We start from the raw sequence: 101,478 nt of genomic DNA on the forward strand, positions 1-101,478 counted from the left end.
CCGCTCAGCAGATAACGCTGGCCGTAGCGGACGTAGGTTTCCTTGCGTTCGAAACCACGGCACAGCACCAGTTGTTGCTCGCTGGGGCGCACCAGCGTCAGGTTTTCGATCGGGTCATAGTGGAACAGGCCGACCTTGGGAGGTTGGTCTGTTCGGCGATGCTTTTGATCACTTCCAGCACCCGGCTGATGGACTGGCTGTCGCTGGCCAGTTGGTTGATTACCACCACTGACTGGTCGATCTCGCTGGCCAGCCGGGCAATGCTGCCTTGCTGGGACTCCACCAGCCCGCGCCCGCTGAGGGTTTCGTCATTCACGCTGTGGGCGCTGCTGACCGCCGCCGCAGCACTGCGCGCCACCTCCTGGGCGGTGGCGGACATCTGGTTCATCGCCGTGGCCACGAGTTCGATCTGGTTGCGCTGACCGGCCACCGCCTGGTTGCTCTGGGCCGAGACGTTCTCCACCTGGCCGGCCTGGCGCTCGACTTCGTCGACCGTCTGCCCCACGCGCTCGATCAGGTCGTGGATCTTCAGCACCGTGCCGTTGAACACCTTGCCCAACTCACCCAGCTCATCACGGCTGTGGGCGGTGAAGCTGACAGTCATGTCGCCGGCGGCCACCTTGTCCATCACGCCGCCCAAGCGCTTGAGGGTGGTGCGGGTCGAGGCATAGAAGCCGCCATACAGGTAAACAATCAGGAGGAACACCGCCGCCAGGGCCAAGACCAGCAGGACCATCTGGCTGCGGTTCTGCTCCAGGCGCTGTTGCAGTTCCACCGCAAGGAAGCCCAGGGTCGCCTCGTTGAGCGCGTAGGTCTGGGCCATGAAACCGCTGAGCTGGTCATAAAAGCCCTGCCAGGGCGCGTCGAGGGTATCGGCCATCACCACCTGCTCTTCGAACAGCTCGCTGGCCTGCTTGAGGGAGCCCCGGCTGGCATCGGCGCGGGCTTGCAGTACGCTGCGAGCCGCCGGGCTGGCGGCCAGCGCGTCCTGCAACTTGAGGCCATACTCGGCCTGCAGTTTTTCGATCTGCACCAACAGCTCGTCGAAGCGCGTGCTGGAGGATGAATTCAAAAAGCCCAGGCCCAGGGAGTAGGCGCCCATGGCCCGGCCCTCGCCCAGGGTCTGGGTGATTTGCGGAGTGACGCTGGTGATCAATTCGCTGAGTTGGCGAATGTCGCTCTGGCTGTCGCGGCTCAGGCCCGACTGGCTGGCGATGATCTGGCTGAAAATCTGTGCGCTGCCCAGCAGCTTGCCGATCATTGCACTTTTGCTTTGCAGGGATTTTTCCGCCTGCTGCGCCTTGAACGCGGCAATCAGTTCGTCACGCTTGCCGTCGAAGACCTCGACCTGCTCAGGCTCCACCGTCACCGCGTGCAACCCCTGCAGACGCTCAAGCACAGTCTGCTCCAGAGCGTTGATGGTGCCTTCAATATCCCCCGCCTTGCCCGATTGCCCCAGGCTGGTGTTGATCTGCACCAGGTTGTTGAGGGTTTCCAGGTCGCGCCGCAGGCTCAGGCTGCTGCCCAACAGGTCAAGGCTTTGCAGCTCCACCTGAGTGCCCTGGAACTCGCGATAGGCATCGCGCACCAGGTAAAAGTTGGTGACCAGCATCGGCAGGAAAAACAACACGCTGATCAGGCTGAACTTCATGCCAAAGCTCAGGCGGTTCATCAGGGCCACGGCGGGATAGAGCAAGCGCTTCACAAGGAAGTCCCCCAATTGTTTTATTGTTATGGGCAGGCACGAGAAAGCAGCAGATCGCCACTATTTCGACGCTGTTTCTGTATAGCGCAAATCCACTGGAGGTTTTGTAACTTAAAGTTAACCGCGCTTAAGGGCGGTCAGCGGGACACGGCCAAGGGCCGTCTGGGAAGGAAGCCGTGGCGAGGCAGGTGCCTCGCCACTCGCTGGGATCAGAGCAACAGGGTCCACAGGGCAAAGCCGGCGTACCAGAGCACCGCCGCACGCAGCAGCAGCTCCCAGATCCGGTCCAGGCTGTTGATGCCATCGGCGCCCGCCGCCGGTGCCGGGATCTCCCCCGCCACCAGGCCGACCTTTTCCACCAACTGCGCAGCGCTGATGTTCCAGTTCAGCAATTCGTGGAGCATCACCCGGCTGACCGCCACGAAATTGCCCACCAAAGCAAAGCTGGCCGCCAGCAGGCGCACCGGCAGCCAGTCGAAGGCGTGCCTAAGTTGTGCGGCGCGCTCCACCAGTGCCGGGTTTTGGCCCCGCTCGGCGGCCAGGGCCAGCAGGCGATAACTCAAGGCTGCCACCGGCCCCAGCAGGAAGTACCAGAAGATCACCGCGAAAAAGCTCTGGTAGGCCTGCCACAACAAGTGCCCCTGAACCCGCTCCAGCAGTTGTTCGCCACTCTCGGCGCAGATGTTCAGGTCGCGCTGGGCGACATGGGCCGAGGCTTGCAAGTCCTCTCGGCGCCAGGCGTCACGGAACGGGCCCAGGCCCGCCAGCAGATCGCCACGGCCCAGGGCGTAAATCAGCACCAGCAGGTGCACCGGCAGGGCCAGCAAGCCATAAAGCAGCGGCTCCAGCGCCCACAGCAGCAGGCCCAACAGCAACACCGGCACCAGCACCAGCAACACCAAGGTCAGCCAGGGACGCTGGCTTAACCGGGGACTGGCTTCCAGCCTAGCCAGCTCGCCCAACCAAGGGCCGTCCCGCTGGATACGTTGACGCAGCGCGGAGAACTTCTCGACCCACACCGCCAGCAGCAACACCAGAAAACTCATTGTTCTTCCCCCTGCTCCAAAGCGGCACGATAACGCGCCCAATCGAATCCTGGCCCCGGGTCAGTCTTGCGCCCGGGAGCGATATCGCTGTGCCCACAAATGCGCTGCACGGTGATGCCGCTGAACGCTGCCCGCAACTGCCGGGTCAGGCGAATCAAGGCCGTGTACTGGGCATCGGTGAACGGCAACTCGTCGGTGCCTTCCAGCTCGATCCCCAGGGAAAAGTCATTGCACGTCTCGCGTCCCTCGAAACAGGACACCCCGGCGTGCCAGGCCCGGTCCAGGCAAGAGACAAACTGGGTCACGCCGCCGTCGCGCTCAATCAGAAAGTGCGCCGACACGCGCAAATCGGCGATCCCGAGAAAGTAAGGGTGTTCGGTGACATCCAGGCGATTCTGGAAGAATTCCTGCACCTTGCCCGTAGCGAACTGGGCCGGCGGCAGGCTGATGTTGTGAATCACCAGCAGGGAGATTTCGCCCCCCGGGCGCTCATTGAAATTGGGTGATGGGCAATGACGCACACCGTGAAACCAACCCGTGGCAGGGTCCAACCGCATACCGTTTCCTTCAACTAAAGCCTTGGGTGGCTCAGTATGCCGCGTTCGCCCCACAGGTTGCGATCACTTGCCGCGATTGAGCCGTTGCAAGGTGCCGATCACCGACTCCAGTGCCCGGTCGAACAGCAGAGTATCGTCCAGCGTACGCACCGCACCGCGCTGAAACTCCAGGGCCAGCCCCATGCGCGTGCGCTCCAGGACCTTCATCCCGGTGCGGTTGACGAAGATGTACTTGGCCACCGGCTGCTCGACGATTGCCGCCAATTTGCAGCGCACGTTGATGTCGTCGTCCTCGAGGAACTCGACCCACGCGCCCAGGCGCAACTGGTCGACCTGGAGCACGCCCGGGTCGGTCGCCGCCAGGGCCAGCGGCGCCGCCTCAAGAGGGCCCTCTTCGGCGGACGGCAGGACGATTTCCTGCTCGACCTTGACCAGCGGCGAGCGTGCGGCGTCGATCACCGCCACCGAAGCCTCGGCCTGTTGCTCGAACAGGTCCAGGTGCAGGGCCTCCAGTTGGCTGAAGAATTCACTGGTGGCAAAGGGGTCGAACGCGGCGCTGCTCAAGCCGTCGCGCAAGCCTTTGAGCAGGCCCGGCACCAGCGCCAGTAAGCGCATTGCGGCATCCGGTTGCGAGTGACGCTGCACACTCCAGATCAGCTCCTCCATGATGTTCAGCGCGGCCTGCCACTCCATCGACGCTTCGCCGTGCTTGAGCCAACTGAGCAGCAATACCTGGCTCCAGGCCTGCTCGACGAACTCCACCACCACTTGGGGCAAGACTTTGCCCAGCAACGCATCATTGAGTGCCTGCTCGACGCAACGCCGGGCCAGTTCGGCCTTGGCTCGGCCCTCTTCGGCATCCCGTGTGCGCTGTTCCAGCAACTCGCTGCGACGGCGCTCGTCGGTGGCGAATACCAGGAAGTCCGCCAGCAGCTCTGAAAAAATCGCCGGGTCGTCGACAAAATCATTCAGCAAACGCTGCACCACCTGCTCGATCCGCAGGTACAGGCTGTCGCGCTGGCCATCGTCGCAGGCTTCCCAGCCCATGGCCGCCGTGGCGATTTCATTGAGCAGGCGCCGGGCCGGGTGATTACCGCGGCTGAAGAAGCTCTTGTCGAGTACCGCCACCTTGAGCATGGGGATCTGCAGGCGGCCAATCAGCGCCTTGAGGGAGTCCGGCAGGTTGCGGTCGTCGAGGATGCACTCGAAGAGCATGGCGATCAGGTTGATCACGTCCTCGTCGACCACATCGACCACCCGCGACTTGCCACTCTTGACGCTGACCCGGGTCAGTAGCTGCTCCAATTGGTTACGCAGGTCGAAATCGTCCAAGGCACTGTGGGCCGGCACATATTGCTGCAAGTGCGACAGCAGGCGCAGCAAGTCGCGAGTGGAAATGGGCTGGGTCTCAGCGCTGGCTTCCAGGGTCGGGGCGACGCTGCCGCGTACGTGAAACAGCAGCGCCTGCAATGCACCGAAGACTTCATGGACGCTGTCGTCGTTTGTCGAAGGGCCCGCACCAGCCGGAGTGGACGCCTGCGCAGTGTATGAACTGCGGTTGACCGCCCGGTCGGTGGCCCGGCGCGACGGCGTGGGCAGCAACTCAGGCAACACGCCGGTGACGATCAGCAATTGGTTGGCTTCGGCGTACAGATGGTCGGCGTCGCTGAGCACGTAGCGTTCGAAGAGTTTGAGGATGATCAGCTTGACCTTGATCTCCACCCCCAGGCTGCGCCCGGCCTGCATGAAGTACCCACAAAGCCTGCCCGGGCCCATGGGGTTGCTTTGCTCATCCAGGTGCTTGCCCAACAGTGCACTCAAACGCGCGGTCAACTGCCCAAGGACCAGCCCGTCGCGCTTGAGTACCTTGGCCACCATGGCTTCCAGGGCCACGGCCTTTTCCAGGTCATCGGTGGTTTGGGCCGAATCGTCGACCGTCGAGGTCGGCAGGCTCAGCGGCGGCTCGTACTGCACCAGGCCGGCAAAGGCTTCGAAGAATTGTTCGAGGAACGCGCGCTCAATGCTTTTGCGCTTGAGGCGCAGGTCGCGCATGGCTTCGAAGAACGTGTTCTGGTCGACGTTGTTCTGCGCCCGGTCGGCCATTTCGAAGAGGGTATCGTCGGCGTTATCGAACAGTTCCTGCAGGCCATGGCGCAGTTGCTGGGCCGCCTTGTCACGAACCTGAAGCAGCAGCACAGGCAGGCGGGCAAGCGGCGAAGCCGTCGCCTGATCTGTAGCCGCCTTGTGCAAAGGCACTACATTCCCGTCGTTGTGCATCCAAGCCTCCTGAAAGGTGGTTCTTCGGTTCGAATAATGCGCCGACAACGCTCACAGTCGGCTCTCAGCGGAAGCAGGTGCACTCCACTGCACGTCGGTATTGAGAGGGAATCAAGGAACGTCAAAGCTATGACGTCAATCGAAAGGCGGATTATCTGGCAAAAGCCCCCTCTTGTGCCAGCAGACTCTGCAACGCGTCTTCAATTAGCCTGCGCCGTCACTGCCTGAAGTCTCAGACAAGCCGAGCCAATTCAGGTTCGCCGGAGGTGAAGGTATTTGCCGCCTTGGGTTCGCCAAGGCCATGGCCCTATAATCGGCGCACTTTGTTTGTGGAGCCCGTTATGCCGAATCTACGCCTCGCCGACTTGACCGCCGAAATCGAAGCCAATGTGCGCCGCGCGTTGCTGGAAGACATCGGCAACGGCGACATCACCGCGCAACTGATCCCGGCCGAACGCCTGGCCAAAGCCACCATCATCACCCGTGAAGCCGCCGTCATCAGCGGCACGGCCTGGGTCGACGCGGTATTTCGCCAGTTGGATCCACGGGTGGCGGTGCATTGGCAGGTCGCCGATGGCGAGCGGGTCAGCCCCAACCAGGTGCTGTTTCACCTCGAAGGCCCGGCCCGGTCGCTGCTCAGTGGCGAACGGTGCGCGCTGAACTTCCTGCAATTGCTGTCTGGCGTGGCGACCCGCGCCCAGTACTACGCCGATTTCGTCGCTGACACCCAGGTCAAGCTGCTGGATACCCGCAAGACCCTTCCGGGGCTGCGTCTGGCGCAAAAGTACGCGGTGACCTGCGGCGGCTGCCATAACCACCGCATCGGGCTGTACGACGCCTTCCTGATCAAGGAAAACCACATTGCGGCGTGCGGTGGCGTTGCCCAGGCCATTGCGGCCGCCCACAAGATTGCCCCGGGCAAGCCGGTGGAAATCGAGGTGGAAAGCCTGGAGGAGCTTCAGGAAGCGCTGGCGGCGGGTGCCGACATCATCATGCTCGATGAACTGAGCCTGGATGACATGCGCGAAGCGGTGCGCCTGAATGCCGGCAAGGCCAAGCTCGAGGCCAGCGGCGGGATCAATGAAAGCACCTTGCGCCCGATCGCCGAAACCGGCGTCGATTACATCTCCATTGGTGCGATGACCAAGGATGTGAAGGCCGTGGACCTGTCGATGCGCCTGAGCATCTGATCCAGGAAAAACGCCAGCCCTGATCAGGCTGGCGCTCGGGTCATACTTCGATTTCGTTGAGTTCCAGATAGTCCTGCAGGTCCATGCCCAGTGCTTCAGCCACTTCCTGATGCACTTCAAGGCGCATGGCCTTGAGCTCTTCCGGGTTCTCGGCCACCAGGTCCAGAACCAGCTCCCAGGGCTCGATGCCCCGCGACTCCGCCTCGTCCTCAAAAGCCCACTGCGCCTGCTGCTTCTGCTCTTGCGGGCTCAGGGCACTGATTTCTTCTTGCAAGGAAGGCGTGGCAGCCAAGTACCTTTCAAGCGCTACGTCGATTCTTGCTTCTTTAGGAATCATCTCGTTCTCTCTGATCATAGGAATGGAAGATGGATCTGGATCGTTGGGATCTCTTTGCCGCAAAAAACCGCTGCACATGCCGGTTTATCTGGCCCTCAGAACCATTCGGGATCATCTGAAAACAGCAAGCTGGTGCTCAGACAGGGTCTGAATATAGGACCTTTGGCCCACGATTTATATGGGTCACGACATCAATTTCCTAAGAACCTGTACAAACCCCCACACCACCGCCGCCCAGGCGGGCCTGCACCCTGGAACCGAAATCAACATTCGCAGTCATAGCGATGTGCCACATCGGCACTTCACAAGGAACCCAGTGATGCCCAAGCGTTCAACCTCCTCTCCAGCCCTTCTGGCCACTGCCTTGGCGGCCTTGCTGCTGGGCGGCACATCCCTGGCGCAGGCGGCCCAGGCCGGTATCGAGTTCAGCCCGGACAACGGCTCGTCATCCGACAGCATCGGCACCCTTCGCCGCGATTCCCACGGCGTCTACACCCTACACAACTCACGTTTCAGTGCTAATGACTTGCAGAACCTGCAGGACAGCCTGAAGCGCAGCAACGCGGATGTGGAGAGCCTGAAGAAAACCGTCAGCGAACAGGCCCGTCTCATCGAAGAGCTCAAACGCAACAATGGTTCCAGCTCCAGCAGCAATGACCAATCCAGCCTCAAGCGCAGCGTCAGCGATCAGGAGCGCCAGTTGGACAAACTCAGCAAGCAGGTAGAAGACCTCAAGCGCAACGGGGGTTCGGGTTCCAGTTCAAACAGCAGTGAACTGTCCGACCTCAAGCGTACAGTGAGCAATCAGGACCGTCAGTTGGACCGACTAGAGCGCAGCCTCGATGAGCTGAGCCGCAAGGTGAGATGAGCCCGGGGGCCAGCACCTGAAAGGGCCGCTGCCGAGCAATGGCGAGAGTCATATGAGTCGGAAAGGAGTGGTGCCGGAGACAGGAATCGAACCTGCGACCTTCGCGTTACGAGTGCGCTGCTCTACCGACTGAGCTACACCGGCATGGGCTAAACCTAGCACTGCCTCCGGGGGCAGGCAAATGGCGACCCTGTTTGCGCCCCACAGCAAAACGCCCCGAACCAGTCGGGGCGTTTGCTTGTTCAGCGTAGTGCTAAGGGGTCGTTAAACGCCCGAAGCCTTGGCTGCTGCCACGTCTTTGATGGACAGCTTGATGCGGCCGCGGTTGTCCACGTCCAGTACCAGCACTTCCACTTCCTGGCCTTCTTTCAGAATGTCGGTCACTTTCTCTACGCGAGCGTCGCTCAGCATGGAGATGTGAACCAGACCGTCCTTGCCCGGCAGGATGTTGACGAATGCGCCGAAGTCGACGATGCGCTCAACCTTGCCGACGTAGATCTTGCCGATCTCGGCTTCTGCGGTGATGCCCAGTACGCGCTGACGAGCAGCTTCAGCAGCTTCCTTGGTTTCGCCGAAGATCTTGATCGAACCGTCGTCTTCGATGTCGATCGAAGCCTTGGTTTCTTCACAGATCGCACGGATGGTCGCGCCGCCTTTACCGATGACATCACGGATTTTGTCGGTGTCGATCTTCATCGCGATCATGGTCGGAGCGTTGGCCGACAGCTCGGTACGGGACTGACCGATGATCTGGTTCATCTGACCGAGGATGTTCAGGCGAGCTTCCAGGGCCTGGCCCAGGGCGATCTCCATGATTTCTTCGGTGATGCCTTTGATCTTGATGTCCATCTGCAGCGCGGTTACGCCTTTGGCGGTACCGGCTACTTTGAAGTCCATGTCGCCGAGGTGGTCTTCGTCACCCAGGATGTCGGTCAGGACTGCGAATTTCTCGCCTTCCTTCACCAGACCCATGGCGATACCGGCAACCGGCGCCTTCATTGGCACACCAGCGTCCATCAGGGCCAGGGAAGCACCGCAAACGGAAGCCATGGAGCTGGAACCGTTGGATTCGGTGATTTCCGATACCACACGGATGGTGTACGGGAACACGTCAGCAGCAGGCAGCATGGCCGAAACCGAACGACGAGCCAGACGGCCGTGACCGATTTCGCGACGACCGGCGCCACCCATGCGACCACACTCACCTACCGAGAACGGCGGGAAGTTGTAGTGCAGCATGAACGGGTCTTTTTTCTCGCCTTCCAGGGTGTCCAGCAGTTGCGCGTCACGGGCGGTGCCCAGGGTTGCAACGACCAGGGCCTGGGTTTCGCCACGGGTGAACAGTGCCGAACCGTGAGTCTTCGGCAGAACGCCGACTTCGATATTCAGCGGACGAACGGTCTTGGTGTCGCGACCGTCGATACGTGGCTTGCCGTTTACGATGTTTTCGCGAACGGTGCGGTATTCGATTTCGCCGAAAGCCGCTTTGACTTCGCTGGACGAAGGCTGGCCTTCTTCACCGGAGAGCTTGGCAACCACTTGATCCTTCAGCTCGCCCAGGCGTGCGTAACGATCGGCCTTGACGGTGATGGTGTAAGCCTGGGAGATGGCTTCGCCGAACTCGGCACGGATAGCGCCCAGCAGTTCGGTGGCTTCTGGCGCAGGGGCCCAGTTCCAGGTTGGCTTGGCAGCTTCGGCAGCCAGTTCTTTAACGGCGTTGATCACCACCTGGAACTCGTCGTGAGCAAAGAGTACCGCGCCCAGCATCTGGTCTTCGGTCAGCTCTTTGGCTTCCGATTCAACCATCAGCACGGCGTCGGAAGTACCGGCAACGACCATGTCCAGGCTCGAAGCAGCTTGTTGCTCGTAAGTCGGGTTTAGCAGGTAGCCGGTGCTTTCGTGGAAAGCAACACGGGCGGCGCCGATAGGGCCGTCGAACGGGATGCCCGAGATGGCCAGGGCAGCCGAGGTACCGATCATCGCAGCGATGTCCGGATCGGTCTTCTTGCTGGTGGAAACGACGGTGCAGACAACCTGCACTTCGTTCATGAAGCCTTCAGGGAACAGCGGACGGATCGGACGGTCGATCAGTCGGGAAGTCAGGGTTTCTTTCTCGGAAGGACGGCCTTCGCGCTTGAAGAAACCGCCAGGGATCTTACCGGCAGCGTAAGTCTTTTCCTGGTAGTGAACGGACAGAGGGAAGAAGCCCTTGCCTGGATCGGCTTGCTTGGCGCCAACCACGGTCACCAATACGCTGACGTCGTCGTCAACGGTGACCAATACTGCGCCGGAGGCCTGACGGGCGATACGGCCAGTCTCGAGGGTAACGGTCGACTGACCGAACTGGAATTTTTTGATTACCGGGTTCACGGTGTCCTACCTTCTTTGTGGCTCTTGGGGGAACTGGTTTCTTGCGAAATTCTTGGGCAATGTCGGGAATCGGCCCAACGCCTGTCCAGGGTAAAACGTGTATCCAGATAAAACTTGAGGCTGGGAGCCTGCCCTACGCCAGCGGGAAACCCACTGACGCAAGACAGACAACCAACCTCTAGCGCAATCGCTGATTAGCGACGCAGACCCAGGCGAGCGATCAGAGCGCTGTAACGGCTCACGTCCTTGCCTTTCAGGTAGTCCAGCAGCTTACGACGCTGGTTAACCATGCGGATCAGACCACGACGGGAGTGGTGATCTTTACCGTTGGCCTTGAAGTGACCTTGCAGTTTGTTGATGTTGTGGGTCAGCAGTGCAACTTGCACTTCTGGCGAACCAGTGTCACCAACAGCTTGCTGGTAGTCAGCTACGATTTGAGCTTTTTCTTGAACGTCGAGAGCCATGAGGCAATCCTTTTATCAGGAAACTGTTTCAAAGAAACAGCTTCAACAGGCCAGGGACAAATCCCTGTATCTATAAATGAGCAGTGACCGTGCCTGTTAACAGCCACCCTCGCCAGCCTGCTTTTACACAGACCGGTTTCGGTCATTCCGACCGAATCAGTCGACGCGGCGCAATACGCCCGTCTTCGCTCACTTCACCGATACCGATAAAGCGACCGTTGTGATCCTGTACCCGCACCATGCCGAACTTCGGTGCATCGGGAGCCCGCACCGGCTGACCATTGAGCCAGTAGAACGCACTGTGTTCCGAGAACTGCAAGAGCGGCCAATCCAGCAAGCCGCTGTCCGATGGCATCAGGAAGCGGTCGACCGCTTCGTTGCCGCCTTCGGCGTGTACCGCTTCAAGCTCTTCCAGGGTGACCGTCTGGGCCAGGCTGAAAGGGCCTGCCTGCGTCCGTCGCAGTTCTGCAACATAGGCGCCGCAGCCAAGCTTCTCACCAATATCTTCCACCAGGGTGCGGATATAGGTGCCTTTGCTGCAGTCCACCGCGAGGCGCGCAGTATCGCCTTCGCAAGCGAGTAATTCCAAGCGCGCAATAGTAACAGAACGCGGTTCGCGCTCCACCACTTCACCGGCACGGGCCAGTTTATAAAGGGGCTGGCCATCACGCTTGAGGGCGGAGTACATCGGCGGTATCTGTTTGATTTGACCGCGAAATTCCGGCAATACCGCTTCGATATCAGTACGACCAACGGTCACTTCGCGGGTCTGCAAAACTTCACCTTCGGCATCCGCCGTGGTGGTGGTCTTGCCCAACTGCGCCAGGGTTTCATAACCCTTGTCTGAATCCAGCAGGTATTGCGAGAACTTGGTGGCCTCGCCAAAGCACAGCGGCAATACGCCGGTGGCCAACGGATCGAGGCTACCGGTGTGCCCGGCTTTCTCGGCGTTGAGCAACCAGCGAACCTTCTGCAAAGCCGCGTTGGAGGTGAACCCCAGCGGCTTGTCCAGCAGGATGATGCCGCTGACGTTACGACGGATACGTTTGACCTGAGCCACCGATTACTCCTTGGTGTCTTCGGGTTCTGCGACCACTGGGTGCTGGCTGTCTTCTGCCACGGCACGCTCGATCAGGGCCGACAGGTGAGCACCACGCACGACGCTTTCGTCGTAGTGGAAATGCAGTTGCGGCACGCTGCGCAGCTTCATTTCACGGGCCAACTGCATGCGCAGGAAGCCAGCTGCCGAGTTCAGCACCTTGATGCTCTGGGCGATGTCTTCAGCGCTGTCCTGGCCCATGACGGTGATGAAAATCTTCGCATGGCCCACATCACGGCTGACTTCGACGGCGGTGATGGTTACCAGGCCGACGCGGGGATCTTTGACTTCACGACGGATCAGTTGCGCCAGCTCACGCTGCATCTGATCACCGATACGTTGGGTACGGCTGTATTCTTTTGCCATGTCTTGTTACCTGTTACTGCCTCACGGTGAAACCCGTGTGGTCTGAAAGCGGCAAACGCCCGGCCTGACAGAAGCCAGACCGGGCGTTGCGTTTAGAGTCCGCTGATGGCGCCGTGCAAATGCATGGGGCTGACCATCGCGGCTCTTGAAGTGCGCGAGTTAGAGGCTGCGAGCAACCTGAACCTTCTCGAAGACTTCGATTTTGTCGCCGACTTTGACGTCGTTGTAGCTCTTCACGCCGATACCGCATTCCATGCCGGCACGTACTTCGGAAGCGTCATCCTTGAAGCGGCGCAGGGATTCCAGCTCGCCCTCGAAGATAACGATGTCTTCACGCAGTACACGGATTGGACGGTTACGGTGCACAACACCTTCGATAACCATGCAACCGGCGATCGCGCCGAACTTCGGCGAGCGGAATACATCGCGGACTTCAGCAATACCCAGGATGTTCTCCCGGACGTCGCTGCCAAGCATGCCGGTGAGGGCTTTCTTGACGTCTTCGATGATGTCGTAGATCACGTTGTAGTAACGCATATCCAGACCTTCCTGCTCGACGATCTTACGGGCGCCAGCATCGGCACGTACGTTGAAACCGAACAGTACAGCGTTGGAAGCCAGTGCCAGGTTGGCGTCAGATTCGGTGATACCACCGACACCGCCGCCGACTACGCGCACTTGCACTTCGTCGTTGCCCAGGCCGTTGAGCGCGCCCTGCAGAGCTTCCAGGGAACCACGGACGTCGGATTTGAGGACGATGTTGAGCGTCTTCTTCTCTTCCTGACCCATGTTCTCGAAGATGTTCTCCAGCTTGCCGGCGTGAGCACGGGCCAGCTTGACTTCGCGGAACTTGCCTTGACGGAACAGAGCCACTTCACGGGCTTTCTTCTCGTCGGCCACTACGCTCATCTCGTCGCCAGCGTCCGGGGTACCGTCCAGGCCGAGGATCTCGACAGGGATGGAAGGACCGGCTTCCTTGATTGGCTTGCCGTTCTCGTCGAGCATGGCGCGCACGCGGCCATAGTTCGAACCGACCAGGACCATGTCGCCTTGGCGCAGGGTACCGTCTTGAACCAGCACGGTTGCTACCGGGCCACGACCTTTGTCGAGACGCGATTCAACCACGACACCGCGGCCAGGAGCCGAAGGAGTCGCCTTGAGTTCCAGAACTTCGGCTTGCAGCAGGACAGCTTCCAGCAGGTCGTCGACACCGGTACCCATCTTCGCGGAAACCGGAACGAACGGCGTATCACCGCCCCACTCTTCGGAAGTCACGCCGTGCACCGACAGCTCGCTGCGGATGCGGTCCAGGTCAGCGCCTGGCTTGTCGATCTTGTTCACTGCAACAACCAGTGGAACGCCAGCCGCTACTGCGTGCTGAACAGCTTCAATGGTCTGCGGCATCACGCCGTCGTCCGCTGCAACCACCAGGATCACGATGTCGGTCGCCTTGGCACCACGGGCACGCATTGCGGTAAACGCGGCGTGACCAGGGGTGTCGAGGAAGGTGACCATGCCGCGTTCGGTTTCAACGTGGTACGCACCGATGTGCTGGGTGATACCACCGGCTTCGCCAGCAGCTACCTTGGCACGACGGATGTAGTCGAGCAGCGAGGTCTTACCGTGGTCAACGTGGCCCATTACGGTCACAACCGGAGCACGGGAGAACGCTTCACCTTCAAACTTCAGGGACTCAGCCAGGGAATCTTCCAGGGCGGTGTCGCTGACCAGGGTCACTTTGTGGCCCAGCTCTTCAGCAACCAGTTGGGCAGTTTCCTGATCCAGTACCTGGTTGATGGTGGCTGGGGTGCCCAGCTTGAACATGAACTTGATGATTTCAGCAGCCTTGACCGACATCTGCTGGGCGAGGTCGCCCACAGTGATGGTCTCGCCGATCTTCACTTCGCGCACGACAGGGCCGGTTGGGCTCTGGAAACCGTGGGCGTTGCGTTTCTTCAGCTTGGCCTTGCCGCGACCACCACGACGGAAGCCATCGCTTTCTTCGTCGGTAGTACGTGGAGCTACGCGAGGCGCTGGCGCCTTTTCCTTGACCGACGCACGATGCGGAGCGTTTTTGCGCTCGCCATCACCGTTGCCACGACGATTGCTGTCGTCGCTGCGTGGTTTGTCAGGGCGACGTGGTTCGTCACGCTTACGGGCATCTGCAGCTGGAGCAGGAGCGGCAACCGGTGCTTGTTGCACAGGTTCGGCCACTACCGGAGCAGAGGCTGCAACCGCTTCAGTCACCGCAGGTTGCGCAGTGGCAGGCTGGCGACGCGCATCTTCTTCAGCGCGACGCTTGGCTTCTTCTTCAGCCTTCTGACGCGCTGCATTTTCTACGGCGCGGCGTTCTTCCAGTTCACGTTGGCGCTCGGCTTCGATTTCTTCCGGGCTGCGCTGTACGAAGACTTTCTTCTTACGCACTTCAACGCTGATGCTTTTGCTACCGGCAACACGCAGGGTGCTGGTGGTTTTACGCTGCAAAGTGATCTTGCGCGGTTCTTCCACTTTCGCCTTGTGGCTGCTTTTCAAGTGAGTCAGCAGCGATTGCTTCTCACTGTCGGTCACATGTTCCTCGGCGGCGGTGTGCGGCAGACCTGCCTCACGCATCTGCTGCAACAGGCGCTCTACCGGTGTTTTGACCTCATCGGCCAGTTGTTTCACCGTGACTTGCGTCATGCACTTCTCTCCTCAGGCCGCGCCTAATTACTCGAACCAGTGGGCTCGGGCGGCCATGATCAACTTGCCGGCACGATCATCGTCAATGCCGTCGATGTCGAGCAGGTCGTCAATAGACTGCTCGGCCAGGTCTTCGCGGGTAATTACGCCGCGCACCGCCAGTTCCATCGCCAAATCCTTGTCCATACCCTCAAGCGAGAGCAGGTCTTCGGCCGGATGGGCGTCTGCCAGCTTTTCCTCAGTAGCGATGGCTTTAGTCAACAAGCGATCCTTGGCCCGAGCGCGAAGCTCGTTGACGATGTCTTCGTCAAAGCCGTCGATGTTGAGCATTTCTTCCAACGGTACGTAGGCAATCTCTTCCAGGCTGGTGAAGCCTTCATCTACCAGCACCTGTGCCAGCTCTTCGTCGACTTCCAGCTCGTCGATGAAGTTGCGCAGGATGTCGCCGGTTTCTGCTTGCTGCTTAGCCTGGATGTCCGATTCGGTCATCACGTTCAGGGTCCAGCCAGTCAATTGGCTAGCCAGACGCACGTTCTGACCTCCGCGACCGATGGCCTGAGCCAGATTGTCTGCGCCAACGGCGATGTCCATTGCATGGGCATCTTCGTCAACGATAATTGCCGCGACTTCAGCCGGGGACATGGCGTTGATCACGAACTGCGCCGGGTTCTCGTCCCACAGGACGATGTCCACACGCTCACCACCCAACTCGCCGGATACGGCCTGGACGCGCGAACCGCGCATACCAATGCACGCGCCTTGCGGGTCGATGCGTTTGTCTTTGGAACGGACGGCGATCTTGGCCCGCGAACCCGGATCACGGGAGGCGGCCATTACTTCGATCAGGCCTTCAGCGATTTCCGGCACTTCGATACGGAACAGCTCGATCAGCATTTCCGGCGCGGTACGCGACAGGATCAGCTGCGGGCCGCGGTTCTCGGTGCGGATTTCCTTGAGCAGCGCACGCAGACGCACGCCAACCCGGAAAGTCTCGCGGGAGATGATGTCTTCACGGGCCAGCAACGCCTCGGCGTTGTTACCCAGATCGACGATCACGTTGTCGCGTGTCACTTTTTTCACGGTGCCGGAGATGATCTCGCCCAGGCGCTCGCGGTAAGCGTCGACAACCTGAGCACGCTCAGCTTCGCGAACCTTCTGCACGATCACCTGTTTGGCGGTCTGGGCAGCGATACGGCCGAATTCGATGGACTCGATCTTTTCTTCAACGACGTCGCCGACGTTGGCACCCGGATGGGTTTCAGCAACTTTGCTCGGCCAGGTTTCTACAGCCGGGTCGTCCAGATCTGCTTCTTCTACAACAGTCCAGCGACGGAAAGTCTCATAGGCACCGGTGTGGCGATTGATTTCCACACGCAGGTCAACTTCGTCTTCAAAACGCTTTTTGGTAGCAGTGGCCAGAGCCAGCTCCAGCGCTTCAAAAATCACGCTTGCCGGTACACCCTTTTCATTGGATACCGACTCAACAACCAGCAGTACTTCTTTGCTCATCGTACGCCTCGCCTTTCGCAAGCCATTGGATCCGCGGGATCCGCGTCTCAGTCAAAACTGGGAATAATGTTGGCCTTGTCGATCATATCGATCGGCAACAGGAACTCGTGGTCATCCACCTGCACCACTACGTCCTGCTCCTCCACCCCGCGGAGAAGACCCTGAAAATTACGCCGACCTTCGAAAGGCGAGCGCAGCTTGATCTTCACTTGCTCGCCGACATACTTGGCAAACTGTTCAAGAGTGAACAGTGGGCGTTCCATGCCAGGAGAGGAAACTTCAAGGGTGTATTCAACGGCGATCGGATCTTCTACATCCAGAACACCACTGATCTGACGGCTGACGATGGCGCAATCGTCCACCAACACGCCGCCTTCTTTATCGATATAAACGCGCAACATTGAGTGGCGACCCTGAGCCGAAAACTCAATACCCCAGCATTCATAGCCAAGGGCCACGACCACCGGGGCCAACAAGGCCTGCAACTGTTCTAGCTTGCTCGACACCTGAACCCCCTCGTGCATGCTTGTGCAAATAAAAAATGGGCGAAGCGCCCATCCCGGAAACGCCGTTGAATAGCGGCGTTATAAAGTGTCCAGCTAACAAAAAGCCCCTGAAAAGGGGCTCCGCTAAAACTGGTTGCGGGGGCCGGATTTGAACCGACGACCTTCGGGTTATGAGCCCGACGAGCTACCAGACTGCTCCACCCCGCGACAAAGCTGGGGCGGAAGTATACGACCGATCCCTTTGAGGGTCAATGTAACCTTCCACCTACAAGAAAGCCCGCAACAGCGGGCTCTCCTGATAATTGGTACCGAGAAGGGGACTCGAACCCCTACACCCTATGGGCACAACCACCTCAAGGTTGCGTGTCTACCAATTCCACCACCTCGGCATAGACTACGTTACTGCATGAAACCCTTCTTACTTCTGCTCTTGAGCTGGAGGTACGTCAGTCGCATTAGTTGCCGACTTTTGCTCTTGGAGCACCGGGACATCATCAGAAGCCGGTTGTTGCTTTGGAACTTCAAGTACTGCTGGGTTTGGCAAACCTACCTGAGTCAGCTCATGAGCTTTCTCTTTAGCAAAGTAACCTAACCCTAAGCTGGTCATGAAGAAACCGGCGGCAAGTATAGCAGTAAACTTACTAAGAAAGGTAGAGGAACCTTGGCTTCCGAACACAGTATTTGAAGCACCTGCACCGAAAGACGCGCCAGCATCCGCACCTTTACCCTGCTGCAGCAAAACCAGAGCAACTACGCCCAGCGCACCCAGCAGATGAAAAACGACTACGACTGTTTCCAGCATTTTTTCAGTTTCCCGCGGCGCGACAAATCGCACCGAACTCATCTGCATTCAGGGAAGCCCCACCAATGAGCCCCCCATCGATATCCGGCATGCCGAACAGTTCGACCGCATTGGCCGCCTTCACGCTGCCGCCGTATAGAAGCCGCACACCTCGTGCCACTTCAGAATTCTCTGCCGCCAACTGCGCGCGAATGGCTGCATGCACATCCTGCGCTTGTTGCGGCGAAGCCGTTAACCCGGTGCCAATGGCCCAGACTGGCTCGTAAGCAATAACAGCATTGGCAAACGCACCAACACCTAACTCTTCTATGATGCTGCCCAGCTGACGCCCGACAACCTCAAGGGTCTTCCCGGCTTCGCGCTGCTCTAGGGTCTCCCCTACACACAGTACCGGCTTGAGGCCGCACGCCTGTGCTGCTGCGAATTTGCGATTAAGCGTCGCGTCACGCTCACCCATAATCAGGCGGCGTTCGGAGTGCCCAATCAACACCAGGGAACAACCTGCATCCACCAACTGACTCGGCGCAATTTCACCTGTCAGCGCACCTTGCATGGATTCCACCGCAGAATTCTGCGCGCCGACCGAAATCGACTTGCCCTTCAAGCCATCAATCACTTGATTGATATACAAGCAAGGCGGGAATACCGCGACATCAACACCGCTAGGCAAGGCCAGATGACGAAGGCCGTTAATCAGCTCAGCGACACTGGCGCGGGTACCGTGCATCTTCCAGTTACCAGCTACCATAGTGCGACGCATGCTGTACCTCGTCGGTCAAAGTGGGCGCAGATGTTACCCAACCACAACAACACTGGCAAGCCGAAATCAGGCAGAAACTTCAGCAACCAGTTTTGCCAGTTCGTCAGCATAGCCGCGGACCTGAACTTCATCGTCGCCTTCGACCATGACTCGCACCAAAGGCTCAGTCCCGGACTTGCGCAGTAATACCCGCCCACGTCCCGCCATCGCTGTGGTGACACGTGCGGACGCCTCTTTGACAGCTGGATGCTCGAGAGGGTTATCGCCCCCCGAGAAGCGCACATTGACCAGGACCTGCGGGCACTTGCGCAACGCCTGACGAGCTTGGGACAAACTCTCGCCACGCCCCCTGAGCGCCATCAGGACCTGCAGCGCCGCGATGATCGCATCACCGGTGGTGGCGTGCCGGAAGCACACAATGTGCCCGGAGTTCTCACCGCCGACCTGCCAATTACGCTCAAGCAGCTCAGCAATTACATAGCGGTCGCCGACATTCGCACGAACAAAAGGAATACCCAGGTCAGCCAGGGCCAACTCCAGCCCCAGGTTGCTCATCAGCGTACCGACCACACCGCCGCGCAATTTGTCACGCTCATGCAGGTCACGCGCAATGATAAACAGCAACTCATCGCCATCCACCACCGCACCAGTGTGATCAACCATCAACACTCGATCGCCATCACCATCAAAGGCGATACCCAGATCGGCATGCTCAGCCAGAACCGCCGCCTGCAACGACTCCATATGGGTCGAGCCGCAGTTCTCATTGATGTTCAAACCGTTGGGCTGAGCGGAAAGCACAGTGACCTGAGCCCCCAACTCGCGGAAAACGCTCGGAGCAACTTTATAAGTTGCGCCGTGAGCACAATCCAGCACCACCTTGAGACCAGCAAAACTCGTACTGGAAGGCACGCTGCTTTTGCAAAACTCGATGTAACGCCCCGACGCATCATTGATCCGAGAGACCTTGCCCAGCTTGCTCGACTCCACCACCGTCATCGGCGCGTCCAGCAACTCCTCGATCATCAACTCAACGTCGTCCGGGAGCTTGGTGCCCTCGCCGGAAAAAAACTTGATGCCGTTGTCGTCGTGAGGATTGTGCGAAGCACTGATCACAATTCCCGCTTCGGCATGGAAGGTTCGCGTGAGATAGGCGATGGCAGGGGTCGGCATCGGCCCCAACAACATCACATCAGCACCTGCCGCAGACAACCCAGCCTCCAATGCTGATTCAAACATGTAACCAGAAATTCGCGTGTCCTTGCCCACCAGCACACGGCAGATCCCTTTACTGCGAAAGGCCATCCCCGTTGCCCAGCCGAGCTTGAGCATGAAGTCAGGAGTAATCGGGTATACACCCACGCGCCCACGAATACCGTCGGTGCCAAAATATTTTTTAGTCATAAGTACTCCATCATTCTTATTCGGCTGTTTCCACTGCCGCAATCATTCGCACCACATCGACCGTTTCGGCCACGTCGTGGACACGCAATATTTTCGCACCTTTGGTCATGGCTAATGCAGCAAGGGCAAGACCGCCATACAAACGCTCACCAACCGGGCGATTCAGGGCGTGACCTATCATGCTCTTGCGGGACACGCCCACCAACAGCGGCCGCCCAAAGGCATGCAAAGCCTCCATGTGTTTGAAGAGGCTCAGGTTGTGCTGCAGGGTTTTGGCAAAGCCAAAACCCGGGTCAAGAATGATTCGCTCAGCCTCGATACCCACCGCAGCGCATTGAGCCATACGCTCAGCAAGGAAATCCCCAACCTCAGTCGTGACGTTCAGGTAATGCGGATTATCCTGCATATCTCCCGGCTCACCGAGCATATGCATCAAACATACTGGTAAACCAGTGGCTGCCGCGGCATCCAGGGCACCATCGCGCTGCAGGGAGCGAACGTCGTTGATCAACCCCGCCCCAAGTCGCGCTGTCTCACGCATAACAGCAGGCGTAGAAGTATCAACCGAGATGATCACATCCAGCTCACGGTGAATGAGCTCGACAATAGGAGCCACCCGCTCCAACTCCTCCAACGGGGAAACCGCACGCGCACCAGGCCGAGTGGACTCACCACCGACATCGATCAGCGTGGCGCCAGCCGCGACCATCGCCTCGGCATGTCGTAAGGCAGCATCAAGCTGACTGAAGCGGCCACCATCAGAGAAGGAATCAGGAGTGACATTGAGGATGCCCATGACATGCGTCCGGGCCAAATCAAGAACCCGGTTGCCGCAAGGCAACCGGGTAAGGGACGAAACAGAAGTCATTTAAAACCTTAGTGGTCGGCAGCAGGGCCGCCGATAGGGGTTTCAGGACGCTCATTCTGTACTACCGGAGGTGTAGTACCCGAACCGCCCTCCCAATCACGAGGTTCACGCGGCGGACGCCCAGCCATGATGTCGTCAATTTGCTCGGCATCGATGGTTTCGTACTTCATCAAGGCATCGGCCATGGCGTCCAGCTTGTCACGGTTGTCCGTGAGGATCTGCTTGGCGGTGCCATAGCACTGGTCGATGATGCTGCGCACTTCAGAGTCGATCAACTTGGCCGTTTCAGCGGACAGGCTCGCCTGCTGACTGCCGGCGCTACGACCGAGGAACACTTCACCCTCTTCTTCCGCATACATCAGAGGACCGAGCTTCTCGGACAAGCCCCATTTGGTCACCATGTTCCGAGCGATCTGGCTGGCACGCATGATGTCGTTGGATGCGCCAGTGGTCACACCGTCAAAGCCCAAGGTCATTTCTTCAGCGATACGACCGCCGTACAAGGAACAGATCTGACTGATCAGCGCTCGCTTGGACAGGCTGTAGCGATCCTCTTCAGGAAGGAACATGGTGACACCCAAAGCACGACCACGCGGAATGATCGAGACCTTGTAGACCGGATCATGCTCAGGCACGACGCGCCCAACAATGGCGTGACCGGCTTCGTGATAAGCCGTGTTCTGCTTCTCTTTTTCCGACATGACCATGGATTTGCGCTCGGCCCCCATCATGATCTTGTCTTTGGCCAGCTCGAACTCTTTCATTTCGACAATGCGCTTGCCGGCACGTGCAGCGAACAAGGAAGCCTCGTTCACCAAGTTGGCCAGGTCAGCACCGGAGAAGCCCGGAGTACCACGCGCAATCACGGCAGGAGCAACGTCATCGCCCATTGGCACTTTGCGCATGTGAACCTTGAGGATCTGCTCACGACCACGGATGTCCGGCAAACCAACCACAACCTGACGGTCGAAGCGACCTGGACGCAACAGCGCCGGGTCCAATACGTCAGGACGGTTGGTTGCAGCGATGACAATGATGCCATCGTTCATTTCAAAACCATCCATCTCAACCAGCAATTGGTTAAGTGTCTGCTCGCGCTCGTCATGACCACCGCCCATACCGGCACCACGATGGCGACCAACGGCATCAATTTCGTCGATGAAGATAATGCAAGGCGCGTGCTTCTTGGCCTGCTCAAACATGTCGCGAACACGGCTTGCGCCCACACCCACGAACATCTCGACAAAGTCCGAACCGGAGATGGTGAAGAACGGAACCTTGGCTTCGCCAGCAATGGCCTTGGCCAGCAAGGTCTTACCGGTACCCGGAGGACCGACCATCAGTACACCGCGCGGGATACGGCCGCCCAGGCGCTGGAACTTGCCCGGGTCACGCAGGAATTCAACCAACTCGCCGACTTCTTCCTTGGCTTCGTCACAACCTGCAACGTCCGCCAGGGTCGTTTTCACTTGATCTTCCGACAGCAGGCGAGCCTTGCTCTTCCCGAAGCTCATCGGGCCGCCTTTACCGCCTGCGCCCCCCTGCATCTGCCGCATGAAGAACATGAAGACGGCGATGATGACCAGGATCGGGAAGCTTGCAACCAGGAGCTGAGTCCAGATGCTTTGCTGTTCAGGCTGCTTGCCTTCGACGACTACGTGGTTATCCACCAGGTCGCCGATCAGGCCATTGTCCTGAATCGCAGGACGAATGGTCTTGAAGCTGTCACCGTCGTTGCGCTTGCCGGTAATCACATAACCATCGACAGCTACACGCTCGACCTTGCCATCCTTAACTTGCTGGATGAAGTCGGAATAGTTGAGGGTCTGCGGCTCGTTAGGGCTGGAGAAGTTGTTCATCACCGTCACCAGGACAGCCGCGATGATCAACCAAAGGATCAGATTCTTTGCCATGTCGTTCAATTAACTACCCTCTGAAGCAAGCTCCGCTACTGGCGCGCGCTTCGCATGATATTCACCGGCCTAACTTACTACATTACCTACAGCTCTGGCAGGCGCTGTCTGTAACCCTATGTGAAACGGAGACTACACAATATTCGCTTGATCCCACCGGGCGAAATACGAATTTACTATCGCCCTGGTCAAAAACTGCCTTTATTCGCTGCGCCCACGAAAGCCGCGACCCAACAGGTACTGCTCACGGGAACGGTCGCGCGACGAGGTTGGTTTGCGCATCTGTACCTTGTCGAACATCTGCCGCACGCTCTTGTGGTACTCATCAAAGCCTTCACCTTGGAAGATTTTGATCAAGAAGTCGCCACCCGGACGCAATACACGGCCTGCGAGGTCGAGTGCCAACTCACACAAGAACATCGACCGCGGCATATCAACTGCCGCTAACCCACTCATATTGGGGGCCATATCGGAAATCACAAGGTCAACCTCGGAATTTCCCACGGCTTCGAGGATTTTTGCCAGGACGGCATCCTCGGTGAAGTCACCCTGAATGAAGGTCACATCCGGGATGCTGTCCATTTCCAGGATATCGGAGGCGATCAAACGCCCCTGCCCACCAATCAGACGACTGGTGACCTGCGACCAGCCACCCGGCGCGGCGCCGAGGTCGACCACGCTCATTCCAGGACGGATAAGGCGGTCCTTTTCCTGGATCTCCAGCAATTTGTAGCTGGCACGGGAACGATACCCATCTTTTTGCGCCATTTTGACGAATGGGTCGTTGAAGTGCTCTTTCAGCCAGTTAAGGCTTGTCTTGGAACGGGCCACGGGCCACCTCAAAAATAAAACCGGTCGTGATTAACTGGGCGGTCCCGGACTCGCTCGGGTAAACTGGCCGCCGCTTTTTACAAGATCAGACGCAGGGGTCAGATTATGCCGCTCACTCAAGAGCAGAAGAAACAGTACAAATCCATTGGCCACCATCTGAAACCAGTATTGACTGTGGCTGACAACGGTTTGACCGAAGGTGTGCTAACCGAACTTGAACGCGCTTTGAGCGATCATGAGCTGATCAAAATCAAGCTCAACATCCTCGATCGCGAATCCCGCCTGGCAGCCATTGCTGAACTGTGCAAGGCAGGCAAAGCGGATTTGGTGCAAGTCATCGGTAAAATGGCGTTGATCTACCGCAAGAACGCCAAGGTAAACAAGCAATTGTCGAACGTGCATCGTTTCAACTGACGTCGACAAGGGTCAAGGGTGTGCTTCGCGCACCCTGCCACTCCACCCCGGAACAGGCTGCAGCACAAGCAGCAAGCCGGAAAACCCCAGAACAAGATAGCTGAACAACTGCCATTGCTGCGCTTCTGGCCATGCCAGACGTATGACCAGATACATCGCACACGCGTAAAGCGCCATCATCAGCAGTTGCCCTCGCACATCCCGCCACAAGCTTGCCAGTCCCTCAGACTTAAGCAGCACCAGCGCCTGTAGAAACAGACACGCTGCTGCAAATCCAACCAGCAATGCACTGAGCAACGAAGTGATTTCTTCGACCAGCAGCGGCGCCAAGCCAATTTGCCTCAGCACCGGCAGCAGACCGATATGCAACAGCCACAGGCCGCCAACCCACAACATCTGAGTCAGCTGCCAAAGCATGGCGCCCGCATAGAGCGGGCGCCTTCTTTCAGATGTGACGGACTTCGACAATCTCGTACTCGATAACGCCACCAGGCGTTTTGACGGACACCACGTCACCCTCTTCCTTGGCAATCAAGGCGCGAGCGATCGGCGAGCCGACGGAGATCTTGCCGAGCTTGATGTCCGCCTCGTCCTCACCAACGATCTGGTAAGTCACGCTTTCATCGGTTTCGACGTTGGCAATCTCGACAGTGGTGCCGAAGATCACTTTGCCAGTGTGCGGAATGCTCGTGACATCAATGACCACCGCATTTTGCATGCGCCCTTCGATATCACGGATCCGTGCTTCAACCATGCCCTGCTGTTCGCGGGCAGCATGGTATTCAGCGTTTTCTTTCAAGTCACCCAACTCGCGGGCCGTACCGATGTCCTGGCTAAGCTTCGGACGCACGACCTTGGTCAGGTGAGCATGCTCTTCTTCCAGGGCGCGCGCGCCCTGGACGGTCATTGGGTATTTGGTCATGCCTTCAATCCTGCGTGTAGATCCTGCAAGCGGCGCACGGTTTTTTCAGGACCGAACTTAAGCGCTTCACAGATAGCTTCGCCAGCAGCAATGGTCGTGGTGCAGTAGATCTTGTGCTGCAAGGCGTTACGACGAATGGAATAGGAGTCAGCAATCGACTGACGACCTTCAGTAGTGTTGATGATCAGGGTGACTTCGTCATTCTTGATCATGTCGACCACGTGCGGACGCCCTTCAGTCACCTTGTTCACACGGCGTACTTTCAGGCCTGCGGCTTCGATCAGCTTGGCAGTGCCCGCGGTGGCGACCACTTCGAAGCCCAAGTTGATCAGATCACGGGCCACGCCTGCAACCAGCGGCTTGTCATCGTCACGCACGCTGATAAAGGCGGTACCGCCGGTCGGCAGCACTTCGCTGGCGCCCATTTGAGCCTTGGCAAAAGCCTCACCAAAGGTATCGCCCACACCCATGACTTCACCGGTGGACTTCATCTCTGGGCCGAGGATCGGGTCCACACCCGGGAATTTGGCGAATGGGAACACCGCCTCTTTCACGCTGTAGAAGTTCGGAATGATTTCCTTGGTGAAACCCAGCTCTTTCAGGGTTTTACCGGCCATGACGCGAGCCGCGATCATCGCCAGGGAAACACCGATGCACTTGGACACGAACGGCACGGTACGGGAAGCGCGCGGGTTGACTTCGATGACGTAGATGTCTTCGCCTTGCAGCGCCAACTGTACGTTCATCAGGCCGACCACACCCAGCTCCAGGGCCATTTTCTTGACCTGCTCGCGCATCTCGTCCTGGATGTGCGCTGGCAGCGAGTAAGGCGGCAGCGAGCAAGCGGAGTCACCGGAGTGCACGCCGGCCTGCTCAATGTGCTGCATGATTGCGCCGATGACCACGTCGGTACCGTCGCAGACCGCATCCACGTCCATTTCAATGGCGCAGTTGAGGAAATGGTCCAGCAGCACCGGGCTGTCGTTGGACACTTGCACGGCTTCACGCAAGTAGCGCTTGAGCTCTTCTTCTTCGTAGACGATTTCCATCGCCCGACCGCCCAACACATAGGAAGGACGCACCACCAGCGGGTAACCGATCTTGGCGGCGGCACGAATCGCTTCGTCTTCGCTGCGCACGGTGGCGTTTGGCGGCTGACGCAGGTTCAGGCGCTCAACCATTTGCTGGAAGCGCTCACGGTCTTCTGCACGGTCGATAGCGTCTGGGCTGGTGCCGATGATTGGCACGCCGGCCGCTTCCAGGGCACGAGCCAGTTTCAGAGGCGTCTGGCCGCCGTACTGGACGATCACGCCTTTTGGCTTCTCGACACGAACGATTTCCAGCACGTCTTCCAGGGTCACTGGTTCGAAGTACAGGCGGTCGGAGGTGTCGTAGTCGGTGGAGACGGTTTCAGGGTTGCAGTTGACCATGATGGTCTCGTAACCATCATCACGCAGTGCCAGCGCCGCGTGCACACAGCAGTAGTCGAACTCGATGCCTTGGCCGATACGGTTAGGACCGCCGCCCAGGATCATGATCTTGTCGCGAGTCGACGGTGCTGCTTCGCACTCTTCTTCGTACGTGGAGTACAGGTACGCAGTGTCGGTGGCGAACTCGGCAGCGCAGGTGTCGACGCGCTTGTAGACCGGGAACACTTCGAGCTTGTGACGATGGGTACGCAGATTTTTCTCGGTCACACCCAGCAGCTTGGCCAGGCGCTGATCAGAGAAGCCTTTGCGCTTGAGGCGGAACATCAAGTCACGGTCGATCGCCGACAGGCCGAGAGTCTTGACCTTCTCTTCTTCTTTGATCAGGTCTTCGATCTGCACCAGGAACCAAGGGTCGATCATGTTCATGCCGAAGATCTGCTCAACGGTCATGCCGGCACGGAAGGCATCAGCCACGTACCAGATACGCTCGGCGCCCGGCACGGTCAGCTCGCGCTTGAGCACGCTCATGCTTTCCGGGTTGCTCAGGTCCAGCTTCGGATCGAGACCGCAGACACCCACTTCCAGGCCGCGCAGGGCTTTCTGCAGGGACTCCTGGAAAGTCCGGCCAATGGCCATGACTTCACCCACCGACTTCATCTGAGTGGTCAAGCGAGCGTCAGCCTTGGCGAATTTCTCGAAGGCGAAGCGTGGCAGTTTGGTGACAACGTAGTCGATGGACGGCTCGAAGGACGCTGGGGTCTTGCCGCCAGTGATGTCGTTCGACAGCTCATCCAGGGTGTAACCCACAGCCAGTTTGGCGGCGACCTTGGCGATCGGGAAACCGGTGGCTTTCGAGGCCAGTGCCGAGGAACGAGACACCCGTGGGTTCATCTCGATCACAACCATACGACCCGTGTTCGGGCAGATGCCGAACTGCACGTTGGAACCACCGGTCTCAACGCCGATCTCGCGAAGTACCGCCAGGGAGGCGTTACGCAGGATCTGGTATTCCTTGTCAGTCAGGGTCTGTGCCGGAGCCACGGTGATGGAGTCACCGGTGTGCACGCCCATCGGGTCGAAGTTCTCGATGGAGCAGACGATGATGCAGTTGTCCTTTTTGTCGCGGACCACTTCCATCTCGTACTCTTTCCAGCCGATCAGGGATTCGTCGATCAGCAGTTCCTTGGTCGGCGACAGGTCCAGACCACGGGCGCAGATTTCTTCGAACTCTTCACGGTTGTAAGCAATGCCGCCACCCGTGCCGCCCATGGTGAAGGACGGACGGATGATGCACGGGAAGCCAAGCTTCTCGAGAACCGCGTTGGCCTCTTCCATGCTGTGGGCAATGCCGGAACGCGGGCAGGCCAGGCCGATGGACTTCATGGCCTTATCGAAACGCGAGCGGTCTTCGGCTTTATCGATGGTGTCGGCATTGGCGCCGATCATTTCTACGCCGAACTTCTCAAGAACGCCTTCACGCTCCAGATCCAGGGCGCAGTTCAGGGCAGTCTGGCCACCCATGGTCGGCAGCAGCGCATCCGGGCGCTCTTTCTCGATGATCTTGGCAACGGTCTGCCACTTGATCGGCTCGATGTAGGTGGCGTCGGCCATGGCCGGGTCGGTCATGATGGTCGCCGGGTTGGAGTTCACCAGGATGACCCGGTAACCCTCTTCGCGCAGGGCCTTGCAAGCCTGGGCGCCGGAGTAGTCGAATTCGCAGGCCTGGCCGATCACGATCGGGCCAGCGCCGAGAATCAGGATGCTTTTAATGTCTGTACGTTTTGGCATGGGTTGTCACTCAAATCCGCAGGTCAGTCGGCAAGCCGTCTTGATCAAATCTCTGAAGCGCTGAAGGGGCCACCGGTGTCGGGGCCGCCTTCAGGGGCGAGCAATCAGCGTCGCTTGGCCATCTCGTTGATGAAGCGATCGAACAGCGGCGCCACATCGTTCGGGCCCGGGCTGGCTTCAGGGTGACCCTGGAAGCTGAACGCGCTCTTGTCGGTACGCTCGATGCCTTGCAGGGTGCCGTCGAACAGCGATTTGTGAATCGCGCGGACATTGCCTGGCAGCGTGGCTTCATCCACCGCAAAACCGTGGTTCTGGCTGGTGATCATGACCACACCCGTGTCCAGGTCTTGGACTGGGTGGTTGGCACCGTGGTGGCCGTGGCCCATTTTCACGGTCTTGGCACCGGACGCCAGCGCCAGCAATTGGTGACCCAGGCAAATACCAAACACCGGAATCTCGGTTTCCAGCACTTCCTTGATCGCCTTGATCGCGTAGTCACAAGGCTCCGGGTCACCAGGGCCGTTGGACAGGAACACACCATCAGGATTGAGCGCCAAGACATCGCTCGCCGGCGTCTGGGCAGGCACCACGGTGACGCGGCAGCCGCGCTCGACCAGCATGCGCAGGATGTTCAGCTTGACGCCGTAGTCGAACGCAACGACGTGATAAGGCAACTCGGAAGCGTCAATGGTGGCGTGGCTGTCGGTCTTCAGATCCCAGACAGTGGAGCGCCACTCGTAGGATTCCTTGGTACTGACGACTTTCGCCAGGTCCATGCCTTTGAGGCCGGGGAAGCCGCGAGCAGCAGCAATTGCCGCTTCTTCGGAGATGTTATCACCGGCCATGATGCAGCCGTTCTGAGCGCCTTTCTCACGCAGGATGCGTGTCAGGCGACGGGTGTCGATACCGGCGATAGCCACCACATTGTTGGCTTTCAGGTAGTCGGACAGCGACAGGGTGTTGCGCCAGTTGCTAGCAACCAAGGGCAGGTCGCGAATGACCAGGCCGGCCGACCAGACGCGATCGGACTCAGCATCTTCCGGCGTAGTGCCGGTGTTGCCGATGTGCGGGTACGTCAGGGTAACGATTTGTTGGGCGTAGGAAGGATCGGTAAGGATTTCCTGATAGCCGGTCATTGCGGTGTTGAACACCACCTCACCAACGGTTTGACCGTCGGCTCCAATGGCTTCGCCGCGAAAAATGCTGCCATCAGCAAGGGCGAGTATGGCTGGCTTAGTCAAGAAGACCTCCCGTAAATAAAGCCTGAAAGGGCGATCGCAGGTTGCAAAAAAGCGGAATGACGTATAGACACGTCACCCCGCTTCTTCGTCGAATTATCTGCGCGCTTTTAGTGGACACACTAAAGCTGTAGCTTACAGAAAAAGGGTATTTTGGTCCACCGCTAATGAGCCTTAAAGGCAGAGGAATGCGACAGAACATCGCGTAGCGGGATAAAACAGGGCCCGCGCACGCGGTCGAGCCCTGTTATAGATGCATCTCAACGCAGATCAAGCACATCCTGCATGTCATAAAGACCTGCTGCACGCCCATCCAGCCACAAAGCGGCACGGACCGCCCCCCTGGCGAAGGTCATGCGACTGGAGGCCTTGTGAGTGATCTCAAGGCGCTCGCCCTCTGAGGCAAACAGCACCGTGTGATCACCCACCACGTCACCGCCACGCACAGTGGCGAAGCCGATGGTTTCTCGATCGCGCGCACCGGTATGGCCTTCGCGACCATACACTGCCACTTTCTGCAGATCCCGCCCCAGCGCATTGGCAATGACTTCACCCATGCGCAAGGCCGTGCCCGAAGGCGCATCGATCTTATGCCGGTGATGAGCCTCGATAATCTCGACATCCGCATCATCACCCAGCACGCGAGCAGCCATATCCAGCAGCTTCAGCGACAGGTTGACGCCAACGCTAAAGTTGGCGGCGAACACGATTGGAATATCCTTGCCCGCCTCAACCAACAGCTGCTTTTCCTTCGCGCTCAGCCCGGTGGTACCGATCACCATCGCCTTGCCCGCCTTGCGGCAAAACGCCAGGTTCTTCAGCATCACTTCCGGCAGCGTGAAGTCGATCAGGACATCGAACTCATCGGCGACCTTCTCCAGACCATCAGACATCGACACGCCGATGCGCCCCAGGGACGCCAGCTCGCCCGCATCCGCCCCCACCAGCGAGCTGCCAGGCCGCACAATAGCAGCCGTCAGCCCGGAAAGCGGTGAGCGCTGCTGCACAGCCTCGACCAACGTCCTGCCCATGCGCCCGGCAGCCCCCATCACAGCAATACGTCGCATATGCACTCCTTACAGATCGCCGAAGAAGCGCTTCACGCCTTCGAACCAGCCCGTCGTCTTCGGCGAGTGGGTGTTGTCATCCGCCAGGGAGCTGCGGAACTCTTCCAGCAACTCACGCTGACGGCGCCCCAGATTGACCGGAGTTTCCACTGCAACGCGGCACATCAAGTCCCCAGCACCGCCACCCCGAACCGGAGCAACACCCTTGCCACGAACCCGGAATTGCTTGCCGGTTTGAGTGCCCTCAGGAATCTTCAGCTTGACCCGACCATCCAGGGTAGGAATCTCCAGCTCGCCACCCAGCGCCGCATCGACAAAGCTGATCGGCACTTCACAGAACAGATGCTTGCCGTCGCGCTGGAAGATCGAGTGCTCGCGCACATTGATCACCACGTACAGGTCACCCGTCGGCCCGCCCTGCGTGCCCGCCTCACCTTCGCCCGACAGACGAATACGGTCGCCGGTATCGACACCTGCCGGCACTTTCACCGACAGGGTCTTGTACTCTTCGACACGCCCTTCGCCGTGGCACGAATCGCACGGATCGGAAATGATCTTGCCCTGGCCATGGCAGCGCGGGCAGGTCTGCTGCACCGAGAAGAAGCCCTGCTGCATGCGCACCTGACCAATACCACCACAGGTCGGGCAAGTAATCGGCGAGGAACCTTTCTTGGCCCCGGAGCCATCGCACGGCTTGCAGTTGACCAGCGTGGGAACACGGATATTCACGGAGGTGCCGCGCACCGCCTCTTCAAGATCCAGCTCCAAGGTGTAACGCAAGTCGCTGCCGCGCTGCGCACCACCACGGGAACCGCCGCGACCACCGCCAAAGAAATCACTGAAGACATCACCAAAGATGTCGGAGAAGTTCTGACCACCGAAACCAGCACCGCCACCGCCCATGCTTGGGTCAATGCCGGCATGCCCGTATTGGTCGTAAGCCGCACGCTTGCTCGAATCAGACAGTACTTCGTAGGCCTCGTTGGCCTCTTTGAACATCTCTTCCGACGCTTTGTCGTCAGGATTACGGTCCGGGTGGTGCTTCATCGCCAAGCGACGGTAAGCCTTCTTCAGCTCCGCCTCACTGGAGCCACGCTCCACACCCAACACTTCGTAATAGTCACGCTTTGCCATAAGTCTTTGCACTCTTGAGGACGCTCGACAAGCCTCTCCTGAGCCCCATCAAACTCGCTGAGCCCCTATACAGGCCCGGACCCAACTCACGTCAATTCAACGATCCTGGTCTTGGATAGACGGCCAACGCATTGACCGACAACTGCGGTAATAGCAGCCGAAAAGCAGGAGCATTTTCGACCCTACCGCCAGCGCCCGAAACGGGTCGTGCGCCGCTAAAAATTTCACTAACTCCAGACACGCCAACGCGGGAGCAAGCTCCCGCGCGGCGACATCCTACCAGTCACCGCCCGAAGGCGGTCAACCGGCCGACCAACAAGCGAATTACTTGTGGTCTTTGACTTCTTCAAACTCAGCGTCAACCACGTCATCAGCTTTTTCAGCGGACTCAGCGTGCGGTGCAGCGCCTTCAGCAGGCTGAGCCTGTTCGGCGTACATCTTCTGAGCAACTGGAGCCGAGACTTTCGACAGCTCTTCAACCTTGGCTTCGATGGCGGCCTTGTCGTCGCCTTTAACAGCGGCTTCGAGGGCAACCACGGCCGCTTCGATTGCAGTTTTTTCTTCAGCGGTCACTTTGTCGCCCGCATCAGCGATCATTTTGCGAGTCGAGTGAACCAGGGCATCGCCTTGGTTACGCGCGCTGGCCAGCTCTTCGAACTTGCGATCTTCGTCGGCGTTGGTTTCAGCATCGCGAATCATCTGCTGAATTTCTTCCTCGGACAGACCGGAGTTGGCCTTGATCACGATCGACTGAGTCTTGCCAGTGGCCTTGTCTTTGGCGCCTACGTGCAGAATGCCGTTGGCGTCGATGTCGAAGGTCACTTCGATTTGTGGCACACCGCGTGGAGCTGGCGGAATCTCAGCCAGGTCGAACTTGCCCAGGGACTTGTTCTGGCCTGCTTGCTTACGCTCGCCTTGCAGCACGTGAATGGTCACAGCGCCCTGGTTGTCGTCAGCGGTCGAGAACACTTGGGATTTCTTGGTAGGAATCGTGGTGTTTTTCTCGATCAGCGCCGTCATCACGCCGCCCATGGTTTCGATACCCAGGGTCAGCGGGCTGACGTCGAGCAGCAGAACGTCCTTCACGTCACCCGCCAATACCGCGCCCTGGATAGCAGCACCCATGGCAACCGCTTCGTCTGGGTTGACGTCTTTACGGGCTTCTTTACCGAAGAAGTCAGTAACGGCTTTTTGCACCAGCGGCATACGGGTCTGGCCACCGACCAGGATCACGTCGTTGATTGCGCCAACATCGATACCCGAGTCTTTCAAAGCGATGCGGCAAGGCTCGATGGTGCGCTGAACCAGGTCTTCAACCAGTGCTTCCAACTTGGCGCGAGAGATCTTCACGTTCAAGTGCTTAGGACCGGTAGCGTCTGCAGTGATGTACGGCAGGTTAACGTCGGTCTGCAGGCTGGAAGACAGCTCGATCTTGGCTTTTTCAGCCGCTTCTTTCAGACGCTGCATGGCCAGCGGGTCACCCTTGAGGTTCATGCCGCTTTCTTTCTTGAATTCGTCGACGAGGTAGTCGATCAGACGAATGTCGAAGTCCTCACCACCCAGGAAGGTGTCGCCGTTGGTGGCCAACACTTCGAACTGGTGCTCACCGTCGACTTCAGCGATCTCGATCACGGAAACGTCGAAGGTACCGCCACCCAGGTCATAAACGATCACAGTGTGATCGCCCTTGGCCTTGTCCATACCGTAAGCCAGAGCGGCTGCGGTAGGTTCGTTGATGATGCGTTTTACATCCAGGCCAGCAATACGGCCGGCGTCTTTGGTCGCCTGGCGCTGGCTGTCGTTGAAGTACGCCGGAACGGTGATCACCGCTTCGGTCACTGGCTCGCCGAGGTAGTCTTCAGCGGTCTTCTTCATCTTCTTCAAGATTTCAGCCGAGATCTGTGGCGGCGACATTTTCTGGCCGTTCACTTCAACCCAGGCGTCAGCGTTGTCAGCCTTGACGATCTTGTAAGGGACCATCTGGATGTCTTTCTGTACGACTTCTTCTTCGAAGCGACGACCGATCAGACGCTTCACCGCATACAGGGTGTTGTGCGGATTGGTCACAGCCTGACGCTTGGCCGACTGGCCAACCAGGATTTCACCGTCGTTGGCGTAGGCGATGATCGACGGAGTGGTCCGTGCGCCTTCGGCGTTTTCAATAACTTTTACATTGCCGTTTTCAAGAATGGAAACGCACGAGTTGGTGGTCCCCAAGTCGATACCGATAATCTTGCCCATGTTAACTCTCCCGAAACTTTGGATTTGGTTGCCGCAGCAGTGATGGCTAACTGCGGTAGTACTTAAACGCTTGACTTCTAAATGGGGGCTTTACAGCCGTTTTCAAGCCTTCTCGTCAATCGAAGGCGAAATCGGTGCAGGCGCCTTGCTGACCACGACCATGGCCGGGCGCAGCAGGCGTCCATTGAGCTGGTAGCCCTTCTGGAATACTTTCAGAACGCTGTTCGGCTCGACATCGGCGCTCTCTTGCATGGCCATTGCCTGGTGCTGCTCAGCATTGAAAGGCTCGCCGTGCGGATCGATGGCTTCCAACTGATAACGCTTGAGGGTGTCGTGAAACATCTTCAGGGTCAGCTCAATGCCTTCACGCATCGGGCGAATGCTTTCGTCATCCGGGTTGGACAACTCCAGGCCACGCTCAAGGCTGTCGATGACCGGCAGCAGGTCACCAGCAAAACGCTCCAGAGCGAATTTGTGGGCCTTTTCCACGTCTTGCTCGGCGCGACGGCGGACGTTCTGCAGATCAGCCGCAACACGCAAAGCCTGATCCTGGGCGCCTACCAATTGCTCTTCGAGCACTTGTACACGAGCCACCAGGTCTTCACCCGAAGCCTCGGGAGCCTGATTGGCGTCTAGATTTTGCGTATCCAGAGTCTGTTCGTCAGCCATGAAATTCTCCTTTCAATATCGTCCGCGAGCTTGGCTCACGCTTCTGCCCAGCTATATGGGGCCGCTTTTTCAGGGTTCAAGCCCGGCAACGCCACAAAAATCATCGCAGCGCCCGGAACACCCCATCCCCAGACATTCCCAGGCGAGCTAAAAAGCAGCGCCATGCAAGCAAATCGAGCTAAGGGAAAGCATTGTCAGCTCGAAACAAAACACTGTATAAATAACCAGACATCTTGTTTGGGAGCAGCCCTATGCTGGTGCACCTGTCGGTACATAACTACGCCATCGTCGAACACCTGGATCTGGAACTGGATCGAGGGATGAGCGTCATCACAGGCGAAACCGGCGCCGGCAAGTCGATCATGCTCGACGCGCTCGGGCTGACCCTGGGGGACCGCGCAGACAGCGGCGTAGTACGCCCGGCGCAGACAAAGCTGACATCCTGGCCACGTTCGATCTGGACGATATCCCTGAAGCCCGGGCCTGGCTGGCCGAGCGCGACCTGGACAACGAAAGCCCCTGCATACTGCGGCGCGTGATTACCGCAGAAGGCCGTTCCCGCGGCTATATCAACGGCTCGCCCTGCCCCCTTGGCGACCTCAAGGCCCTCGGCGAACTGCTGATTGATATCCACAGCCAGCATGAACACCAATCCCTGCTGAAAACCGATACCCATCGTCGCTTGCTTGATGAGTACGCAGGCGCCACTGACCTGGCGCGCCAAGTGCAATTGGCGGCCCAACGCTGGCGCCAGACTCGCCAGGAACTGGAACGCCTATCCAACTCCGGCGATGAGCAGCGCGCGCGCCACCAATTGCTCAGCTATCAACTGGAAGAACTCGACAACCTTGGCCTGGGCGAAAACGAACTCGACCAGTTGGAACAGGAACACAAGAACCTGACCAATGCCGAGACCTTGCTGGGTATCTGCCGCCAAGTCGTCGAACAGTGCAGCGAAAGCGACTCGGGCAACGTGCTCAATGCCCTGACCGTCAGTCTCAATCGCTTGTCGAGCGCCGGCAACTCATCGGGCGCCCTGGGCGAAGCCACCAATTTATTGGCCAGCGCGCAAATTCAGGTGGAAGAAGCCGTCGGCGAGTTGAACCGGTTTCTCGATCACTTCGACGCCGACCCTGCTCGCCTGCAGCAATTGGAAGAACGCCTGGATGCCATTTATACCTTGGCCCGTAAGCACCGGATCCAGCCCACCGAACTGGCGGCGATGCAACAGACGCTGCTCGATGAAATCGAGACCTTGGACGCCAACGATGAGTCCATCGAACGCCTGGCGGACGAACTGCAATCATTCGCCCGGCATTATCAGGAAAAAGCCCTTGAGCTAAGCCAGCTACGTCAGCAGGCCGCCACCGGCCTGGCGAGCGCCGTCGAACTGGAGATCCAGCGGCTGGGCATGCCGGGCGGGCGCTTCACCATTGAACTGCGGCCCAACACCAGCACCGAATTGCTACCCAACGGCCTGGAAACTGTGGAACTGCTGGTCAGCGCCAACCCCGGCCAACCGCTCAAGGCTTTGGCCAAAGTCGCGTCTGGCGGCGAGCTGTCGCGGATCAGCCTGGCAATTCAAGTCATCACCGCACAAACCTCACGTACACCAACCCTAGTCTTCGACGAAGTGGACGTCGGCATTGGCGGCCCGACAGCCGAGATCGTCGGCCAACTGCTACGCCGCCTAGGCGAGCGGGGCCAGGTACTGACCGTGACGCACTTGCCACAAGTGGCGGCCCAAGGGCACCAGCATCTGTTCGTGCACAAAGTCCGCGGGCACAACGCTACTCATACCGCCGTCTCGAAACTGGGCAAGACCGAACGGGTAGAGGAAGTGGCACGCATGCTGGGCGGGATCGACCTGACCAAGGAGTCCCTGGCCCACGCGAAGAAGATGGTGGTAACGGCCAAGGTCTAGCCATCGAGGTTTAGCCATATATAGAAAGCACGAAGGCGACCCTAGGGTCGCCTTCGATCGTTTCGCGGCGAAAAATACCGCGCGACATGCTTACTTTTTCGTGCGGACGTACAGCACCAAATTGTGATCCACCAATTCGAAACCGTGCTTCTCGACAATGGCCTTTTGAAGCTTTTCGATCTCTTCGTCGAAGAACTCGATCACTTCACCGGACTCCACGTTGACCATATGGTCGTGGTGACCGCCGTCAGCCAGTTCGAACACCGCGTGGCCGCCATCAAAATTATGGCGTACCACAAGCCCGGCCGCTTCGAACTGAGTCAGAACACGGTAAACCGTGGCCAGACCGACATCCTCGCCTGCTTCCATCAGCGCCTTGTAAACATCTTCAGCGCTCATGTGCCGCTGCTCAGTAGAATCGAGCATTTGTAGAATTTTGACTCGTGGCAGAGTCACTTTAAGGCCGGCTTTACGTAGTTCGCTATTTTCAACCATGGTCAGCTTTCTCGCCGATGCTGCTTCGCAGCTTCTCTTAATGCGGGTATGATCGGGGTTTACGTTGTCCCAGCCAAGATAGTGGAAGTCGCCCACCGATGCAAAACACCAAGCTCTTGCTAACCAGTTTCACCTTCGTGGGACTGCTCGCACTCGCCGGTTGTTCATTCCCCGGGGTTTACAAAATCGACATCCAGCAGGGCAATGTCGTCACGCAGGACATGATAGACCAGTTACGCCCGGGAATGACCCGCCGGCAAGTACGGTTTATTATGGGCAACCCTCTGTTGACCGACACGTTCCATGCCGATCGCTGGGATTATCTGTACAGCCTGCAGCCTGGTGGTGGCGAACGCCAACAGGAGCGCGTCAGCGTGATCTTCAATGGCGAGGACCAACTGGTTAGCCTGTCCGGCGACTTCATGCCTGGCGTAAGCCGCGACGAAGCCCTGCTGGGCAAGGACAGCGGCACCACGGTTGCTGAACCTGCGCAAGACAGCGAACAGCCGAAGCCGGAAAAACCAGCCAAACCAGGCTCGCTGCTGGACCAGATCCAGAAAGACGTGGACGGCGTGAAAACCGTACCCGTGCCTATCCCAGAACCTCTGGACACTTCCCCACAATAATGTGTGGCGAAATAAAAAAACCCGGCATGCCGGGTTTTTTATTGCCTGCCATTCCAACCAGGCTATTTATCCTGAGCCCTAGCCAACGCAGCTTTCGCCGCACGCAAGCGCCGAACCTCTTTCGGATCAGCCAGCAACGGACGATAAATCTCAAGTCGGTCCCCCGCCTGCAACACATGGGCCTCCGGAGCGGCGATGGCCTTGGCGAAAATCCCCAGCGGACAAGTCGCCAGATCCAACTCGGGGAACTGCAGCCCAAGCCCAGAGCTGAGTACGACTGAACGTGCCGTCGACCCCACGGGCACAGAAAGCTTGAGCAAGCACTGTCGATCGACCGCGGCATACACCACTTCGATCTCGATCAATGACTCAACCATGCAGTTGCTTGGCCCGCTGACAGAACGCGTCAACCAAGGTGTTGGCGGCCTGATTGAACAGCGGCCCCAACGTCGCACGCACCAGCGGACCGGCGTAGTCAAAGGAAAGGTCCAGGCTGATCTTGCAAGCCTTCTCTCCCAGAGGCTTGAACACCCAGACACCGTGCAATTGATTGAACGGCCCTTCTTCCAGGTTCATTTCGATCGAATGCCCGGGCACCAGGGTATTGCGCGTGACAAAGTGCTGGCTAAGCCCGCCCTTGGCCACCGCCACACTGGCGCGCATGTGCTCCTCACTGTTTTCCAGAACTTCAGCGGCAGAACACCAAGGCAAAAACTCAGGATACCGAGCCACATCATTGACCAGGTCATACAGGGCTTGCGCCGGATACGGCAGAAGGGCCGAGCGTTGAATATGAGTCGTCATGTCAGCTTCATTTCCACAGCTGGGCGGCAAACACTAAAAGAATGCCGATGGGCGCCATACAGCGCATCAAAAACAAGGCCCGGGGAACGTTAACCCAGGACGACAAACGACTCGCTCATCACGAACCGCCGCGCCCCATCACCCAGGCTGCGAATACCACGAAGCACAAACCGCCAAAAGGCAACATGACCCGCGAAGTGAAAAACAGTGGCCGCCAAACCAGGTAGACCAACGACCGAGCCTCACCGGTAGAGAGGCAAAACGCCGCCTTCGTTCAGGAAAAAACCCGGCCTGCCGGCAAAAACCATTGAGCGCTATAGCCATCCGGCGCACTGATCAGCCGGTGATTACTCGCCAGAGCGGTGTACAAACGCCATCCATTGGCAGCCTGCCCTTAGGACTTTGGCGGCGCGCTCAAGCGAAAAAACAGGGCGCATTGTCCGGGATTCAATCAACCTGCTCAAGCACGCTGCATCACCGTAGCCGACGCGCGCGCAACTCCCTATAATGCCGCCCCTATGGCTAAACAGAAGAAACACCCAACAGGGACCATCGCGCAAAATAAAAAGGCGCGACACGATTACTTCATCGAACAACGGTTCGAGGCTGGCATGGTCCTGGCCGGCTGGGAAGTAAAGAGCCTGCGGGCGGGCAAGGCGCAACTGGTGGACAGTTATGTGCTGCTCAAAGATGGCGAGGCCTGGCTGCTCGGTAGCCATTTCACGCCGCTGACCACCGCTAGCACCCACGTCATTGCCGACCCGGTGCGCTCGCGCAAACTACTGCTGAACAAGCGCGAGCTTGAGAAGCTGTATGCCGCCGTGCAGCAAAAAGGTTACGCCTGCGTGTGCACTTCGCTCTATTGGAGCAAGCACCTGATCAAGTGCGAAATCGCACTCGGTAAAGGCAAGAAGGAATACGACAAGCGCCACACTGAGCGCGAACGCGATTCCGACCGTGAGTTGCAACGCGCAGTCCGGACCAAGGGCAAGGAAGACTGATCTTCCTGCCTTAAGGTCTCTATCGCCGGCAAGCCGACTCCTAACCCGTAGGAGCCGGCTTGTCGGCGATTTGCGTTAAATGCCTTTACGCCGTTCGGCCCGGGCCATGCGCTGCACTTCCTGACGCACCTCCTCAAGCACCTCTTGCACATACAGAATGTGTCGGCTGGAGATTTCCCGCGCCTGCTCGGCCCGCCCCTCGATAATCGCCAGGTACAGGTCCCGGTGCTGACTGATCAGCATGTCGCGGGTTTCGGTGCGCTGTTTGTACATGCCGCCAATGTTGGTCACCACATTGCGCTTGAGCAGATCGAACAAGCCACGAATGGTGTGCAGCAACACCGCGTTGTGGCTGGCTTCGGCAATGGCCAGGTGAAACTTGGCATCAGCCGCCCCCTCTTCCGCCCGGCTGATGTCATCGACGCGGGTGTAACAGTCCTGCAGCTCCTCAAATGCCGCAGTGAGCCGCTCACGATCCACCTCAGTCGCCCGCTGGGCCGCGTAATAGGCACACGAGGCTTCCAGGGTATGGCGAAACTCCAACAAGTCGCGCTGAGCTTCCGGGTTGCTTTCCAAAAGCTGCAACAGAGGATCGCTGAAGGTCGAGCCCAATGATTCGACCACGTAGTTACCGCCGCCCTGGCGACTGATCAACAGCCCCTTGGCGGTCAGCTTCTGGATCGCCTCGCGCAATGAGGGGCGGGATACGCCGAACTGCTCGGCCAAGGCACGCTCGGCCGGTAACCGCTCACCCGCCTTCAAGGTGCCCTCGAGGATCATGCCCTCGAGCCGCTCGACAATGTCGTCAGACAAACGGCGCTGACGAATCTGATCAAACCCCATAACTCACTCTCCACCATCCCGACACCTCGCCGGGCTCTCTATTCTGGCCTATTGGCGCCGCGCCAACACCTGGCAGACGCGACTCAATTCAGCCGATCAGTGACCACTGACCCGCAGGTATTCGACAAAAGTTTTAGGGCGGCAAATTGACACACCACACACAAGGCTTTTACCCTAGCCAACAGCGATTGTAAATTGGTCTTACCAATTAACCAAGACCGCTTATCAGTGCCTGACCAACAACAATTAGGGGCCACCCCACTATGCAAACCTGGCAACAGCTCTACAGCCCGCTCGGCAGCCTTGGCCTGTCCGCTCTCGCGGCCGTTATCCCGATCGTTTTCTTCTTCCTGGCCTTGGCCGTGTTCCGCCTCAAAGGGCACGTCGCCGGCAGCATCACCCTGGCACTGTCGATCCTGGTGGCGATCTTTGCTTTCCAGATGCCGGTCGACATGGCGCTCGCCGCCGCCGGCTATGGTTTCGCCTACGGCCTGTGGCCCATCGCCTGGATCATTGTCGCCGCCGTGTTCCTCTACAAACTGACCGTTAAGAGCGGCCAGTTCGAGGTCATCCGCAGCTCGGTGCTGTCAATCACCGACGACCAGCGCCTGCAAGTGCTGCTGATCGGCTTCTGCTTCGGCGCCTTCCTCGAAGGGGCAGCCGGTTTCGGCGCTCCAGTGGCAATCACCGCCGCACTGTTGGTGGGCCTGGGCTTCAACCCGCTGTATGCCGCCGGCCTATGCCTGATCGCCAACACCGCGCCGGTGGCGTTCGGCGCCCTGGGGATTCCGATCATCGTGGCAGGCCAAGTGACCGGAATCGACGCCTTCAAGATCGGCGCCATGACCGGCCGCCAACTGCCGCTGCTGTCGCTGTTCGTGCCGTTCTGGCTGGTGTTCATGATGGATGGCCTGCGCGGCGTCAAAGAGACCTGGCCTGCCGCGCTGGTGGCCGGGCTGAGCTTTGCCATCACCCAGTACTTCACCTCGAACTTCATCGGCCCTGAACTGCCGGACATCACCTCGGCCCTGGCCAGCCTGATTTCCCTGACCCTGTTCCTCAAGGTCTGGCAGCCCAAGCGCACCGCAGGCGCGCAAATCGCCGGTGCCACCTCGGGTACGGCCATCACCGCCAGCGTCGGCGGCTTCGGTCAGCCACGCAGCACCGTGGCCTCGCCCTACAGCCTGGGGCAGATTTTCAAAGCCTGGTCCCCGTTCCTGATCCTCACCGTGCTGGTGACCATCTGGACCCTGAAACCCTTCAAGGCGATGTTTGCCGCCGGCGGCTCCATGTACGGCTGGGTGTTCAACTTTGCCATCCCGCACCTGGACCAGATGGTGGTCAAGGTCGCGCCGATCGTGACCAACCCCACCGCCATCCCGGCAGTGTTCAAACTGGACCCGATCTCCGCGACCGGCACGGCGATTTTCTTCTCCGCACTGATCTCGATGCTGGTGCTGAAGATCAATTTCAAAACTGGTCTGACCACTTTGAAAGAGACCTTCTACGAACTCCGCTGGCCGATCCTCTCCATCGGCATGGTGCTGGCCTTCGCCTTCGTCACCAACTACTCCGGCATGTCCTCGACCATGGCTCTGGTGCTGGCCGGTACCGGCGCGGCGTTCCCGTTCTTCTCGCCGTTTCTCGGCTGGCTGGGGGTGTTCCTCACCGGGTCCGATACCTCGTCCAACGCCCTGTTCAGTTCGTTGCAAGCCACCACCGCGCACCAGATCGGCGTCAATGACACCCTGCTGGTGGCAGCCAACACCAGCGGCGGCGTAACCGGCAAGATGATCTCGCCGCAATCGATCGCCGTGGCCTGCGCCGCCACCGGCCTGGTGGGCAAGGAATCCGACTTGTTCCGCTTCACCCTCAAGCACAGTCTGTTCTTTGCCACTATTGTCGGCCTGATTACCCTGGCCCAGGCTTACTGGTTCACGGGCATGCTGGTCCACTGACAGCCGCCTGGCACACGGAAAAAACCGACGCCGGACCACGCTTCCGGCGTCTGTAATTCACAACCCGGTCTGCAAGGCTGCTGAAAGCTTGACGCTTTACTCTCCAGCAGCCTCAACGGACGGATAACCGGGACCACCCGGAGACACGCCTGATGAGCGAGCTTTTTTACAACGCCGTGCCTAACGCAACCCGTGTCGCACCGCCGCTGGCCGAACCGCGCCACTACCCCAGCGAAAAACCGCAACGGGTCTATCTGTTCGGCACGTGCGTGGTCGACCTGTTCTATCCCGAGGCCGGGATGGATGCGATTCACCTGCTGGAGCGCGAAGGCATTCGCGTCGAGTACCCGCAAGGGCAAAGCTGCTGCGGACAACCGGCCTACACCTCGGGTTACACCGAGCAGGCGCGCACCGTGGCTCGCTCGCAGTTGGCGCTGTTCGCCGAGGACTATCCGGTGGTGGTGCCTTCGGGCTCCTGCGCAGGCATGTTGCGCGAACATTACGCCGACCTGTTCAAGGATGAGCCGCAAATGCTGATACAGGTTCAGGCCCTCGCGGCACGGACCTATGAATTGTCGGAGTTCCTGCTGTTTGTCTGCAAGGTGCAGCTCAAGGACAGCGGCGCGCCCGTCAAGGTGGCCTTGCACACCTCGTGCTCGGCACGCCGGGAAATGAACACCCACCTGCATGGCCGTGAGTTGCTGTCACAGTTGAGCAACGTGGAGCGGGTGGAGCACAGCCACGAAAGCGAATGCTGTGGCTTTGGCGGGACTTTCAGCGTCCGAATGCCAGACATCTCTGGCGCGATGGTGGCTGACAAGACCCGTGCGCTGAAGGAATCCGGCGCGCATCAGGTACTGAGCGCCGATTGCGGCTGTTTGATGAACATCAACGGCGCCCTGGAGAAACAACAAGAGGCATTGCGCGGCCAACACCTGGCGAGCTTCCTCTGGCAGCGTACCGGAGGTGCCCAATGAGCGCCCCGGAACTGATCCCGACCGTTGCCGTGTCGGACGATTTTCGCACCCGGGCTCACGAGGCCCTGGGTGACAAACAACTGCGAAACAACTTTCGCAGCGCCATGGATTCACTCATGGCCAAGCGTGCGGCCTCGTTCAGCGATGCCCACGAACGGGAACATCTGCGAGCGCTGGGCAATGCCATTCGCGCGCGTGCATTATCCAAGCTGCCCGACCTGCTCGAGCAGCTTGAACAGAACCTGACCCGCAACGGTGTGACAGTGCACTGGGCGGAAACGGTGGACGAGGCCAATGGCATCGTCCTCTCGATCATCCGCGCTCACGAGGCGCGGCAAGTGATCAAGGGCAAATCGATGGTCAGCGAAGAGATGGAAATGAACCATGTCCTCGCTGAACAAGGCATTGAATGCCTTGAGTCGGACATGGGCGAATTTATCGTCCAGCTCGACCACGAGAAGCCTTCACACATCATTATGCCGGCGATCCACAAGAATGCCGGTCAGGTCGCGTCCTTGTTCCACGACAAACTCGGCGTGGAGTACACCAAGGACGTTGACCAACTTATCCAGATCGGTCGCAAGGTCCTGCGACAGAAATTCTTCGAAGCCGATATCGGCGTCTCGGGCGTCAACTTTGCCGTAGCCGAAACCGGCACCCTGCTGCTGGTGGAAAACGAAGGCAACGGGCGCATGTCCACCACCGTGCCGCCGGTGCACATCGCCGTCACAGGGATCGAGAAAGTCGTCGAGAACCTGCGCGACGTGGTTCCCCTGCTCTCGCTGCTGACCCGCTCCGCCCTCGGCCAGCCGATCACCACCTACGTCAACATGATCTCCGGCCCGCGCAAGGCCCATGAGCTCGACGGCCCCGAGGAAGTGCACCTGGTGCTGCTGGACAACGGCCGCAGCCAGGCATTTGCCGACAGCGAACTGCGCCAGACCCTGAACTGCATCCGCTGCGGCGCCTGCATGAACCATTGCCCGGTGTACACGCGCATCGGCGGCCACGCCTATGGCGAGGTCTATCCGGGGCCGATCGGCAAGATCATCACCCCGCACATGGTCGGCCTGGCCAAGGTTCCGGATCACCCCAGCGCCTCGTCGCTGTGCGGCGCCTGTGGCGAAGTCTGCCCGGTGAAGATTCCGATCCCGGCCCTGCTGCGCCGACTGCGGGAAGAAAACGTCAAGGCCCCCGACAGCCCCCATCAAGTGATGCGCGGCCAGGGCAGCAAGTACTCGCGCAAGGAACGTTTTATCTGGAACGCCTGGGCCCGCCTCAACAGCTCGCCTCGGCTCTATCGGTTATTCGTCCTGGCGGCGACACGCCTGCGCGCCTTGACGCCCAGCAACGTCGGGCCCTGGACGCAAAACCACAGCGCGCCGAAACCGGCCGCCCGTTCGCTGCACGACCTGGCACGCGAGCACCTGGCCAAACAGGGAGACCGTTGATGAGCGCCAAGCAGAATATCCTCGCCAAGCTGCGCACCAGCCTGACCGGCGCCACGCCGATTGTGGATAACTTCGACGAGGCTCTGGTCACCGAGCCTTACACCTACACGGCTGAACAACGCATCCCGCAACTGCGCAAGCTGATGGAAGCGGTGCACACCGAAATCCACCTGACCACAGGCGACCACTGGCCGACGCTACTGGCGCAACTGCTGAACGAGCGCCAACTGCCCAGCCTGCTGATCGCCCCAAGCACACCCCATGGCCAGCGAGTGACCCAGCACTGGGCCCAGCACCCTGAGTTGCCGCCGCTCAAGGCCTACGACCGCCCGGTGGAAGCCTGGAAAGCCGAGCTGTTCAACGACACCCCGGCCAGCCTCACCACCACCCTCGGCGCCATCGCCGCCACCGGCAGCCTGATTCTTTGGCCGACCCGCGAAGAACCGCGGTTGATGAGCCTGGTACCACCGGTGCACTTCGCCCTGCTCAAGGCCAGCGAGATCCGCGACAACTTTTACCAGGTGCAGCAGGAGTACCAATGGGCCCAGGGCATGCCGACCAACGCGCTGCTGGTGTCCGGTCCTTCGAAAACCGCAGACATCGAACAAGTCCTGGCTTACGGCGCCCATGGCCCGAAAGACTTGGTGGTACTGATCCTGGAGGACCAATGAGCCTGCCAGCCGCCTTTTTGCGTGACGCCCAACAACTGATCCCCGCCGAGCGGCGTTTCGACGACCCGCTATCGACCCTGGCCTTTGGCACCGACGCGAGCTTCTATCGCTTGATCCCCAAGCTGGTGATCCGTGTCGAATCCGAAGATGAAGTGGTGGCCTTGCTGCAACTGGCCCAGCGCGACCAGGTGCCCGTGACTTTTCGCGCCGCCGGTACCAGCCTCTCGGGCCAGGCGATCAGCGATTCGGTGCTGATCGTCCTTGGGGATAACTGGAATGGCCGGGAAATCCGCGCTCAAGGCCAGCAGATCCGCCTGCAGCCCGGGGTCATCGGCGCCCAGGCCAACGCCTGGCTGGCGCCGTTCGGGCGCAAGATCGGCCCTGACCCGGCGTCGATCAACGCCTGCAAGATCGGCGGCATCGTCGCCAACAACGCCAGCGGCATGTGCTGCGGCACCGCGCAAAACACCTATCACACCCTGGCCGGCATCCGCCTGGTACTGGCCGACGGCACACGCCTGGACACCGAGGACGCCGACAGCGTCGCGGCCTTCCGCAACAGCCATGCCCCCCTGCTGGAACGCTTGGCCGAACTGGGCCGCAGCACTCGGGCCAACAGCGAACTGGCCGCCAAGATCCGCCATAAATACCGGCTGAAAAACACCACGGGCCTGTCCCTCAATGCCCTGGTGGATTTCGATGCGCCACTGGACATCCTCAGCCACCTGCTGGTGGGCTCGGAAGGCACCCTGGGCTTTATCAGCGCGGTGACCTACGACACGGTGATCGACCATCCGAACAAAGCCTCGGCCCTGATCGTGTTCCCGGATGTAGAAACCTGCTGCACCGCCGTCACCGTGCTCAAGAGCCAGCCAGTGTCGGCGGTGGAGCTGCTGGACCGTCGCAGTCTGCGCTCGGTGCAGGACAAACCGGGGATGCCGGCGTTCGTCCAGCAACTCTCGGCCAATGCCTGCGCACTGCTGATCGAATCCCGCGCGGCGTCCTCATCGCTGTTGCAGGAACAACTGGCGCAGATCATGAATTCCCTGGCCGCCTTCCCGGTGGAAAAGCAGGTCGACTTCACCGAAGACCCGCAGGAAAACGCCAAGCTCTGGGCCATCCGCAAAGACACCTTCCCTGCCGTCGGCGCAGTGCGTAAAACCGGGACCACGGTAATCATCGAGGACGTGACCTTCCCCGTTGAGCAACTGGCCATCGGCGTTAACCGTCTGATCGAGCTGTTCGACAAGCACCACTACGACGAGGCGATCCTCTTTGGCCACGCCCTGGAAGGCAACCTGCACTTCGTCTTCACCCAGGGCTTCAACAGCGCCGAAGAAGTGGCGCGCTACCAGGCCTTTATGGACGACGTGGCGCAATTGGTGGCGGTGGAGTTCGGCGGCTCGCTGAAGGCCGAACACGGCACCGGACGCAACATGGCGCCCTTCGTCGAGCTGGAATGGGGCAGCGATGCCTACCAGCTGATGTGGCAGCTCAAGCGCCTGCTGGACCCCAACGGCATCCTCAACCCCGACGTGGTGCTCAGCGAAGATCCGCAGATCCACCTCAAGCACCTCAAGCCGCTGCCGGCCGCCGACGAAATTGTGGATAAGTGCATCGAATGCGGTTTCTGCGAACCGGTGTGCCCGTCCAAGGGGCTGACCTTGAGCCCGCGCCAACGCATCGTTATCTGGCGCGATATCCAGGCGAAGAAACGCGCCGGCGTCGACACCACGGAACTGGAGGCGGCCTATCAGTACCAGGGCGTCGACACTTGCGCCGCCACAGGCCTGTGCGCACAACGCTGCCCGGTGGGGATCAACACCGGCGAGCTGGTGAAGAAACTGCGCAGCCAGAGCGCCAGCCACGGCAAGACGGCCGATTGGCTGGGCAATCACTTCGCCGCCACCTTGCAGGGCGCACGCCTGACCCTGCACGTGGCCAACGGCGCGCGGATGCTTTTGGGGGCGCCACGCCTGGCCCGGATTTCCGCGGCCGTGACAAAAATCTCCAAGGGCCAAGTCCCGCAATGGACCCCAGCCATGCCACAACCGGAGAAAGCCATTCGCTTCAGTCCGGCACTCAGCGATCAACGTCCAAGGGTGGTCTACCTGGCGGCTTGCGTGTCCCGCGTCATGGGCCCGGCAGCGGCGGACAAGGAACAGATGTCGCTCTACGACAAGACCCGCGGCCTGCTGGAAAAGGCCGGTTACCAGGTGGTGATTCCGGACAATATGGAGCGCCTGTGCTGCGGCCAGCCGTTCGCGTCCAAGGGTTACGCCGAACAGGCCGAGCATAAGCGCCAGGAACTGATCGGCGCCCTGCTGCATGCCAGCCGTGGCGGTCTCGACCCGATCTACTGCGACACCAGCCCCTGCACCTTGCGCCTGGTGCAAGACCTGGAGGATGTGCGCCTGGACCTCTACGACCCGGTGCGCTTCATTCGCACCCACCTGCTGGAGCGCCTGGACTTCACCCCCCAGGAGGCGCCGATTGCCGTCCACGTCACCTGCAGCACCCAGCACCTGGGGGAAAGCCAGGCACTGATCGACCTGGCCCGGCGCTGCAGCAACAACGTGGTGATCCCGGAAGGTATCCATTGCTGCGGGTTCGCCGGCGACAAAGGCTTCACCACCCCGGAACTCAATGCCCACTCGCTGCGCAGCCTCAAGGACGCGGTGCAGTATTGCAGCGAAGGCATCTCCACCAGCCGCACCTGTGAAATCGGCCTCAGCCAGCATGGCGGTATCGACTATCACGGGCTGGTCTACCTGGTGGACCGCGTCACCCAGCCCAGGGCCCTCTGACCGTCGCAACGAAAAAGGAGCATCACGCTCCTTTTTTTCATCTTGGACGAAAAAAAAGCGAATTCCTGCTGCCGGCTATAGTCGATTGCTTAGGCCCCAGTGAATGAGGCTTATCACCGACCTCGGCAGGTTGTCCTGGATTGATCGGCAGCACCGAGACCAACCGTTCAAGGAGATACCTTTATGAAGCGTTCTGCATTGGCTGGACTGTTCATTACCGCGACGATGCTAGCGTCCCCGGTGTTCGCCGCGGCCCAAGAGGATCTGTGCCAGATCAACCTGCAAAAGATCAAAGACGCCAAGGTCAGCACTGAAGTGATGAGCGAGCAACTGAGCGCCGACATCGACGCTTCTGTGCAGCAAGCCACCGCGGAAAAAGCCAAGGGCACCGAGGAAGGCACCAAGAATTGCATCTCCATCACCACCCAGGCGATACAGAAATTGCAGAACAACACCAAGGGCGATCAGTAGGCTTGATGCACAAGGCCAACCTTCGGGTTGGCCTTCTGCTCAGGCTTAGCGTAGAATCCGCCCACCTGTTGGTTATGCACAACAGGTTCGGGGCCGTTTAGGATTCGACGCCGGTTGCGAAACTTTAGGTGCATGCCGAGTTGGTAACAGAACTCGTAAATCCACTGTTGCAACTTCCTATAGTTGCCAATGACGAAACCTACGGGGAATACGCTCTCGCTGCGTAAGCAGCCTTAGCCCTTCCCTCCTGGTACCTTCGGGTCCAGCAATCATCAGGGGATGTCTGTAAACCCAAAGTGATTGTCATATAGAACAGAATCGCCGTGCAGTACGTTGTGGACGAATCGGCTAAAACTTACACAACTCGCCCAAAGCACCCTGCCCGTCGGGTCGCTGAGGGTTAACTTAATAGACACGGCTACGCATGTAGTACCGACAGCGGAGTACTGGCGGACGGGGGTTCAAATCCCCCCGGCTCCACCATTTGATCAACTAAAGACGTCCACGGACGTCTTTTTTTGTGCCTGAAATCCAGTAAATACGGGGATTTCAGCGCTTACGGGAGCTTTGGAGGTTTTCTGAGTTCCAGCTGCTTTGGTATCCCAGGTGGTATCCCGGACTACCAAATGCTATTTTCAGGATACCAAAACGGTGCTGGAGGTAGCCCCATGCCTACTAACGCAACCCGCCTCTCCGATCGCCAGCTCAAGGCAGTCAAGGCAACTGGTAAAGACTTCGTCCTCAGCGACGGCGACGGCCTGCAGCTTCGAGTACGCGCCAGCGGCTCGATGATGTGGAATTTCAATTACCGTGAGCCGTTGACCAGAGCCCGTCTTAATATGGCGCTCGGTCCATACCCTGACCTCTCGCTAGCCAACGCCCGGAAGAAAGCAGCAGAGGCGCGTGAGCTGCTCGCTTTGGGCATTGATCCCAAAACCCAGCGTGATGAGGTAAGGCAAGCCAAACTTGCTGAGACTGAACACACTTTCGAGAAGGTGGCCACCGCCTGGTTCGAGCTGAAGAAAGACTCCGTAACCAAAGCCTACGCCGAAGACATTTGGAGATCGCTGACGCTTCATGTATTCCCAAGCATGAAAACAACGCCGCTCTCTCAAATCACTGCTCCGATGGTTATCAAGATCCTTCGTCCAATCGAGGCCAAAGGGAGCCTCGAAACCGTGAAACGATTGAGCCAACGACTCAACGAGATCATGACCTACGGGGTCAACTCCGGGCTGATATTCGCGAACCCCCTCAATGGAATTCGGGCGGTGTTCAAGAAACCCAAGAAAGAGAACATGGCTGCGCTACCACCTGAGGAGCTTCCCGAGCTCATGATGGAAATCGCGAACGCCAGCATCAAGCGCACGACCCGCTGCCTGATCGAATGGCAGTTGCACACGATGACCCGCCCCGCCGAAGCTGCCACCACACGATGGGCAGATATCGACTTCGACAAGCGCATTTGGACCATTCCGCCAGAGCGCATGAAAAAGCGGCGCCCGCACACAATCCCCCTCACCGATCAGGCACTTTCGTTACTGGAGACGCTCAAGCAACTCAGTGGTAACAGAGAGTACGTGTTCCCCTCAGATAGAAACCCCCGCACCCATGCCAATAGCCAGACCGCCAACATGGCGTTGAAGCGTATGGGCTTTCAGGACCGTCTAGTCAGCCACGGCTTGCGCTCGATGGCGAGCACCATCCTGAATGAGCATGGCTGGGATCCGGAACTGATCGAGGTCGCGCTGGCGCATGTCGACAAGGACGAAGTTCGTAGCGCCTACAACAGGACGGACTACATCGAACGCCGGCGTCCGATGATGGCTTGGTGGAGTGAACATATCCAGAACGCGGCCACCGGCAGCCTGTCCGCATCGGCTATCAATCAAACCAGAGATCGCAACGTCGTACCGATTCGCTGAACATCCAAAAGGTAAGCGGCACCGGCTACGATTCGTGTCGTGTAGTAGGGTGAAAGGAGTGACGACAGTTGCCAGATCTCTGGTATGCCTGCGCTTTTTCAGCCAAGCCCCAGAGTATGGGAAGGCTCCGCATTCCCATACTCTGGGGCTCACGCTTAAAGGTCTATCAGGCAACCACGGTTTTTGCCTTTCTACGGCGGATCAACCCTGCTGTTAACTCGTAGTAATAGACGGTAGCTTGAGCTGAGCATCGCAAATAGTGCTCCAGAAACCATCTCACGTGCTTCTCTCTCCAGGACCAGGGAGTCGCGCAACCCCAGCGTTCACGAATCACCTCGTGCATCCTTTCTGCTTGCCTGATGTGCCGCTGCTGCGTGGCATGTGCACCTTTGAGCACGGGGCGCAGGAACAACGCTATGTCGAACTCGGCCGTCATCGCCGACCTCCGATGTAGGCACTCACCACATCGATGCGGTTATGTCCCAACTCGTGGCTGATCTGCTTACGGGCTCGCTGATCGAGTGCTCGATCCTCTTGATGAACACGGCCACCATTAACGGGTGCAGGAAAGCCGACTAGTTGCTCATAGCGCTCACAGGCGTAAGCCGCCCGCAGCTCATGAAAACTTTTCAATCCATGCTCATGCAGGATGTCCCGTGCCGGTCGCACAACTGCCTGCATAAAGTCTTTGTAGCTTTCGTCGGGCGCCAACAAATTCCGGCTGCCATTGGGTGAGTTCGCGCTGGCCCAATCCAGGGCATCGCGAACTTGATCCGTTACCGTAATCCAGCGCGGTGCCGAGGCCCCTGATCGACCACCTTTGGTGCCATCCTGGATGTTGATCTTGCCCAGTTGCCGAACCTCACGTTGCAGTCGGGGCAGATCGGCCAGGATCGTTTCGCGCAGCCGCATACCAGTCTCACGGGCGAGGAGCACAATGGCACTCACCCTCGATTGCTGACGATCTGACAGCGCCCGTGCGATCAACTCGACCTGCGCACGGTCTTGGCCTTGCGAAGCCTCACTACGCACGCTTGAGCGCTGCAAGCCCAGCGCCTTACTCGGACTCGGGATTTTGACGTACTGATCACCGCGCAGCGCGGCCATCGTTCGGTTCACGCTGGACAGTCGGTTCTGCGCGGTGGCAATGCCGACGTTGCCCTGATCAACCTGCTCCCGCACGTGGACGGCGTACCGCATGAGGATCTCGCGGTCTATCTGGCGCGCGTCATTGACCCTCGGTCCTTCATCGGATCGACACCAACGCACGAACGCCTGCCAGCGATCGCTATGGGCTTTGACGGTAGCAAAATGGCCGTCGCCAAAAAGATCTTTCAGTGCTTGCGGCCCGGCATAGCTAAGCTGACGACCGAAGCCAAAATTACGCCCCGCTCGCTTACCGACCCGAGCCATTTTTCTGCTCCTGATCGACTGCAGCGAGATCATGCAAAAGGGCTTTCCAGTTCGCACTCACGATGGCGAACTGGGCCCAATCAGTCGGGCGAAAACACAGCGTGTTGTCGGTGACGTAGAGATGCGCGCCCTCCTCTTTCAACCACTGAATGATGGCTGTCGTCGAGGTGATAGTTTTACGTGTGGTGGCGACACCGGCGACAGCGGCGACACCCTTTGTCCTGCCTGGTTTTGGGCGTGGCGACAAAGTGGCGACACTAGCGGCGACAAACCGCGTTTTTGGCTCTTTTTGGCGCTGAGCCAGATGGTTACGCAACGCTTCATCAAGATTGAACATGGCGCACCTCGAAGGTGTGGCCATCGGTGATCAACCACTGATGATCAATCAACTCGACCAACAGCTTGGCGGTATGACGACTGCTCTTACGGGCAAAGCGGGGACCGTTGCGATTCAATTCACGAATACTGAAACGCTTCCAATCTTTGACCTGTAGCCATCGCAGCAACCGGTCTGCCTCTTCCTTTACCCGACACACTGGCTCCTGCTCAGTCAGGCGCTGGATCTCGGTGAGGTAGTAGCCGACTAAAGCGGAGGCCCGTTGGATATGGTCGACCTCCACGACGCTGCTCTCCTCCACAACTGCAAGAATGCCGGCGACGCGCAGCAGGTTATCGGCGGCCTTTGATCCGCTGGGCCGTACGCTGGCCAGCTCGCCAAACTCCCCCAGTTGAGCTTCGATAGCATCATGCAAATCAATCCAGCGACAACGCGCCAGCTGACTTAGGCTCAGCATTGACAGCTGCAAGGCACCGTCAGCGGAAAGTGACCACGGCTGATAAAACAGAGCCGAAAGGCGGTGATGATAGCGCTTTAGGGCGGCGTCTTTGGACAAGTCGACAGCCTGGTAGCTACGTTGCCCGGCTAGACTGGTGGGCCAGGTCATCAAGCAGCGCCCTAGAATGCCTTGTCCCTGCAGCAACGGGTCACTGAGTAACTGCATGGCCAAGTACGGTTGCAGCATTAGGTGCAGGCTCAAGCGTCTGTCGTAGGCTCGCAAGCTTTCGCCAACCATGGAGCGCGCGCGATCTATCGGACTGCCATCCCAGAGTGACGACAAGGTCGTGACCGCTTTCAAACGATTATCCCGACTCATGGTGCTGCTACCGAGGAATTGTCCGCCTTCGTCACAGAACAACCCCATGCTGGGCAGGTCGTGACAGAGCCCTTTGATCAAGGCCTCGATCGTCGGGTCCGTGGTGATCAGCCTCGGGGCTGAAGGCTCCGCTTCGAGCGGTACGCTGTTTGTGGGAGCGGGATCGGCAGGGTTGATACGCTGCGCTTGTCGCTGTGCGGCACGGTACCGGGAGAGCTGTTCACGATAGCGCTGCCACTGTTCACGCTCCCATAGCCGTGCTGGCAGCAAGGCACATCGATCTGTCGCCGTCTTGCGATCCCCTGACGCGGCGACGGTGATCAGGTACAACGACAGGGGATAATGTCTCCCGTCGAGCTGTAAGCCCGCATGACCTTGGGTGGCCAGCGCCGAGGTGGCCAAGACCGATTGCGCGGCCAGCGCTTGGGGCACGCCGATGACCTCGGCCATACGCTCAACCGCAGGCCCAAGAATCCCACCCAGCGCCTGCACCGGATAAGGCTGGGCCACGGGATTCGACTCAACCAGCGGTCGAGGCGGTCGTGGTAGTTCAAGCTTCGGATCTAACTGCTGCATGGGCCCTCTCCTCGTTCATTGCTGGTTGTCCTCACGTAACTCCGCCACGGCTGTTGAGTGTTATCAGGGATCAAGGCCCCTGCGGCCTGTGAGGTGTTCACTGACGCGGAACGAACGGCTCCTTACGACCGGGAGCAAGGGCATGACCCCATGAATCTGGCCTCCTTAGACGCATCCGAAGATGCGGGCGGGTGGAGGCTGTGCCGACTGACGAGTTCGGCACCTGGAGATCCTGAGCGGGAGAAGGCAACAACATCGACACCTGGGGCATGCCTGACTGTCAGTCAGGTGCAGCCTTTCCATAGGCTGCGGCACCGATGCCTATGTCGTTGCGGATGGCGACGAATCGGATTTGTCAGGCCGATTGTCACGAGGAGAGTTGCGGCAATGCCTTGTACGACGTGGCTTGCAGCAGTGGTAAGATCGCCCGTCTCTTTCCAGGAGAAAGAGACGGGCGCGGTCTGGCGCAACGAAGTGTGCCGAAATGTGAGGTTGCTGCAGCGTAGCGAGGTAGGCACATCGTCTGCCGCAATGGGCAGATCAGTCGAGTAGGCATCCATCACTCTTGGAAAGTGACCGTGCGAGCCGCCGGACGCTAATCGCACTTCGGGGGAACCACCAAAAAGTGGCGTAGCCTTGAAGGTTCTGGCTACCTGGGCTGGTGCTGTCAACGACAGCGATCCGTGCCCCATTTTTTATACCCACTCGAAAAGGCGGTCAAGCGTCACGGCCAATATGCTCAGAAAGTGGCGACTGTCGCCACTTCTGTCGCCACGCTCAAGGTCACGTTCTGCATGGGTTGTCGCCGCTGTCGCCGGTGTCGCCACCTCTCTAGCCATAGCCCTACGACAAGCTCGACTCTGACGCTGAAACTGCGGTGTACTCGATAGAGATCGTGGGCATTTACTGGCGGGTAAAAGAAGGCGTGGCGCTAATCAAATTTGAAATGGGAGGATGGAACTAGGTGGCTTCGAGAAAAAGCGAGTGAACCCGCCGATCGGCGCGATCAAAGATCGCTTGATCGGAGGGTTTGGCGGGAAAAGAAAAGTCTCAAGCGTCAATTAGAGCCTCAAGCATCGAAACTGGTTGGTCGAGATGCAGTAGCTTCACGGAGATTAAGCAGCGTCTGCTGCAAGCGCAGCAGAAAACCGGCCTCGAACGCTTCTTGAAAGTCCCCAGGACAATGACGTTTTCAGTTCTGCGCCAGTGCCCACCACAACGGTAATGATGAGCCTTCGAGCCAGGTCTCAGCACACCGAACGCCATCCTTGATCGTCGGAGCGAACTCATCGCCCCAGGGGGTTTGGATCGCGGGCGAACCTTCAGCGGAGGGGACAGACAAGCCGCATACCATTAGTCCCCAACTCATAAAACGGACGCAGATAGTCTCTCTGCCACAGCCGCGTACTGATTGCTTTGAACTGGCTGATTCCCACTGAGCTGAGTCGGAGCTGTTATCGATTTTTGGAGGTTTGTATCAATTCTTTGACGAATCTTACTGAAATCGAAAGGCGCGAACGGTTGTGCCAAAGAGTCCTGCACCATCAATAGTCGCGCTGCCTACAACGTAAATAAATTTCAAAGTACTGCAGTATTACGATATGTCTCAGCCACATATTTCGGTACGTGTGTCAGGCTCAGTACGGAATATTCAACTGCAACTGGTGGATCTGCACCGACCTTGGGTGAACGATATGCTTTAAAACCCGGTTCTCTTGAACTGCCGGCTGCTCGGGGTAATCCGCAAAATGATCATTGCTGATTACATAGGCGCCCGTGTCGAACTCGGCAGCAGCAAGCAATCCTTCATCGGCTTTAATTTCCGGGGGCATCACGATGACGTTAGCCTCGGGAAACATTTCCTTCAGCGCGAAGTCATCCAGCGATAGACGCTGGCGGATGCCTGGATCGAACATCAAGGTCACGTTGTAGCTTTTAGAAAGGTGCGGCACCAGTGCCTTCAATGCGGCCAGACCAATGAAACGCCCCTTACCTTGCTCCATAGGTTCGTAGCAAAGGTTATTGCCATCGATTATCAGCGTCTTAATTTGCTTATCCAGCAGCCGAATGATGTCTTTCAGACGGGACTGTAGTTTATCGGCGTCACGTTGCAACTTGCGTTGTTCGCCGTTCAGTCTACTAAGGACGGCACCTGGTCTACCATTTTGAAAACGAGCCTCGCAACGCTGGTGGATCATCGCTTTTTCGCGAGAGGTCATTGCACTACTCAACTCTCTTTCAAAGCCTTCAGCTTGAGCAATGTCACGCTCTATTTTGGCCAACTCACTGAGTGCACATTTCCATTTGCGCAGCACCTCGCCGGCCATCGACTCCCAATGCTCACTTGCACGGCGGGTTTCTTCGATCTCGTCTTGCAATCGCGCCAACTCCTCACTCTTGCTCGCCATGGTCGCCTGGGCTTCAAGCGGATTCAGGCCACGATGGCGAAGAAGCGACTCGGTTAGCTTGCATACATCCTTTTCGTAGGCATCCAGCATGACTTGGTCATCGGCCGCAGATTGGCGGAGAGATTTAAGAAGGGATTCAAGCTCAGTACATTGTCGATGGGCAACGGTTTGTTCAGCCGACCGCCAGAAACTGGAGAAAAAGCCCCCCGCGATCTCCTTTAACTCGGCCAAGCGCTGCTGAGATGACATAATCTTATGCTTGTGTTCAGCCAGGCGATTGCCGACCATCTGCACTGCACGTTTGGCGTGCCCCAGTTTGGTATTAGCGTCTTCAATATCGAACGTGCTGAACCACTCCAGGTCGGACTTCCACCGACTGATGTCGTCGATCATCTGCACAGCTTGAAGTGTTTGCTGCGCCAGACGGGTAGCATGCTTGTTGGTGTACATAACTCATCCCTTAATTGATTGTTTCGCCTGATGCACTTCTGATTGAGATCAGAAAGCGGGGGGTGTCTTGCGCTGCCCTGCCCGGTAAACGGCCTTGCCTCCTAGTTGCAGCGCGACAACCATTGCAGCGCCGGCGGCGAAACAGATTGCATTGGTCAGTAAAAACTCAAGTGGTGAAATCGTAGGATTCATCAACGAATACTCCAGTTGCGATTGAACGAAAGCGCTTTTATCGGCTTGTCACCCGTGCACCGCAATTGCCACAGAACTTAGCGTCTGCCGTGAGTGGAAAGTGGCATTCTGAACAGGTTGGCTTAAGCAACATCTTCTGGCGCATGTGACCGATCTGAATGACACAGGGGACGGTTACCCGGTAGGCCGGGCTGGCGAGGTCGAAGGCAGTCCAGATCCCGGTGATCGCCCAACCGACGGGGCCTGTGAGAACTGCCAAACCTCTGCCCAGAGTCGCACCACCGGCGAAGACCACGCCCCGCCCCACAAGGCTGCTCATTGTTGCGCTCGCTACCATGGCAGAGAGGGAGTAAGCCGTGAGTCCGGAGGCACTCAGGCTGGCGATGAGCGTGGCGAGAGCGCTCGGCCCCATCCCGGCGCGGTATCCGGGTCCTACTGACTCGAAGAAGGTAGCTTTGTCTTCCTCGCTCATACGGCTGAGCGATTGCTCAATTACTTTCGCGATGATTGCCATCTCTAAATCGCCGCAACTGGCGGTGCTGATCTTGGCTACGCCAACATGGTTCGCAACGTCGCTGAGCATTTCTTTGTAGGGGACACCGCTGCCCCCGCGGAAAAGGTTCATCAACGAGTTACCGCCAAAGCGTGTCAGCTCTTCTGCCACCAAGGCGCGCATGAATTCATTGACTTCGCCTTCCTTGCCTGCAACCAATTGTCCGCACACTGTTGAGGACAGAGAGACCCGCCCCTTGCCGTTGTCGGTGATGACGTCAATAAGTAGCCTGACATCATCTGCGCTTGAGCTCGTCAGCACATCTGCGAGGTCCGCATCGTGAATCAGTGCCATGCTAGAACTCCTTCTGAATTTGGATGAATTAGTTTTCGATCTTCGGATCGTTCGGTGTTGCCCGGTTGGCCAGCGCGCCGGCAATAGCCGCTAGGGCAACTCGCTGGTTTGGACTTCGGACTTGCCGGAGTATCAATGCATCAAGGGTAAGGCAGTGCCGCCGACGCCATTCGTCTCTAGCATTTGCACGCGCTACTTCTGGCGAAGCACCAACCCCAATTGGTCGTGGATCAGGATGCATCTTTGACTCACGCAGCACCTTTTCCACCGGACTCTTGGCTTCTAGTAAACCGTTTTGCTGGAGTTTGCCGGCGGCGGGCAAATAGTGACCGATATCACCCAAAGCGTTACCAAGGGCTAACCAGTCCTGAGGACGCATGAGCAGGAATGCAGGCGGCACTCCCAGCACATCGGCAATGCGCTCAAGCGTATCGAGGTTTGGATTGGCGGCCGAGTCATCCTCTAGCGATTTGAGCGAGCGAAGTGTGCTTCGAGCAATCCCCGTCTCGGCTTGCAACCTGGTGGATGTGACTGGCCCTGGTAAGCCGCTGTCGCGCTGCTTACCTGCAACCGCCATCACCGCACTCAGATTCTCGCTAAAGAAGCGTCCAAGCGGCTTAGGTAGGTTTTCTGGTGACCGGCTGTCCATGTTGATCTCCCGTATTCGATGGCGGGAGATTACTCAAGAAGATGGGTAGTAGCCATCATTAGTGGAGCTCTAGCGATCCATAAATATAAAACTTGGAGCGCTTACGCTCCAATAAAGATCGTGCCGTATTTAATACGTTCCCAGTCGATCGCTGGCGTCGATGGCAATACTGAGTAGATATTCTGTTCTTTCTCGCTGGAAATGGTTTTGCCGCTATGTGGGTCCGGCAGGGTGCTTTAGGCTCTGCACTTGAGGTATCTCCCGTTTTACCGATAACTTGTAGATTCTTATCCGCGCCGCCCCACCCGGCTGCGCCCCATCAATCAAGATCAGAAGGAGTCGGGGCGGTGTCTTCAGCCCCGGTAGTAATCATGGACCAGACAAATCAGCCTGCACTTCAAGTTCAACCAGCATGGGCGGTCAACAACCCATACCTTGGGATTCTGGCACCGCGATTTTTCGCTGACGTGAACGCATGTGACTGGTCCGATCTACCACGGCGAGTGGTTCGGATGTTTGAAACAGTTGAGATGCAATACTCATCTGAAGCTGAAGCGAAAGCTCTGGGGATGAAACTGCATGCTTTGCTGCATGATGGGGCGTTCTTGCCCAACTCCCCCGTGATGATGAATAGTGAACACGAGAACAGCGCTAATCTATTCGCCTGCCATGTACTGGCTCCCCCCCTGAATACCAGCGCCATGAAAGTCGCCGGAAAGATCCACGACGGATGTGGCGGCATTGGCTACGACCTGACATCGGTCGACGATCCTGTGGCCATGACAATGTTCATTGAGCAGCAGACAGCAATCCTCAATCCAACCCGTAAACGCAAAGCTCACAGCGCTGTAACTCTCCATGCCGACCATCCAATGGTGTCCTCTTTCATTGGCATGAGCAGTTCGCTGGAGATCACACACACTAACGTCGAACTCGACGGTGAGTTCTTCGCCGCGTTGCATCGCACAGACACTAAGGCCACTGCCACCTGGGACGCTGTCTGCTCATCAATCTACAGCACCGGTCGCCCCGCCATCGCATTCGGCGAGCATAAGTCCCTTCGCTCTCCAAATGGGGAACGTTTGATTCTGAACGTTTGCGGAGAGAGCTTGCTTCGCGAAAACGAGTCCTCACTGATCGGCTCACTGAACGCTTCGAGGTTCATCCACGCTGGTGTGTTCGATGAAAACCGCTTTCAAGAGGCTGTAAGCCTTGCAGTGCGTTGCCTGGATAACCTTCACGACATTCAGAATCACGCGTCTGAGGAGGTTGCTGAACGATGCAAGGAAAGTCGCAAGATCGGTCTGAGCGTCATGGGGTATGCAGACGCTTTGTTGCTGATGGGAAAACGCTACGGGACTGAGCAGGCACTGGAGTTCGCCTCACGCGTGATGGCACTGATGAAATCGGCTGCTCGGTCAACCAGTGAGCTCTTAGCAACCAACCGAGGCAGCTGCAGCCCTAAACTGTTGCACCCCGGCGAGCCGCTGCGCCGAAACGCTTCCCTGATGGCCATCGCTGCAAATGGGACTTTGAGCCTGATGGCAAACGTGTCTGGTGGAATCGAACCGGTTTTTAGCTATGTGCTTCGCCAGACTGTTGAGAACCGAGTAATTCACCAGCTCCAACCCACCCTCCGCCGCCTGCTTATAGGGCATGACTTAAGTGCTGCGGTGATTGATGAAATCACTAATCAGTTGATCAATGGAGATGCCCCGTGTGAGATCGCTTTGATCCCAGCCGCAATACGGGAAACGATGATTCGTGCACATGACCTCACTCCAAGCGAACACATTCGCACCCAGGCTACGTTCCAATCGTTCATCGATGGGGGGATTTCAAAGACAATCAACCTGCCCTCCAGTAGCACTCTAGACGACATTGCAAAGGCTATTCTGAACGCCCGCGCAAGTGGTTGCGTTGGAATATCTCTTTATCGGGATGGGAGCATCAGCGGGCAACCTACACAGATGGCAAGCGCCAACGAGTCGACTTCAACAGTAGTCGCCGCTTGAAACGCCAGTTGGTCGTATCCTTTGACGGGCCGAAAGCCACAGGCAAGACGACTGTGCTTGAAGCTACGGCTCCTTGCCTGCGGGCGGCAGGCCACAATGTGGTTTGTCTTTGTGAAAAGGAGCTCGACCCTTTCCGGCCGGTAACATTGGAACTGATCAAGGAGCTCACTTCAAATCCGAACCTAGGGTTGGAACGTGAAGTATGTCTACAGTTGGCTAAAGGAAGGGCATGGATCACAGAGAACGTCATTGAGTCACAGGATCTTGGCAGCATTGTCCTCATCGATCGCTGGTACCCGTCAGACTCCGCATTCCGGAGAATCCTGCCCTTTCCTGAGATACTGCAGCTGAACCTCGACATGGGCGTACGGATCCCTGACCTACACGTTGGGGTTATCACAGCGCCGGATATCTCGTGGGAACGTGCTGCGAGGCGCGCTCGCGGACTGAATAGCCTGGTGATCAAAAACGCTGCAGAACACTCAGCTTGCTCAGCTGCATTCGAAAATGCCATCGCGAAGTATCAGTGGTTCTCCTGCCGTAATGAATTGACTGTGCAAGATGCGGTCAACAATGTGCACGACGGTGTCCTGCGTGTATGCGCCGACTTAGCCATTAAAGGATGAAATACCCAGTAACGCCTTCATCGTCACTGAAGGCGACAACTACAACGGCGCTTGAAGTCAGGTCGTGGCTGAATTGCTCAATACGTCCGGGGGCTACAAGGTCGAGGGAGAAGACGATCCACCAGTTTATCTGGAGATTCGCTTCATCGATTAGAGCCAGTGCTCTGGGATGGCTATTACATAATTTTTAGCCACGGATTGGAGCGTTGCGATGATTTCCGTGTGACGAGCCCGCTCTATCTCTTGCCAGTGCGCACGTCGAGCAAGAAGAGCTTTCAGCTCTTCTAAATTGTACATCTTGAGCCGGTGGAAGTTCCCCCAGCTCGGAGTGCCAAATAGATTGTAGATCACCACGGTACCATCACGCTCACTAGCAAGTCGTTTGTCGCCCGTAAGCTTTTCCACCGCCTCTTCAGCATCGTCTCTATCATCGTAGGTGTTGATAAGTTTCATGTGGGCCCGGAGCAAATGTTTGGACTGATTGTTTTCGATAGCACTGGCTAGGCTGTGCGGTCGCTGACCGTAAGCCAGTTTCCGCTCAGCTCCATCCTAGAACTCAGTCACTCTTCGAACGCTTGATTTTTGAACTTAAGCAGATTGCAGTTTTCACGCACAGCCCGCTGCGTACTGTCATCGAATCCTGCAGATGATTCGGCCTCAATCTCGACTGAGATTCTCACATTGATCCCCGGTTTCTGTGTAAACAGCATCAATACCTCGTCGGCCAAGTCTGAGAACTGCAACTTAGCTTTGACCGGATCGAGTTCAACGGTGCCGAAGAACATCCGCTTTTTGGCAACAGGGCCCGGTGCTGGCATAGGGGCCGGAGAGCCACTGCTGGAGGGCGAAGGCAAAGGTCCAGAATCGTCATCCGCATCATTCCCTGTAGCATTACTTCCTGATCCAGCGCCCGACACGTCGCGTCCATGCGTCGCAGGCATAGCAGCGGCCTCGCGCTCAGCGGCCTCGGCCGCAAGCTTGGCCGAAAAGTCGGAAGCTGCCTTGGGTTCGATCAGCAATAATGTGTCGTCGAAAATCACCGAAGTGTTTTCGGCGAATTGGAAGCCCTGATAGCGGCCTTCCTCATTGCCATAGGCGACGCCGAAGAAGTCACGCGAACTTATTCCGACACCAATCGCCATCCGTAGAGTATCCGCGTCGAGGAGCCGAGGCAGATACAGGTAATGACATGTTTTGTGCCAAGTCTCGACCGCGCTAAAGGCGGGAGCATCATCTTTCCAAAACCATGTCCGCATCAGATTTGACAGATGGATGGGTGACCATTCGGTGATGAGTAGTTCGTGTTCTTTGAGAATTTTCTCAATCTCGTCGGCACGATTCGCCACTGCCGGGTTAACTTGGAAATGCTCCCATTGGAGATCACCGATGCCCTTACCAGGCTTAGCCTCCTGCATGGGGGCCAATAGCCATTTGTAGGTCTCGCGCACCATGCGCGCCAGACCTTCGTTGGCCTGTTCGAGGCTACTCGACGCTTGCTTGGCTTGGTGCTGATCGAGATTGAGGCGGCCCTCCTTCACATCAGCCACGATGGACTGCCAAGCGAGCGCTGAGCACACATGATCCTTGAGGCGGCTGACGTTGTCGGCGTCCGGCGCCAAGAAAATCAGCCGATTTTGTTTCTGCCGAGCCAGATCTCCGCGTTGCCTCAAGATCGCCAACGCGGCATCGGTCGCTGGGCCTTGCGCAGATCGCCCAAATGTGGCCTCTGGATGCAGGACCACGATCCGCAACGCCAAATCATCAGGAACACTCGCGCTCTCAGTGAAGACGTGTACTCCGCCGAAGGATCCAGGCGCAAAACGCAGTTTTTCGCGTATGTAAGGGTAGACATCCTCACGTAGGTTGAACCGGCGCTTGCGGTCTTCCATTTCACGACGAAGATTTGGCCGGGTATCGAACCAGTATCTGTTATTCGCGCTGTTGAAGTATTGAAGACGGTCAACCAAGGAGCGGACGCCATCCTTATAGTGTCCCAGCACCTGCCCAGGCTGCGCGCAGCCCAGCATCAGGTTTTCAAGCTCAATGCCCCTATGGTGCTTTGATCCGCCAACAGCCCCCGCATCTGGAGCAGATCCGAGGAATACGGCTCTCGCGATTCGGCGGCAAGCCAAGATGGACCCGAACAGCGGCTTCGCGTTGTCGAGTTCAGTCGTGATCGCCCGCTCGCCATCAATATCGCGCTCGAGGACGGGATCCCACCCCTGTGGCAGATAGTAGATAGCCTCGTTGCGGGTGTCCGAGTCATACAGCGGCAGACTTCCAGGCTGGATCATTAGATCGTTATTGCCGTCAGTCCAAAGGCGATGGATCACCTTGGCCATGAATTTCAAAATACCGCGGGTGCGCTGGAAATTGTCAAGCGAGGACCAATCCTCGTAGAGCCTATCGAAGACCTCCGGATGGATCGGATACGCATGCTTCATCCGGTCAAAATAGTGGCTGTCTTGTGTATCTGGGGGAAAATCTCCCGCGTTGGCTGAGTAGAAGTCCGCATAAGCCCGGCACACCTCTTCTGCGCCTAGCTGATCAGAGATGTTGGCGAACAAACGCCGGCGTACAATTTCGAACGCTTCTTCGGTTGCCACAGGCTTCCATAGCGCCTGAACACGTCCAAAATAATGTTCTAAAGCTCGTAAAGCTTTTATCCCTTGCTGGCTGCCTGCCTCCCGATCAGAGTACGGCAGCGATGCCAGGAGTATTGCCGTCGGCACTGCCTTTAATGCCTCGGTGAGTGACTGGACAAAAGAAATTTGTGTGTCGTATGTGCCGCCAGAGAGAGTCTTACCTTCCTCAAACTGGGAGACGAAACGAACCAGCTCATCCATTAATATGATGCAAGGCGCACGCGAGGCCAACATCTGGGCTAGCGCGCTCTTACCAGGCGCAGTGCCATTTTCATCGGCCTCCTGCACCATCGCGTAACTCTCCGCGCCTCCGAGTTGCCAAGCGAGCTCACCCCAGATCGTCTTCACAGCGAACTCGCCATGCTTGCGTGGCTTGCTAGCCAAGTCGAGCAAGTCGACACCATCTAGCACCGCGACGTTTGCCCTCGGCAGTTCTTGGATACCTGCCGCGTCAAGGATTGGCGAGATGCCTTGGAGCTGACTTGCTGGAAGTGTGCCTTTCGCCAAGTGATAAACGGCGAGCAGGGTATGTGTCTTACCGCCGCCAAACGCAGTCTGGAGCTGGACGACCGGATCGCCACCTTTGCCAGCGAGGCGCTTGACTACCGAGTCGAGCAACAGGCGCATACCCTCGGTGATGAACGTACGCTGAAAGAACAGCGCAGCGTCCTGGTACTCCTCGGATGCCGAGCCTTGATGAACACGCGAAATATCGGCCGCGAATTCGGCCTGCTGAAACGTGCCTTTGAGGACGTCCTCATGAGGAACGGCGATCTCGCGCCATGGTTTAAGGCTCATTCTTTTGCTCCCTTAGATTTCAATAATGCCTTGCGAGCCATACTGGCCCTTCTCATGCGAAGCGACTTCGATGGCAGTCCACGAAGCGATCAACTCGTTATAGGCCCGGGCCTCGTCGGCCCAGCCTTTCCGCTCACACAGCGTGTAAAGGCGGTAAGCGAGATTTCTAATGTTGTCCGCTCGTGCCGGCATTCCCCCTAGCAACGAGCCAGATGCGGCCTCCCCTTGCGTTTGGAGAGCCCTGATCATTTGATGCAAAGCCTCCCAAACTGGAGTGTTGTTGTCGTTCTCTGGCATCCAATCGGCTGGATATTCCGAAGGTTTGAGTAGCCGGACCTTTCCGGCCCCAGACTCCACAACGCCTGCCGCACCCAGGCCTTGTACGCTGGTTCCCTTCGCGCGAGCTAATACGTCTGCTTGACCAAAATCGCCTTCTGCCCAACCTTGGCCATCAAACCAGGAGAGGCAAAACTGGGTGTCCGAGTCAAAGTCATCTACACCCTCGGTCAGCATCTTATTGATCAATGTGAGCGCGGTGTGGACGGTCATAAGTTTGCCGTCGGCTTCAAGGACGGCCGAGTACTTCGAGAAAATCGCCATACCTGGCCCGATCACGGCCTGCGCCAAATCGACTGGGGCCACCGGCGAAACGCCTTCTGCACCACCGATCATTACATCGAGTGCCTCGGCCAAATGCTCTTTGAGTTCGCGTTGGAATTCGCGCCGGGAAATAGCCTTCGCATCCGCGTCGCGCTTGCGACAAACCAAGACAATGGATGAAGCCAATGCGTTGGAGCCAATAGCTCGTCCTCGCACGCCTCGCTCCGTTCGTACCGGCCACGTTCCCGTGATTACAAATTCAGCCTTGATGACGGACTCAAGGAAGCTTTCCCATCCGGACGACGCTGTGCCCGTCGCCCCAGTGTCGCTCTGTTTGAACGCGTAGTAGATGGTCACCGGTACCGATTCGTTGGCCTTATCATGCATCCGCTTTAAAGCCAACGTCATGCCGTCAGTGAAATGCTTCATCGCATCATTGATATCATCGTAGAGGCTATGCGAAGCGACTAACTCGTCGGCCTTAGGCGTTTGCCGTGTCGCAAAAATGTCTGGAAACACTTGACGCAGGCAAGGCCGCATCCAAATGTAGAAAAAATCGGACAAGTTCGAGTAGGGTACGTTGTCATAATAAGGCGGGTCAGTCGACACTACGGTTTGAGTTTCGATTGGCAACGACGCATTAGCCGCGTCGAGCTGCATGGCGTGGCCAGTTGCCGTGGCTGGCAACAAATCTATCACCCTGGCTATCCAGCCAAGGGCGCTTGTCCAAGATCCGCCGCCGTCCGTTAAAGGATTGACTTCGCCATAGTCCCAAACAATGGGCAAAGCATGTGTAGTGAAAGCGCCTTTAACAAATTCACCACCAGATTCCCATGAAGACAAAGTGTTCCAATAATTCGCCACTCTACCCACACCGCAGGCCAAGTAAACTGATACCGCCTCAGCATATGCGGTCGCGCCCGTGCCCCCTTGCTCGAGGCCCAGGTTGTCGTCCCTCATCCCCGCTTTGATCGCGTCTTTGCGAATCTCCTCTCTAGCTTCAACTACCAGAGCGCAAAACGTTGTTAGCGCGAATTGCTGTCGCAGATTGAAAAGGCTTTGAAAGGTCTTCATGCCGTAGACAACGACATTGGTGCAACCCGACCAATGAAGGATTTCAGCCTCCGGCGCGCTAGGCTCCATCGCCGAGAAGTCTGGCTCCTCCATTTCGCTAGCCGCGACATAGACCTTGCCTTTCGTCGTCTGCACGACCGCCGCCATCAGTCTCTGCCCCATACGCCCAGCCAGCCCTTCCGTTCGGATATAGGTGAGCGGAATCGGCGAGTCGGTTAAAATACAAACACCGCCACGGCCTCCGACCGTGCTCTTGATGGCTGGTGTGCCACCCTCCTGCAGAACGAACGAATAACTAAGCTTGTCGTCGGCGACCTGAGGCACCATGTAGATCTCGCGGCCCTCACGTTTCGCGAGTTGGAAGGACTTTGCGAGCGGAATATGCATGCCACCAGCAGCCGGATTAGGACTGGCTACTGTTCGGCACCATAGCCAAGTTAGGACCGTACCCGTACCGCCGCCCAGCCTGGCCGGTAACTTTATCTGCGCATAGCGCTCCCCCAGCCTCTCTGCAGCTTTTTGACCGATCCAGGTGCCGTATCGGCGGAGATCCTCGGACAGGCCCCGTGCACCGGTCCAAAGCTCGGGAATGCGCTGCTGCCGTGCCGCCAGTGACAGTGGTCCAACCGGAGCCATGTCTTTAAACTTCGGCGGGATCTCGATCATCGCCTTGTTCAGAACAACAGGAACAGGATTGAGGTCGGTAGCGTAGCTCTCAAAGCCGAGGCGCTGTGCTTCTAAAGGTAGAGATCCGCCACCCGCGAACGGGTCATGAAACACTGGCAGCACCTCGGGATCAAATCCGGGAACGCCAGGATTGAGGTCGCACGTCTCCTTCCACGATTTGCGGATCTCCGCGCGCGCGCGGTCAAGGACCTCTTTGTTGTCCGTGTTCTCCCACTTGACCAAATCCCGAATGATATTAAAAAGTCGCTCCCGCTCGACCTTTGCCCTCTCCTTGTTTACGCCGCGGCCTAGATGTCGTTCATAGCCAGGGTCATTGACCATCTGTGCGAAAAGGATGGCGCGTGCAGATGCCAACGGACGCCGGGCAAACCAGAGATGGAGCGTCGATGGATGGCCATGGCGGATTGACTTTTCTTTTGAGGAGGCCGCATTGATGTCGTCGAGCGGCAGTGCCACTTCAATCAGCTTCTTGGGTGTTTTAATCAGTGTCATGCAGATTTAGCCTTCGAGAGCAAGGACGCGAGGTCCAAGTTGATGCTTGTCACTGCCCAATCAGGCTCTTGCGTGAATGGGTTGCGAATATAGTGAGGACCTTCGTGGCTTTCACCGTCGATGATTACGATGGCCAAAATAAATTTATCGGCTTGGTTGAGCCCGTAGAGAATTTCATTGCGCGTGACCGTGATTGTCGACTGACCTTTGGATCGCCCTTTGACCTCGATATGCCTTGCCTGGGGAAGCTTGCCGTCTAGGGAGGGAACAATCGAAGTCATGTCCCAACCGCACTTTTCAGCGGACACATCGACTACCTGATGCCCCATGGCCTCCTCGGATTTACGGACGGCCTCCATGGCAACCCGCTCGACGCGAGCACGGGCTGTGGCATCAGCGGTCCAGGTCTGGCCCTCTGCATCCCCGCGACGCTGCGCGAGTAGACCAGCAGGGATCACCAGCGCCCCGCCGACCACCACCGGCGTCGCTGAGACTACATGGCGGGAGGCGCGAAGTTCTTTGGTTCTCGACTCCAGGCGGGCGGTTAACTCGTCGACGGTTCGGCGGACGTTCTCGAGCGTCAAGCGCACGTCTTTACCCGCAGCCAAGTCGGTCTTAAACTTTTCATGGCGATCCGACCAGTAATCGATCTCCTTAATCAAGCGCTCATGGACGGCGGTAAGATTCTTGTCAACGTGGGTTTCGCGACGCTCCCGGATTTCCTCAAAATGTTCCGGCACAAGCTTTTCGGAAGCATGCGAGAGTGCCCGTTCCTCAAAGTCTTTGGTGATCCAATCAGCGTCAAGCTCGGGGCCGGCAAGCGCGCGCTCCTCTGCGCTGATCGGATTGAGATCCAGGTGGGGCGCCCAGCCCGCGTTTTGAACTACGCCGTACCTATCTACCGACACGAACTGCAAGCGGCGAGATACTACCAGCGCTCTTTCGTCACCCTCGCGAACTGAGTGATCAATGAGAAATAGTAATTTCAGTTCAAGGCTTTCGTCGTTGGGATCTACAAACGTGGCACCTTGCTTAAGCTTGCCCCGATGCTGCTCGAGCATCAGATCGACCACAGAATGCATAAGCGGATGCGCAGGATGGACCAGACTGGCCATCGCCTCGTTAGGTCGATCAAGAAGGCGAACAAACTTTTTCTCGAAGCAGACGCGCTCGTATTTAATCAAGACCGGATCCATGTTCCGTCGATCACGGCCGCTGATCTGGCGATCACGCTCGCGAATTACGCTTGGCACGAACGTAATCTCATATCGCCCTGAGCCGCGCGGGCGAAGGTCTCCACCCAGACGCTCGAATGCCTGCGAAAAGAAGGACCTGATGAAATACGGCTGAAGCTTTCTCGCTTCTGCTTTCTCCATCTCTTCTTTCAACGCGAAAAGTCGACGTTCATCCATGATTTCCTCAGCTAGCGCGTTGCGACCGATGATATCGCGGAGGTGGCTTGTGTCGAGCGCCCCCTCTACTCTTTGGCGAAGCCGCGCGCGCACGGCTGGATCGTCACCATAGCGAATGGCGTCGATTAGGAGCTCACGAAGGCTGACCCCATCGAACACCTCGCCCAACACATCGAATACTCGACCTCCGAGGGCCTTGCGCTCAATCTCGATCTTATCGAATAGCTTCTGGAAGACGTCGCCCTCGCGGGTCTCGTTGGCAACTAAATTCCAAAGGTGACAAACCTCTGTCTGCCCAATACGGTGAATGCGGCCGAAGCGCTGCTCCAAACGGTTCGGATTCCATGGCAAGTCGTAGTTCACCATTAGATTGGCGTTTTGCAAGTTGACACCTTCGCCTGCTGCGTCAGTGGCAAGCAAAACACGAGTATCCTTGTCGTTACGGAACAACTCTTGGACTTTCCGGCGATCCTCGCGCTTGACTCCACCATGGATCATAGTCACTGCCTCGGCGCTTCCTAGAAGCCCGCGGATTTGGACTGCGAGGTAGTTGAGTGTGTCGCGGTGTTCAGTAAAGATGATGAGCTTGCGCTGCAGGCCGTCATGGCCAAGCATCTCAGGGGTATGCTGCAAAAGCTCCCGCAAACTTTCCCACTTCCGATCTTGGCCAGAGTGAACCAGCGCGCGAGCCTGCTCTTCTAGATGGCCAAGCGTAAGGATCTCCAATTCGAGCTCAGCAATTGTCTGGGCGGCAGTGGCTTGGTCGACTACCTCCTCTTCGAACTGCTCATAGTCATCGGGGCTCATGTCCTCAGCGCTGTCCCAGATATCCTCACCGACACCTACGGTTAGAACGGTTTCGGCCAGCAGCTTGCCGCCGCGCTGCTTGACTCTTTCGTCTTCAACACGGCGCTTCAATTTCTCGCGTCGGCGCTTCAAGGACTGATAGATGGCCTCTGGGCTCGAAGCTAGGCGGCGCTGCAATGCTGTTAGAGCGAATCCCACCGTGCCTTTTCGACCGCCACCTAGCTTCTCGGCACGATTCATTTCCTCTTTGACGTATGCCGTGACACTGGCGTAGAGCGTAGACTCCGCTGGCGAAAGCTGATAGTTGACCGTATAGGCTCTTCGCTCAGGAAATAGCGGCGTGCCGTCGAACTTAAGCAAGTCTTCTTTGACCATGCGACGCATCATGTCATTCACGTCGACCTTATGCGCTCCATCGCGGAATTTTCCGTAGAACCTGTCAGAGTCCAACAGTGACATGAAAAGCTGAAAGTCCTCCTCTTTGCCGTTATGCGGCGTAGCGGTCATCAGCAGAAAATGGCGTGTAATTCCGCCCAAGAGCTTGCCAAGTTTGAAGCGCTTGGTCTCGTTGACCTTCGCGCCAAACCACGTGGCGGAAAGCTTGTGGGCCTCGTCGACGACAATCAAGTCCCATCGACTGTTTTCAAGCTTCTCTTGGAGGTCTTCAGCACGGGAGAGCTGGTCAAGCCTAGCCACCATGAGCGGATTATCCTCGAAGGCATTACCACCACGGCTTTGTTGCTCGAGATCGCGCGAGAACAAGGCGAACTCCAAGCCGAATTTCTCATAGAGCTCATCTTGCCACTGCTCGACAAGGCTACCAGGAGACACAATCAAAATACGGGCGGCATCCGCACGCATCAGCAGCTCTCGGATCAGAAGCCCGGCCATGATAGTTTTCCCGGCACCAGGATCATCTGCCAACACGTATCGTAGTGGTTGCCTTGGCAGCATCGACTCATAGACAGCAGTGATCTGGTGGGGAAGAGGGTCAACGTTTGAAGTGTGGATGGCCATCATCGGGTCGAACAGATGAGCCAAATTGATCCGGTACGCCTCTGCGGCCAACTTAAAATCGGCACCATCCGCATCGAACCCCCAAGGGCGCCCCGCAGTCGCAAGACAAAGCGCAGGCTCGTCCCTGCGAAACACCACTCGCTCGCCGAGACGGCCGTCATCAGATTTATAGATGACAGTCATGGCGTTGTCGCCCAGCGGATCGGCGCTCACGACGCGTACGACCTTGCCCTCTTCGATTCCAGAGATCAGCGCGCCTTTAGCTATGGCTTCGAGCTTCATAAGAATCGTTCCTTTTTTGTTCGATCGAACGCCTGGCGCGCCGATGGCCATGGAAGAAGCCGATGGCTTCGCTGTCATTGGTTTTACTAGCAGTCATACAGAGGCGTCACGTTTGGCTTATGCCACAGGCGGGGCGCTCTAACACCGTGATGCATTAAAGCGCCTTTAAGCCAAGGGTAATAGTATGCGGAATCAAGACCAGGGTCGTAAGTTCTGACCGCCTTGCGCCCAAAAATGTAGCCCGGCAAAGCGGTCCGCGTTTCAATAATCAACGCATTGTCGCACATAGCGGAGTGGGTCACGGCCGGCTTGTCTCCCTGGAGTCGCGGGAGCGGTACCAGCACCAAATCTACCATACGCGCCCATTGATCATCTTTGCCTAAAAGCTCGCGTTCCTGGGTCTGAGTAGCCGCCGAGCGCACATTCGCGATGAATGAAAAGCGCCTGAGCTCTGCCGCTCATGGCCGTACACCCCGTACATGCCGGCTGAGGCGATATCGGCGAGCTGGAACGATTCCACGGCGTTTGAGTACCAAGGTCGAGGATCGGCAGCATGTTTTGAGAGATCGGCCGCGTCGAGCCGTCGACGTTCAGTTCTGACCTTCTCGGACGAAAGCCCAAAATTTTTCAGCTATACGCATGGATTCGGTATGCCAGACGGTATCCCGCCTATCATTTCAAACAAACCAAAACTAGATAAATCAGCAGATTAGAAATTTGATTCAGACCTCCCCGGCCCACCAATCCAAGTTTCCCCATGTTCCTACATGACCGGAAACACCCCAAGAAAGCCCGCCCCGTGCGGGCTTTCTTGTTTCTGGCTTTCCAACCGATCAAAACCGCACGCCCCTCCCCCTACGCCCTACACCAAACCCTCGGCCCTTTCATCAACCCCACAACCAGCGCCGATAGAATCAATGCGATGGACAGGCCTTCGTTGAGGTCAATCCGGTGCCCCAGCATCAGCACTGAACCGGCAATGCCGAAAACGGGAATCAGTAGGGACAGCGGGGCCACTCGGGATACGGGGTATTCGCGCAGGAGCAGGTTCCAGCCCCAGTAACAGAAGTGCGTCGCGGCGTAGACCTGGAACAACAGCGAGAACACGGCCACGCCTTCGAGGTGGCTGACGAGGGTGGTGAACGGCGCCGGCCCATGGGCGAGCCAGGTGAGTGCCAACAGGGGAATCGGTGGGAACAGGCTGGCCCACACCACGAAGGCGAACATTTCTCGGACCTTGGACTGTTTGATGATGACGTTGCCGACGCTCCAGCTAAAGGCGCTGACCAGCAGCAACGCATAACCGATTGTCGTGCCCTGGCCGGGGCTGCTGAGGATGATGCTGAACAACCCCAGCACGGCCAGTACCACGCCGAGTATCTGCCCAAGGCTCAGGTGTTCGCGGAACAGCAGTACGCCCCAGCCCAGGGTGAAGAAGGCGCTGAACTGGATCAACAGGGCCGCGGTGCCCGGAGGGACGCCCAACTCGATGCCGACGTTGATCAGCGCCCACATGGCCACTCCGAAAATCAATCCGTAGGCCACCAGCCAGCCCATCGCGATGGGCGGACGTTTGACAAAAAAGACCCAGGGCAATGCCGCCAGGGTAAAGCGCAGCGCCGTGAGCAGCAGCGGATCGATCGCCGCCAGCCCCAGTTTGGTAATGGGAAAATTCAGGCCCCAGACGGCCGTCACCAAGACGGCCAGGGCCAGGTGTTTCTTTTGCATAGCGCGGATTCCACAAGACAGGGGGCGGCGCCTGTATGCGCCAGCCAGGGCCCCACTATGCGCAATCGCCAGCATGGCTCGCTTGCACTATCAGGTCATAGATCAGTAAATTCGGGCCATGCGCAAAACCGAGCTAGACACCGACGAGAATATTCCCCGCGACGCGGTGGTCACGGCCCATGACTATGGCGACGGGCTGCTGTTTGAACGACATACCCATGAACGAGGGCAATTTGCCTATGCCGCCTGCGGGGTGATCACTGTGTTCACCTGCCAGGGCAATTGGGTCGTGCCCCCACAACGGGCCATCTGGGTGCCGGCGCACGTGCCGCATGAGATGAGCATGAGCGGCCCGGTGACCATGCTGAACACCTACATCCGTACCCCCGCCGCCGACCAGCTTGGCCTGCCAGCGCACTGTCAGGTGTTCGATGTGTCAGCGCTGCTTAGGCAGTTGCTGATCCGCGCCATCGACGTTCCGGCCTGCTATGCGCAGGCGAGTCGGGATGGTCATTTGATGTGTTTGCTGCTGCACGAAATAGCCGCCATGGCGCCCCTGTCGCTGAATGCCCCGCTGCCGAGTGACCCCAGGCTGGCGCAGGCCTGCCGCGCCCTGCTGGAGCAACCGTCGCTGGAGGTCGGCATTGATGACATGACCCAGCAGGTGGGCATGAGCCGCCGCACCTTCACGCGGCTGTTTCGCCAACAAACCGGGATCAGTTTTGTCGAGTGGCGCCAGCAGGCCTGCCTGTTGGCGGCGGTGGTGCGTTTGGGGAACGGGGAGCCAATTACGCGGGTGGCGACTGACCTGGGGTACAGCAGCCCGAGTGCCTTCAGCAGTGTTTTCCGTCGAGTGCTCGGCGAGGTGCCGAGCCGGTACTTTCCAAAGGACCCGCTGTGAAACCGGCCGATTGAAACCTGCCCCACTAGGGCTTTGCCCCTCGATACCCTGACCTGGCAGGCAACAAAAAACCCGCTGCCACCCTCTCGGGCGACAGCGGGTTTCTTGAGGTGCGGCCTTACTTGCTGTCTGGCAGCGCGTAAGCGATCACGTAGTCGCCGCGATCCGGCGACTGGCGAGCGCCGCCTGCGGTGATGACCACGTACTGCTTGCCGGTTTTCGGCGACACATAGGTCATCGGGCCACCCTGGCTGCCCACAGGCAGACGGGCTTTCCAGGCTTCTTCACCGTTGGCCGAGTTGTAGGCGCGCAGGTAGTAGTCCTGGGTACCGGCAATGAACACCAGGCCGCCCTGGGTGGACAGCGTACCGCCCAGGGTCGGCATGCCGATCGGCAGTGGCATTTTCATCTTGATGCCCAGCGGACCGGTGTCCTCGACGGTGCCCACCGGCACTTGCCAAGCGACTTTCTGGGTCTTCATGTCGATCGCGGTCAGGGTGCCGAATGGCGGTGCCTGGCACGGAATACCGGCCACCGATAGGAAGCGGTTCTTGTTCACCGCATACGGCGTGCCCTTGAGCGGTACCGCACCCATGCCGGTGTTCAGCGCTTCACCGCCGGACGACGCCTTGGCGTCTTTCTGTGCCGGGATCATCTGGATCCACAGGCCCAGGCGCATGTCGTTGACGAAGATGAAACCGTGCACCGGATCCGTCGAAATGCTGCCCCAGTTCATGCCACCCAGGGACCCCGGGAAGCTCAGCGACACATCGGTACCCGGCGCGGTGTACAGGCCGTCGTAACGCATTTTCTTGAACGAGATGCGGCACAGCATCTGGTCGAACGGCGTGGCGCCCCACATGTCCGATTCGGTCAGGTGCTGCGCGCCGATCTGTGGCATGCCCACGGACAGCGGCTGGGTCGGCGAGTAAGGCTCGTTGGGGATGTTCGACGCCTTGACCGGTACATCTTCAACCTTGGTCAGGGGCTTGCCGGTGGCACGATCCAGCACGTAGATCTGACCGGCCTTGGTGCCAATCACGACCGCCGGGACCTTGCTGCCGTCAGGCTTGGCGAAGTCGATCAGGCTCGGCTGCATCGGCAAGTCGAAGTCCCACAGATCGTTGTGCACGGTCTGGTAGACCCACTTTTCTTCACCGGTGGTGGCGTTCAGCGCCAGGATGGAAGCGCCGTACTTGTGGTCCAGCGCCGTACGTTCCACACCGTAGATATCGGTGGACGAACTGCCCATCGGCAAGAACAGGGTGTTCATCGCCGGGTCATAAGACATCGGCGCCCAGCTGTTGGGCGTACTGCGCACGTAGGTGCTGCCGTCGGCCGGGGCCTTTTTGTCTTGCGGGTTACCCGGGTCGAAGGCCCAGCGCATAGCACCGGTGACCACGTCGAAACCACGGATCACACCGCCCGGCATGTCAGCCTGGACGTTGTCGGCCACGCGGCCGCCCACCACTACTGTGGTCCCGGCCATCAGCGGCGCGGAGGACAGTTGGTAGTAGGAGTCAGGCACGTTGCCCAGGCCGGCTTTCAGGTCCACTTGGCCGTTGTTGCCAAAGCCCTGGCAGAACTCGCCAGTGTCGGCGTCCACAGCAATCAGCCGTGCATCAATGGTGTTGGTCAGCAGACGGCGCTGGCAGTTGGCACCGGCCGCGACAGCGACCGGCTGGGCCGGGGTGCTGCCATCGGTGGGCTGGGCCACGGCGGCAGTCGCGTCGAAATAAGCCAGGCCACGGCAACGCTGCCACACCTTGGATTGGGCGTTGATCTGGTTTTTCCACAGCTGTTTGCCGGTGTCGGCATCCAGGGCGATGAGGTTGTTGTGCGGGGTGCAGATAAACACCTTGTCGCCAACCTGCAACGGGGTCATCTGGTCTTCCGCACCATTGCCGTCGCTAATGGCAACGTCACCGGTGTTGTAGGTCCAGGCCGGCACCAGTTGCGAAACGTTGCCACGGTTGATCTGGTCCAGCGCGGCAAAGCGGCTACCGCCTTCGTCATTGCCGTAGTGGGCCCAGTTTTTCTGCGCCTTGGCCGGGTCGACCTGGGTCAGGCCCGGGCCATCACCGCTCGGCGACACCGAGTAATGAGGCACAAACATGCCGGCAAAACCGCCAACGATCGCGATCGCCAGCACGCCACCCAGGGCGTAGCCACCACGACCGCCGGCCAGGCCATTGGCCTTGCGCAGGGTCGGGTAGACCAGCGCCACCAACAGGCTCAGTACGCCCAGAGCGAACAGACGGGAGACCAGCGGCCAGAACTTCAGCCCGACATCGGCCAGCGCCCAGATCAGCGTCAGCACCATAACCGCAGCGAACAGCCAGGCCCCTTTAAGGCGCTGCTTGAAAAGCAACACGGCCGAGACGATCAGGCCGAGACCGGCGAGCAGGAAGTACCAGCTGCCGCCGAGCGTGGCCAGATAGCCGCCACCGGCGGCGAAAAGCAATCCAAATACCAGCACTCCGAAAGCGACGACCCAGAGGGGCCAGCGGCTGACGGATGCCGAAGGTTGAGTGTTAGTCATGTTGCATGATCCTGCTGACGCATGAACGTTAGTGGGAAAGTTAAGAGTAGTGGAGGCTGCGACCTTGGGTGGTGTTTCCAGGACAGGGTTTCAGTGAACCCAGCCACGGCCAGCGCATCAGCGCGGACAACAGTCACCCAGGCGCCGAGTTCGACGGGAGCCTGAAATCAATTAACTACTTAGTTAGTTAGCTTGGCAAGGGTATCAAAAAAAAGCCGGCCTGCGACAAATTGTCATTCGTGGAATGGAAGAAACACTGCTGCGAAAGCCGTAACAATTCGCCGCAAACAGCCGCGCCTCAAGGGCTGGCATTGGCCTTGCCGACCAGGCAAAAAACCTTGCGGCGCAAGGCTCGGCCCAGCAGGATAGCCAGGCAATGGACTCCAGGATGAAGACATGACCGCCCCCCACTCGCCAGCTCCAGCCACCCTGGCTCACCACCTCGAACACATCGCTCGCCAGGTTCAGGCCGCGGATCAGCAACTGCCGCCGATGTTCCGGCCACCCGCCGACAACGCCGCCATCGTCCGGGCCGAAGCCTGCCTCGGACGCACCCTGCCCGCGTCACTGTGCACGCTCTACGGCATCGCCGACGGCCAGACCGAAGGCAGCGCCACCCTGCTCGATGCTTTCAGTTGGATGCCTCTGGACGAAGTGCTGGACCGCAGCGAATTTCTCAACGACTTCTTTCCCGACGGCCGCAACGAGGAAGACCCCGATCACGCGCCCATGGACGTGGCCCCGGGCATCAAGCCCAGTTGGTGGTGGCCGCACTGGTTGCCGATCATGGCCAACGGCGCAGGCGACTATCTGTGCCTCGACCTGGACCCGGCGCCCGGCGGGCACAGCGGGCAAGTCATCGCCTACTACCATAACGAAACCTACCGCCTGCTGATCGCCCCAAGCATTGAACATCTGATCGAAGTGATCGCCAACGGCCTGTCCAGCGGCACCTATGCATTGGTGGACGGCATGATCGTCGAGGTCTAGACCGCCGCGCCCACGGCCATCAGGCCTTGGGCGCTTTCACCGGCAATGAGGTGAAGGGTTTGATTTCCTTGAGCACAAACATACTCTGCATTTCCTTGATTCCCGGCAGTCGACGGATCACCGACATGGCGAAGTCGGCAAAGGTGTCCAGGTCCCGGGCGACTACCTGCAGCAAGAAGTCGGCATCGCCACCGATGCTGTAGCAGGCCACCACATCCTCCAACTCCATCACCTCCTGCTCGAAGCGCTGGGCCTCGGCTTCGCTGTGCCGGTCAATGCTGACCCGCACAAACACCAGAACACCGAGGCCGATCTTGCGCCGGTCCAGCACCGCCCGGTAACCCTGGATCACGTTGTGCTCTTCAAGCTGGCGCACCCGCCGCCAGCAGGGTGATGCCGACAGGCCAATCTGGTCGGCCAGGGTCTGGTTGGTGATCCGGCCGTCTTCCTGCAAAGCGGCAAGAATCCGGGTGTCGATGAGGCTCAAGGCTGGATCGGTCATATTTTTCTTCCTGTACACATATGCAGGTAAATCTCACCCAAAACCACGTCAACAGCAATACAACTAGACACTTTTTACCCAGGCACGCGGTATATGCTTATTCCCGCCCCGCGCCCTGGAAGCAGCGGGTCCAGCACTCTTGAGGTCCGCCATGAAGTTCGATGCCAGCCTGCATAAATGCGTGATTATTGTGGATAGCGCCCTCGGGCCGGGGCACGCCATCAATGCGGCCAGTGTCATCGGGGTTAGCTTGGGAACCACGGTGACGGGCCTGGTGGGGCCGGACATGTCCAGCCAGGACCAGGTGAACTACCCCGGGGTCATTTATGCCCCGCTGCCGATTCTTCTGGCCAGCAACGAGGCGATTCGCGGCATCCACAGCCAGCTCATGACCGACGAAGAGGTGCACAGCATTCCCTTCAGCGCCCTGGCCCAGTCCTGCAAGACCTATGTCGAGTACGAGTCGCGGATCAATCAGGCCCACAGCTCTGGCATCGAGCTGGTGGCCCTGGGCTTGATTGGCCCGAAGAAGACCATCAACCGACTGACCGGCAGCCTGCCACTGTTCAGGTAACGGCCGCCGCCCTCCGGCACCGGCCATGCAGGCCACCGAGCACTCACCGCCCGTCCCCCCTTTTTGTCGAGATCGCCCCATGCTGGACCTGTCGCAAATCCTCACCTACGCCGCCGCCCTCGGCATCGCCGCCGCCATCCCAGGGCCCGGAATGGCCGCCTTGGTGGCCCGCAGCGTCAGCGGCGGATTGCTGCCGGGCTTCAGCCTGTTGCTGGGAATCATCCTCGGCGACCTGATCTACCTGTCATTCGCGGTCTTCGGGCTGACCCTGATCGCCCACCACTTCAGCGCCCTGTTTGCCGTGGTCCGCTGGGGGGCCGCCGCCTACCTGGGCTACCTGGCCTGGCAATTCTGGTTTGCCGCACATCAACCCGTGAGCCTTGGCAAACCCATCGACCGCCGGGAGTTGCTGTCGGCCTGGTTCTCGGGCTTGACCATCACCCTGGGCAACCCCAAGACCATTGCCTTTTACCTGGCCCTGCTGCCCCTGGTGATCAACCTTGAGTCCATCTCCCTGCAAACCTGGGGCTTGATGCTGGTGCCCTTGACCGCCCTGGTGTTGCTGGCGGTGGGCACGGTGTTTGTCCTGGGCGCCGTTCGCGTGCGCCACCTGCTCGCCAGCCTTCGCGCCCAACAACTGCTGTTCAGGGGCGCGGCGGTGATCATGCTCGGCGCCGCCGGGGCCATGCTGCTCCAGCACGCCTGACGCCACCCCGCCCTGCTCGGCCCCGTTGACCCGGCGCAATGCCCGGCCGCCGCCTGTAGCGGAAGATGCGCCCCAGGCTGCGACCCGCCCCTCGCCGCCCGCCAACGGCGGAAGCCGCTAATCGGGCCGCGTATTTTTTTGCCGGCCCCGCGTTCACTTTAAACAGCGCCCGCCGATAACCACCTCAAGGACCACGAGCCACGATGAGCGATCACCACATGCAGACCTGTATCAACAACCTCATGGAGCAGGGTGCCCATCTGTTTGGAGAGATTCTGGATGTACCCCAGACCCAGGCGCTGTACCGCGATATGATCGCCGCGCGGGTGTTTGGGGGTGAGCTGTTCATGGATCAGGCCGAGTACCTGGCCCAGGAAAACCACTTCAACGCCAACCCGACCAAGACCTTCAACTTCCTCAACCAGTTTGAATCGCAACTGCAATTCATCGAGCAGGACCCGCGCCTGACCGCCGTGCTGGACCAAGTGCTGGGCGACGACTATGAGGTGGTCATCAAGAAGGCCGTCTGCGGTGTGCCGGACGCCTGGCTACCGGACTGGATTCGGGAACGAATCCGCGACGTGAACGTGGCCAACCTGGGGCCCTACATCAAGAAGCCCTACCGCGACATCACCTATTTCCGCGGCATCGACTTCCACCAGGACATCATCGACTGGCCCCAAGGCCGGGTGGACCTGGACCCTTCGACCTTTCTCACGCTCTACGTCTATTTGCACGAAGTGTCCGAGCACGACTCGCCCCTGCACCTGATGCCCGGCAGCCACCGGTTCGGCGCCACGCTGTTCCCCCATCACCTGCAACACCTGGACGGCGACCGTTGGGTGTACAGCGATGACCAGGGCAACAGCGTGCCCTGCACCGACCAACGGCTGACCGGAGGCCCGGGTTATGTCGGGCTCTGGCACAACTGCACCCTGCACGGCACCCGCCCAGTGGCCCACGAGTCGGAGCAGTTTCGCTTGTCGCTGCGCTACCTGCTGGGCAAGTCCAATGGCCACACTGCCAAGACCGGCATCGATGAGATCAACCGCCACATCAGTGGCGAGTTGAGGCCCATCAGGACCCGGCGCGACCTGGATGCCAAGGGGGTCGCGCAGATCCGCGGCAACATCATTAACAACAACTGAGCGGGCCCCTTTCAGGCCGCCCCGGCAGCCTTTGTGAAAACGACTGCGTTCGGCAACACGGTCCAGAAAACAGGCTCGGAATGCTCATTTACAACCAGTAGACTTGCGCTTCCTCGCCTGCTGCGGGGGCGGGTGATGTTTAGACGTGGTACGAGGGCTGTATGGCAATAAGGGCAGCACAGAAAACCCCCATCCTGATTTTTGGAACCGGTGCCGGTGGCATCAGCTTCTATAAAAACTGCCGTGCCCGTTACAACGTGGTCGGCTTTCTGGACAACAACCAGCAGAAGCATGGGCAGACCCTGTTTGGCAAAACCATCCACGCCCCGCAGCAACTGGGCAGCCTGGCCTTCGAAAAAATCATCATCGCCAGCGACTACTACCGGGACATCTACCCACAACTGGTGGATGAGCTGGCAGTCAGCGAAGACAAGATCAGCATCTTCCATAAGCAGCTTTCCTCACCCAACCTGCGGCAGCGTTGCAACGCGCGCCTGGAGCGCCTGGGTTACGAGCTGATGTGCCGCCGCGAGGGGCTGATTTCCGACTGGCTGTACCGGTTGTTCTTCAAGCAACAGAACCCGCTCGGCAGAATCAGCCGCTGCAAGCTGCGCTGGCTGGATGAAGTCAGTACGAACAAGGTCCATGTGTTTCGCCCAGCCGTGGCCGGTAGCGTTCAAGGCCCGCGATTCGTTGGCCAAGCGACACCGGCAACCGCCATCACTCTGCCTGAAGTGGCCCTGTATCGCTTCCAGCAGGCCCAGGTCTGCTCGGTGTCGCGCTCGGTGATTCTGGCCGATGGCCAAGTGATTGCCGAACGTGTGGTGACCGCACCCTCTGCCGATGCCGACTACAGCGGCGCCCACCTGCTTTACCACGGCCGCACCCTGGCCCTGGCCCGACGCGGCCAGAACCAGCCCATCGCCAAGGGCCTGCTGGTCAGCGGTGGCAGCGAGGTCAACTACTACCACTGGGTGCTGGAGATACTCAGCCAACTGCAGTTCATTGCCGAGCTGCCCAGCGCCTACGACGACTACCCGGTGCTGATTTCCCAGCACAGTCAGAACATCCCCTCCATCAAGGCCCTGATCGCCAGCCTGGGCATTGCCAGGCCCGTGGTGTTCTTGAACAGCGTCACTTCTTACTGCGTGGCCGATTTGCTGCTGATCAGCGCACCGAACAATTGCGTGCCCAACTTCAAGGGTTCGGCCTACAGCCGGGCCGAGAACAGCTTCGCCCGCCCCGAGTCGATCCAGTTCCTGCGGGACAAGGCCCTGGCGTTGACCGCCGGCATCGACCGGGCATCCCTGCCCAAGCGGGTGTTCCTCGGCCGCAAGGGCTTTTTGCGCCCCTACAACCAGGCCGAAGTACTGGCCCGCATCGAAGCCCTGGGCTTTGTCTGCGTGTACATGGAAGAACAGGATATTCACCACCAAGTGGCGATCATGGCCAACGCCGAGGTGATCATCGGCCCGACCGGCGCGGCCTGGACCAACATCATCTTTGCTTCCCAAGGGGCGAAGGCCCTGTGCTGGATGGCCAAGGAGGCAGGGGAACTGTCCTGCTTCTCCAACCTGGCGGACATCGTCGGCGTTGAAATGGACTACATCCCCTACCAGGCCGACACGTCAGACTCCCGAGAGATCTATTACAAGGAGTACGCCATTGATACCGACGTCATCGTGAGTTGGTTGCAGCGCACTCTGCCGACTTCCCCAAGCGGTCACCTATGAAAGTCCAACTCGTACAGTTGCAAACCCACGGCGATGAACGCGGCTCGCTGATTGCCCTGGAAGAAGGGAAGAACATCCCTTTTCAGATCAAGCGCATCTACTACATGTTCGATACCGGCGAAGGCGTGCGCCGGGGCTATCACGCGCACAAGTCGCTCAAGCAAGTGGCGGTCGCCGTGCGCGGTTCGTGCCGCTTCATGCTGGATGACGGCAAGGAAAAGATTGATATCCGCCTCGATCACCCCTGCCAGGGCCTGCTGATCGAGTCGTTTATCTGGCGAGAAATGTATGACTTTTCTCCCGACTGCGTGCTGATGGTGCTGGCGGACAGCCTCTACGATGAAGCTGACTATGTGCGTGACTACGAGACGTTCCAGCAGATGGTCGGTGCCTGATGAAGATTGCCTTTCTTGACCTGAAAACCATCAACCAGGGCTACGCCGAGGCGTTGAAAGACGCCTGCGCCCGGGTCATCGATTCCGGCTGGTACCTGCAGGGCGAAGAGTTGCGCCAGTTCGAGGCGGCCTTCTCCCAGTACTGTGGCACGCCCCATGCGGTGGGCGTGGGCAATGGCCTGGACGCACTGTCCCTGGTCCTGCGGGCCTGGAAAGAGCAAGGCAAACTGCAGGACGGTGACGAGGTCATCGTGCAGAACAACACCTTTATTGCCACGGTCTCGGCGGTGATGGAAAACGGCTTGACGCCGGTGCTGGTGGACATCGATCCGGCCACCTACAACCTGGACATGCAGGCGGTAGAAGCGGCCATCACCCCCAAGACCCGGGCGATTATCCCGGTGCACCTGTATGGGCAAATGGCCCCGATGCCAGAGATCGTCGCCCTGGCCAAGCAACACGGCTTATGGGTCCTGGAAGACTGCGCCCAGGCCCACGGCGCGCAGTGCCAGGGGCGCAAAGCCGGCCAGTGGGGCGACGCAGGGGCCTTCAGTTTCTACCCCGGCAAAAACCTCGGCGCCCTGGGCGATGCCGGGGCCGTGGTGACCCACGACGACGAACTGGCGACCCTGGTGCGCGCCCTCGGCAGCTACGGTTCGCGCATCAAGTACCAGCATGAACACGCGGGGGTGAACAGCCGTCTGGATGAGATCCAGGCCGCCATGCTGCGGGTCAAACTTGCCCACCTGGATCAGGACACCGAGGCACGCCGGCAGATCGCCGAGCGCTACCTCGCCGAAATCCGCCACCCGCTGATCCGCCTGCCCCAGGTCACGGAACGCAGCGCCCATGTCTGGCATCTGTTCGTGATTGCCAGCCCTTGCCGCGACCGCTTGAAGGACTACCTGGAGCGCCATGGTATCCAGACCATCATCCATTACCCCTTGCCGATACCCAGTCATCGGCCCTATCGCCATTTGTCGCTGTCGGCACGGGCGCAGGAAGCGGCCTTGCACGACAAGATCCTGTCATTGCCGCTGTACCACACCCTGAGTCGCGCCGAGCAGGAGCACATCATCACTACCCTCAACCAGTTCGCGCCCGACTAGGGCAGCGGAGGGGCCCACGGCCCCTCCTCTCTTACCGCGCCTGGTACTCATAAGGCACCACCGCCGTGCGGTCGATGCCCTGCTCCATCCTCGCCAGCACCTCATTGATCGGGCACAGCAAGCCCACGGCGCTGGGTCGGCAATGCCCGTCGAGGTTGAACGACTCGCTCAGCGGCGGGTTGCCAGACGACAAGCCCTGCAAGCTGCGGATCTGATCCAGGCTCTGGGCTTCGAACACGATGTGCACAAAACGCTGGCCGCTGCTCACCTCCCGATAACGCTCGAACGCCAGGGTGCTGGCCGGCGGGATGTTGTTCTGCGGATAAGGGCTCTGCTGCCAGGTAAACCCGAGCATGGTGCGCAAGTAGGAGATGTTGGTGTCGTGGGCCACGAACATCACCAGCGGCACGTTCGGCGGGCCGCCTTGCACGGCTCCGGCGCCGCTGCCATCGCCCAGGGCTAGGGCGATCTGGTTCATCAACTGCGAACCGCCACGGCGCGCGATATAGGGTGTGTTGTTGATGAAGTCGTATTTGGCCCTGAGCAGGCCCATCAGGCCAGCCACCGCCTGGGCATCGCGCCACGCCGGAACTCCTTGTAAGCCTAAGGTCAGTAGTCCTTAAGGGAGTGAATACGTTTTGGGGCTTACGTAAAATATGTGAACAACCTAGCCCTTCCCCCACGGTGGCTAAAATTAAAAACGGGTATGCCGCTCAATGCTGTGGTCGAGCTTAAAATGCCAAAGGAGAACTCCAACCGCTAGGGTTACGCATCACACTCCGCTGCTGAAAGGTGATTGATCCACACCCGTTTGTATAGTGTAAGTGTGGCGATCCTGCGCGGTCAGGCGGTATCAGCCCTCAGTTTTTTGCGACCCTTGCGCAAAGATCCGCACACGTAAGGGAAGACTCCCACCATGGAAGGTAGTCTCTGATAGTGACGCCGAGTAAGAGAGTAGGACCTGTCATTGCAATCATGAACGATACAAGTAGAGACGAGGGGCAATGCTTGATGATGCATCTCTACCCCTACGAGTTAGGAGGCACAGCTGAATTACGGAAAAATATGGCACCTTTGAGGGGGCTGGATTAAAATCAGAATTTTATTCTCACACGACTGTAGCACTGCCACAGCCACTGAAATTTCAAGTTTAATTCATAGGTCATTTTGTGCAAATCATTATTCCGATGTCGGGTTTTGGAGAGCGCTTTCGACGCGCTGGCTTTTCTATGCCAAAGCCATTAATACAGGTTGAGGGAAAACCGATTATCGCTCATGTGATAGACATGTTCCCTGGCGAATCTGATTTTATATTTATATGTAATCAAGAGCACTTAGACGAACCGGCCTATTGCATGGAGGCCACTCTAAAAGAGTACTGTCCGCAGGGTAGGATAGTTGGTATATCTCCTCACAAGCTCGGACCGATCAATGCCGTACTCCAAGTCGAGCACCTACTCAATCCAGCAGCACCGGTAGTTGTTAACTACTGCGATTTTACATGCTATTGGGACTGGCATAACTTCAAAAAATTTGTCAAGGAAACAGCTTGTGCTGGAGCAATTCCTGCATACAAAGGCTTCCACCCACACTCTCTGGGAAGCACAAATTATGCGTACATGCTTGAAGCTCATGGATGGATTCAAGACATTCAGGAGAAGCAACCCTATACAAATAACCGTATGGAGGAGTATGCATCCAGTGGTACATATTATTTTTCATCGGCGCAAATCATGAGCCATGCATTTCATGCAACAGTGGAGCAAGAACTCAGTGTTGGTGGCGAATTTTATGTGAGCCTTTCTTACAAAATATTGCTTTCTAACAAACAATCTGTTGCAGTTTATCCACTTCAACACTTTATGCAGTGGGGAACCCCCGAAGACGTTGCTGAATATGAGTCATGGTCAAGAATTTTTCGACAGTTAATTATTCAATCTGCCCCCCCTATTCAAAGCACACAAGGGGCGCTAGTCATTCCAATGGCAGGTCTTGGGCAGCGCTTTGTTAACGAGAAATATACACTAACTAAGCCACTAATTCCTGTCTCGGGCTTGCCAATGGTCGCCCAGGCAACACATGATCTACCACCCGCCGAACACTATGCCTTTGTATTAAGGGCAGATATGATGGGCCACGAAGAAGTGGCAAGCACATTAAAGAATCTCTATCCAAGAGCTATCACAAAAACCATTGATCATGTGACCCAAGGCCAAGCGTGTACTGCGTTGATTGGTCTAGATGCTCTGGAGGTTACGGCAGGGGAAACCTCCACTCCAATCACTATTGGCGCATGTGACAACGGTGCGCTTTATGACCTCAATGCTTTTGAAAAATTAATTCACGATCAATCTATAGACATTATAGTCTGGGGTATTCGAGGCTATCCAAATGCGCTGCGCAACCCTGAAATGTTCGGCTGGATTGAAGCCGAAAATGGTGTGATTAGTTCAATTTCCGTTAAAGCGCCATTAAAAAACCCTAAGTCCGACCCTGTAGTCTTGGGCACGTTTACCTTTCGTCGGGCGGAGGATTTTAGACGTGCGCTAGATAGGCTAATTTGTCGAAACGGGCAAGTTAACGGAGAGTTTTACATTGACTCCCTTATTAACGACGCCATAGAAATTGGACTAAGCTGCCATCTATTTGAAGTAGATAGTTACTTATGCTGGGGAACACCAAATGACCTACGTACATTTGAATACTGGCAATCATGTTTCCACAAATGGAAAAACCACCCTTACAGCTTGAAACTAGACAGTCGCATCCCTAAAGAGCAAATCAGCATCCTTGAGACAAAATATCTGGCTATTACACCTGAATCACCAGTGATGCCTACATGATTAATCGGGAACTAGCTACATTTTTGATCGTGGGTATACTAACAGTATTAATCGATTTTTTGACGTATCGCGCTTTAACTCAAGATCAAGTAATCAGCATCGAAATAGCCAAGGCAATTAGTTTTATTTCTGGAACGTTATTTGCATACATCGCCAATCGAATCTGGACTTTCGGAAAAAAATCACACCAATCCGGCACTGCTTGGAAGTTTTTCACTTTATATTCAAGCACTCTCGGAGCGAACGTTTTAATAAACTCAACGATATTAAACTGCTTTACCGATTCAGCGCTCATTACGCATTTAGCTTTCCTGACCGCAACCTGCGTTTCAGCCACGCTTAACTTTTTGGGCATGAAGTATATAGTATTCAGGCCGAGCACAGTTCAGGAATCTCAATGAGACTTTCTCTTATTATCCCTTGCTACAATGAAGCCGCAAATATTCCACTATTACTTGAACGCTGTAAGAAATTGGCAGAAAATCCAAAAACCGAGATTATTCTTGTTGATAACGGCTCAACGGATAACACGGCTGAAGTTTTTGAAAAGCTACTACCAGCCTATCCCGGCTGCAGAAGTATTCACGTGAAAAATAATCAGGGTTATGGATATGGAATCATATCCGGACTCAAAGCGGCAGAGGGAAAAATCGTAGCATGGACACATGCTGATATGCAGACAGATCCATTGGACGTGCTCCGAGGACTGGAGCTCTTTGACATGCACGGAGATAATATTTTTGTCAAAGGAAAACGTTATGGTCGCCCACTTATGGATGTTGCTTTTACAGTAGGCATGAGTATCTTTGAAACCTTACTACTTTCTAAACCGATGTGGGACATCAATGCTCAGCCAACTTTATTTTCAAAAGATTTTTTTGATTCATGGACTAACCCTCCTGACGACTTTTCGCTTGATTTATATGCATATTACCAAGCACAAGTAGTAGGACTTAAACTACATCGTTTTCCCGTGCGATTTGGTGAAAGAGCACACGGCGTATCACACTGGAATGTAAATTGGGCAGCAAAGCGAAAATTTATTCGTAGAACTGTTAACTTCAGCCTTCAGTTAAAAAAGAAAATCCAACAATGAAAATCATATCACATCGACGCAACACAATACCTGAGCTCTTGTCCACAAGTTCAAAATATGGAGTGGAAGTAGATATAAGGAGTGAGGGAGAAAATTTGATTATTCATCACGACCCTTATATGGCAGGTGAATCTTTTGACAAATGGATTAATGAGTACCAGCACGGAACATTAATACTTAATGTTAAAGAAGAAGGATTAGAGGCTCGACTCATCTCTCTTATGAAGTCAAAGGGCCTTGATGACTATTTTTTTCTCGATCAGTCCTTCCCATTTCTAGTGAAGTGGTCAAACGCAGGAGAGCATCGCTGTGCGGTCCGCGTGTCAGAGTTCGAATCAATTGAAACTGCTCTGACGCTGGCTAATAAGGTCGATTGGATCTGGGTAGATTGCTTTACTAAATTCCCCCTCAGTGAGGAAGACGCTCAAAGACTCAAAGAGTCAGGATTCAAACTATGCATAGTTTCTCCAGAACTTCAAGGACGAGATGCGGATATCGAAATCCCCCAACTGGCATCACTATTGAGGGAGCGTAATATTACGGCAGATGCTGTTTGTACAAAACGGGCTGACATATGGGAAAGCATGGTTACTCCCCAATGAAGAAACTGTGCTTTCACCCCCTATTTATAACTGGTCTTATAATACGTCTTGCTCTGATCATAAGTATAGCTCCGCATGCTGTTATTACTTGGTACGCACCATTCTTAGATACGAGTATATCTATACCTACACTTGATCCTTGGTCTGCGTGGATCGCCAATGGTGGAAATTCCATAGCCTTCCCCTATGGGTATGCTATGTGGCTTGCGTTTCTCCCCCTAACTATTATTGCTAAATTTATCGGTCTACCACTTCTCTATGCGTACCATCTAACCCTTCTAACTGCTGACTTTTTTTTGCTATTAGCGCTTCAGAGGCTACTGCCTGATCGTCGACGCTTACTCTTATTGACTTATTGGTTTTCCCCAATAATAATTTTATCTAGCTATGGACTCGGATTAAACGATCTAATACCAGCTCTTCTGTTGGTTATATCAATAGTCTATGTACGAAGAACCAACCTTAAACTAGCAGGATTTTTTTTTTGCGGCAGCTGTATCTGCAAAATTAAGTATGATTGTAGCCCTACCTTTTTTTGCAATCTACTTTTTCCACAACCGAGCACTAAAGCAATACTTTACGGATTTTCTTACAGGTCTCGGATTCAGTGCAATTGTATTTGTGGCAACCTTCCTATTTTCAGCCGAAGGTGCTCACATGATTCTTGGAAACCCTGAAATAGAAAAAATCTATCAGCCAGCTGTCAGTTTAACTGGAAACACATCTGTTTATATTTTTCCCTTAATTTACTTTGTAATGCTCTACTCCGCATGGCGGGTCAGACGCATGAACTTTGACTTGTTTCATGCGTTGATAGGCATGGCATTACTACTAATTGTTTTAATGACCCCTGCGTCCCCAGGATGGTTTGTATGGTGCCTACCCTTCCTAGCGCTATATCAGGCACTTAGCGGCCGCATTTCAATTATATTGGTTGCTGTTTTTTCAGCACTGTATGTCTTAAGTACCCTTCTGGCTACGCAGCTACAACTAATAAATGGACATGAGTTAGTACTGGGTAGAGTTTTTCATTTCTCAGGACAGCTAGAAAACCATGCAGCGTCTCTATTACATACTGCCATGGTAGCCATCGGATTAGTGCTCGCTATTAGGATCTGGCGTGAGGCTATTAACCGAAACGAGTTTTTCAGACTTAGTCGAAAGCCTTTTGTCATCGGCGTAGCAGGCGACTCTGGCGCCGGCAAGGATACCTTTGCGGATGCAATTTCTGGATTGTTTGGAGCTCATTCCGTTGTAAATCTTTCAGGTGATGACTATCACTTATGGGATAGACAGAAGCCTATATGGCAAGTAATGACCCACCTCAATCCAATGGCGAACGATTTAGAGGGATACTGCAACGATCTAGTATCACTGACCGATGGTAAGAGTGTGCTATCTAGGCATTACGACCATAAAACTGGAAAAATGAGTAGACCATTTCGTATCAATAGTAATGACTTCATAATCGCGAGTGGACTACATGCATTATATTTACCAGCGATAAGGGAGTGCTATAATCTTAAAGTTTATCTCGATATTGATGAGGAACTGCGCCGCCATTTCAAGCTTAAGCGTGATGTATATCAGCGGGGGCATACTGTGGAGAAGGTTCTTGGTTCGTTTGAGAAAAGAGAGCCTGACTCAGAGCGCTTCATCCGTCCACAATCTAGTCATGCAGATCTAACTCTTTCACTTCAACCCATTCATCCCCGAATGATAGAGAGTCTTGATAGTAAGCACCCCCTTAGATTGAAACTTGTTGTCAGTACTCGAAATAGTTTCAACGAGCTTTCAATTCATAGAGTCTTGGTCGGAGTTTGTGGCTTACACGTCGACATCGTAGTGAGCGCTGATGGAGCTGAGGTTCAGCTGACGATAGAGGGAGAAACTTCAGCTGCTGACATTGCAATGGCAGCGGAGATATTGTGTCCACGTGTTTTAGAGTTTTTAGATATCATGCCAAAATGGCAGGATGGTATGCTGGGGCTAATGCAACTAATAACACTGTCTCACATCAGCCAAGCACTGACAAAGCGATTTATATAGTGAAGATAAATAATACAACCCGATTTACTCGTCTTCCAGATGCCATTCTGTTCGACACAGACAATACGCTGTATCCATATGACCCTGCTCATGCTGCGGCACAAAATGCAGTAAGAACCAAGGTTGTAAATACATTTTCGATCTCCCCTGAAGACTTCGATAAGGCATTCAAAGAGGCAAGAATACAGGTCAAGACACGCCTTAAACATACGGCATCTTCACATAGCCGCTTACTTTATTTACAACGTATGCTTGAAATCATGGGCTTAGGCTCACAGGTTTTATTGGCACTTGATTTTGAGCAAACCTACTGGAGAACTTTTTTAAGTAATGCAATTTTATTTGATGATGTCAAAGAGCTTTTAGATGATATCAGATTGCTCGGAATTCCAACCGCCATAGTTACAGATTTAACTGCGCAAATTCAGTTCCGAAAAGTTGTTTACTTTGGGTTGGACCATTACTTCGACTACATAGTCACTAGTGAGGAGGCCGGATTTGATAAACCTCACGAAGCTCCATTTAAAATTGCTCTAGAAAAAATGCGACCCAACGTGACTGTATTTGGATGATTGGAGATAACCCTGTAAATGATATCCATGGCGCTCGAGAAAAAATTAATGCCGTAACACTGCAAAAAAGGCACGCCGGAGTTGAGATCGGTACCGGTCTAAGCGAGCCTGACGCCGTATTTGACGATTTTGGCGCTCTTCGAAAACTGATCAAAAAACTCGGAAAAAATAATGAGCATATCATCTAACTGCATTGCCAAAAATGTAAGAACTTTTTGTTCAAAAATCGGTAATGATCCGTTGTTAGTTCAAGGTGCAGGAGGTAACGTATCGTGGAAGGACGGCGATACACTTTGGGTAAAAGCATCTGGTACTTGGCTTGTAGAGGCTAATACAAAGGAGATTTTTACTCCTGTAAATTTGTCAAATTTACGAATGGAAATCACAAAAAAAAAATTTCTCAACGATGCCGGAACTAATAGGTAAATCTAACTTAAGGCCTTCAATTGAGACAATATTACATGCATTGATGCCCCACAAAGTAGTCGTGCATCTTCATGCTATCGAAATACTCGCTCATTTAGTTAAACTTAATGCTCTAGAGAAAATTAAAAAAACTGTCGGAAACTCAGTCAAATGGATTTATGCCTCCTACTACAAGCCTGGTGCAGATCTTGCTTCAGCCATATTTGAAGAGCTGGCAAAAAAACCTGACTCGCAGGTAATTTTCTTGGAAAGTCACGGCATTGTAATTGGTGGATCCAACGTTGAAGAAATTACTTCTACCCTGCAAATACTTACGTTGAAATTACAAGCAAAACCCGCACAAGCACTGACTGAGACTCTTCCTTCGAAACGTGCTTCTGACTTCTTGAAAAGAGGATATATGCCTTGCAGCGATAAGGAAGTTAGCTTACTTGCAAGCAAAGAAGACATGATCAATAGAGTGCTCCACGATTGGGCTCTGTATCCGGACCACGTTGTATTTCTCGGGGCCAAACCTGTCACTCTTGATCAAGACTTTAAACTTTCTGAACTAGATCAAGCCACAGTTAGTGAGCCTCCTTTTATTTTCGCAATTGGGGATGGTGTGTATGAAAGCATTAACGTAACTGCGGCTCAAAAAAGTCAACTACGTTGCTATTACGATGTAGTGGCAAGGCAAGAACCTCATGAAAAACTTTCCACACTAAACAACCAACAGATAAGTGAACTAATTAATTGGGATGCTGAAAAGTACAGAAAATCTTCAAACGATAAAAAAGATAATACAAATGAAAGCAATTAACCAACTCAAACTTAAAAACAATATATCTGGATATTTATTTTCGGTTTTATGCATGGTGGGATTAGTATTTTTTATTTACTTGGCAACTTTAGCCAATATCGACTTAGCTGATGGTCGGTTCGTCCTATTTATGGATGAAAGAATAACATTTGATGGTGTAACTCGAATCCTTCATCCTGACGGAATAGTGAATTTTTTTGAGTCTGTCATTAATGGTGGAGACCATCGTTATGGCAGAATCTTATGGAACTCTATAGCTGTTTTTTCAATGGTGCCAGAAAAACTATTTGGAGAGTTCGGTCAAATTTTTTCGACTAGAATGCTACAAGTTTTTTTTTATCGTTTCTAGTTATTTAATTTTTGCTATAGGCATCTTACGCAGCTGGTTTCTACGCTTCGTCTTACTTGCTGCAATGCTAGCCGTACCCTTTTCTGATTATTATGTAACAATGCCGAAACCCGAGCCAATTCAGCTCTTTCTTCTGGCACTTTTTTGTTATTTTTTCGTTAAAACCAATGCAAACCCTTCTTGGCATTGGATATTCGCTGGCCTGGCGTTCGGGACTAAAATATCAACGCTACCAGCCTTGGTTGTATTCATCTCACTTTCATTTGCCATCAAACTTAAGAGCAATAAGCTCGATCACTGTAGAGAACAGATAACCAACTCGGTAAAAATGTTTTTTATAGGGCTTGCAATTGCAGTTCCAATTTTACTCTGGCCCCTGATACTTATCGTTAGCGGATGTTTTATACTCCGCTGGTCGAGTAAAAAATTCAATCTCAGTATTGTGTCGCAGTGCCTCTTCGGTCTATTTTGGGCCTTTGTAATATATTTTGCATCTCGTAAGGTTCTTTCCGTTTGGATTTCAAGCACATTTCTTAACACTACACATGGAGCAGATCAGAGTAGTATCAACCCACTCAGTTGGATTGAGTACTTTATAAACACTTGGCTTATTACCCCACCTCCCATTGGGGTCTTGTTGACCTTCACTATCTTAACGTATATTTTAATTAACATTATCACAGTATCAAAAGTCGAAAACTGGCACCTTGAAAAAGAAACAACCGCATTAGCTATTGCAATCGCGGGTCTTGTTTTGAACGCTGCCATATTCCTCACCACAAAGAGACTTTGGGGATTTTACCTATATCCTGGCATGATATTAATAATCGTTGGTACAGTATTCCTGATTGACTTAAATATTACAAGACAAAGTCATCAAAGCAAAAGACCGAACAACAAACTAAACACTATTACTGGATACTCAATTTCCTTGATTTTATTGTTTATTTCAGGACTTTACTGGATGCCAGAAACGATAAACAGGCTAACAGAAACATCACATAGAACCCTTAGCACTGAGTACTCTTTACAATATGCTTCCTACAGAAAGGTTGTTGAGTTCCTTAACAATTACAGCTTTAACAAAAACAAGCGTATCCATGTAATATTTTCGCCCACACTGTTCCCCCCCAAAAGCAATGAGAAATTTGAAATTATTGAATTCTGGGGACCTTATACTGATTGGGAAAAAAGACCGGACGTGATCATCATCGACGTTCGAAACACACCGAAAGGCCAACCAGTACCTAAAGATTCACCAGGATACAATAATTTCTTAATTGAGCGCAAAGGTTATGCGACACACGTTATTGATAAAGGGCAGCAATGCAAAAGCAATCCCTGCTTTGTACGAGAGCTAGAACTGCCAAACGGGGGGGAAGTGCTGGTGCTGAGCAAACCAGATTAACTCCAAACAAAAACTTCAACCATACAAATTAAAAAACAAACCACTTAAGATATCCATTAAAAACTTATATCAAAAACCAAAATCAGGGTACTACGCATTTAAAATAAAGAAAAAAATAATCTTTTAAATAGTAGCTTCACAACTTAAAAATACGCTTAATAATTTATATATGGTGAACTTGGACTGACGTCGCTCAACGCATAGCTGCCCCGACAAAGTTGCTGCTGCCCTTGTTCATGGTCCGGGCGATCAGGTTGACCTGATAACCGAGGGCCTCGGCGGACTTCATCACCTTTTCCCGGGTGCGGGCAGACACGCTGGCCCCGGGGGTGAAGGTCCTGGACACCGCCGAGCGCGAGACACCCGCGTGCAGGGCAACGGCTTCAGCAGTGATGATGTCCGGGTTGGCCATGACGGGAAGATTTCAGCCTGGAGAGCGGGATGCCATTCTGGCAGCGTCAAAAACCGAAGTCGACCGCTGCCCAAGGCACTCTCTAGGGCAAGGTGCGCTGCATGATCAGGGTTCGTTCTTCACCCTCGACCTGCTCACCCACCACCTGGAACCCCAGGCGCCGGTAAAACCCCTCGGCCGTCAGCGAAGACGGCACCCGCAGCACCTTGACCCCGGCCTCTTGAGCCGCCGCTTGCACCGCCTCCATAAGCCGCTGGCCGATGCCGGCGCGTTGCAACGAGGGTTCGACAAACACTGAACGCACGGCGGCGCCATCGAGGCTGGCGGTGCCGATGACCTTGCCGGCCCGGGTGGCGACGAACATGCGGCGTCGCTTCATCAGCTCAAGAATCGCCTCGGCGGTGAAGCTGCGCTGCACCCGCTCAATCACGCTGGGCGGGTAGTCCTGGGCATTGCTGGTCAGCAGCGCCGCGACAATCACCTGGCTGATCTGTGGGGCATCGTTCTCAAGGGCCAAGCGAATTTGCTCGGGCATACACACTCCCTGTTTGAATAGCCCAGGCCGCCCTTGCGGCGGCCCAGGTAAACGACCCGGCAGTTTGCCTACCGGGCCTGATGCGAGTCTGTGCGCACTACAGAAACACTGCCGACAACATTCCCAGGGCCCCCAGGCAGAAGCCGATCAGTGCGCCGCGGCCGGGCGCTTCGTGAAACAGCGCCCAGATCACCAGCGGTTCAAGAAGCAGTAACGAGGTGACCGACACCACGGTGATCAACCAGATGTCCCCCACTGCCACGTAGCCCAGCCAATAAGCCCCCAGCAGACAGAGGCCGGCGAAACACATGATCAGCACCGGCCCGGCCAGTTCGGCCCATGAGGTGTGGCCGGTGTGGGCCAGCCGTGCGGCGACCACTTCACTGTAGATGGCGCAGAACTCGCCCAGCACCATCAGCCCTACAGCAGAAACTCCGAGTAATTCTTTGGACATATGACAAACCCCTTCGTATTGAGAGCCAGATTTTTCAGCTCCCAGGCGACGATGGCTCCGTTGATGGAACCGCCATGGCAATGCACGGGGGTGTGCGGTAACTCAGTCATGGTGAGGAACCTGAACATGTCCAATCTCCTTCTCGGTGGTTGATGCTCGAATGGCGACTGCGGGCCGCTGCGCCTTGCAGGTTGGGCAGGCCGTTCTCTGTATACGGTATTTGCGCGGGCACCGGAATCACCCACGTCGGGCAAACCCCATAAAAACTCCACAGTGTGGAGAAGCCTCGCTCGATAACCTCCAGGCCATCACTTCCTGCCTTCTGCCTACGGTGCCCAACATGACCCAACCTGCCCGCAAAGCCACCCACCCGGTGCACCCCATCGACTGGTTCTTCACCTACTGCGTTGGGGTGGTCCTGCTGGCCCTGGGGTTGAGCCTGATCTTCGCCCTGTGCACCTACAACGCCAGCCACGTTTCCTTCGGCAACGCCGCCCGCGATGTGTTGACCGTGGCCTCGGTGCTGTTCGCCGTCAGCGGCGTATGCATCGGCGTACTCGCCGGCGTGCCCTCGGCAATTTTCTTCTGGGTGGCCCATACCCGCGCCCTGCACAACGTCGTGATCTACCTGGCCAGCGGCGCCATCAGCGCGTTGCCGATGATTCCCGTCGTGCTGAACCTGGTGCCTGGGCTACCGTCCACCGATACCCCGATGCCCTGGAGCGGATACGTCCGGCTGGTTCTGATCTTCGCCCTGTGCGGGGCCTTCCTGGGCTGGATTTACTGGTTCCGCACCGGCCGCCATCTGCGCTGAAGAACCGCTGGGGCAACGCCCGGCGACCAAGGAAAAAACCGAGCATGGCAAGCCCCCCCGGAACATCGGGGGCGTTCACGAATTATTAAGATTTGGCCCCGTATACTTTTCCCGCTGTCCAAAAAAACGCCAACTCTCGCCCTTGCCCTGGTAGCCCAACGCCCATGTCCCGCCCCGCACCGCTGTTGTTTCTGCTTGGCTGCCTGCTGTTTTTCTTCGCCCTGGGCAACCACCAACTGCAAGGCTCCACCGAGGCCCGGGTGGCAGGGATCGCCATGGAAATGCACCTGGACAATGACTGGGTCACGCCGCGCCTGTTCGGCCAGCCGTTCCTGGAAAAGCCGCCCCTGAGCCTGTGGCTGGATGCCGGTGCGATCCGCGCTTTTGGCGGCACGCCCTGGGCCGTGCGCCTGGCCTCGGCCTTCGCCGGGTTGTTCAGCCTGATGTTGCTGTACACAATGCTGCGCCGCTTCGGACGCCCAGTGATGATCGCCTGGGTGGCCGCTGCAATGCTGGCGACCATGGCCAGTTACTGGAGCAACGTGCGTGGCGTCGGCGAAGACGCCCTGCTCAGCCTCGGCGTGACCCTGGCCTTGCTGGCGTTCTTCCAGGCCCAGCGGGCCCTCGCCGAACAGCGGCCGGCGCCCCTGGCCTGGCTGGCGTTCGCCGCCGGCATCGCCATCGCGACCCTGAGCAAGGGTGTACTGGGGCTGGCCATGCCTGGGGTGGTGATCTTCGCCTACCTGCTGGCCGACAACTGGATCGACCGGCGCCTTAAACTCAGCCACTGGCTGCGGCCCGGACTGCTGACCCTGCTGGGGCTGGTGCCACTGCTGATCTGGCTGGGCGTGCTCTATCAGCGCGGCGGCCTGCCGGCCCTGGCCGAAGTGCTGTGGACCAACAGTGTCGGGCGCTTCGACGGCTCCTTCCAGGAGGCCGGGCATTACGAACCCTTCTACTACTACCTGGCCAAGCTGCCCCAGGCCTTCCTGCCGTGGAACATCCTGGTCTACCTGGGGTTGTGGCACTTTCGTAAAAGCCTGGTGAAGAATCGCTACCTGCTGTTTTTCAGCCTGTGGTTGCTCGCGCAATTCACCCTGCTGTGCCTGGCGTCGAGCAAACGCACGGTGTACCTGATGTCCCTGACCCCGGCGGCGGCGGTGCTGGCGGCGGAATACGCAGCGGTGCTCTATGCGCGCCTCGGCCAGTGGGCGGCCGACCAGGGCATCCGTGGCCAGTTGGGGCGTCATCGACGGGGCCTGGCCGTGAGCGTCATGGGGCTGGTGGTCTGCGGTTACCTGGTCGCCGCGCAATGGGCCGCGCCACGTGCCGACCGGGAATTGTCCTTTGTACCGGTGACCCAGCACATCCAAAGCCTGCAAGCCGCCGGGCAACCGGTCGCGCTGTACCAGGCCAACGAACGCATCGCCGGGGCCAGCGTGTTCTACACCCAGAGCCTGCTCAAAGACCTGCAAACCCCTGCCCAACTGCAGGCCTACCTCGCCGAGTCGCCGCAGCACGTAGCCCTGATCGCCGCCGAGCAAGCGCCCCCGGCCCCGTTGCAGGTGCTGAAGAAAATGCTCGTCGGGCGCCAGGCTTACTACTTTGTCGGCACCCTCGGCGCCCACTGAGCAGCCTCGAACACACGGGGCGAAAAAACGGCGGCAAAAACAACCGCCACCGCCTACGCTAGAAATGCTTCGCCCCCCTGTAATCCACCGGACCCGGCAGCCCCCGGACACCACGGGGCGCAGCCCTTGAAACCCCGCGCCAATCCCGTTCGCGCGCGCCCATGGAGTGTTCCCATGCTGCTATCTCGTACCTTACTGACCAGCCTTGTACTCTTCGCCGGCGCTGCCCAGGCCCTGGATACCCGAGAGGTGCCCAAGGCCACCTTGCAAGCCTACGGCAACACCCTGAACACCGTAGCGACCAAAATCCAATGGCAAGAACTCTGGAAAAACAGCCGGGCCCAAGGCGCTTTTCAGAGCACCGGCAACCAGCCCCGCTTTACCGTGCAGCAAAGCGTCTTGCCGGACCTGGTGTACAGGACACTGAGCAGCGCGACCGAGGTCACCCCGCGCGATACAACCCGAGCCCTCTATCGCTACGACTTCGCCCAGCCGGTGGGCATCAAGGACCAACAGGTGCTCACCGCGGTCTGCCTGTTGGTGGATTGGCGCAGCTTGCCGCAAGACAGCGCCGTCGACGATACGACACGCATGGGCAACATCAGACTGCTGGAAACCCAGCCCTGTCTTTGAGCGCCGGGGACCGCCCGGGTCTGCACCGGCAACAAACAGATGCCCCCATGAGAGGGACATCAATCCAGCTTGAGCAAAAAGCCCCAAGGCACAACGGCCACTGAGGGCGAAAAAAAACGGCACCTGCGTCAGGTGCCGTTTTTTATGGCGGGCAGCGGTACTAAGCCACTGGCCGGCGGGTCTTACTGAAGGGTTTTCAGCTTGACCACATCGCCGGACACCTTGGTGGTGTAGCCGCTCAGGACCCAGGCCCAGAACCAGTTTTCCTGGATTTGCGTGTTGATCATGGCGTCGCCGCCCTTGGCTTTGATCGCCTCGGACTGAGCGCGCACGAAGCGGCTGTTCTGGCGAATCGGGATGATCCCGAACAGCATCAGGCCAGTGGCGCTGGCTTCACTGTGACCGATGACGGTGTATTGGCTGCTGTCGAGTTGCTGGGTTTTCATCGCGGTGCCGGTGCAGCCCGCAAGCACCAGGCCCAGGCAGGCGCTTGCCATCACTTTGCTGAGGTATTTCACAAAAAACTCCATGCACAAATCCCCCGGGATTCATTTCTCGGGGGCGGGCACTGTAACGGCGAGGCGGCGAGCCGTACAACCCAAGCGACGAACGTCAGCCCACCACTCACTCAAACCGGCACTGGCCTCCTGTGCGGCACAGGCACCGCTGAAGAACGGGGCAACAAGGGCTGTTCCAGGCGTACCCGGCCATAGAACGCCAGGGCGGTCAGCCAGCAGGTGAGCCACACCACGATGGCTGCCCAAAAGGTGTGGGACATGTAGTGCCAGCCCTGCAACACCCGGGTTGTGCCGTAGACAAACCCCAGCAGCAAAGGCCCGTAGAGCAGCACACCGGAATAACGCCAGCGGTAGCGCCGGGCCACAAAATACAGGGCCAGCAGGGTAAATCCGCCCGACGCGTGGCCGCCGGGCCAGCAGCGTCCGTCACCGGCCACCCGCAGCAGGTCGAAGTTTTCGTACCAGGCGCGGTGGACGATGGCCCCGGCGTACTGGGTGGTTTCGATCGGGCAATACACGCTGGTGTGGCTCTTGAGGTAATGGATGGCGCCGGTGCTCAGGGCAAACGCCAGCACCACGAACAGCCAATCGCGCCGATGCCGTGCCGCAAAACGCAGCACCGGCCCCAGCCGCATCCGTTCCACCCAAGCCAGCAAGCGGGGGGCGCGTGCCCGGTTCAGCAGGGGCCAGATAAACGACAGCAACGCGCCGATCACCGCGCCCTCACCGGTCCAGTCAGGAATGACCCGCGGCCACTTGTGGGTGAGTTTTTCAAACAGCGCGGACTGATCCAGGGGGAACACCCGATGCACCGGATCGTAAAAAAGATCGCTGATGGCGATGTCGATGTGGGTCATGTCGAAGATCAAGAACACCAGCGCCGCACACAGCAGCGGGACGCCCAGGTTCAGCCAGTAATAACGCTGGCGTGAAAATAGCTGCATAGCTTGCCTCATGTTCTAAAGGGACCATCAAGGTTGATCGAGCGCCACTCGGCGCCAGTCGCTGGCTTCGATAAAGCCCAGCATCTTCGGTGCGCCATTGAGAGTGTCGGTGGAAATGAACAGAGAGGCGCCGTAGCCCAGGGTCGAAGCCGGCAGGTTCAACTCCTTCTCCAATTGCGCCATGCACTCGCTGTGGGTCACCAGCACCAGGTTGCGCCCCGGCACCTTGTGCGCCAGCACATCCTGCAACAGATGGTTGCGGCAACTGGACAGCCAGGTGTCGCCGCTGCTGACCTGGTTGAACATGTACCCGGCGCTTTGCACCGCTCGGGTCATCGGGCTGTTGTAGAGGTCCGCCTGGGCCAGCCCCAGGTGCTCGAACTGCGCGCCCACGCCCACGGCGACAGCCCGGGCGCGATCGGTAATGCCGTCAGCAGCGTTCAGGCAGGGCGCCCGGGAGTGATCGCAGCGCTCCACATGACGGATCAGCGCGATGGTCTGGCCCTTGGCCCAACTGTCGAGCAGGGCCTGTTGCCCGGCCGGATAACTGTCAGCCAGGTCGGCCACCGCCGCCGGCTTGAGCAGGAACAAGGTCATGGGGATCACCAGCAACAACGCCAGCAACACCACCAGGGTGTTTCGATAACGGGCTAGCAGGCGCCCCTCGAGGGCGCGCCCGACCACCGGCAAACCGAGTCTTGATTCCACCAATGCCGCTCCTCGCAAGCCCAGCCTTGAATCGAATGACGCCTGCGCAACCTACTCAACACAGATGACCATTCAGCCTTCGCGTGGGGCCTATCCCCATCGCCCGGCGGACTTTAAGCAGGCAAGCGTGGCCCGGCAGTGAAACGAATGTGAAAAAAAGCTGAATGGCCGCGACGCAAGGTCCAGAAACATGCGTAAACACTGCGCTGAATCAATACCGACGAAATGCTTTCAGATCTCGTTTTTTCGGCCGATACACCGACGCACATACATTTCGCTGGCGACCAAAAACAACAATCTTCCAGCCACACGACGATCACAACGCGCAAGTTCCTGGAGGAATTGAATGAATAGCTGGTTTGCCAACATCAGTGTCAACCTGAAGCTGGGCCTGGGCTTTGGCTTGGTGCTGACCCTGACCACCATCCTCGCCCTGACGGGCTGGACCAGCCTGGGTAGCCTGATTGACCGCAGCAACTGGATGAGCGACATCACCCAGCTCAATGCCGGCCTCACCAAGCTGCGGGTCAGCCGCCTGCAATACATGCTGACCAACGGTGACGAGACCGCTGCACAGACGGTGCAAACCACCCTTGACGCTTTTGTCGCCCAGCAGCAGAAACTCCTGCAGACCTTCAAGAGCCCTGACAACCTCAAGTTGCTCAAGGCCCAGAGCGACACCATCACCGCCTACCAGGCCTCGCTGAACAAAATGCGCAGCGCCTACCGCGCCAGCGACAGCGCGCGCCAGACCATGGCGGTGAACGCCGAGACGGCCTACAACATGATCAACTCGATCTACACCCGGGTGCAGCAGATGCCCCTGAGCGACGAGCGGTTCGAGCAGTTCCAGGCCATCACCAAGGCCAAGGAAGCCTTCATGCTCACGCGCTATGAAGTGCGTGGCTACACCGCCAACAGCAACCCGGAAACCGAACAGAAAGCCGCGGCCCAACTCAACAGCGCCATCGGCGAACTGGCCCAGCTCAACGTGCATTTCGCCAGTACTCAGCAAGACGCCCTGCGTCAGCTGGAAGGCGCCCTGAACAACTACCGCACCGCCCTGTTGGCGTTCAAGGCCGCCCTGAACGATGCCGGTATCGCGCGCAAGGAAATGACCGAGCAAGGCTTCGACATCGTTGCCCGCAGCGACGAGCTGTATCAGATCCAACTCGACCGCCGCGACGCCGAAAGCGCCCAGGCCCGCAGCCTGCAATTGATCAGCACCTTGCTGGCGCTGTTGCTGGGCGTCCTGGCAGCCGTGATCATCACCCGGCAAATCACCCGCCCGCTGCGCGAAACCCTCGCGGTGGTGGAACGCATTGCCTCCGGCGACCTGACCCAGGACGTGCGCGTCACCCGTCGCGACGAGCTGGGTGTGCTGCAACAAGGCATTGCCCGCATGGGCGTGACCTTGCGCGAACTGATCAGCGGCATCCGTGATGGCGTGACCCAGATCGCCAGCGCCGCAGAAGAGCTGTCGGCCGTCACCGAAGAAACCAGCGCCGGCGTCAACAGCCAGAAGGTCGAGACCGACCAAGTGGCCACCGCCATGCACGAGATGACCGCCACCGTGCAGGAAGTCGCGCGCAACGCCGCTGAAGCCTCTCAAGCAGCTGCCGCCGCCGATGGCGAAGCCCGCCAAGGTGACAAAGTGGTCGCTGAAGCCATCGCCCAGATCGAGCGACTGGCCACTGAAGTGGTGCGCTCCACCGACGCCATGACCGTGTTGCAGCAAGAAAGCGACAAGATCGGCAGCGTCATGGACGTGATCAAGGCCGTGGCCGAACAGACCAACCTGCT

General features: G+C 57.4%; 87 protein-coding genes, 3 tRNA genes, 1 other RNA gene and 3 pseudogenes. 38 read left to right on the top strand and 56 right to left on the bottom strand.

What is annotated here, in order from left to right:
* Window positions 1-139: 139 nt before the first annotated feature.
* The 4 genes and pseudogenes from M1B34_RS15115 to M1B34_RS15130 all read right to left on the bottom strand — a co-directional run.
* Window positions 140-1,705 (bottom strand): annotated as a pseudogene (locus M1B34_RS15115) (methyl-accepting chemotaxis protein); the annotation flags it as partial.
* A 209-nt stretch (window positions 1,706-1,914) separates the two neighbouring features.
* Complete coding sequence (gene ampE / locus M1B34_RS15120; protein ID WP_123337284.1) at window positions 1,915-2,751, bottom strand: regulatory signaling modulator protein AmpE; 837 nt, start codon at window positions 2,749-2,751, stop codon at window positions 1,915-1,917.
* Entirely contained in the window at window positions 2,748-3,308 is a 561-nt protein-coding gene (ampD, locus tag M1B34_RS15125) for a 1,6-anhydro-N-acetylmuramyl-L-alanine amidase AmpD (RefSeq protein WP_123337286.1), read from the bottom strand. Before ampD ends, ampE begins: the two co-directional genes overlap by 4 nt.
* Window positions 3,309-3,371: 63 nt before the next feature.
* Complete coding sequence (locus tag M1B34_RS15130; RefSeq protein ID WP_268265539.1) at window positions 3,372-5,585, bottom strand: DUF1631 domain-containing protein; 2,214 nt, start codon at window positions 5,583-5,585, stop codon at window positions 3,372-3,374.
* 341 nt (window positions 5,586-5,926) lie between these two features.
* Here M1B34_RS15130 and nadC point away from each other — a divergent pair, with 341 nt between their 5' ends.
* On the top strand, window positions 5,927-6,775 hold the full coding sequence (gene nadC, locus M1B34_RS15135) for a carboxylating nicotinate-nucleotide diphosphorylase (protein ID WP_268263882.1): 849 nt from the start codon (window positions 5,927-5,929) through the stop codon (window positions 6,773-6,775).
* A 40-nt stretch (window positions 6,776-6,815) separates the two neighbouring features.
* Here nadC and M1B34_RS15140 read toward each other — a convergent pair whose 3' ends face one another.
* A complete protein-coding gene (locus tag M1B34_RS15140) occupies window positions 6,816-7,112 on the bottom strand; it encodes a DUF6388 family protein (protein WP_185039425.1) in 297 nt (98 codons plus the stop codon).
* A 319-nt stretch (window positions 7,113-7,431) separates the two neighbouring features.
* On the opposite strand from M1B34_RS15140, the gene M1B34_RS15145 reads away from it, so the two are divergent.
* The gene (locus M1B34_RS15145; RefSeq protein ID WP_268265540.1) at window positions 7,432-7,980 is read left to right on the top strand and encodes a hypothetical protein; all 549 of its coding nucleotides are present in this window, start codon (window positions 7,432-7,434) and stop codon (window positions 7,978-7,980) included.
* Between the two features lie 68 nt (window positions 7,981-8,048).
* On the opposite strand, the gene M1B34_RS15150 is transcribed toward M1B34_RS15145, so the two are convergent.
* The 16 genes from M1B34_RS15150 to rlmE form a co-directional block, all read right to left on the bottom strand.
* Window positions 8,049-8,124 (bottom strand) — tRNA-Thr (locus M1B34_RS15150).
* A gap of 120 nt (window positions 8,125-8,244) precedes the next feature.
* A complete protein-coding gene (gene pnp / locus M1B34_RS15155) occupies window positions 8,245-10,350 on the bottom strand; it encodes a polyribonucleotide nucleotidyltransferase (protein ID WP_186615915.1) in 2,106 nt (701 codons plus the stop codon).
* Between the two features lie 194 nt (window positions 10,351-10,544).
* Window positions 10,545-10,814 carry a 30S ribosomal protein S15 gene (rpsO, locus tag M1B34_RS15160; RefSeq protein ID WP_003197723.1) on the bottom strand — a complete coding sequence of 90 codons (270 nt, stop codon included), beginning with the start codon at window positions 10,812-10,814 and terminating at the stop codon, window positions 10,545-10,547.
* A 142-nt stretch (window positions 10,815-10,956) separates the two neighbouring features.
* Window positions 10,957-11,874, bottom strand: a complete 918-nt coding sequence (gene truB / locus M1B34_RS15165; RefSeq protein ID WP_123337296.1) for a tRNA pseudouridine(55) synthase TruB — start codon at window positions 11,872-11,874, stop codon at window positions 10,957-10,959.
* A gap of 3 nt (window positions 11,875-11,877) precedes the next feature.
* Window positions 11,878-12,279, bottom strand: coding sequence for a 30S ribosome-binding factor RbfA (rbfA, locus tag M1B34_RS15170; protein ID WP_123337298.1), 402 nt, complete (start codon window positions 12,277-12,279; stop codon window positions 11,878-11,880).
* Window positions 12,280-12,438: 159 nt separating this feature from the next.
* A complete protein-coding gene (gene infB, locus M1B34_RS15175) occupies window positions 12,439-14,958 on the bottom strand; it encodes a translation initiation factor IF-2 (protein WP_268265541.1) in 2,520 nt (839 codons plus the stop codon).
* Between the two features lie 27 nt (window positions 14,959-14,985).
* On the bottom strand, window positions 14,986-16,467 hold the full coding sequence (gene nusA / locus M1B34_RS15180; RefSeq protein WP_123337302.1) for a transcription termination factor NusA: 1,482 nt from the start codon (window positions 16,465-16,467) through the stop codon (window positions 14,986-14,988).
* A 47-nt stretch (window positions 16,468-16,514) separates the two neighbouring features.
* Window positions 16,515-16,973 carry a ribosome maturation factor RimP gene (gene rimP / locus M1B34_RS15185; protein WP_185039427.1) on the bottom strand — a complete coding sequence of 153 codons (459 nt, stop codon included), beginning with the start codon at window positions 16,971-16,973 and terminating at the stop codon, window positions 16,515-16,517.
* 130 nt (window positions 16,974-17,103) lie between these two features.
* Window positions 17,104-17,180 (bottom strand) — tRNA-Met (locus tag M1B34_RS15190).
* A 96-nt stretch (window positions 17,181-17,276) separates the two neighbouring features.
* Window positions 17,277-17,362, bottom strand: a tRNA-Leu gene (locus M1B34_RS15195).
* 29 nt (window positions 17,363-17,391) lie between these two features.
* Window positions 17,392-17,775: a preprotein translocase subunit SecG gene (gene secG, locus M1B34_RS15200; protein ID WP_123337306.1), complete on the bottom strand. Its 384-nt coding sequence runs from the start codon at window positions 17,773-17,775 to the stop codon at window positions 17,392-17,394.
* Window positions 17,776-17,779: 4 nt separating this feature from the next.
* The gene (gene tpiA / locus M1B34_RS15205; RefSeq protein WP_123337308.1) at window positions 17,780-18,535 is read right to left on the bottom strand and encodes a triose-phosphate isomerase; all 756 of its coding nucleotides are present in this window, start codon (window positions 18,533-18,535) and stop codon (window positions 17,780-17,782) included.
* Window positions 18,536-18,601: 66 nt separating this feature from the next.
* The gene (gene glmM, locus M1B34_RS15210) at window positions 18,602-19,939 is read right to left on the bottom strand and encodes a phosphoglucosamine mutase (protein WP_268265542.1); all 1,338 of its coding nucleotides are present in this window, start codon (window positions 19,937-19,939) and stop codon (window positions 18,602-18,604) included.
* A 16-nt stretch (window positions 19,940-19,955) separates the two neighbouring features.
* Window positions 19,956-20,807: a dihydropteroate synthase gene (folP, locus tag M1B34_RS15215; protein WP_268263775.1), complete on the bottom strand. Its 852-nt coding sequence runs from the start codon at window positions 20,805-20,807 to the stop codon at window positions 19,956-19,958.
* An 8-nt stretch (window positions 20,808-20,815) separates the two neighbouring features.
* A complete protein-coding gene (ftsH, locus tag M1B34_RS15220; protein WP_123337314.1) occupies window positions 20,816-22,720 on the bottom strand; it encodes an ATP-dependent zinc metalloprotease FtsH in 1,905 nt (634 codons plus the stop codon).
* 201 nt (window positions 22,721-22,921) lie between these two features.
* Window positions 22,922-23,551 carry a 23S rRNA (uridine(2552)-2'-O)-methyltransferase RlmE gene (gene rlmE, locus M1B34_RS15225; protein WP_123337316.1) on the bottom strand — a complete coding sequence of 210 codons (630 nt, stop codon included), beginning with the start codon at window positions 23,549-23,551 and terminating at the stop codon, window positions 22,922-22,924.
* Between the two features lie 105 nt (window positions 23,552-23,656).
* Here rlmE and M1B34_RS15230 point away from each other — a divergent pair, with 105 nt between their 5' ends.
* Window positions 23,657-23,965 (top strand): YhbY family RNA-binding protein, encoded by a 309-nt coding sequence (locus tag M1B34_RS15230; protein ID WP_123337318.1) that lies wholly within the window; start codon window positions 23,657-23,659, stop codon window positions 23,963-23,965.
* A gap of 12 nt (window positions 23,966-23,977) precedes the next feature.
* On the opposite strand, the gene M1B34_RS15235 is transcribed toward M1B34_RS15230, so the two are convergent.
* From M1B34_RS15235 to grpE, 8 genes are all read right to left on the bottom strand, one after another.
* Window positions 23,978-24,382, bottom strand: coding sequence for an MFS transporter (locus M1B34_RS15235; protein ID WP_268265578.1), 405 nt, complete (start codon window positions 24,380-24,382; stop codon window positions 23,978-23,980).
* 28 nt (window positions 24,383-24,410) lie between these two features.
* Window positions 24,411-24,887, bottom strand: coding sequence for a transcription elongation factor GreA (gene greA, locus M1B34_RS15240; protein ID WP_123337322.1), 477 nt, complete (start codon window positions 24,885-24,887; stop codon window positions 24,411-24,413).
* Window positions 24,884-28,105 carry a carbamoyl-phosphate synthase large subunit gene (gene carB / locus M1B34_RS15245; RefSeq protein ID WP_123337324.1) on the bottom strand — a complete coding sequence of 1,074 codons (3,222 nt, stop codon included), beginning with the start codon at window positions 28,103-28,105 and terminating at the stop codon, window positions 24,884-24,886. The genes greA and carB overlap by 4 nt, the downstream gene beginning before the upstream one ends.
* Window positions 28,106-28,209: 104 nt before the next feature.
* Entirely contained in the window at window positions 28,210-29,346 is a 1,137-nt protein-coding gene (gene carA, locus M1B34_RS15250) for a glutamine-hydrolyzing carbamoyl-phosphate synthase small subunit (RefSeq protein ID WP_123337326.1), read from the bottom strand.
* 257 nt (window positions 29,347-29,603) lie between these two features.
* Window positions 29,604-30,410: a 4-hydroxy-tetrahydrodipicolinate reductase gene (gene dapB / locus M1B34_RS15255; protein WP_268265543.1), complete on the bottom strand. Its 807-nt coding sequence runs from the start codon at window positions 30,408-30,410 to the stop codon at window positions 29,604-29,606.
* A 9-nt stretch (window positions 30,411-30,419) separates the two neighbouring features.
* Complete coding sequence (dnaJ, locus tag M1B34_RS15260; protein WP_123337330.1) at window positions 30,420-31,544, bottom strand: molecular chaperone DnaJ; 1,125 nt, start codon at window positions 31,542-31,544, stop codon at window positions 30,420-30,422.
* Window positions 31,545-31,868: 324 nt separating this feature from the next.
* Entirely contained in the window at window positions 31,869-33,785 is a 1,917-nt protein-coding gene (gene dnaK, locus M1B34_RS15265) for a molecular chaperone DnaK (RefSeq protein WP_123337332.1), read from the bottom strand.
* A gap of 102 nt (window positions 33,786-33,887) precedes the next feature.
* Entirely contained in the window at window positions 33,888-34,454 is a 567-nt protein-coding gene (gene grpE / locus M1B34_RS15270; RefSeq protein WP_123337334.1) for a nucleotide exchange factor GrpE, read from the bottom strand.
* A gap of 251 nt (window positions 34,455-34,705) precedes the next feature.
* Between grpE and recN the strand changes: the two are divergent.
* Window positions 34,706-36,378, top strand: a pseudogene (gene recN, locus M1B34_RS15275) (DNA repair protein RecN).
* Between the two features lie 90 nt (window positions 36,379-36,468).
* Here the strand turns inward: recN and fur are convergent.
* Window positions 36,469-36,873 (bottom strand): ferric iron uptake transcriptional regulator, encoded by a 405-nt coding sequence (gene fur, locus M1B34_RS15280; RefSeq protein WP_123337541.1) that lies wholly within the window; start codon window positions 36,871-36,873, stop codon window positions 36,469-36,471.
* 98 nt (window positions 36,874-36,971) lie between these two features.
* Between fur and M1B34_RS15285 the strand changes: the two genes are divergently transcribed.
* Window positions 36,972-37,499, top strand: coding sequence for an outer membrane protein assembly factor BamE (locus M1B34_RS15285; RefSeq protein ID WP_123337338.1), 528 nt, complete (start codon window positions 36,972-36,974; stop codon window positions 37,497-37,499).
* A 62-nt stretch (window positions 37,500-37,561) separates the two neighbouring features.
* On the opposite strand, the gene M1B34_RS15290 is transcribed toward M1B34_RS15285, so the two are convergent.
* From M1B34_RS15290 to M1B34_RS34085, 3 genes and pseudogenes are all read right to left on the bottom strand, one after another.
* Complete coding sequence (locus tag M1B34_RS15290) at window positions 37,562-37,876, bottom strand: RnfH family protein (protein WP_268263219.1); 315 nt, start codon at window positions 37,874-37,876, stop codon at window positions 37,562-37,564.
* Window positions 37,869-38,303 carry a type II toxin-antitoxin system RatA family toxin gene (locus M1B34_RS15295; RefSeq protein ID WP_268265544.1) on the bottom strand — a complete coding sequence of 145 codons (435 nt, stop codon included), beginning with the start codon at window positions 38,301-38,303 and terminating at the stop codon, window positions 37,869-37,871. Before M1B34_RS15295 ends, M1B34_RS15290 begins: the two co-directional genes overlap by 8 nt.
* A gap of 7 nt (window positions 38,304-38,310) precedes the next feature.
* Window positions 38,311-38,587 (bottom strand): annotated as a pseudogene (locus M1B34_RS34085) (sodium-dependent transporter); the annotation flags it as partial.
* Between the two features lie 234 nt (window positions 38,588-38,821).
* Between M1B34_RS34085 and smpB the strand changes: the two are divergent.
* Window positions 38,822-39,304 (top strand): SsrA-binding protein SmpB, encoded by a 483-nt coding sequence (smpB, locus tag M1B34_RS15300; RefSeq protein WP_123337344.1) that lies wholly within the window; start codon window positions 38,822-38,824, stop codon window positions 39,302-39,304.
* 75 nt (window positions 39,305-39,379) lie between these two features.
* Here smpB and M1B34_RS15305 read toward each other — a convergent pair whose 3' ends face one another.
* Window positions 39,380-40,147, bottom strand: a complete 768-nt coding sequence (locus tag M1B34_RS15305; protein WP_123337346.1) for a GntR family transcriptional regulator — start codon at window positions 40,145-40,147, stop codon at window positions 39,380-39,382.
* Window positions 40,148-40,410: 263 nt separating this feature from the next.
* Between M1B34_RS15305 and M1B34_RS15310 the strand changes: the two genes are divergently transcribed.
* The 8 genes from M1B34_RS15310 to M1B34_RS15345 all read left to right on the top strand — a co-directional run bounded on the left by M1B34_RS15310 (window position 40,411) and on the right by M1B34_RS15345 (window position 50,407).
* Window positions 40,411-42,105, top strand: a complete 1,695-nt coding sequence (locus M1B34_RS15310) for a lactate permease LctP family transporter (RefSeq protein ID WP_123337348.1) — start codon at window positions 40,411-40,413, stop codon at window positions 42,103-42,105.
* 152 nt (window positions 42,106-42,257) lie between these two features.
* Window positions 42,258-43,082: a (Fe-S)-binding protein gene (locus M1B34_RS15315; RefSeq protein ID WP_268265545.1), complete on the top strand. Its 825-nt coding sequence runs from the start codon at window positions 42,258-42,260 to the stop codon at window positions 43,080-43,082.
* On the top strand, window positions 43,079-44,533 hold the full coding sequence (locus M1B34_RS15320; protein ID WP_268265546.1) for a LutB/LldF family L-lactate oxidation iron-sulfur protein: 1,455 nt from the start codon (window positions 43,079-43,081) through the stop codon (window positions 44,531-44,533). The genes M1B34_RS15315 and M1B34_RS15320 overlap by 4 nt, the downstream gene beginning before the upstream one ends.
* Window positions 44,533-45,204 (top strand): LutC/YkgG family protein, encoded by a 672-nt coding sequence (locus tag M1B34_RS15325; protein WP_268263217.1) that lies wholly within the window; start codon window positions 44,533-44,535, stop codon window positions 45,202-45,204. The genes M1B34_RS15320 and M1B34_RS15325 overlap by 1 nt, the downstream gene beginning before the upstream one ends.
* Entirely contained in the window at window positions 45,201-48,011 is a 2,811-nt protein-coding gene (locus M1B34_RS15330; protein ID WP_268265547.1) for an FAD-binding and (Fe-S)-binding domain-containing protein, read from the top strand. The genes M1B34_RS15325 and M1B34_RS15330 overlap by 4 nt, the downstream gene beginning before the upstream one ends.
* Window positions 48,012-48,194: 183 nt before the next feature.
* The gene (locus M1B34_RS15335; protein ID WP_268265548.1) at window positions 48,195-48,482 is read left to right on the top strand and encodes a hypothetical protein; all 288 of its coding nucleotides are present in this window, start codon (window positions 48,195-48,197) and stop codon (window positions 48,480-48,482) included.
* Window positions 48,483-48,571: 89 nt separating this feature from the next.
* Window positions 48,572-48,965, top strand: a transfer-messenger RNA (tmRNA) gene (gene ssrA / locus M1B34_RS15340).
* A gap of 185 nt (window positions 48,966-49,150) precedes the next feature.
* Window positions 49,151-50,407: an integrase domain-containing protein gene (locus tag M1B34_RS15345; protein ID WP_130888405.1), complete on the top strand. Its 1,257-nt coding sequence runs from the start codon at window positions 49,151-49,153 to the stop codon at window positions 50,405-50,407.
* A gap of 166 nt (window positions 50,408-50,573) precedes the next feature.
* On the opposite strand, the gene M1B34_RS15350 is transcribed toward M1B34_RS15345, so the two are convergent.
* From M1B34_RS15350 to M1B34_RS15385, 8 genes are all read right to left on the bottom strand, one after another.
* Window positions 50,574-50,843, bottom strand: a complete 270-nt coding sequence (locus M1B34_RS15350) for a hypothetical protein (protein ID WP_130888406.1) — start codon at window positions 50,841-50,843, stop codon at window positions 50,574-50,576.
* The gene (locus M1B34_RS15355; RefSeq protein WP_130888407.1) at window positions 50,840-51,820 is read right to left on the bottom strand and encodes an integrase domain-containing protein; all 981 of its coding nucleotides are present in this window, start codon (window positions 51,818-51,820) and stop codon (window positions 50,840-50,842) included. The genes M1B34_RS15350 and M1B34_RS15355 overlap by 4 nt, the downstream gene beginning before the upstream one ends.
* On the bottom strand, window positions 51,804-52,157 hold the full coding sequence (locus tag M1B34_RS15360; protein ID WP_130888408.1) for a hypothetical protein: 354 nt from the start codon (window positions 52,155-52,157) through the stop codon (window positions 51,804-51,806). The genes M1B34_RS15355 and M1B34_RS15360 overlap by 17 nt, the downstream gene beginning before the upstream one ends.
* A complete protein-coding gene (locus M1B34_RS15365) occupies window positions 52,144-53,550 on the bottom strand; it encodes a YfjI family protein (RefSeq protein WP_268265549.1) in 1,407 nt (468 codons plus the stop codon). Before M1B34_RS15365 ends, M1B34_RS15360 begins: the two co-directional genes overlap by 14 nt.
* Before the next feature lie 1,637 nt (window positions 53,551-55,187).
* Window positions 55,188-56,408: a hypothetical protein gene (locus M1B34_RS15370; RefSeq protein ID WP_130888410.1), complete on the bottom strand. Its 1,221-nt coding sequence runs from the start codon at window positions 56,406-56,408 to the stop codon at window positions 55,188-55,190.
* Between the two features lie 48 nt (window positions 56,409-56,456).
* On the bottom strand, window positions 56,457-56,600 hold the full coding sequence (locus M1B34_RS15375) for a hypothetical protein (protein WP_177434924.1): 144 nt from the start codon (window positions 56,598-56,600) through the stop codon (window positions 56,457-56,459).
* A gap of 37 nt (window positions 56,601-56,637) precedes the next feature.
* Window positions 56,638-57,447 carry a zinc-ribbon domain-containing protein gene (locus tag M1B34_RS15380; RefSeq protein WP_268265550.1) on the bottom strand — a complete coding sequence of 270 codons (810 nt, stop codon included), beginning with the start codon at window positions 57,445-57,447 and terminating at the stop codon, window positions 56,638-56,640.
* 28 nt (window positions 57,448-57,475) lie between these two features.
* A complete protein-coding gene (locus tag M1B34_RS15385; RefSeq protein WP_130888412.1) occupies window positions 57,476-58,096 on the bottom strand; it encodes a helix-turn-helix domain-containing protein in 621 nt (206 codons plus the stop codon).
* A 371-nt stretch (window positions 58,097-58,467) separates the two neighbouring features.
* Between M1B34_RS15385 and M1B34_RS15390 the strand changes: the two genes are divergently transcribed.
* Both M1B34_RS15390 and M1B34_RS15395 read left to right on the top strand, forming a co-directional pair.
* Window positions 58,468-60,111, top strand: a complete 1,644-nt coding sequence (locus tag M1B34_RS15390; RefSeq protein WP_177434925.1) for a hypothetical protein — start codon at window positions 58,468-58,470, stop codon at window positions 60,109-60,111.
* On the top strand, window positions 60,108-60,737 hold the full coding sequence (locus tag M1B34_RS15395; protein ID WP_130888414.1) for a nucleoside/nucleotide kinase family protein: 630 nt from the start codon (window positions 60,108-60,110) through the stop codon (window positions 60,735-60,737). Before M1B34_RS15390 ends, M1B34_RS15395 begins: the two co-directional genes overlap by 4 nt.
* Window positions 60,738-60,887: 150 nt before the next feature.
* Here M1B34_RS15395 and M1B34_RS15400 read toward each other — a convergent pair whose 3' ends face one another.
* From M1B34_RS15400 to M1B34_RS15420, 5 genes are all read right to left on the bottom strand, one after another.
* Window positions 60,888-61,190 carry a hypothetical protein gene (locus tag M1B34_RS15400; protein WP_130888415.1) on the bottom strand — a complete coding sequence of 101 codons (303 nt, stop codon included), beginning with the start codon at window positions 61,188-61,190 and terminating at the stop codon, window positions 60,888-60,890.
* Between the two features lie 107 nt (window positions 61,191-61,297).
* Complete coding sequence (locus M1B34_RS15405; protein ID WP_130888416.1) at window positions 61,298-64,180, bottom strand: ATP-binding protein; 2,883 nt, start codon at window positions 64,178-64,180, stop codon at window positions 61,298-61,300.
* A gap of 12 nt (window positions 64,181-64,192) precedes the next feature.
* Window positions 64,193-67,033: a DUF1156 domain-containing protein gene (locus tag M1B34_RS15410; RefSeq protein ID WP_268265551.1), complete on the bottom strand. Its 2,841-nt coding sequence runs from the start codon at window positions 67,031-67,033 to the stop codon at window positions 64,193-64,195.
* Window positions 67,030-70,551 carry a helicase-related protein gene (locus M1B34_RS15415; protein WP_130888418.1) on the bottom strand — a complete coding sequence of 1,174 codons (3,522 nt, stop codon included), beginning with the start codon at window positions 70,549-70,551 and terminating at the stop codon, window positions 67,030-67,032. Before M1B34_RS15415 ends, M1B34_RS15410 begins: the two co-directional genes overlap by 4 nt.
* Window positions 70,552-71,406: 855 nt before the next feature.
* Window positions 71,407-72,279 carry an EamA family transporter gene (locus M1B34_RS15420; RefSeq protein ID WP_268265552.1) on the bottom strand — a complete coding sequence of 291 codons (873 nt, stop codon included), beginning with the start codon at window positions 72,277-72,279 and terminating at the stop codon, window positions 71,407-71,409.
* A gap of 118 nt (window positions 72,280-72,397) precedes the next feature.
* Here M1B34_RS15420 and M1B34_RS15425 point away from each other — a divergent pair, with 118 nt between their 5' ends.
* Window positions 72,398-73,180, top strand: coding sequence for an AraC family transcriptional regulator (locus M1B34_RS15425; RefSeq protein ID WP_268265553.1), 783 nt, complete (start codon window positions 72,398-72,400; stop codon window positions 73,178-73,180).
* A gap of 118 nt (window positions 73,181-73,298) precedes the next feature.
* Here M1B34_RS15425 and M1B34_RS15430 read toward each other — a convergent pair whose 3' ends face one another.
* Window positions 73,299-75,722 carry a glucose/quinate/shikimate family membrane-bound PQQ-dependent dehydrogenase gene (locus tag M1B34_RS15430; protein ID WP_268265554.1) on the bottom strand — a complete coding sequence of 808 codons (2,424 nt, stop codon included), beginning with the start codon at window positions 75,720-75,722 and terminating at the stop codon, window positions 73,299-73,301.
* Between the two features lie 396 nt (window positions 75,723-76,118).
* Here M1B34_RS15430 and M1B34_RS15435 point away from each other — a divergent pair, with 396 nt between their 5' ends.
* Window positions 76,119-76,712, top strand: coding sequence for an SMI1/KNR4 family protein (locus M1B34_RS15435; RefSeq protein ID WP_268265555.1), 594 nt, complete (start codon window positions 76,119-76,121; stop codon window positions 76,710-76,712).
* A gap of 19 nt (window positions 76,713-76,731) precedes the next feature.
* Here the strand turns inward: M1B34_RS15435 and M1B34_RS15440 are convergent, their stop codons facing one another.
* On the bottom strand, window positions 76,732-77,214 hold the full coding sequence (locus tag M1B34_RS15440; RefSeq protein WP_123337368.1) for an Lrp/AsnC family transcriptional regulator: 483 nt from the start codon (window positions 77,212-77,214) through the stop codon (window positions 76,732-76,734).
* Between the two features lie 151 nt (window positions 77,215-77,365).
* Here M1B34_RS15440 and M1B34_RS15445 point away from each other — a divergent pair, with 151 nt between their 5' ends.
* The 6 genes from M1B34_RS15445 (at window position 77,366) to M1B34_RS15470 (ending at window position 82,879) form a co-directional block, all read left to right on the top strand.
* The gene (locus M1B34_RS15445) at window positions 77,366-77,788 is read left to right on the top strand and encodes a DUF2000 domain-containing protein (protein ID WP_268265556.1); all 423 of its coding nucleotides are present in this window, start codon (window positions 77,366-77,368) and stop codon (window positions 77,786-77,788) included.
* A 79-nt stretch (window positions 77,789-77,867) separates the two neighbouring features.
* The gene (locus M1B34_RS15450; RefSeq protein WP_123337372.1) at window positions 77,868-78,494 is read left to right on the top strand and encodes a LysE family translocator; all 627 of its coding nucleotides are present in this window, start codon (window positions 77,868-77,870) and stop codon (window positions 78,492-78,494) included.
* 203 nt (window positions 78,495-78,697) lie between these two features.
* Complete coding sequence (locus M1B34_RS15455; protein WP_268263201.1) at window positions 78,698-79,642, top strand: phytanoyl-CoA dioxygenase family protein; 945 nt, start codon at window positions 78,698-78,700, stop codon at window positions 79,640-79,642.
* A gap of 161 nt (window positions 79,643-79,803) precedes the next feature.
* On the top strand, window positions 79,804-81,375 hold the full coding sequence (locus M1B34_RS15460; RefSeq protein ID WP_268265557.1) for a glycosyltransferase family 61 protein: 1,572 nt from the start codon (window positions 79,804-79,806) through the stop codon (window positions 81,373-81,375).
* On the top strand, window positions 81,372-81,770 hold the full coding sequence (locus M1B34_RS15465) for a sugar 3,4-ketoisomerase (RefSeq protein WP_123337376.1): 399 nt from the start codon (window positions 81,372-81,374) through the stop codon (window positions 81,768-81,770). Before M1B34_RS15460 ends, M1B34_RS15465 begins: the two co-directional genes overlap by 4 nt.
* Window positions 81,770-82,879, top strand: a complete 1,110-nt coding sequence (locus tag M1B34_RS15470; RefSeq protein ID WP_268265558.1) for a DegT/DnrJ/EryC1/StrS family aminotransferase — start codon at window positions 81,770-81,772, stop codon at window positions 82,877-82,879. The genes M1B34_RS15465 and M1B34_RS15470 overlap by 1 nt, the downstream gene beginning before the upstream one ends.
* A 31-nt stretch (window positions 82,880-82,910) precedes the next feature.
* Here the strand turns inward: M1B34_RS15470 and M1B34_RS15475 are convergent, their stop codons facing one another.
* The gene (locus tag M1B34_RS15475) at window positions 82,911-83,432 is read right to left on the bottom strand and encodes a histidine-type phosphatase (RefSeq protein ID WP_268265559.1); all 522 of its coding nucleotides are present in this window, start codon (window positions 83,430-83,432) and stop codon (window positions 82,911-82,913) included.
* Window positions 83,433-84,048: 616 nt separating this feature from the next.
* Here M1B34_RS15475 and M1B34_RS15480 point away from each other — a divergent pair.
* The 10 genes from M1B34_RS15480 to M1B34_RS15525 all read left to right on the top strand — a co-directional run bounded on the left by M1B34_RS15480 (window position 84,049) and on the right by M1B34_RS15525 (window position 93,026).
* Complete coding sequence (locus M1B34_RS15480) at window positions 84,049-85,722, top strand: sugar phosphate nucleotidyltransferase (RefSeq protein WP_268265560.1); 1,674 nt, start codon at window positions 84,049-84,051, stop codon at window positions 85,720-85,722.
* Window positions 85,719-86,123 (top strand): GtrA family protein, encoded by a 405-nt coding sequence (locus M1B34_RS34090; RefSeq protein WP_425273518.1) that lies wholly within the window; start codon window positions 85,719-85,721, stop codon window positions 86,121-86,123. The genes M1B34_RS15480 and M1B34_RS34090 overlap by 4 nt, the downstream gene beginning before the upstream one ends.
* Window positions 86,120-86,818: a glycosyltransferase family 2 protein gene (locus M1B34_RS15490; RefSeq protein WP_268265562.1), complete on the top strand. Its 699-nt coding sequence runs from the start codon at window positions 86,120-86,122 to the stop codon at window positions 86,816-86,818. The genes M1B34_RS34090 and M1B34_RS15490 overlap by 4 nt, the downstream gene beginning before the upstream one ends.
* The gene (locus M1B34_RS15495) at window positions 86,815-87,420 is read left to right on the top strand and encodes a phosphatidylinositol-specific phospholipase C/glycerophosphodiester phosphodiesterase family protein (protein ID WP_268265563.1); all 606 of its coding nucleotides are present in this window, start codon (window positions 86,815-86,817) and stop codon (window positions 87,418-87,420) included. The genes M1B34_RS15490 and M1B34_RS15495 overlap by 4 nt, the downstream gene beginning before the upstream one ends.
* A gap of 513 nt (window positions 87,421-87,933) precedes the next feature.
* Complete coding sequence (locus M1B34_RS15500) at window positions 87,934-89,469, top strand: hypothetical protein (RefSeq protein ID WP_268265564.1); 1,536 nt, start codon at window positions 87,934-87,936, stop codon at window positions 89,467-89,469.
* Entirely contained in the window at window positions 89,469-90,041 is a 573-nt protein-coding gene (locus tag M1B34_RS15505; RefSeq protein WP_268265565.1) for an HAD family hydrolase, read from the top strand. The genes M1B34_RS15500 and M1B34_RS15505 overlap by 1 nt, the downstream gene beginning before the upstream one ends.
* Window positions 90,042-90,212: 171 nt before the next feature.
* Complete coding sequence (locus M1B34_RS15510) at window positions 90,213-90,467, top strand: hypothetical protein (RefSeq protein ID WP_268265566.1); 255 nt, start codon at window positions 90,213-90,215, stop codon at window positions 90,465-90,467.
* On the top strand, window positions 90,448-91,269 hold the full coding sequence (locus M1B34_RS15515) for a class II aldolase/adducin family protein (RefSeq protein WP_268265567.1): 822 nt from the start codon (window positions 90,448-90,450) through the stop codon (window positions 91,267-91,269). The genes M1B34_RS15510 and M1B34_RS15515 overlap by 20 nt, the downstream gene beginning before the upstream one ends.
* Entirely contained in the window at window positions 91,256-91,618 is a 363-nt protein-coding gene (locus tag M1B34_RS15520) for a hypothetical protein (RefSeq protein WP_268265568.1), read from the top strand. Before M1B34_RS15515 ends, M1B34_RS15520 begins: the two co-directional genes overlap by 14 nt.
* 64 nt (window positions 91,619-91,682) lie before the next feature.
* Entirely contained in the window at window positions 91,683-93,026 is a 1,344-nt protein-coding gene (locus tag M1B34_RS15525; RefSeq protein WP_268265569.1) for a hypothetical protein, read from the top strand.
* 193 nt (window positions 93,027-93,219) lie between these two features.
* On the opposite strand, the gene M1B34_RS15530 is transcribed toward M1B34_RS15525, so the two are convergent.
* The 3 genes from M1B34_RS15530 to M1B34_RS15540 all read right to left on the bottom strand — a co-directional run bounded on the left by M1B34_RS15530 (window position 93,220) and on the right by M1B34_RS15540 (window position 94,388).
* Window positions 93,220-93,438 (bottom strand): LacI family DNA-binding transcriptional regulator, encoded by a 219-nt coding sequence (locus M1B34_RS15530; RefSeq protein ID WP_268265570.1) that lies wholly within the window; start codon window positions 93,436-93,438, stop codon window positions 93,220-93,222.
* Window positions 93,439-93,520: 82 nt separating this feature from the next.
* The gene (locus M1B34_RS15535) at window positions 93,521-93,973 is read right to left on the bottom strand and encodes a GNAT family N-acetyltransferase (RefSeq protein WP_268265571.1); all 453 of its coding nucleotides are present in this window, start codon (window positions 93,971-93,973) and stop codon (window positions 93,521-93,523) included.
* A 97-nt stretch (window positions 93,974-94,070) separates the two neighbouring features.
* A complete protein-coding gene (locus tag M1B34_RS15540; protein WP_123337393.1) occupies window positions 94,071-94,388 on the bottom strand; it encodes a hypothetical protein in 318 nt (105 codons plus the stop codon).
* A 379-nt stretch (window positions 94,389-94,767) separates the two neighbouring features.
* Here M1B34_RS15540 and M1B34_RS15545 point away from each other — a divergent pair, with 379 nt between their 5' ends.
* From M1B34_RS15545 to M1B34_RS15555, 3 genes are all read left to right on the top strand, one after another.
* Window positions 94,768-95,241, top strand: a complete 474-nt coding sequence (locus M1B34_RS15545; RefSeq protein ID WP_268263191.1) for a hypothetical protein — start codon at window positions 94,768-94,770, stop codon at window positions 95,239-95,241.
* 164 nt (window positions 95,242-95,405) lie between these two features.
* Window positions 95,406-96,872 carry an ArnT family glycosyltransferase gene (locus tag M1B34_RS15550; RefSeq protein ID WP_268265572.1) on the top strand — a complete coding sequence of 489 codons (1,467 nt, stop codon included), beginning with the start codon at window positions 95,406-95,408 and terminating at the stop codon, window positions 96,870-96,872.
* Window positions 96,873-97,046: 174 nt separating this feature from the next.
* On the top strand, window positions 97,047-97,505 hold the full coding sequence (locus tag M1B34_RS15555) for a hypothetical protein (RefSeq protein ID WP_268265573.1): 459 nt from the start codon (window positions 97,047-97,049) through the stop codon (window positions 97,503-97,505).
* Between the two features lie 182 nt (window positions 97,506-97,687).
* On the opposite strand, the gene M1B34_RS15560 is transcribed toward M1B34_RS15555, so the two are convergent.
* From M1B34_RS15560 to pmrG, 3 genes are all read right to left on the bottom strand, one after another.
* Window positions 97,688-98,023 carry a hypothetical protein gene (locus tag M1B34_RS15560; protein ID WP_268265574.1) on the bottom strand — a complete coding sequence of 112 codons (336 nt, stop codon included), beginning with the start codon at window positions 98,021-98,023 and terminating at the stop codon, window positions 97,688-97,690.
* Window positions 98,024-98,133: 110 nt separating this feature from the next.
* The gene (locus tag M1B34_RS15565; RefSeq protein WP_268265575.1) at window positions 98,134-98,967 is read right to left on the bottom strand and encodes a phosphatase PAP2 family protein; all 834 of its coding nucleotides are present in this window, start codon (window positions 98,965-98,967) and stop codon (window positions 98,134-98,136) included.
* A gap of 27 nt (window positions 98,968-98,994) precedes the next feature.
* Window positions 98,995-99,675 (bottom strand): lipopolysaccharide core heptose(II)-phosphate phosphatase PmrG, encoded by a 681-nt coding sequence (gene pmrG, locus M1B34_RS15570; protein ID WP_268265576.1) that lies wholly within the window; start codon window positions 99,673-99,675, stop codon window positions 98,995-98,997.
* Between the two features lie 346 nt (window positions 99,676-100,021).
* Here pmrG and M1B34_RS15575 point away from each other — a divergent pair.
* Window positions 100,022-101,478: methyl-accepting chemotaxis protein (locus M1B34_RS15575; protein ID WP_268265577.1), on the top strand; the 1,457-nt coding region annotated here is incomplete at its 3' end.

It is taken from the genome of Pseudomonas morbosilactucae (genome assembly GCF_023241715.1).
GTDB classification, from domain to species: Bacteria; Pseudomonadota; Gammaproteobacteria; order Pseudomonadales; family Pseudomonadaceae; genus Aquipseudomonas; species Aquipseudomonas morbosilactucae.

Excerpts from the sequence above, each read along its gene's own strand:
- M1B34_RS15380 (WP_268265550.1), bottom strand. The coding sequence starts at position 57,447 with ATGGCACTGATTCACGATGCGGACCTCGCAGATGTGCTGACGAGCTCA.
- M1B34_RS15360 (WP_130888408.1), bottom strand. The coding sequence starts at position 52,157 with ATGTTCAATCTTGATGAAGCGTTGCGTAACCATCTGGCTCAGCGCCAA.
- ampE (WP_123337284.1), bottom strand. The coding sequence starts at position 2,751 with ATGAGTTTTCTGGTGTTGCTGCTGGCGGTGTGGGTCGAGAAGTTCTCC.
- M1B34_RS15320 (WP_268265546.1), top strand. The coding sequence starts at position 43,079 with ATGAGCGCCCCGGAACTGATCCCGACCGTTGCCGTGTCGGACGATTTT.
- fur (WP_123337541.1), bottom strand. The coding sequence starts at position 36,873 with ATGGTTGAAAATAGCGAACTACGTAAAGCCGGCCTTAAAGTGACTCTG.
- M1B34_RS15490 (WP_268265562.1), top strand. The coding sequence starts at position 86,120 with ATGAGACTTTCTCTTATTATCCCTTGCTACAATGAAGCCGCAAATATT.
- M1B34_RS15390 (WP_177434925.1), top strand. The coding sequence starts at position 58,468 with ATGGACCAGACAAATCAGCCTGCACTTCAAGTTCAACCAGCATGGGCG.
- M1B34_RS15370 (WP_130888410.1), bottom strand. The coding sequence starts at position 56,408 with ATGTACACCAACAAGCATGCTACCCGTCTGGCGCAGCAAACACTTCAA.
- M1B34_RS15545 (WP_268263191.1), top strand. The coding sequence starts at position 94,768 with ATGACCCAACCTGCCCGCAAAGCCACCCACCCGGTGCACCCCATCGAC.
- infB (WP_268265541.1), bottom strand. The coding sequence starts at position 14,958 with ATGACGCAAGTCACGGTGAAACAACTGGCCGATGAGGTCAAAACACCG.
- M1B34_RS15335 (WP_268265548.1), top strand. The coding sequence starts at position 48,195 with ATGAAGCGTTCTGCATTGGCTGGACTGTTCATTACCGCGACGATGCTA.
- folP (WP_268263775.1), bottom strand. The coding sequence starts at position 20,807 with ATGACTTCTGTTTCGTCCCTTACCCGGTTGCCTTGCGGCAACCGGGTT.
- smpB (WP_123337344.1), top strand. The coding sequence starts at position 38,822 with ATGGCTAAACAGAAGAAACACCCAACAGGGACCATCGCGCAAAATAAA.
- M1B34_RS15435 (WP_268265555.1), top strand. The coding sequence starts at position 76,119 with ATGACCGCCCCCCACTCGCCAGCTCCAGCCACCCTGGCTCACCACCTC.
- grpE (WP_123337334.1), bottom strand. The coding sequence starts at position 34,454 with ATGGCTGACGAACAGACTCTGGATACGCAAAATCTAGACGCCAATCAG.
- M1B34_RS15365 (WP_268265549.1), bottom strand. The coding sequence starts at position 53,550 with ATGCAGCAGTTAGATCCGAAGCTTGAACTACCACGACCGCCTCGACCG.
- dnaK (WP_123337332.1), bottom strand. The coding sequence starts at position 33,785 with ATGGGCAAGATTATCGGTATCGACTTGGGGACCACCAACTCGTGCGTT.
- ampD (WP_123337286.1), bottom strand. The coding sequence starts at position 3,308 with ATGCGGTTGGACCCTGCCACGGGTTGGTTTCACGGTGTGCGTCATTGC.
- M1B34_RS15550 (WP_268265572.1), top strand. The coding sequence starts at position 95,406 with ATGTCCCGCCCCGCACCGCTGTTGTTTCTGCTTGGCTGCCTGCTGTTT.
- M1B34_RS15285 (WP_123337338.1), top strand. The coding sequence starts at position 36,972 with ATGCAAAACACCAAGCTCTTGCTAACCAGTTTCACCTTCGTGGGACTG.
- rbfA (WP_123337298.1), bottom strand. The coding sequence starts at position 12,279 with ATGGCAAAAGAATACAGCCGTACCCAACGTATCGGTGATCAGATGCAG.
- M1B34_RS15405 (WP_130888416.1), bottom strand. The coding sequence starts at position 64,180 with ATGAGCCTTAAACCATGGCGCGAGATCGCCGTTCCTCATGAGGACGTC.
- M1B34_RS15310 (WP_123337348.1), top strand. The coding sequence starts at position 40,411 with ATGCAAACCTGGCAACAGCTCTACAGCCCGCTCGGCAGCCTTGGCCTG.
- M1B34_RS15470 (WP_268265558.1), top strand. The coding sequence starts at position 81,770 with ATGAAGATTGCCTTTCTTGACCTGAAAACCATCAACCAGGGCTACGCC.
- M1B34_RS15385 (WP_130888412.1), bottom strand. The coding sequence starts at position 58,096 with ATGGACAGCCGGTCACCAGAAAACCTACCTAAGCCGCTTGGACGCTTC.
- nusA (WP_123337302.1), bottom strand. The coding sequence starts at position 16,467 with ATGAGCAAAGAAGTACTGCTGGTTGTTGAGTCGGTATCCAATGAAAAG.
- M1B34_RS15500 (WP_268265564.1), top strand. The coding sequence starts at position 87,934 with ATGATTGTAGCCCTACCTTTTTTTGCAATCTACTTTTTCCACAACCGA.
- M1B34_RS15400 (WP_130888415.1), bottom strand. The coding sequence starts at position 61,190 with ATGAAACTTATCAACACCTACGATGATAGAGACGATGCTGAAGAGGCG.
- M1B34_RS15440 (WP_123337368.1), bottom strand. The coding sequence starts at position 77,214 with ATGACCGATCCAGCCTTGAGCCTCATCGACACCCGGATTCTTGCCGCT.
- M1B34_RS15315 (WP_268265545.1), top strand. The coding sequence starts at position 42,258 with ATGAGCGAGCTTTTTTACAACGCCGTGCCTAACGCAACCCGTGTCGCA.
- M1B34_RS15290 (WP_268263219.1), bottom strand. The coding sequence starts at position 37,876 with ATGGTTGAGTCATTGATCGAGATCGAAGTGGTGTATGCCGCGGTCGAT.
- M1B34_RS15330 (WP_268265547.1), top strand. The coding sequence starts at position 45,201 with ATGAGCCTGCCAGCCGCCTTTTTGCGTGACGCCCAACAACTGATCCCC.
- secG (WP_123337306.1), bottom strand. The coding sequence starts at position 17,775 with ATGCTGGAAACAGTCGTAGTCGTTTTTCATCTGCTGGGTGCGCTGGGC.
- M1B34_RS15540 (WP_123337393.1), bottom strand. The coding sequence starts at position 94,388 with ATGGTGCTGGGCGAGTTCTGCGCCATCTACAGTGAAGTGGTCGCCGCA.
- M1B34_RS15525 (WP_268265569.1), top strand. The coding sequence starts at position 91,683 with ATGCTAGCCGTACCCTTTTCTGATTATTATGTAACAATGCCGAAACCC.
- M1B34_RS15305 (WP_123337346.1), bottom strand. The coding sequence starts at position 40,147 with ATGGGGTTTGATCAGATTCGTCAGCGCCGTTTGTCTGACGACATTGTC.
- rpsO (WP_003197723.1), bottom strand. The coding sequence starts at position 10,814 with ATGGCTCTCGACGTTCAAGAAAAAGCTCAAATCGTAGCTGACTACCAG.
- tpiA (WP_123337308.1), bottom strand. The coding sequence starts at position 18,535 with ATGCGTCGCACTATGGTAGCTGGTAACTGGAAGATGCACGGTACCCGC.
- M1B34_RS34090 (WP_425273518.1), top strand. The coding sequence starts at position 85,719 with ATGATTAATCGGGAACTAGCTACATTTTTGATCGTGGGTATACTAACA.
- M1B34_RS15350 (WP_130888406.1), bottom strand. The coding sequence starts at position 50,843 with ATGACGGCCGAGTTCGACATAGCGTTGTTCCTGCGCCCCGTGCTCAAA.
- M1B34_RS15530 (WP_268265570.1), bottom strand. The coding sequence starts at position 93,438 with ATGGCCAACCCGGACATCATCACTGCTGAAGCCGTTGCCCTGCACGCG.
- M1B34_RS15565 (WP_268265575.1), bottom strand. The coding sequence starts at position 98,967 with ATGCAGCTATTTTCACGCCAGCGTTATTACTGGCTGAACCTGGGCGTC.
- carB (WP_123337324.1), bottom strand. The coding sequence starts at position 28,105 with ATGCCAAAACGTACAGACATTAAAAGCATCCTGATTCTCGGCGCTGGC.
- M1B34_RS15520 (WP_268265568.1), top strand. The coding sequence starts at position 91,256 with ATGAAAGCAATTAACCAACTCAAACTTAAAAACAATATATCTGGATAT.
- M1B34_RS15445 (WP_268265556.1), top strand. The coding sequence starts at position 77,366 with ATGAAGTTCGATGCCAGCCTGCATAAATGCGTGATTATTGTGGATAGC.
- M1B34_RS15535 (WP_268265571.1), bottom strand. The coding sequence starts at position 93,973 with ATGCCCGAGCAAATTCGCTTGGCCCTTGAGAACGATGCCCCACAGATC.
- nadC (WP_268263882.1), top strand. The coding sequence starts at position 5,927 with ATGCCGAATCTACGCCTCGCCGACTTGACCGCCGAAATCGAAGCCAAT.
- glmM (WP_268265542.1), bottom strand. The coding sequence starts at position 19,939 with ATGACTAAAAAATATTTTGGCACCGACGGTATTCGTGGGCGCGTGGGT.
- M1B34_RS15515 (WP_268265567.1), top strand. The coding sequence starts at position 90,448 with ATGCCGGAACTAATAGGTAAATCTAACTTAAGGCCTTCAATTGAGACA.
- M1B34_RS15475 (WP_268265559.1), bottom strand. The coding sequence starts at position 83,432 with ATGGGCCTGCTCAGGGCCAAATACGACTTCATCAACAACACACCCTAT.
- M1B34_RS15345 (WP_130888405.1), top strand. The coding sequence starts at position 49,151 with ATGCCTACTAACGCAACCCGCCTCTCCGATCGCCAGCTCAAGGCAGTC.
- M1B34_RS15410 (WP_268265551.1), bottom strand. The coding sequence starts at position 67,033 with ATGACACTGATTAAAACACCCAAGAAGCTGATTGAAGTGGCACTGCCG.
- M1B34_RS15460 (WP_268265557.1), top strand. The coding sequence starts at position 79,804 with ATGGCAATAAGGGCAGCACAGAAAACCCCCATCCTGATTTTTGGAACC.
- M1B34_RS15130 (WP_268265539.1), bottom strand. The coding sequence starts at position 5,585 with ATGCACAACGACGGGAATGTAGTGCCTTTGCACAAGGCGGCTACAGAT.
- M1B34_RS15230 (WP_123337318.1), top strand. The coding sequence starts at position 23,657 with ATGCCGCTCACTCAAGAGCAGAAGAAACAGTACAAATCCATTGGCCAC.
- ftsH (WP_123337314.1), bottom strand. The coding sequence starts at position 22,720 with ATGGCAAAGAATCTGATCCTTTGGTTGATCATCGCGGCTGTCCTGGTG.
- M1B34_RS15415 (WP_130888418.1), bottom strand. The coding sequence starts at position 70,551 with ATGAAGCTCGAAGCCATAGCTAAAGGCGCGCTGATCTCTGGAATCGAA.
- M1B34_RS15355 (WP_130888407.1), bottom strand. The coding sequence starts at position 51,820 with ATGGCTCGGGTCGGTAAGCGAGCGGGGCGTAATTTTGGCTTCGGTCGT.
- M1B34_RS15420 (WP_268265552.1), bottom strand. The coding sequence starts at position 72,279 with ATGCAAAAGAAACACCTGGCCCTGGCCGTCTTGGTGACGGCCGTCTGG.
- M1B34_RS15140 (WP_185039425.1), bottom strand. The coding sequence starts at position 7,112 with ATGATTCCTAAAGAAGCAAGAATCGACGTAGCGCTTGAAAGGTACTTG.
- M1B34_RS15295 (WP_268265544.1), bottom strand. The coding sequence starts at position 38,303 with ATGACGACTCATATTCAACGCTCGGCCCTTCTGCCGTATCCGGCGCAA.
- M1B34_RS15510 (WP_268265566.1), top strand. The coding sequence starts at position 90,213 with ATGAGCATATCATCTAACTGCATTGCCAAAAATGTAAGAACTTTTTGT.
- M1B34_RS15375 (WP_177434924.1), bottom strand. The coding sequence starts at position 56,600 with ATGAATCCTACGATTTCACCACTTGAGTTTTTACTGACCAATGCAATC.
- M1B34_RS15235 (WP_268265578.1), bottom strand. The coding sequence starts at position 24,382 with ATGCTTTGGCAGCTGACTCAGATGTTGTGGGTTGGCGGCCTGTGGCTG.
- M1B34_RS15325 (WP_268263217.1), top strand. The coding sequence starts at position 44,533 with ATGAGCGCCAAGCAGAATATCCTCGCCAAGCTGCGCACCAGCCTGACC.
- M1B34_RS15425 (WP_268265553.1), top strand. The coding sequence starts at position 72,398 with ATGCGCAAAACCGAGCTAGACACCGACGAGAATATTCCCCGCGACGCG.
- dapB (WP_268265543.1), bottom strand. The coding sequence starts at position 30,410 with ATGCGACGTATTGCTGTGATGGGGGCTGCCGGGCGCATGGGCAGGACG.
- greA (WP_123337322.1), bottom strand. The coding sequence starts at position 24,887 with ATGACCAAATACCCAATGACCGTCCAGGGCGCGCGCGCCCTGGAAGAA.
- M1B34_RS15430 (WP_268265554.1), bottom strand. The coding sequence starts at position 75,722 with ATGACTAACACTCAACCTTCGGCATCCGTCAGCCGCTGGCCCCTCTGG.
- M1B34_RS15455 (WP_268263201.1), top strand. The coding sequence starts at position 78,698 with ATGAGCGATCACCACATGCAGACCTGTATCAACAACCTCATGGAGCAG.
- M1B34_RS15495 (WP_268265563.1), top strand. The coding sequence starts at position 86,815 with ATGAAAATCATATCACATCGACGCAACACAATACCTGAGCTCTTGTCC.
- M1B34_RS15450 (WP_123337372.1), top strand. The coding sequence starts at position 77,868 with ATGCTGGACCTGTCGCAAATCCTCACCTACGCCGCCGCCCTCGGCATC.
- M1B34_RS15465 (WP_123337376.1), top strand. The coding sequence starts at position 81,372 with ATGAAAGTCCAACTCGTACAGTTGCAAACCCACGGCGATGAACGCGGC.
- M1B34_RS15145 (WP_268265540.1), top strand. The coding sequence starts at position 7,432 with ATGCCCAAGCGTTCAACCTCCTCTCCAGCCCTTCTGGCCACTGCCTTG.
- M1B34_RS15555 (WP_268265573.1), top strand. The coding sequence starts at position 97,047 with ATGCTGCTATCTCGTACCTTACTGACCAGCCTTGTACTCTTCGCCGGC.
- dnaJ (WP_123337330.1), bottom strand. The coding sequence starts at position 31,544 with ATGGCAAAGCGTGACTATTACGAAGTGTTGGGTGTGGAGCGTGGCTCC.